Origin of the sequence: Mesomycoplasma ovipneumoniae ATCC 29419 (assembly GCF_028885435.1) — a bacterium.
GTDB lineage: Bacteria > Bacillota_I > Bacilli_A > Mycoplasmatales > Metamycoplasmataceae > Mesomycoplasma > Mesomycoplasma ovipneumoniae.
The window spans coordinates 980413-1081520 of sequence record NZ_CP118522.1 but is presented as its reverse complement, the minus strand read 5'-3'; the positions used below and the strand labels follow the sequence as shown (position 1 = coordinate 1081520).

The 101108-nt window shown below is 29.0% G+C and carries 61 protein-coding genes, 1 tRNA gene and 2 rRNA genes (1 of these 64 running past the window's edge); 49 read left to right on the top strand and 15 right to left on the bottom strand.

What is annotated here, in order from left to right; translation table 4 throughout:
* Positions 1 to 146 precede the first annotated feature (146 nt).
* The 5 genes from rpmH (at position 147) to PWA39_RS04005 (ending at position 6108) form a co-directional block, all read left to right on the top strand.
* The gene (gene rpmH, locus PWA39_RS04025) at positions 147 to 290 is read left to right on the top strand and encodes a 50S ribosomal protein L34 (RefSeq protein ID WP_044284298.1); all 144 of its coding nucleotides are present in this window, start codon (positions 147 to 149) and stop codon (positions 288 to 290) included.
* A gap of 14 nt (positions 291 to 304) precedes the next feature.
* Positions 305 to 643 carry a ribonuclease P protein component gene (gene rnpA, locus PWA39_RS04020; RefSeq protein WP_044284280.1) on the top strand — a complete coding sequence of 113 codons (339 nt, stop codon included), beginning with the start codon at positions 305 to 307 and terminating at the stop codon, positions 641 to 643.
* Positions 633 to 2462, top strand: coding sequence for a membrane protein insertase YidC (yidC, locus tag PWA39_RS04015; RefSeq protein WP_069099163.1), 1830 nt, complete (start codon positions 633 to 635; stop codon positions 2460 to 2462). Before rnpA ends, yidC begins: the two co-directional genes overlap by 11 nt.
* Before the next feature lie 80 nt (positions 2463 to 2542).
* Positions 2543 to 4987, top strand: coding sequence for a hypothetical protein (locus tag PWA39_RS04010; protein WP_069099164.1), 2445 nt, complete (start codon positions 2543 to 2545; stop codon positions 4985 to 4987).
* 38 nt (positions 4988 to 5025) lie between these two features.
* Entirely contained in the window at positions 5026 to 6108 is a 1083-nt protein-coding gene (locus PWA39_RS04005; protein WP_069099165.1) for a hypothetical protein, read from the top strand.
* A gap of 432 nt (positions 6109 to 6540) precedes the next feature.
* Here PWA39_RS04005 and PWA39_RS04000 read toward each other — a convergent pair whose 3' ends face one another.
* The 7 genes from PWA39_RS04000 to PWA39_RS03970 form a co-directional block, all read right to left on the bottom strand.
* On the bottom strand, positions 6541 to 6681 hold the full coding sequence (locus tag PWA39_RS04000; RefSeq protein ID WP_165268365.1) for a hypothetical protein: 141 nt from the start codon (positions 6679 to 6681) through the stop codon (positions 6541 to 6543).
* Positions 6682 to 7172: 491 nt separating this feature from the next.
* A complete protein-coding gene (locus tag PWA39_RS03995; protein ID WP_075949662.1) occupies positions 7173 to 9644 on the bottom strand; it encodes a valine--tRNA ligase in 2472 nt (823 codons plus the stop codon).
* Between the two features lie 10 nt (positions 9645 to 9654).
* Positions 9655 to 11577, bottom strand: coding sequence for a hypothetical protein (locus PWA39_RS03990; RefSeq protein WP_240534008.1), 1923 nt, complete (start codon positions 11575 to 11577; stop codon positions 9655 to 9657).
* Positions 11578 to 11580: 3 nt separating this feature from the next.
* Positions 11581 to 12546, bottom strand: coding sequence for an ECF transporter S component (locus PWA39_RS03985; RefSeq protein WP_069099278.1), 966 nt, complete (start codon positions 12544 to 12546; stop codon positions 11581 to 11583).
* Between the two features lie 87 nt (positions 12547 to 12633).
* Positions 12634 to 14199 carry an MATE family efflux transporter gene (locus PWA39_RS03980; RefSeq protein WP_069099277.1) on the bottom strand — a complete coding sequence of 522 codons (1566 nt, stop codon included), beginning with the start codon at positions 14197 to 14199 and terminating at the stop codon, positions 12634 to 12636.
* 1 nt (position 14200) lies between these two features.
* Positions 14201 to 14683: a transcription elongation factor GreA gene (greA, locus tag PWA39_RS03975; RefSeq protein WP_010320993.1), complete on the bottom strand. Its 483-nt coding sequence runs from the start codon at positions 14681 to 14683 to the stop codon at positions 14201 to 14203.
* A 33-nt stretch (positions 14684 to 14716) separates the two neighbouring features.
* Positions 14717 to 15337, bottom strand: a complete 621-nt coding sequence (locus PWA39_RS03970) for a BC85_0335 family putative methyltransferase (RefSeq protein WP_069099276.1) — start codon at positions 15335 to 15337, stop codon at positions 14717 to 14719.
* A 513-nt stretch (positions 15338 to 15850) separates the two neighbouring features.
* On the opposite strand from PWA39_RS03970, the gene PWA39_RS03965 reads away from it, so the two are divergent.
* The 16 genes from PWA39_RS03965 to PWA39_RS03890 all read left to right on the top strand — a co-directional run bounded on the left by PWA39_RS03965 (position 15851) and on the right by PWA39_RS03890 (position 40632).
* Positions 15851 to 17382 (top strand): 16S ribosomal RNA (locus PWA39_RS03965).
* Between the two features lie 444 nt (positions 17383 to 17826).
* Positions 17827 to 20726, top strand: a 23S ribosomal RNA gene (locus PWA39_RS03960).
* The 16S and 23S rRNA genes sit together here, the layout of an rRNA operon.
* A 909-nt stretch (positions 20727 to 21635) precedes the next feature.
* Complete coding sequence (locus tag PWA39_RS03955) at positions 21636 to 23084, top strand: hypothetical protein (protein WP_075949664.1); 1449 nt, start codon at positions 21636 to 21638, stop codon at positions 23082 to 23084.
* On the top strand, positions 23056 to 24861 hold the full coding sequence (locus PWA39_RS03950) for a hypothetical protein (RefSeq protein WP_274827451.1): 1806 nt from the start codon (positions 23056 to 23058) through the stop codon (positions 24859 to 24861). The genes PWA39_RS03955 and PWA39_RS03950 overlap by 29 nt, the downstream gene beginning before the upstream one ends.
* Positions 24862 to 25087: 226 nt before the next feature.
* Positions 25088 to 26533, top strand: a complete 1446-nt coding sequence (locus tag PWA39_RS03945) for a hypothetical protein (RefSeq protein ID WP_274827450.1) — start codon at positions 25088 to 25090, stop codon at positions 26531 to 26533.
* Entirely contained in the window at positions 26505 to 28307 is a 1803-nt protein-coding gene (locus PWA39_RS03940) for a hypothetical protein (RefSeq protein ID WP_081378730.1), read from the top strand. The genes PWA39_RS03945 and PWA39_RS03940 overlap by 29 nt, the downstream gene beginning before the upstream one ends.
* Positions 28308 to 28535: 228 nt before the next feature.
* Positions 28536 to 29924, top strand: coding sequence for a hypothetical protein (locus tag PWA39_RS03935; RefSeq protein WP_274827449.1), 1389 nt, complete (start codon positions 28536 to 28538; stop codon positions 29922 to 29924).
* A gap of 24 nt (positions 29925 to 29948) precedes the next feature.
* Positions 29949 to 31724: a hypothetical protein gene (locus tag PWA39_RS03930; RefSeq protein ID WP_274827448.1), complete on the top strand. Its 1776-nt coding sequence runs from the start codon at positions 29949 to 29951 to the stop codon at positions 31722 to 31724.
* 135 nt (positions 31725 to 31859) lie between these two features.
* The gene (locus PWA39_RS03925) at positions 31860 to 32432 is read left to right on the top strand and encodes a hypothetical protein (RefSeq protein WP_274827447.1); all 573 of its coding nucleotides are present in this window, start codon (positions 31860 to 31862) and stop codon (positions 32430 to 32432) included.
* A complete protein-coding gene (locus PWA39_RS03920; RefSeq protein WP_274827446.1) occupies positions 32356 to 34161 on the top strand; it encodes a hypothetical protein in 1806 nt (601 codons plus the stop codon). The genes PWA39_RS03925 and PWA39_RS03920 overlap by 77 nt, the downstream gene beginning before the upstream one ends.
* Positions 34162 to 34383: 222 nt before the next feature.
* Entirely contained in the window at positions 34384 to 35871 is a 1488-nt protein-coding gene (locus tag PWA39_RS03915; RefSeq protein WP_274827445.1) for a hypothetical protein, read from the top strand.
* A complete protein-coding gene (locus PWA39_RS03910; protein ID WP_274827444.1) occupies positions 35822 to 37591 on the top strand; it encodes a hypothetical protein in 1770 nt (589 codons plus the stop codon). The genes PWA39_RS03915 and PWA39_RS03910 overlap by 50 nt, the downstream gene beginning before the upstream one ends.
* Positions 37592 to 38447: 856 nt before the next feature.
* Entirely contained in the window at positions 38448 to 38636 is a 189-nt protein-coding gene (locus tag PWA39_RS03905; protein ID WP_075949688.1) for a hypothetical protein, read from the top strand.
* The gene (locus tag PWA39_RS03900) at positions 38557 to 39585 is read left to right on the top strand and encodes a DNA cytosine methyltransferase (RefSeq protein WP_274827443.1); all 1029 of its coding nucleotides are present in this window, start codon (positions 38557 to 38559) and stop codon (positions 39583 to 39585) included. Before PWA39_RS03905 ends, PWA39_RS03900 begins: the two co-directional genes overlap by 80 nt.
* Positions 39572 to 40333, top strand: a complete 762-nt coding sequence (locus tag PWA39_RS03895; protein ID WP_129644740.1) for an Eco47II family restriction endonuclease — start codon at positions 39572 to 39574, stop codon at positions 40331 to 40333. Before PWA39_RS03900 ends, PWA39_RS03895 begins: the two co-directional genes overlap by 14 nt.
* 110 nt (positions 40334 to 40443) lie before the next feature.
* Positions 40444 to 40632 carry a hypothetical protein gene (locus PWA39_RS03890; protein WP_075949660.1) on the top strand — a complete coding sequence of 63 codons (189 nt, stop codon included), beginning with the start codon at positions 40444 to 40446 and terminating at the stop codon, positions 40630 to 40632.
* An 872-nt stretch (positions 40633 to 41504) separates the two neighbouring features.
* On the opposite strand, the gene PWA39_RS03885 is transcribed toward PWA39_RS03890, so the two are convergent.
* From PWA39_RS03885 to PWA39_RS03875, 3 genes are all read right to left on the bottom strand, one after another.
* Positions 41505 to 45950, bottom strand: a complete 4446-nt coding sequence (locus PWA39_RS03885; RefSeq protein WP_069099291.1) for an MGA_1079 family surface serine endopeptidase — start codon at positions 45948 to 45950, stop codon at positions 41505 to 41507.
* A gap of 160 nt (positions 45951 to 46110) precedes the next feature.
* Entirely contained in the window at positions 46111 to 46341 is a 231-nt protein-coding gene (locus PWA39_RS03880; protein WP_081311135.1) for a KilA-N domain-containing protein, read from the bottom strand.
* 788 nt (positions 46342 to 47129) lie between these two features.
* Positions 47130 to 48425, bottom strand: a complete 1296-nt coding sequence (locus PWA39_RS03875) for an ATP-binding protein (protein ID WP_069099431.1) — start codon at positions 48423 to 48425, stop codon at positions 47130 to 47132.
* Between the two features lie 244 nt (positions 48426 to 48669).
* Here PWA39_RS03875 and PWA39_RS03870 point away from each other — a divergent pair, with 244 nt between their 5' ends.
* From PWA39_RS03870 to PWA39_RS03820, 11 genes are all read left to right on the top strand, one after another.
* Positions 48670 to 48978 carry a hypothetical protein gene (locus PWA39_RS03870; RefSeq protein WP_069099430.1) on the top strand — a complete coding sequence of 103 codons (309 nt, stop codon included), beginning with the start codon at positions 48670 to 48672 and terminating at the stop codon, positions 48976 to 48978.
* A gap of 480 nt (positions 48979 to 49458) precedes the next feature.
* Positions 49459 to 50604 carry a DNA adenine methylase gene (locus PWA39_RS03865; RefSeq protein ID WP_069099429.1) on the top strand — a complete coding sequence of 382 codons (1146 nt, stop codon included), beginning with the start codon at positions 49459 to 49461 and terminating at the stop codon, positions 50602 to 50604.
* Positions 50592 to 51413, top strand: coding sequence for a TdeIII family type II restriction endonuclease (locus tag PWA39_RS03860; RefSeq protein ID WP_069099428.1), 822 nt, complete (start codon positions 50592 to 50594; stop codon positions 51411 to 51413). Before PWA39_RS03865 ends, PWA39_RS03860 begins: the two co-directional genes overlap by 13 nt.
* Positions 51414 to 51997: 584 nt before the next feature.
* Complete coding sequence (locus PWA39_RS03855; RefSeq protein WP_069099426.1) at positions 51998 to 53980, top strand: S8 family serine peptidase; 1983 nt, start codon at positions 51998 to 52000, stop codon at positions 53978 to 53980.
* Entirely contained in the window at positions 53970 to 55418 is a 1449-nt protein-coding gene (locus PWA39_RS03850; protein ID WP_069099425.1) for a hypothetical protein, read from the top strand. Before PWA39_RS03855 ends, PWA39_RS03850 begins: the two co-directional genes overlap by 11 nt.
* 733 nt (positions 55419 to 56151) lie before the next feature.
* A complete protein-coding gene (locus PWA39_RS03845; protein ID WP_274827442.1) occupies positions 56152 to 58317 on the top strand; it encodes a putative immunoglobulin-blocking virulence protein in 2166 nt (721 codons plus the stop codon).
* Between the two features lie 23 nt (positions 58318 to 58340).
* Positions 58341 to 60812: an Ig-specific serine endopeptidase MIP gene (mip, locus tag PWA39_RS03840; RefSeq protein WP_069099424.1), complete on the top strand. Its 2472-nt coding sequence runs from the start codon at positions 58341 to 58343 to the stop codon at positions 60810 to 60812.
* Positions 60813 to 61004: 192 nt separating this feature from the next.
* Positions 61005 to 63542 (top strand): AAA family ATPase, encoded by a 2538-nt coding sequence (locus tag PWA39_RS03835; protein ID WP_240534020.1) that lies wholly within the window; start codon positions 61005 to 61007, stop codon positions 63540 to 63542.
* Between the two features lie 878 nt (positions 63543 to 64420).
* Complete coding sequence (locus PWA39_RS03830; RefSeq protein WP_069099423.1) at positions 64421 to 65062, top strand: hypothetical protein; 642 nt, start codon at positions 64421 to 64423, stop codon at positions 65060 to 65062.
* Between the two features lie 41 nt (positions 65063 to 65103).
* Positions 65104 to 65889, top strand: coding sequence for a hypothetical protein (locus PWA39_RS03825; RefSeq protein ID WP_069099422.1), 786 nt, complete (start codon positions 65104 to 65106; stop codon positions 65887 to 65889).
* A 1-nt stretch (position 65890) separates the two neighbouring features.
* Positions 65891 to 67408 (top strand): hypothetical protein, encoded by a 1518-nt coding sequence (locus PWA39_RS03820; RefSeq protein ID WP_240534019.1) that lies wholly within the window; start codon positions 65891 to 65893, stop codon positions 67406 to 67408.
* Between the two features lie 337 nt (positions 67409 to 67745).
* Here the strand turns inward: PWA39_RS03820 and PWA39_RS03815 are convergent, their stop codons facing one another.
* Positions 67746 to 68558, bottom strand: coding sequence for a hypothetical protein (locus PWA39_RS03815; RefSeq protein ID WP_069099421.1), 813 nt, complete (start codon positions 68556 to 68558; stop codon positions 67746 to 67748).
* 279 nt (positions 68559 to 68837) lie between these two features.
* Here PWA39_RS03815 and PWA39_RS03810 point away from each other — a divergent pair, with 279 nt between their 5' ends.
* From PWA39_RS03810 to tsaE, 6 genes are all read left to right on the top strand, one after another.
* A complete protein-coding gene (locus PWA39_RS03810) occupies positions 68838 to 69284 on the top strand; it encodes a hypothetical protein (RefSeq protein WP_069099420.1) in 447 nt (148 codons plus the stop codon).
* A 292-nt stretch (positions 69285 to 69576) separates the two neighbouring features.
* Entirely contained in the window at positions 69577 to 70074 is a 498-nt protein-coding gene (gene rplJ, locus PWA39_RS03805; RefSeq protein ID WP_044285718.1) for a 50S ribosomal protein L10, read from the top strand.
* Positions 70075 to 70086: 12 nt separating this feature from the next.
* Positions 70087 to 70452: a 50S ribosomal protein L7/L12 gene (gene rplL / locus PWA39_RS03800; protein WP_010320971.1), complete on the top strand. Its 366-nt coding sequence runs from the start codon at positions 70087 to 70089 to the stop codon at positions 70450 to 70452.
* Between the two features lie 195 nt (positions 70453 to 70647).
* A complete protein-coding gene (gene rpoB, locus PWA39_RS03795) occupies positions 70648 to 74307 on the top strand; it encodes a DNA-directed RNA polymerase subunit beta (protein WP_069099419.1) in 3660 nt (1219 codons plus the stop codon).
* A 67-nt stretch (positions 74308 to 74374) separates the two neighbouring features.
* Positions 74375 to 78610 carry a DNA-directed RNA polymerase subunit beta' gene (locus PWA39_RS03790; RefSeq protein WP_069099418.1) on the top strand — a complete coding sequence of 1412 codons (4236 nt, stop codon included), beginning with the start codon at positions 74375 to 74377 and terminating at the stop codon, positions 78608 to 78610.
* A gap of 6 nt (positions 78611 to 78616) precedes the next feature.
* Positions 78617 to 79036 carry a tRNA (adenosine(37)-N6)-threonylcarbamoyltransferase complex ATPase subunit type 1 TsaE gene (gene tsaE / locus PWA39_RS03785; protein WP_069099417.1) on the top strand — a complete coding sequence of 140 codons (420 nt, stop codon included), beginning with the start codon at positions 78617 to 78619 and terminating at the stop codon, positions 79034 to 79036.
* Positions 79037 to 79632: 596 nt separating this feature from the next.
* Here the strand turns inward: tsaE and PWA39_RS03780 are convergent.
* Positions 79633 to 80670 (bottom strand): YwaF family protein, encoded by a 1038-nt coding sequence (locus PWA39_RS03780; RefSeq protein ID WP_069099666.1) that lies wholly within the window; start codon positions 80668 to 80670, stop codon positions 79633 to 79635.
* Between the two features lie 142 nt (positions 80671 to 80812).
* Between PWA39_RS03780 and PWA39_RS03775 the strand changes: the two genes are divergently transcribed.
* From PWA39_RS03775 to PWA39_RS03760, 4 genes are read left to right on the top strand one after another with little or no spacing between them, the layout of a single operon-like run.
* Entirely contained in the window at positions 80813 to 81550 is a 738-nt protein-coding gene (locus PWA39_RS03775) for a lysophospholipid acyltransferase family protein (protein WP_069099665.1), read from the top strand.
* Positions 81550 to 82287, top strand: coding sequence for a segregation/condensation protein A (locus PWA39_RS03770; RefSeq protein ID WP_069099664.1), 738 nt, complete (start codon positions 81550 to 81552; stop codon positions 82285 to 82287). The genes PWA39_RS03775 and PWA39_RS03770 overlap by 1 nt, the downstream gene beginning before the upstream one ends.
* Positions 82277 to 82861 carry an SMC-Scp complex subunit ScpB gene (scpB, locus tag PWA39_RS03765; RefSeq protein WP_010320964.1) on the top strand — a complete coding sequence of 195 codons (585 nt, stop codon included), beginning with the start codon at positions 82277 to 82279 and terminating at the stop codon, positions 82859 to 82861. The genes PWA39_RS03770 and scpB overlap by 11 nt, the downstream gene beginning before the upstream one ends.
* Positions 82862 to 82867: 6 nt before the next feature.
* Complete coding sequence (locus tag PWA39_RS03760) at positions 82868 to 85705, top strand: lysylphosphatidylglycerol synthase transmembrane domain-containing protein (protein WP_069099663.1); 2838 nt, start codon at positions 82868 to 82870, stop codon at positions 85703 to 85705.
* Here PWA39_RS03760 and tsaD read toward each other — a convergent pair.
* Positions 85671 to 86657, bottom strand: coding sequence for a tRNA (adenosine(37)-N6)-threonylcarbamoyltransferase complex transferase subunit TsaD (gene tsaD / locus PWA39_RS03755; protein ID WP_069099662.1), 987 nt, complete (start codon positions 86655 to 86657; stop codon positions 85671 to 85673). The two genes, PWA39_RS03760 and tsaD, sit on opposite strands and share 35 nt — an antisense overlap.
* 72 nt (positions 86658 to 86729) lie before the next feature.
* Here tsaD and PWA39_RS03750 point away from each other — a divergent pair.
* The 3 genes from PWA39_RS03750 (at position 86730) to PWA39_RS03740 (ending at position 90463) form a co-directional block, all read left to right on the top strand.
* Positions 86730 to 86820 (top strand) — tRNA-Ser (locus tag PWA39_RS03750).
* Between the two features lie 1305 nt (positions 86821 to 88125).
* The gene (locus PWA39_RS03745; protein WP_274827441.1) at positions 88126 to 89322 is read left to right on the top strand and encodes an IS256 family transposase; all 1197 of its coding nucleotides are present in this window, start codon (positions 88126 to 88128) and stop codon (positions 89320 to 89322) included.
* A 178-nt stretch (positions 89323 to 89500) separates the two neighbouring features.
* Complete coding sequence (locus PWA39_RS03740; RefSeq protein ID WP_274827440.1) at positions 89501 to 90463, top strand: IS30 family transposase; 963 nt, start codon at positions 89501 to 89503, stop codon at positions 90461 to 90463.
* 120 nt (positions 90464 to 90583) lie between these two features.
* Here the strand turns inward: PWA39_RS03740 and gap are convergent, their stop codons facing one another.
* Positions 90584 to 91594: a type I glyceraldehyde-3-phosphate dehydrogenase gene (gene gap, locus PWA39_RS03735; RefSeq protein ID WP_069099275.1), complete on the bottom strand. Its 1011-nt coding sequence runs from the start codon at positions 91592 to 91594 to the stop codon at positions 90584 to 90586.
* 156 nt (positions 91595 to 91750) lie between these two features.
* Between gap and PWA39_RS03730 the strand changes: the two genes are divergently transcribed.
* From PWA39_RS03730 to PWA39_RS03715, 4 genes are read left to right on the top strand one after another with little or no spacing between them, the layout of a single operon-like run.
* Positions 91751 to 93679 carry a DNA gyrase/topoisomerase IV subunit B gene (locus PWA39_RS03730; protein WP_069099274.1) on the top strand — a complete coding sequence of 643 codons (1929 nt, stop codon included), beginning with the start codon at positions 91751 to 91753 and terminating at the stop codon, positions 93677 to 93679.
* On the top strand, positions 93672 to 96176 hold the full coding sequence (locus PWA39_RS03725) for a DNA topoisomerase (ATP-hydrolyzing) (protein ID WP_069099273.1): 2505 nt from the start codon (positions 93672 to 93674) through the stop codon (positions 96174 to 96176). The genes PWA39_RS03730 and PWA39_RS03725 overlap by 8 nt, the downstream gene beginning before the upstream one ends.
* Before the next feature lie 3 nt (positions 96177 to 96179).
* Positions 96180 to 98828, top strand: a complete 2649-nt coding sequence (gene ileS / locus PWA39_RS03720; protein ID WP_069099272.1) for an isoleucine--tRNA ligase — start codon at positions 96180 to 96182, stop codon at positions 98826 to 98828.
* Positions 98812 to 99414, top strand: coding sequence for a signal peptidase II (locus PWA39_RS03715; protein WP_069099271.1), 603 nt, complete (start codon positions 98812 to 98814; stop codon positions 99412 to 99414). Before ileS ends, PWA39_RS03715 begins: the two co-directional genes overlap by 17 nt.
* 631 nt (positions 99415 to 100045) lie before the next feature.
* Here the strand turns inward: PWA39_RS03715 and rnr are convergent.
* Positions 100046 to 101108 carry the 3' portion of a ribonuclease R gene (rnr, locus tag PWA39_RS03710; RefSeq protein WP_069099129.1) on the bottom strand. Its footprint extends 1028 nt past the window's final position, so the window shows 1063 of its 2091 coding nt (coding positions 1029-2091); the start codon falls outside the window, past its right edge; it ends in the stop codon at positions 100046 to 100048.

Sequence of the window (101108 nt, the reverse complement as noted above, 5' to 3'; positions counted from 1 at the left end):
AGAAACGTTTACTTTATTTTTATATAAGAATATAAAAAGTGTTAAAATTTAACTATACAATTTTGGGTGCAAGTCAACAAAATAACTATGTTTTTTTAAATTTTAGCAATATTTTTAAAAAAACAAATAAAACAAAAGGAGATATCATGAAAAGAACATACCAACCAAATAAATTAAAACACATAAAAACTCATGGCTTCCGCGCACGTATGTCAACTGCTGACGGTAGAAAAATTTTAGCAGCTCGAAGATTAAAAGGTCGTAAAAGATTAACTGTATCAGATAAATAGTTTTTAGGATAATTTTGCAAAAAATTCCGACTATTAAAAAAAATTGAGAATTCCAAGCAATAATCGAATCTAAAAAACAGATAGTTACAAATTCTCTTATTCTTTATTATTCAAAATTTGCTTTTTTCGAAATTGGTATTTCAATTCCGAAAAAATTTGCTAATGCAGTTAAACGAAATTATTATAAAAGGCAAATCAAAAATATTCTTCACAGCCTTCAAAAAAATTGACCTTCTGCACCAAAATTTCGAGTAATTTTAATAACAAGAAAATCATTTTTAACACTTAATTTTAAAGAAAAAGAGAACGAAATTATTAAAATATTCAAAGAATTCCAAAAAAATGAAAAATAAACAAACACGACCAAAGGCTTTTGATTACTTCCAGAACCAAAACGGTTCAAAAAAAAATAGCTTCAAAAACTTCAAATCTATTTTCAAATTTTTGAAAGTCTTTTTTTACACTATTATTTTCGGAATTTCTTTAACCGGTTGTATTCAATCATTAGTTGTAAAAACTTCGCATAATGTTGGCGAAGCGCTTGAGTTTTATAATTCTAAAGAAGAAATAACCCCAAATTATACAATTTTTAAAAAATCAGAAAATGAAAGCGCGCCTGGTATTGAATTAGCTACAAAAAACAATAACTTTTTGATTTCAGCTGACTCAAAAAAAGTAAATCAAGAAAGCATTTTAAACGTCTTAAGACAACAAATTGGAGATAAAAATTCTGATTTTGGTGAGTTTAATTCACTTCTTTTGTTCCAAAATAATGAAAATGAATTTGAATATTTAAAAGGTGACAAAACTAATGAATTTATTTTTTTCAGTTCTGCACAAAAATCATATGAGCAAAAAACTGTTTGAACTGAAATAAAACTTCCATCTCCAAAATATTTTAGTCAAAAAGCTGATAAAAATTATTTTGAAAGTCTGCAGAACGCCAAAAGTTTGCCTATTAATAATTTTAATTTTCAAAATAACAATGATACAGCCAACATAACTGAAAAAATTGACCAGTTTTTCTTTAAAATAGACAGTAAACTCCCGCCTGTTAATCGGAGTTATGCAACTTTTAGCCGTGATGTTCTTCAAGTTCTTTATAATAAATTAATTTCATTACCAGAATTTTCAAATAATAAACTGGAAAATGCAATTGAAGAATTTGAAACAAAAGCAGGAAAAGAAATTTCTCCTGAAACTGAAAAAATTATTTCTGGATACGCTGAATCTATAAAAAAAATAATTTTTCCTATTAATTTTTCCCGAATTGATATACAGAACAAAACTTACAACTGGAACAATAACGACGAAGAATTTGCAAGAAAAATTGCTTTCCAAAATCAAGTTCCATCATTCCCGATAGTTAGCTGGCTTGAGTCATGGAAATTAGGGCCTTTTTATGCAATGTTTGTTTACCCGATTTCTAAAATAATTACGTGAGTCACCTCGTCTCAGTCATTATCTGCCTGATCTGGTTGAATAACAATTTTGGCGATTTTAACAATCGTTGTAATAACAAAACTTATCTCTTTTGCTTTCAGATTTAAAACGATTTTTGGTCAAAATAAGCAAAATGAACTACAACTAAAAAAAGCTAAAATTGATGCAAAATACGAAAATTACAAAAAAAATAAAGTCATGCAACAACGTCATCGACAAGAAGTTGCTGACCTTTATAAAAAGAATAATTTTTCACCATTTGCGCCTTTTTCCCAAATTTTAGTAACTATGCCTATTTTTATAGCTGTTTGACGAGCGCTCCAGGGAATTCCTAGCTTTAAAGTTACTTATTTTTTAGGTCTTGAATTAGCAGCAACTTCTTATCAAAAACTTTTTGATGGACAATGAATTTATCTTCCAATAATAATTATTACGGTTATAGTTCAAGGATTGCAGCAAATAATTCCAAAACTTTTAAATAAAAATAAAACAAAAAGAATAATAAATGCTCAGGAAAATGAAACATATAAAAAACAAGTAAAAACACAAAGAATCATGTCAATAATTTTTGTGTTTTTTGGAGTAATTTTTCAAGCTTCACTTCAAATTTACTGAATTATTGGTGGTATTTGAGAAATTATGCAAGCACTTGGCGTTCATTATTTCCAAAAATCCAAAACTTATCGTGAAAAAGTTCAACCCTGAATGCGTAGGAAAAAATGGATCTAATAATATAAATAAAGGTTTGCAAAAATTCGCTAAAATAGTATTAAATGTTTAAAAAGTTTAAAAATCTACGGAGATACTAAATGAATAACAAAATTTCACCTTGTATTTGAACACTTATTTCAAATACACACCTTCGAAAAGCGGAAAGTTTAGAAATATTAATTAAAGCACTTTATTTAAATAAAGAAGAAATAAACCCGAATTTTAAAAGTAAATGACTAAAAATTTACAAAAATAAAAACTGAAAACCAGTTGGAGATTTGAGCGAACACATAAGATTAGCCTCTCAACTCGGGATTGCAAAAACAAATATTTTAGTTAATGGACAGCAAAAACTTAATATTTTAGCTAAATTAATAAACAATGGAACAATAAAAGTTCGCGAATATATAAGCATTATTTTGTTTAATTTAGTTACTTTTATTAATGAAGAATATCGTCACTTGTTTAAAATGACGCTAGAATTGCTCAAAGAGAAAGAAAACCAACCAGTTTCAGTTGATGAAATTTTCGATAATTTTAATTTTGGAGAGCCTTTCTGCCCTGAATTTGATGAAAAACTTCAGCGTTATAATTTAACACAAAAAGACCACATTTTTTACATTCTAATTTCTGGTATCTTTTTTGAAGTTTTATCTTTTCGTGAAAAAAGTCAACAATACAGCACAAAATTTTTTAAAATAAAACTTTTTGACTATTGATATTCAAGAATTGACGAACTAATAAGTAAATGTAACAACCAATTAGAATCATATAATTTTGAAAAAGCAAGCGCTGTAAGGCTAGATCCGGAAAAATGATCTAATTATTTAACCTCAAATTCGCAAGCAAATTATGACTATATAATAAGTGTTCTGAAAAATAAAACACAAGAAATACCTTCAGTTTTAGCTACAAATGAACCTACAAACGAAACTCAGACCGAAAAAGAATATACTCAGTACGACTCAACATCCCAAAACCAAGTTTTAGATCAAACTGAACAACCAGAGACAATAACTGAGTTAAACGAACCTGAAATTAAAATCGTCGAAGAGACAATCAAACCCGCTGAAAAAAAGTGTAATTTAGGCGAATTTTCTCAATTTTATACACCTGAATTTGATAGTCAAAGTTGCTGTGAAAATGATCTTAAAACTTTATCAGAAAATCAAAATTATCCTATGAATTTAGGCGTAATTTTAGATTCTCAAGCAACATATTGACCTGGAAACACTGAGAAAAATCTCGAAAATTCAGGCGAAGAATATTCAACTAAAACAAAAAAATCTTTATCTGGCATTTTACATTCTTCTGAAATTCTTTCCTGTCCTTGTGAAAATTCACAAACTAGCAATTCAAAATCAGTAAATTCAAATTCAACTAAAATTGAAGACAGCAAAACATCTGAACAAAAAACAGAACAGCTAGAAAAAGACTCCGTAGATTCAGAAAAAATTTGCTATTTACCGACAGAATCACAAACCCAAATTAATAATGTAAAACTCCCAGCTTCTACATTTTTAAAGTCCAGAGAGCATTATTACAATTATTTTATTAACAACGTATATAAATTGATCGACTTTTCAATCAAAAATTTACTAAATCAACCCAAATTTAAACAAAATTTTTTCAACTTATTAGAGAAAAGAAAAATTAATGACGAAATCACAATAAGTCAAAAACAAACAAAAATAATGTCTGGTAAGAATATATTTTTAATTTCTCCATCCCAAAACCAGATTTATGACGAAATTAAAAACAATATTTTTAAACACGATTTGGACAAAAACAACTATGAAATAGCAACTTTTTCTGATAATTACACTATTCAAGATTTTGTTGGTTATAGTGATTTTAGTGTTGATGAAAAAAATCAGGCTAATTTTATTCCAGGTCCATTTTCACGGATTTTGAGAACCTCATTTTGAAATCCAGATAAAAAATATTTCTTAATTCTTGAAAACATGGATAAACAAGCTGGAATTGATTTAGTTTCACAACTAAAACCGCTCTTTTATCGCGATGAAAAAGCTAGCAGCTTTTTTTCAATTTCACTCCCAGAAGTTTCTTCATACGTTTTTTCAAACGAGCACCAAAAAATTTATATTCCGGCAAACCTTACAATTATTGCAACTGCTGTTGTCGATGTTGAAAATCAAGAATTTGACTTTCCGGTTGATTTACTAGAAAATTGAGATTTTAAACATTTACCTAACAAAAAGCAAGCAAACATTTTACCAAAAAAAGAAATTTGTGACACCGGTTTGAATTGAGATGATTTTTTAAGGGTTTTAGAAAACCAACTCGCCAATAAAAATCAGGACTACATTTTACAACTTCCTTTTGAAATAGATCAAAATATATTGCAAAATCCGGATCTTTTTGCTAACAAAGTGCTATTTTTCTTATGAAGTTTTACTTTCAAAAATAAAAGAGAACTAATTTTTAGCTATGGTTCATATTTAACTTTGGCAAATAAATTCATTAATTCCGAAGGACCTGAGCGCTTAAAAATCTTTAAAGCTAATTTTTTTGAGTCGTAAAATGTATTAATTTTAAAAGGATTTATTTAAATTTAACTGTGAATTTTAACAAAAAAGTAAAAAAAATTTTTCGGCATTTTCTATTTAGTAGTTTTTGAATACCACAAACTATTTTTATCATAGCCTCATGTGGAGATACTGATAAAACTGATGATGGGTTTAAAAATCCAATAGGTCTGGGCGTTCAAAATGCTGTAAATTTGAAAAAATTCATTAATTCAGAGAATTTAATTGAAATTCCTGCGGAAAAACAGCAGCAAATATACGAGCAAAAAGATTCACAATTTTACCTACTTAATCTAACGGATGCTCCAAAAATTTCAAATTCACAAAAAATAGATCCCGAATATATATCAAGATTCAGTCCAAATTCACAAATAACATACTTAAATTTAATAAATCGCTACTACAATTCTAAGCAACTTCAAAAAACTAAGCGCCAATTAAATCAAGGTCCAGACTCAATTTATGTCCCAACTGTAGCCGAAAATGCAAAGGATTTTTGGTTCGTTTATGTAATTCCAACTTCAGTTGGTTTTACAGAATTTGAACAAAACGGCCAAAAAATCAGCATACCTGAAACTTCAACAAAATTCCCTCGAACCTTAACTCCGTATTCTTCTGTTGAGTTAAAATTACTAAAAAAAGATCTAATTTCAAATGATAGCAAGAATTATTTGCAAATAAATGTTAATCAAATGCTTAATTCTTTTGCTTATAAAAGAAAAGATCCTAACGATCCCCAAAGTACAGAAAAAAATTTATTTGGCTTCCTTGAATCAGAAACATTCCCTAATTACAAGCTTTATTTAAAAAATATTGATTTTGAAAAAAAAGAAATCACTTTCACATTAGATGAAAAACAAAACAATCTAAAACACGAAATAACGCAAAAAAATTCCCTAGATTCAAACATTTCAGTGATTAATTTGGAGTATAAATCTGATAAATATGAAAAAAACGCTAATCCCGAAGCATTTTTTTCTAAAACAGAAGATCCAAAAGATAAATTATCAGATTATCCGTTTGTTAGATTTTTTACCCAAACTTTTGTTGTTCCTTTTGAAGGTAAAACAACTAACTTTGACAATAATTTTTCTATAATAATCGAAAAAAAATAGTTTATTTTTTCGTAAAATCCCGATTTTCCCACTTTGATGAGATAATCTTAGAAAAGCGTCCGATTTTGCCGCTTTTTTAACTTTTTTTGTAAAAGTTAAATACTATTTTAAAACACAGGCAAAAATCAATTTATGGACAAAACAACAAAAACCATAAAAAAATACAACTACTATTTAAACTCAATGCGAATAGAAAACTCGTTTTTATTTGCAGCGAGCCTAAAAAAACATATGAAGTTTTGAAAGAACAATAACCAAAAGCCCTAAATTTATAAATTTCTAAACGGGTAAATTTAAGGTATTCCATTATATTTAAAAACATAATGGATAATTCGCATCCCGAGTTTCCCAGTTTCATAAGGTAATTTTAAAAAAGCATCTGGTTTTAGGCAGTTTTTTAAGTTTTTTGGTAAAAGTTACTTACAATTTTTTTTAGTGATTTATTAAGATATCAAAGTAAAAATCATACCTATTTCAAATATTCGGATCACTAGGAACACCATCTCGATTTTTAAATATCATTTGCTGATCTAAAGTGTTAAATTCAACCCTTTGCCTTAATTTTTGCAACATCGTTACTAAACCAACTTAGTTAATTTTTGTTTTTTCATAATTTATAATTATACCATAAAATTACTTAAAATGCTAGTAAATGCTAGTAATAAAAATTAAGATTTTAAAATCAAAAAACACCGATTTACCGTTGTTTTTTCATATTTAGATTCACTAAAAAGCGAATTTTTGTCTTAAAACTGGGAAACTCGGGAAAAACATAATGGATAATTCGCATTTTCTAATTTTTATGGTAAAAACATAATTAATTCCCCCTTAATTCAATATCAAAATTTATTAATTCATTCTTAAGTGAACTTGATTATAACATAACTTTATTTTTTACCAAACATTTTTTTTTTTTTTTTGCAAAAGGTTAATTTTAAAATAATAAAAATTAAGATTTTAGTGCAAAAAACCCGAATTTACGGGTATTTTTTCATATTCAGATTCACTAAAAAGTGAATTTTCGCCATCAAACCCGGAAACTCAGGATAATCGGAAAAAATAAACTATTTTTTTTCGTAAAATTCTAATTTTTCTTTAAATTTCTTAAGTTTTTCGCGTTCTTGTTCAACTTTTTCTTTAGGCGCTTTTTCGACAAATTTTTGATTAGAAAGTAAAGTTTCTGCCCTTAAAATTTCGCTTTTTAAGAACTGAATTTCTTTTTTATCGTTTTCTTCTTGCGCTTTTTTTACTTCGTCAGGAATTTTAAGCGAAATTTTAAAGTTTTTGGTTTTGATAATAAACTCGTTGTTTGGAACCCATTTTCCAAAAACAAACTTACTAATAATTTCAATTTCTTCTTTTTGGAACTCGGCATCAAGAACACAAAATTCCAACATAATTTTTTTTGAAATCTGTAAATTTTCACGGTAAAATCTTAAACTATCAATAATTTCAAGGATATTTTCGACCTTTTGATTGTCACTAAATTGCCTAACTCTAGGCATTTTTTGTTCTAAAATTTCCTCATTAAAGATTTCTTCCATCAAAAAATCTGTCAAAAAAGGCATAAAAGGGTGCGAAATTATCAAAACACTTTTTAATAATTTTCTAGCATAAAAACCGTTTTGTCTAGTTTTAATCAATTCTATATAACGAGAAGAAAAATCCCCAAAAATAAAATTATTAATTTCGGTTCCAATCACGCTAAAATTATATTTTTTAATGTTTTTTACAATTTGTTTTTTAAAATCGTAAATTTTACCTTCCATTCAAAAGTCGATAAAATCTGGTTTTCTATGAGTATTATCTAAACTTTTAATATATTTGGCAATATTTCAGAGTTTATTGCTTAAATTTCAAGCTGAATTTAATTTTTCAACGCTAAACCTTATATCTTTTCCTGGGCTTGAATTAAAAAGAAGCATTTGTCGTAGAGAATCTGACCCGTATTTTTCAATTATTTCCATAGGATCAATCCCGTTTCCGAGTGATTTTGACATTTTTCGCCCTTCTTCATCGCGAATAAGACCATGAAGCAGAACTTTTTCAAAAGGTTTTTTATCCATAACAAAAAGAGAGGAAAAATACATTCTAGCAACTCAAAAAAATAAAATATCTCACCCGGTAACGAGTAAACTTGTCGGAAAATAGGACTTAATTAGTTCAGAATTATTAGGCCATCCTAAAAAAGAAAAAGCGCTAATTCCTGAAGAAAATCAAGTATCAAGAACGTCTGGATCTTGAGTTCATCCTGGGCCAGGTGAGTCTATTTGAACCTTAAATTCGTCATTATTTTTATACCAAACAGGGATTCTGTGACCTCATCAAAGTTGGCGTGAGATAGTTCAGTCATGGATTTTATCGAATCATTTTCTTAAATTTTTCTCAAATCCGCGTGGATAAAATAAGATTTTATCTTTTGAATTCAGGTGCGAAATTAAAGACTGAGACAGTTCATCCATTTTGACAAATCATTGTGGTTTTTTAAGAATTTCGACAATTTCGCCGCTTCTTTGTGAAAAGCCGACATTTGAAACAACATCTTCGACTTTAATTAAAAGGCCTTCATTTTCAAGTTTTTTTGCAATTAAATCTCTGGCCTGAAATCGATTTTTACCTTCAAATTCAAGGGTATTTTTATTTAAATTACCATAGTCATCAATGCAATCTTCGGCTGACAAGCCATTTTTTTCTAAAATATCAAAGTCTAAAATTGAATGAGCCGAAACTTTCATAACTCCAGAGCCAAAATCTTGACTAACATTTGAGTCGCCAATTATTTTTATGATTTTTTTAGTCAAAGGATGAATAACTTCTTTGCCAATAAAGCCTGAATATCTTTTATCTTTTGGATTTACGGCTAAAACAACGTCGGACGAAATAGTTTCAATTCTTGTTGTTGCCACGGTCAAAAATTCGCTTGAGTCTTTCAAAAAGTACTTTAAATAGTACATTTTTTGATTTACAGGTTTGTTGATAACTTCAATATTTGAAAGTGCGGTTTGTAATTTTACATCCCAATTTATCGCTCTTTTTCCGCGATAAATCAAATTTTTTTCTCACAATTTGATAAAAAAATTTGAAACAGCGTGCTGAGCCTCATCGTCAAGCGTAAATCTTTCTTTGGAATAATCAAATGCAATCCCTAATTTGTTTCACTGTTCTTTGATTTTTAGATATTGCTGATCTTTTCAGTCATAGCATTTTTCGATGAATTTTTGGCGGCCTAAGTCGAATTTAGAAATATTTTTTTCTGCTAAAAAAGCTTCAACTTTTGCTTGAGTTGCAATTCCAGCATGATCAACACAAGGCAATAAAAGAACGTCAAAGCCTTGAAGTTTATGAAATCTAATTAGAGAATCTTGAATAAAAATATTTCAAGCATGACCTAGATGCAAGTGTCCTGTAACATTTGGAGGCGGACTTATGATGGAAAAAGGTTTTTTTGGATTTGAACTAGCATAAAAAAACTGCTTATCAAGTCATTTTTGGTTTCTATTTTTTTCAACTGTTTTATGATTATATTTATTTTCCATGATTCACCCATTATAAATTTATGACAAGAATATCTTCGTCCAAAAGTGTATTTTGGCTTGAAAATTCGTTAGTTACTTTTATATTTTTTATAGGATTTCAAAAATCAGCATAATATTCAAAATTGTTGTTGATTCCAGAAGGGTTTTTTCGAAAAACTTCGTTTTGTATTTGCTTGTAAAGTTGTGTTTCAAGCAAATACAAATTAGTTCGATCAAAACTGCTATTTTGGTAAAAAAACTTAGCAAATGTGGTTTTTGGCGTCAAAGGCAAATCTACCTCTTGAATATATTCAATTAAAGTACCGTTTTCAATAAAAACAATGCTAAAATCACGAATAGGTTTGATTGACCGCTTTGCACAAATGAAAAGTTGGACTGTATTCTCGCCATCATTAAAAAAATGCTGAAAAAGTTTTTGTTTGTAAGTAGTGCCTAAGTAAAAAGAATTTTCGTCAAACAAAAAGCGAGAATAATTGCCCATTTTTGTTTTTTTTAGTTCTAAAAAAAACAAAATATTTTCAGGAAGCTCACCGTAAAATTGGTAAAGAATGTCAAAATTAATTTTGTTTTCAAAGCAAAAAATCAAAAATTGATTTTTTCTCAAAAAAGTATCAATTCTGCTTAAATTATAATAGTAAAAAAAATTTTTTAAGTCCACCAAGGTGTCTCTTAAAAAAGCAAAATGAGTCCAATATTCGCTTTTTGAAATTTTATTTTTTAGTCTTCTTAACTTGTTTTCAATAGAAGCAACTCAAAGTCTTTTTGCAAAAAAAGAGTTACGAAAATTCTTCTTTTTAAGGCTTTTTTTCATTCTAATTACTTCATGTTGTCACAAAACATTCGCGCGTAGCAAAGTTTTGCTGTTTACTTTAAGATTTTGGTAGTAGGGATTTTCCTTGCGAAAAGAGTTAATTTTCTTTGTTCTAAAGTGTTTTTGTGCCTTTTTATTTTTTTCTTCAAGCATTTTTTGCTGACGATTTTTTTTCCAAAAAAGTCAAAAATCATCAGCAAAAGTTTTATCAAAAAAGTTTTGGACACTTGGAATATTATCAAGACTTTTTTGATTTAACAGTTTAGACATCCAAACTTCAAATTCGTAGTAAATTTGAAATATTTGCTCAGTTGACAGTCACCTGAAATTTCCACTTTGTTTTATCAAATTCAAAAAGCAAGTATAGCCAGTAGTAAAAATTTTTATTTTATAAAGGTCGGCATCGGCCGAATTTGTTAGCGAATTATGCTGGCTAATAATGTTTTTTATATCGTTTTTAATAATTTTTAGTGCATTTTGGGTTGTTTCATTGCTTTTAAAGTTGTCAAATTTAGAATCAAAAAAAGGGTTGCTAAGTTTTAATTCTTGGTTTAAATTTTCTTGCTCAACTTTTGGATTTAATTCTGTTTTTATGTACAGATTATAAAAATTTTCGTTTAATTTTTTATAATCGCTTTTAATTTTATTGACCATTTCGGTAAAATTAAAAGAAAAAAAAGCACTTTTTTCCAATAAATTAGTTATTTGATTATCCATATTTGTTAGAAATTGATCAATTTCGGGCATTGTCAAATACAACATGTATTTTCTTGTTGTATTAGTTTCAATTTCGAACGGCTTTGTGTTTCAATGGGATAAAAGAACCTGAATCACGAGCTTTTTTTTAATTCTTTCAAACATTTCTTTTGATAAAAAATCTGAAAAACAACTGTTTTTGCTGTAATCATAAGGTCTGTCGTTTTCAAGAATAAATCCATTATAAGAATTTTCTTTTTGAAGAATTGTTTTGAATTCATTAAAAAAATTTGGATCAGAAGAATAAATAAATCCGCATTGTTTTGCATCTAATTCAAGACTAAAATAATTTCAATACTTATTTTTTATATTATGAAAAACAAGTTTTTGCTTTTTCTCGTTATTAAAATTAATAATATTTTCCATAATTTAAGTAAGAGAGTAAGAGAATTTTTTATAAACTAGCGGTAAAACAGCTCTTGCAGTGAAATAAATAACAGACGCATTAATCCAAATTTTGGCTGGAGAAATAATTATATGTGTCAAAAAAGCAGTTTCAAAATTATTAAGCGCACCAGATTCTACATCGCCTTTTGCGGCAAGAACACTTGCAATTGGCTCATGTAAAGCAGAAAATGCAACGATCGGAACAAGAGTCAAATATCGCTCATTTTTACGGAAAAAGTTAATAAAACGCGCAACAAGTAAGAAGATAATCATTGAAAAAGTACCAAAAAGAATCAAAATTAAAAACGAAGTTTTGCTAGAAATGAAGCGCGCTTTGCTAAAATCAATAGAAGAATTAAACATAACCGTCGAAATAACTGCTGCAGCTATTAAAGCCAGGACAAAAAAGCTCGATACTCAATAAAAATTCAGTAAAGCTTTTTCTTCAGTTCAAGCTTGGACTTTAGCAACTTTTTTTTGTAATCTAAGCAAATTTTGCCGCATTTTTCGCTCTAAGTTTGCATCTTTTGAGTTATGGCTAATTGCATGATAAGTGTAATTAAAAATTTCTCGCTTTTGGGTAAAAATTTTATCCCCTAGGCGTTCTAAAATTTTCTCTTTTTGAAATCATTTTTTCCCTTGAACAACAAAAAATCAAAAGAAAACGCCAGGAATAAACCCAGTAAGTGAAAGGCTGAGAGTATAATATCAAGAATAAACGCCAGGAATAAACAAAAAAGTAATTAAATCTGATAAAAAACCAGTTAAAAAACCAACTATTGGTCCAAAAATAAAGCTTGTTATTTTAATCGGCAGTCCTATAATTGAAAAGCGAAAATTTGGCAAAACAGCAAAAGGAGCCAATCTGACCCCGATTATTAACATAATTACTGAAATTGATATGAAAATCGCCACAAAAGAGATTTTCATATTCGTCAACTTAGCCATGAAACTTCTCCTTTTGCCAAAATTTTCCCCTTATAAAATGAGTTTAACTTAATAAATTATAGCAAAAAAAATATAAACAACAACATTTTAGATAGATTCTTTTAGAGCTGAATTTTCAAGCGTCAAATTAATCGCCCAATTGCTTTTTAGATAAATTAGTTCAAAAATAATTCACTTTAGTATATCTGAAAGATAAAAAACTGTCAGTGAAATAAAAAGTTTTAAATGAACCTCAGAAATCAGCGGGATAAAAACTAAAACTATAAGAATTTGTCAAACAAGTTGACCTAAACCGGTAAAAAAATCTCACCAACTAGCAAAATTAGCCCGTCCACCGGCCTTAATTATCGTTAAAGAGGCATTAATTTGAACCCAAATTGGATTAATTAAAATTATAACTATACAGATTATAAAAATCTGATTTAGATAGAAATCAACGGCCAAAACTTTTTGGGCGTCAATAATACTTTGGTCAACTGGTAAATTATTTTCGGTGAAATAATCAGAGAGTCCTTTTTGAACTTGTTCTTTAATTCCTGTCGTGATCAAGTCAGTTTTTGTGATAGCAAAAACGATAATAAAGGCAACAACCGACATAACAACTGAAACAACAAATAAAAAACCTTTTAACATTGCAGCGTTTTTTTTGGCTAGTTCAATTTTGTTTTGGCCTAAATTTTGACCAACAACAATCGAAACACTTGTCTGAATTGAGGCAAAAGTTGTAAAAAAAATGTTAGCAATTGTGAGAATTATTCCTGAAATGGTTAAAAATCCAATGCCTCAAAATTTATAAAAACCACTGCCATCGTCAATTCCAATTGAACCAGGCGGCAAACTTTGGGATCAAAGAACAGAGCGGACTGAAATAATTAAAGAGGCAATAGTTACAAGCGACATTCCGACAAACCGGGCAAAAAACTGCTTTCAAATTTGTCTGTCAATTTGAAACATTTTTAAAACTGAGAGACTAATTTCTTTTCTATAAAAAAGTTGATAAAGATACATTAAAAAAGAGGTTATTAGTCTTGAAATTACAGTTGCAAGTGCTGAACCAGAGACTCCCATTAGTGGAATTAGCAAAAAATTAAGCCCAATATTCGTTACTAAAGTCAAAGTGTTAAAAAGAACAGAAACTTTCATTACACCAATTTCGCGTAGAATTCCTGAGGAAGTGACAATGTAGGCAAACAAGATTCAAGAAAAACTTATTATAAATAAGTAACTTTTTGCTTGCTCAAAAATATCTTGGTCTAAACCTGACGAACCCCTTCTTCACTGAACGACTCTGAGCAGACTTTCAGGAAAAGCTCAGGACAGGACAGCAAAAAATAAAATAACAATAAAAGAAAGAATATATCTAATATTATTTACTTGCCGGGCCAGTTTGAATTCTTTTTTTCCTCAGTATTGGGCAAAAATAATTGACCCGATTGTGTTAATCGAAATTATAAAAGAAAAAACAATTCCTGTTCAAAAATTGGCCATCCCGACAGCCGTAATACCGCCACTGATTTGGGAAACCATGAAATTATCAATAAAATTATTTATCGAAATAAAAAGCGTTGCTAAAATTACTGGAATAGTAATTTTAGCAAATTTTTTCCACATCTCTGGCGAATCAGGAAAAAATTTTTTTATTGAAAAATGCATTTTATTCGTTAGTTACTTCCAGAATTTTAACCGAATATTTTTCATTTACATCAACTTCAACTTCATCTCCTTCATGTTGACCTAAAAGAACTTGTGCAATCGGCGAAAAATTGGAAATTTTATTCGCAAAAGGATCAGCGTCAATTGAAGAAACGATTTGAAAAGTTTGAACTAAACCACTTTCAAGATTTTTAAGAGTAACTTTTGATCCAATTGAAACTCGTTTTGATCCTGAACGAGTTTCAATTATTTTTGCTTTAGCAATAATAGCTTCAAATTCACGTATTTTTGACTCAATTATCCCTTGTTTTTCACGGGCTACATCATATTCGGCATTTTCAGAAAGATCGCCTTGAGAACGAGCGTCTTTAATTTCTTGAATAACATTAACACGCTCAACATTTATTAAATGTTCAAGTTCTTTTTTTATTTCATCAAGTTTTTGTTGGGTTAAAAGAACTTCATCATTCATCATTTTTTTCATTTTTTTCCTTTTTAAACAATTTTTAGTAAAATTTTAATTTATTTTTTTTTGAATTATCAAAAAATCATAATAAAAAAATTCATCGAAGTGAATTTTATGCAATTTTAACATTTTTAAAATTGCCCTTCGCTGCCTTTTTTTATATTTTCAAATTAAATGTCCACCAATTTTAACCTTTTCTAAAAATTCTTGAAAATTTTTAGGGTTAATTTCTGCCGAAATTAAAATAAAATCAAAAAAAGCATCGCACTTACTTGTGTAATTCAGATTTTTTATTTGCAATTTTTCAATATTTTTTGCCAAACTGTTTTGATCAAGCCAAGATTCAAAAACTGTATTTGTCGAGTTTTGGATATTTTTTTGACTAAGACAAGCAACAATTCCGTCTTTTTCAACAAATAAATTTGCTTTTGAATTTGTTTCCCTTATTTTATTAATAACAAATTCAAGACTTTCAACGAGCCAAATATCGCTTTCTAATTCAGTGACTTGTGATTTTAGATCTATTCACTGGTCATAATTTTGACTTTGGTGTTCAAAGTTATATTTTTTAATTAATTTATTTTTTTTGACTCATGTTCAAACAAAGGAGACAAGAGCAACCAGAAGCGCAATAATTCCTGTTATTAATAAAATAATTTTTCAAATCGGCATATTTCTCCCTAAAAATCACTAATATATATAAATTATAAGTTTTTTTGTAAAACGAGTAAAAAAAATAAAAGCAAGCAAATTTTCCAAAATAAATATGTAAAAATTTGCAAATTTGAAAAAAAATATTTTTATTTGTTAAAAAAATTTAAAAAAATATTTTTTTTCAAATCCATGGGTCATTTTTGAGATCATCTTTTGCTGATGCAAAGCAAAAAATCACCTAAAATTTTACAAAATTTATAAAAAAAATTAGCAAAAAATGCCTATATATAATATAAATTAAAGAAGAAAAAAAATTTTTTATTTTTTTCTTGGTTTTTTTATTTTGACGGGTTATAATAACTAAGCTTTGTTTCAAATGAAGAAACAGGCAGCGTAAAAAAAAAAAAAAAAATTATTTGTAAAAAATTTTTTTGTGATATAATTAGAGTTACGCTGTTAAAACGGCAAAAAAAATTTTTAGATCTTTCAAAACTAGGTATATAATTTCAAAACCAATTTCAAATTGAACGCAATCATGAGAGTTTGATCCTAGCTCAGGATAAACGCTATCTGTGTGCTTAATACATGCATGTTGAACGGAATATGTTAGCTTGCTAATATATTTAGTAGCAAATGGGTGAGTAACACGTACCTAACCTACCTTTTGGACCGGGATAACCATTGGAAACAGCGGCTAATACCAGATACGATAAAAAAATGCATGTTTTTTTATTAAAAGAAGCCTTTAAAGCTTCACCAAAAAATGGGGGTGCGCAACATTAGTTAGTTGGTAGGGTAAAGGCCTACCAAGACGATGATGTTTAGCGGGGCCAAGAGGCTGTACCGCCACACTGGGATTGAGATACGGCCCAGACTCCTACGGGAGGCAGCAGTAAGGAATATTCCACAATGAGCGAAAGCTTGATGGAGCGACACAGAGTGCAGGATGAAGTCTTTAGGGATGTAAACTGCTGTTGTAAGGGAAGAAAAAACTAGATAGGAAATGATTTAGTCTTGACGGTACCTTATTAGAAAGTGACGGCAAACTATGTGCCAGCAGCCGCGGTAATACATAGGTCGCAAGCGTTATCCGGAATTATTGGGCGTAAAGCGTCCGCAGGTTTTTTGTTAAGTTTAAGGTTAAATGCTAAAGCTCAACTTTAGTTCGCTTTAGATACTGACAAAATAGAATTATGAAGAGGTTAGCGGAATTCCTAGTGGAGCGGTGGAATGCGTAGATATTAGGAAGAACACCAATAGGCGAAGGCAGCTAACTGGTCATATATTGACACTAATGGACGAAAGCGTGGGGAGCAAACAGGATTAGATACCCTGGTAGTCCACGCCGTAAACGATGATCATTAGTTGGTGGCAAAAGTCACTAGCACAGCTAACGCGTTAAATGATCCGCCTGAGTAGTATGCTCGCAAGAGTGAAACTTAAAGGAATTGACGGGAACCCGCACAAGCGGTGGAGCATGTGGTTTAATTTGAAGATACGCGTAGAACCTTACCCACTCTTGACATCCTCGCAAAACTATAGAGATATAGCGGAGGCTAACGAGATGACAGATGGTGCATGGTTGTCGTCAGCTCGTGTCGTGAGATGTTAGGTTAAGTCCTGCAACGAGCGCAACCCTTTTCTTTAGTTGCTAACATTAAGTTGAGAACCCTAGAGATACTGCCGGTGCAAACCGGAGGAAGGCGGGGATGACGTCAAATCATCATGCCTCTTACGAGTGGGGCAACACACGTGCTACAATGGCTACTACAAAGAGCAGCGAAACAGTGATGTCAAGCTAATCTCAAAAAAGTAGTCTCAGTTCGGATTGAAGTCTGCAACTCGACTTCATGAAGTCGGAATCGCTAGTAATCGCAGGTCAGCTATACTGCGGTGAATACGTTCTCGGGTTTTGTACACACCGCCCGTCACACCATGGGAGTTGGTAATGCCCAAAGTCGGTGAGTTAACCTCGGAGACCATTACCTAAGGCAGGACCGATGACTGGGGTGAAGTCGTAACAAGGTATCCCTACGAGAACGTGGGGATGGAACACCTCCTTTCTACGGAAAATTACTACTACTAAATGTGGTTAAAATCAAACTAACACATTAGAAAATTTAATAATTTGAAATAATTTGTTCTATTAATTCATTTTCTCCTTGTTTAGTTTTGTAAATATTATTTTTTTTGTAAAGTAAATTTTTTTTTAACTTTTTTTAATGAATTTTTTAATACAATAGCAATTTGAAATTGATTATGTACCTAGTTTTGAGAGCTCTAAAACTCTCAAAATGTCTGTAAAAAGACAATATTAGCTCTTTCAAAACTGAACAGTAACAATTTTATATCTGATCTAAAAATCAGATAATATTCCAAAGTCTTTTAAAATTAAACCGAGTTTATTTTTAAAATTTTATAACTTTTAGTTATAAAAACTCTAAAATTGTTAAAATACCTTAAGATATATTATCTAAATAGGCTATACTCAGAAGATAGTTTTAACTTTTTAAATAAATAAGAGTATTTGGTGGATGCCTTGGGTCTGAAAGTCGATGAAGGACGTGATTACCTGCGATAAGCTTCGTGGAGCTGGAAATAAGCTATGATACGGAGATTTCCGAATGGGGAAACCCAACCTAGCAAACCTAGGTTGCGCTTTAATGAATTCATAATTAAAGCAGCGAGATACGTTGTGAATTGAAACATCTTAGTAACAACAGGAAAAGAAAATAAATAATGATTCCCAAAGTAGTGGCGAGCGAAATGGGAGGAGCCCAAACCGTTTTTACGGGGTTATAGGACATTTTAATTGAGTTACAAAATTATATAATAGCAGAAAAAGTTGGAATGCTTTGACAAAGAAGGTGAAATCCCTGTACGCAAAATTATATAATCTCATAAATGTATCCTGAGTAGGGCGGGGCACGTGAAACCCTGTCTGAATTTGCCAGGACCACCTGGTAAGGCTAAATACTAATCAGACACCGATAGTGAACTAGTACCGTGAGGGAAAGGTGAAAAGAACCCCGAGAGGGGAGTGAAATAGATTCTGAAACCATTTACTTACAAGTAGTCAAAGCACGTTAATGTGTGATGGCGTACATCTTGCAGTATGGTCCGGCGAGTTATGTTAGCAAGCAAGGTTAAGCGGATTAAAGCGAAGCCGTAGGGAAACCGAGTCTGAATAGGGCGTTTAGTTTGTTGACATAGACCCGAAACCAGGTGATCTATCCGTGAGCAGAATGAAACTTTGGTAAAACAAAGTGGAGGTTCGAACCGTAGTACGCTAAAAAGTGCCCGGATGACTTGCGGATAGTGGTGAAATTCCAATCGAACTTGGAGATAGCTGGTTCTCTTCGAAATAGCTTTAGGGCTAGCGTGTAGAAATATAATTAATGGGGGTAGAGCACTGAATGTGGAATGGCGGCACCTAGCTGTACTGACTATAATCAAACTCCGAATACCATTAATCTAATCTATGCAGTCGGAACGTGGGTGATAACGTCCACGCTCGCGAGGGAAAGAACCCAGATCGTCAGCTAAGGTCCCAAAATTGTGTTAAGTGAGAAAGGTTGTGAAATTTCTCAAACAACTAGGATGTTGGCTTAGAAGCAGCCACCATTTAAAGAGTGCGTAATTGCTCACTAGTCAAGAGATCTTGCGCCAATAATGTAACGGGACTAAAACACAATACCGAAGCTACGGGCAATTATTTTAAATAATTGCGTTAGGAGAGCGTTTTAATTTCGTTGAAGCTAGAGGGTGACCACTAGTGGAGAGATTAAAAGTGAGAATGCCGGAATGAGTAACGATTCGAAGTGAGAATCTTCGACGCCTATTGGGGAAGGTTTCCTGGGCAAGGGTCGTCCACCCAGGGTTAGTCAGGGCCTAAGGAGAGGCTGAAAAGCGTATCCGATGGACAATCGGTTAATATTCCGATACTTGTTAAAAAAATGATGGAATGACGAAAAAAGATAGTTTTACCACTTACTGGATTGTGGGGTAAGCAGTTAGAAAGTTATGCAGGCAAATCCGTATAACATTAATTTTGAGCTGTGACGCATAGGGAAGAGGAGACTCAAGTACCGAATTAAATGATTCTATGTTTCCAAGAAAAGTTTCTAGTGTTAATTTTTTAACAACCTGTACCGAGAACGGACACACGTCCCCAAGATGAGTATTCTAAGGCGAGCGAGAAAACCAATGTTAAGGAACTCTGCAAAATTATCCCGTACGTTCGCAAGAAGGGATGCCCTTTTTTAAAGGGCCACAGTAAAACGAGGGTGGCAACTGTTTATCAAAAACACAGCTCTCTGCAAAGGTGCAAACCGAAGTATAGAGGGTGAAGCCTGCCCAGTGCCCGAAGGTTAAGCGGAGATGTTAGCTTACGCGAAGCATTCAAGTGAAGCCCGGGTGAACGGCGGCCGTAACTATAACGGTCCTAAGGTAGCGAAATTCCTTGTCAACTAATTATTGACCTGCACGAAAGGCGCAATGATCGCCCTACTGTCTCAACATTGGACTCGGTGAAATTATGGTACCAGTGAAAACGCTGGTTACCCGCATCAAGACGAAAAGACCCCGTGGAGCTTTACTATAACTTCGTATTGAAAGTTGGTTTATTATGTGTAGGATAGGTGGGAGATGATGATACAAGGGCGCTAGTTCTTGAGGAGTCAACCTTGAAATACCACCCTTAATAAATTGATTTTCTAACCAGCTTCCATTATCTGGAAGTGAGACAGTGCGTGGTGGGTAGTTTGACTGGGGCGGTCGCCTCCTAAAGAGTAACGGAGGTGTTCAAAGCTACACTCAATATGGTCAGAAACCATATGCAGAGCATAAAGGTAAAAGTGTGGTTGACTGCGAGACCTACAAGTCGAGCAGGTGCGAAAGCAGGACTTAGTGATCCGGCGGTTCATTGTGGAATGGCCGTCGCTCAACGGATAAAAGCTACCCCGGGGATAACAGGCTAATCTTCCCCAAGAGATCACATCGACGGGAAGGTTTGGCACCTCGATGTCGGCTCATCGCATCCTGGAGCTGAAGTCGGTTCCAAGGGTTTGGCTGTTCGCCAATTAAAGCGGTACGTGAGCTGGGTTCAGAACGTCGTGAGACAGTTCGGTTCCTATCTGATGTGGGCGTTGGAATATTGATGAGAGCTGCTCTTAGTACGAGAGGACCGGAGTGGACGTACCGCTGGTGTTCCAGTTGTCTTGCCAAAGGCACAGCTGGGTAGCTAAGTACGGAAAAGATAACCGCTGAAAGCATCTAAGCGGGAAGCTTCCTCAAAGATGAGTATTCCTTATGAAATTCCTTATAGACTATGAGGTTGATAGGTTAGAGGTGTAAGTGTAGTAATACATTCAGCTGACTAATACTAATAAATTCAAAGTTTAAAAAGTTAATTCTTAAAGTATTTTAATAAAAATGTTACTATTCAGTTTTGAGAGCGCTAATTAGCTTCCTTATTTTAGAGAGTCAATAAAAAACTCTTTAAAATAAGGATTTTTTTTATTGACTAATTGCTTAATTAAAAAATCCGAGTTTGGCAGTTTGTATCCAAACTCAAGAAAAATAACTATCAAAGCAAAAGCACTAAATTTTAAATTTAACACTCACGAAAGAAAAAACCTACCTACTAATCAAATAAAGTAAACTAAAAAAGCAAAATTATGAATTTCTAAACTGTTTTTTAGTTTAAAACACTGGGAAAAACCATCAAAAAATACAACTACTATTTAAACTCAATGCAAAAAGAAAACTCGTTTTTATTTGCAGCGAGCCTAAAAAAACATATGAAGTTTTGAAAGAACAATAAACAAAAGCCCTAAATTTATAGATTTCTAAACGGTTAAATTTAAGGCATTCCATTATATTTAAAAACATAATGGATAATTCGCATTTTCTGTTGTTTTATGGCAAAAACATAACTAATTCCCCCCTTAATTCAATATAAAATTTATTAATTCATTCTTAGTGATAGTTATTATAACATAATTTTTTCTTGTACCAAACATTTTTTTCAAAAGGTATTTCAAAATAATAAAGATTAAGTTTTAGCGTCAAAAAACGTGGTTTTACCAGTATTTTTGCATATTTATATTCACTAAAAAGTGAGTTTTTGCCATCAAACTGTGAAACTCAAAAAAATATACCTGAATTTTAGTGCAGTTTATTTTTAGCGATTGATGAACATAATAACTTATTCTTTTAAAACACATTTTTTAGGTATTTTTCCTAAAAAATTTTTAATATATAGTATAATTAAAAAAATAAAGAATTAATATTGTATATAAAAAAAGGAAAAAACATGAAGAAAAAGTTAAAGTTTTTTAAGTTTATTACTAATATTGTCGCTTTCACTTCACTTACACTAAGTGTTTTTGGGCCGCTTTGACATTTTCAAAATACAAAAAGCTATTCAGATTTTAAACTTGAAACTCGTGATATAGATCTATCAAATTCAAAAAAACCGGTAAATTTTGATGATCTAGTTCAAATTGTTTCAGCCAAAAACCAACAAAATTCGCTTGTTATTAATGCAAATATTAAGAATAACCAAACACGCCTAAACAAAACAAGTACTAATTCAGACTCTCCTAATTTAAATGATATTGAAATTCAAATTAATGAAGATGGTCAGGTAATTTTAAATAGTTCTTCACTTGAATTAGTTAACAAAAAAGCTGAACTCTATTTTGAAGAAGGTGTGCCAAAGCTAAAATTTGAAGGGCATGTTTTTGACTTTAGACAGCTTCAAAATAAAACTTGGGTTGAAAAAACTGCGGCGCCAGCAGCAGTTGCTGCTGTTCCTGCTGCTTTTAGTGGATTATTTTGATATGCTGTTGGAGCTGCTATCGTTGGTATTGCTGCTGCGTACATTTTTCCGAATATTGTTAGTGATGTTGGAAGATGATGGAATAATAATCGGCCTGCCCATCCTGTCCACAAGGATGATGATAGTCCTATTGTTTCAAGAGGTACTAACTCAATTGAAGTTGATTTAGATAAATTGACAAAAGGAAAAGACAAGTCTAGTATTAAAACAATAGCAGGTACAACGACTTTAAATCTTTCTATTGTAGATGATGAGACAAAATTAAGAAATTACACTGGAATCCACCCTGCTTGATTTTTTAATTTTCACAACACAGAATTAAAATCTTATTTTGTTATTAGTGAACAAGCAATCCCAGAAACTGCAGCCTGAATTTGAGCCGTTTCAAATTTAACAATGCAATCAAAATTAACTCAAATTGTAATTGAGAATTTGTTGCCTAGTGTAGTAAAAGCTAAAATGAATGTAAATGATGAAGACCGCAAAAATATGAAGGAAAAATTAAATTCTCCTATTGATTTTTATTCGAATAATCGATGAGTTATGAAAAATCTGGCCGAAAAAACAAGAGATACAGCAAATTTGATTGTAGGAAACGGATGGCTACGAGGATGATCAAATAATAATTTAAATAAAGATCCTGGTTTTACTAAAGGTCCTTTTGTTACTGGAAGTGGACTTGCTCATGATTCTATTGATTGAACCGACCCCGATAACTTCTTTAAAACTACTCACAAAGATAAAGTTTCGAAAAAAAATTCGAAAAAAAATTCGAAAAAAAAGCGTCACATAAAAGTCTTTTTCCCCGGTTATCATGTAAGAAGAGCAAGATTTAAAGATGAATTTGTAGACAGGGATAGAATGTTAAATGTTGAAAAGGTACATTTTTTATATGGAGCACCAATTAGATTTGAAGTCTAAGGCAAAAAAACAATTAAAAAAACTAAAATATTTAGAAATTAATATTAAAAGTCGTTGTTCAGTTGAAAGTATAATTCAAGATTATGATCTTGAGTGTGAAGATAGTTCAGCCCGAATTCCTGATTTTTTATGAGTTTATGGTATGGATTTTTGTTTTGATGCAATTAACCCGATTGAGACAATTATTGGTATTGACTATAAGCAGGACGGCTATATCTATAACTTAAAATTAGCAGATATTCCAAAAACTGTGTTTTTTTCTAAGGATCTTGAAAATTTCCATTTTTATAATGAAATTAGGTGCTTGATTGGTAATCAGACTTATGAGGATGAAGAATATTGTCAAAAAAATAAAAATAAAAGTGGTGAATATGTTTCTCAAGTTTATTTTTCAGATACATGCTACGACACTAAAGACTTGAAAAAGCTTGTTGTTGCCTTTGAAAACTTTGATGATATTGAAAAATGTGAATTTTCAATTTCTTATCCTATCGTTTTTAGAAAAATATTTAAATCAGTAGAAAAATTAAAAGAAATTGAATCTTTAATTATTAAGGAAATCAAAGAAAGCGTTCCTTATGCAAAGCCAAAAAATTTATCAAATTATCACGAAAAAATCTTTGATTTTTTATCAAAAAGATATGAATATAACTCAGAATATGTAGATATAAATAAAGCATATTTAGGACAAAAGGTAGAAAATATCTACAATTTGTTGTTAAAAGAGAATTATAATTTTGGCGAGGAAACCCAAATCGAACCAATTCAAAATGTATTTACTTTTGAAACCTATGAAAATTTGCTTAAAAAATTTGAAAAATACGGGATTAAAAAGCTTAATTTAAACATTGAAAATCGTGATAAATTTATTCTTAGTTGATTTGATAAATTTGGTCCAGAATATCGAAAGTATTGCATCGAACTTTTTGGTAAAAATGGTCAATTTTATTATGATAATTTGAATAAATGAACAAATAAAATTGAATTTATCTATTTGTTGCAAATTTTATTTGGTCCTAGATATCATTTAGACACTGAGAATGTCGAGCTTGCTGAACCTGATTATTTTATTTTACCAAGCTGAGCCAAACTTAAACTAGAAAATTTCCAAATTTTTTACTTTGGCGGGCAAGAGTATGGATTTTTTGATGAAATAATTGAACAATTTGACTCAAAAAAGCCAGTTTTTTGATTTAAACCGTATTATCGTTCCGCTTATAGCACCGAGACTGGCTGAATTTCGCCCATTTCCTTAAAAAATTTTATTCTATTGTATGCCGACGGTCAAAAAATTTATTACTGATTTGGCCATTCAAATTTATATGATGATATTTATCAAGGAAAATATGAAAATTTAAAATATTATTTTAAGGAAAAATTAGTCAAACTTGAACAAGATATTTTTCTCCGAAATAACCAAGATCCGCAGTTTGTTTTTTCTTCTCCACCAAAATCAAATTATTTAAATAAAAATGTAATTGAATCTTCTATGGAAGAATTAACTTTATATCGTGATGCAATTAAAAAATATCAAGAAGAAACAACTCATGAATTTGAGTATTTTCAAGATTTTATAGAAAATTCAGGTTTATATAACCAACAGGAAAAGAAATTGATTTTAGAAAGACACTTTGATTTTTCTTTAAATTATTGAGAAAAAAATTACTATTTTGAAGAGATTAAAAAAACAGATTTTCGCGGTGATTATGGCGAGAAAGCTCGTGATGATAAAAAAATGTTTGCTGATCTTTTCAATGGTAAAAAACTTCGAAGCTAAAAATTTTAAATTCTTTTTTAAAATTTTTAGCTTTTTTTTATTTTTGCTTATTCAAAAATAAAAATTTTGCTAGAAAAATTTTGTTTATTAGCAAAAGTTGCTTGAATTTTTATCAATTTATTTTTTAAGATGCTGAATTTTTAATGATATTTTCCCTAAAAATTTTAATGTATGCTATAATTTAAACACTAGGAATTTGAATATAGTACATAAATAAGGAGAAAAAATGAAGAAAAAACTAAAACTTTTTAAGTTTATCACTAATATAGTCGCTTTTACTTCACTTACGCTAAGTGTTTTTGGGCCGCTTTGATACTTTCAAAATACAAAAAGCTATTCAGACTTTAAACTTGAAACTCGTGATATAGATTTATCAAATTCAAAAAAACCGGTAAATTGTGATGATTTAGTTCAAATTGTTTCAGCAAAAAACCAACAAAATTCGCTTGTTATTAATACAAATATTAAAAAAGCCAAAACACATCTAAACAAAACAAGTACTAATTCAGACTCTCCTAATCTAGATGATATCGAAATTCAAATTAATCAAGAAGGTGAGGTAATTTTAAATAGTGCTTCACTTGAATTTGTTAACAAAAAAGCTGAACTCTATTTTGAAGAAGGTGTGCCAAAACTAAAATTAGAAGGGCATGTTTTTGATTTTAGAGAGCTTCAAAAACAAACACGGGTTGAAAAAACCTTCTTTTTCCTCTTGCCTTTTATTCCATTTATTTCAAATGCTGTCGCAGCTGCCATTACCGCAGTAGCAGTTTCCACAGCTGCTGCGGTAGCTGTGGAAACTTTTCCAAAGGTTGTTGATGATGTAGGTAGATGATTTGGGAACCGTGAAAGTTACTATGCGCCAGCTGATTATAGCCCTGTTCATGCGCCAGCTGATGATAACCCTATTGTTTGAAGAGATACTGACTCAATTGAAGTTGATTTAGATAAATTGACAAAAGGAAAAAGTAAGTCTAGAATTAAAGCAATTGCAAATATAAAGATTTTAAGACTTTCTGTTGTAAAAGATGAGAAAAAATTAAGACAATACACTGGAATCCATCCGGCTTGATTTTTTAATTTTCACACTGAAGGCTTAGAACCTTATTTTGTTATTAGTGAACAAGCAATTCCAGAAACTGCAGCTTGACTTTGAGCCGTTTCAAATTTGACAATGCAGTCAAAATTAACTCAAATTGTTATTGATACTTTCCTGCCTAGTTCGGTAAAAGCTAAAATTAATGATAATTATTATGACCGTAAAAATATGGAGGAAAAATTAAAGTCCCCTATTGATTTTTATTCATTTAATCGATTAGTTATGTGAAATTTGGCTGAAAAAACAAGAGATACAGCAAATTTGATAGTGGGAAATAGATGGTCAATTGATCCAAATAATAATTTAAATAAAGATCCCAGTTTTACTAAAGGTCCTTTTGTTACCGGAAGCGGACTTGCTCATAATTCTATTGATTGAACCGACCCTGACAACTTCTTTAGAACTACTCGCAAGGATAAAGAGCCAGAAGACAAGCCATACATAAAAGTGTTTTTCCCCGGATATCATGTAAGAAGAGTAAGATTTAAACGCGAACATCTAGATAGAGATGAAATGCTAAGTGTTGAAAAGGTACATTTTTTATATGGAACACCAATTAGATTTGATGTCTAAGGCAAAAAAACAATTAAAAAAACTAAAATATTTAGAAATTAATATTAAAAGTCCTTGTTCAGTTGAAAATATAATTCAAGATTATGATCCTGAGTGTGAAGATAGGTTTGCGCGAATACCTAATTTTTTATGAGTTTATGGTATGGATTTTTGCGCTGAGGTAATTAACCCGATTGAGACAATTATTGGTATTGACTATAAGCAGGATAGCTATATCTATAACTTAAAATTAGCAGATATTCCAAAAACTGTGTTTTTTTCTAAGGATCTTGAAAATTTCCATTTTTATAATGAAATTAGGTGTTTGATTGGTAGTCGCACTTATGAAGATCAAGAGTATTGTCAAAAAAATAAAAATCAGAGTGGTGAGCCTGCTCCTCGAGTTTATTTTTCAAATACTTGGTACTATACCAAAGGTTTGAAAAAGGTTGTTGTTGCCTTTGAAAACTTTAATGACACTGAAAAATGTGAATTTTCAATTTCTTATCCTACCGTTTTTAGAAAAATATTTAAATCAGTAGAAAAATTAAAAGAAATTGAATCTTTAATAATTAAGGAAATCAAAGAAAGTGTTCCTTATGCTAAGCCAAAAAATTTAGCAAATTATCACGAAAAAATCTTTGATTTTTTATCAAAAAGATATGAATATAACTCAGAATATGTAGATATAAACAAACCATATTTAGGACAAAATGTAGAAAATATCTACAATTTGTTGTTAAAACAGGGATATAATTTTGGCGAAAAAACCCAAATTCAACCAATTCAAAATGTATTTACTTTTGAGACTTATGAAAATTTGCTTAAAAAATTTGAAAAATACGGGATTAAAAAGCTTGATTTAAACATCGAAAACCGGGATAAATTTATTCTTAGTTGATTTGATAAATTCGGTCCGGAATATCGAAAATTTTGCATCAACCTTTTTGGTAAAAAAGGCCAATTTTACTATGATAATTTAAATAAATGAACAAATAAAATTGAATTTATTTACTTGTTGCAAATTTTATTTGGCCCTAGATATCATTTTAACACTGAGAATGTGTATCTTGATGATCCAGATTATTTTATTTTACCAAGTTGAGCTAAACTTAAACTAGAAAATTTCCAAATTTTTTACTTTGGTGGGCAAGAATATGGACTTTTTGATGAAATAATTGCACAATTTGACTCAAAAAAACCAGTTTTTTGGTTTAAACCGTATTATCGTTCAGCTTATAGTACCGAGACTGGGTGAATTTCGCCAATTTCCTTAAAAAATTTTATTTTATTGTATGTCGACGGGCCAAAAATTTATTACTGACTTGCCCATTCAAACTTATATGATGATATTTATCAAGGTAAATACCAAATTTTAAAATATTATTTTAAACAAAAATTAGTAAAACTTGAACAAGATATTTTTCTGCGCGATAATCAAGATCCACAGTTTTTTGTTTATTTTCCAAACAAAAATTATTTACATAAAAATGTAATTGAATCTTCAACGGAAGAACTAATTTTATTTCGTGATGCAATAAAACGATATCGCCAAGAAACTCCTGATGATTACTTATCATTTCAAAACTTTGTAAAAAATTCAAGTTTTTATAACTTGCCAGAAAAGAAATTGATTTTAGAAGAGCATTTTGATTTTTCTTTAAATAGTAGAGACAAAAATTACTATTTTGAAGAGATTAAAAAGACAGATTTTCGCGGTGATTATGGTGAGAAAGCTCGTGATGATAAAAAAATGTTTGCTGATCTTTTCAATGGCGAAAAACTTCGAAGTTAAAAATTTTAAATTCTTTTTTTTTTAAAATTTTTAACTTTTTTTATTTTTTCTTATTCAAAATAAATATTTTGTTAGAAAATTTTGTTTATTTGCAAAATTTGCTTGAATTTTTATCAATTTATTTTTTTAAGACCTGAATTTTTAACGATATTCTCCCTAAAAAGTTTTAATGTATGCTATAATTTAAACACTAGGAATTTGAATATAGTACATAAATAAGGAGAAAAAATGAAGAAAAAACTAAAACTTTTTAAGTTTATAACTAATATTATTGCTTTTTCATCATTAAGTCTAAGTGTTTTTGGGCCGCTTTGACATTTTCAAAATACAAAAAGCTATTCAGATTTTAAACTTGAAACTCGTGATATAGATCTATCAAATTCAAAAAAACCGGTAAATTTTGATGATTTAGTCCAAATTGTTTCAGCAAAAAACCAACAGAATTCGCTTGTCATCAATGCAAATATTAAAAAAGCCAAAACACATCTAAACAAAACAAGTACTAATTCAGACTCTCCTAGTCTAGATGATATCGAAATTCAAATTAATCAAGAAGGTGAGGTAATTTTAAATAGTTCTTCACTTGAATTAGTTAACAAAAAAGCTGAACTCTATTTTGAAGAAGGTGTGCCAAAACTAAAATTAGAAGGGCATGTTTTTGACTTTAGAGAGCTTCAAAATAAAACTCGGGTTGAAAAAACTGCGGCGCCAGCAGCAGTTGTTGCTGCTCCTGCTGCTTTTAGTGGATTATTTTGATATGCTATTGGAGCTGCTATTGTTGGTATTGCTGCTGCGTACATTTTTCCGAATATTGTTAGTGATGTTGGAAGATGATGAAATAATAATCGGTCTGCCCATCCTGTCCACAAGGATGATGATAGTCCTATTATTAGAAAAAATGAAAGCTCAATTGTGGTTGATTTAGGACGATTGCCAAAAGAAAAAGGTAAATCTACTATTAAAACAAAAGCAAAAGCAAAGGCAGAGCGTGTAAAACTTTCTATTATAAGAGACAAAGAAAGATTGAGAAGATACACAGGAATCCATCTTGCTTGATTCTTTAATTTTCGCACTAAAGGCCTACAACCTTATTTTGTTATTAGTGAAGAAGAAATATCAGAAAATCAAGCTTGAGTTTTAGCCGTTGGAAGCTTGCTAGCCCAATCAAAATTAACTCAGATTGTTATTGATAATTTGCTGCCTAATTTGACAAAAGGTAAAATTGATAAAGCAGACCGTAACTATATCAAGGAAAAATTAAATTCCCCTATTGATTTTTATTCCTATAATGAATCAGTTATGAAAACTTTGGCTATAAAAACAAAAGATACAGCAAATTTGATTGTGAGAAATGAAAGGCTAGTAGACCCGAATAATAATTTAAATAAAGATTCCGGTTTTACTAAAGATAACTTTGTTGTTGGAGAAGACCTAGTTAATGATGTTATTGATTGAACTGACTCTAAAAATAAGTTTGATGTTGAACCAAGTCGAAGTACAAATGAGCAACCATACGTAAAAATATATTTTCCCAGTTATCATGTAAGGAGATTAAGAATGATAGGGGATAAGGACAATGGTATAAAGTCGGAATTTTTACCAAGAAAAAAATGTTAAATATTGAAAAGGTGCATTTCTTATATGGAAAACCTGATAAATTCATTATCTAAGGTAAAAAAACACTTAAAAAAACTAAAATATATAGAAATCAATATTAAAAGTCGTTGTTCAATTCGAAACATGATCGAGAATGATGTTAAATTATCGCTTGATTGTAATTATGAGAATTATAGAATTCCAGATTTTTTATTCAATTACCTTTACGTTTATTATGACGTCTTCAACCCTAATCCAATTGAAAGAATTATTAGCTTAAATTATAAACAAGAAGATTATGTTTATAATTTAAAACTAGAAGATATCCCAAAAAGTGCGTTTTTTTCCAAAAAACTCAATAAATTTGGTTTTTATAATGATATTAGGTGTTTAATTGGCAACTGAGACGACGATGAATATTGTGATAAAAATGGAAAAGAAAATGTTGATTCTATCTCTGAACTTTCTCCTGCATATGCTTTACACGATGGTAAAGGTTTTGAAGAAGTTGTTGTTGTCTTTGAAAATTTTGATGATATTGAAAAATGCGAATTTTCAATCTCTTATCCGGCTATTTTCTGGAAAATGTTTAAATCAAAAAGCAAATTAAGAGAAATTGAAGCTTTAATTATTAAGGAAATTCAGGAAAGCGTTCCTTATGCAAAGCCAAAAAATTTAGCAAATTATCACGAAAAAATCTTTGATTTTTTATCAAAAAGACATGAATATAACTCAAAGTTTGTAGATATAAATAAAGCATATTTAGGAAAAAATGTAGAACATATCTACAATTTGTTATTAAAAGAGAATTATAATTTTGACGAAAAAACCCAAATTGAACCAATTCAAAATGTATTTACTTTTGAAACTTATGAAAATTTGCTTAAAAAATTTGAAAAATACGGTATTAAAAAGCTTAATTTAAACATTGAAAATCGTGATAAATTTATTCTTAGTTGATTTGATAAATTTGGACCGGAATATCGAAAGTATTGCATCGAACTTTTTGGTGAAAGAGGCCAAACTTATTATGATAATGTGAATAATTGGACAAATAAAATCGAATTAATCTACTTGCTGCAAATTTTATTTGGTCCTAAATATGAAATTGAAGGTCAATTTTTTTACCTCGATGAACCCGATTATTTAATTCTACCAAGGTGGGCAAAATTAAAACTTGAAAATTTCGAAATTTTTTACTTTGGCGGGCAAGAATATGGACTTTTTGATGAGGTAATTTCCCAATTTGACTCAAAAAACCCAGTTTTTTGATTTAAACCATATTACAAGTCCGCTTTTTGCGGAGGCGAAGGATGAATATTGCCAATTGCATTAAAAAATTTCATTTTATTGTATGTCGATGGGCAAAAAATTTATTACTGATTTGGACATTCAAATTTATATGATGATATTTATCAAGGCAAATACGAAATTTTAAAATATTATTTCAAACAAAAATTGGTCAAACTTGAACAAGATATTTTTCTGCGTGATGGCAAGGATCCGGCGTTCTTTGTTTCTAGATTACCAAGGGTAAATAATTTATCTAAAAATGTGATTGGATCATCTATGGAAGAATTAATTTTATATCGGGATTCCTTGAATAAATTTCTAAAAGGAACAGACCATGAATTTGAGTATTTTACAGACTTTATAGAAAATACTAATTTATATAGCCAACAAGAAAAAGAATTAATTTTAGAAGAACACGCTCCCTTTTCTTGAGATAATGATGATAGAACTGAATATTATGATGAAATTGCAAAAGTAGATTTTCGTGGTCACAAAAGTAAAAAATTTCTTGAGATAGAAGGAAAATAGTAGATCTTTTTGTTAATTAATCAATTTAATGATAAAAGATTTAACTTTATTTTTAAAATTTTTAACTTGTTTTTTTACATTCTTATTTATTTAAAAATAGCAATTTTGTTAGAAAAATTTTGTTTATTTGCAAAAATGTGCCTATTTTGAGCGGTTGGAAGTTTGTTAGCCCAATCAGAATTAGCCAAAATTATTATTAATAACTTGCTACCTAGTTCAGCAAAAGCTGAAACGAATAAAAATAAAAAAAACCGTAAAAATATGGATAATAAACTAAATTCACCTATTGATTTTTATTCATATAATCGATGAGTTATGAAGAATCTGGCTCAAAAAACAAGAGATACAGCAAATTTGATTGTAGGAAACTGATGGCTAGGAGAGCAAAGCAATAATTTAAATAAGGATCCTAGTTTTACTAAAGGTCCTTTTGTTACCGGAAGCGGACTTGCTCATGATTCTATTGATTGAAACGACCCTAAAAATGCTTTTGAGATTCCTGATAAACAATCTAATCCAAAATCATATACAAAAATTTTTTTCCCAAGTTATCATGTAAGAAGAGTAAGGCTTAAAAAGAAACGTGTAGATAGGGATAAAATGTTAAATGTAGAAAAGGTACATTTTTTATATGGAATACCAAATAGATTTGAAGTCTGAATCAAAAAAACAATTAAAAGAACTAAAATATTTAGAAATTGATATTAAAACTCGTTATTCAGTTATAAGCATATTTTCTGATAGAGATGTTCGCTGTGATCGTGATGAAAAATATCGAACAATTCCAGATTTTTTATGAGTTTATGTTATGGATTCTTGCGCGGTTGTAGATAATCCGATTGAAACTATTATTGGCATAGATTACAAACGTGATGATTATGTTTATAATTTAAGACTAGAAGATATCCCAAAAACAGTCTTTTTTTTGAAAAAACTGCATGACTTTGATTTTTATGATGAAATTAGGTGTTTGTCGCGTAGATGAACTGATGAGGATTATTGTCGAAACAAAGAAAATCTAAGTGATGAGTATAAATGAGAACCCTATTTTTCGGACACTCCCTATGAGACTAAAGATTTTAGAACAGTAATCGTTGCTTTTGAAAATTTTGATGACAAAGAAAAATGTGAATTTTCAATTTCCTTTCCTGCGGTTTTTCAAAAAATGTTCAAATCAAAAGATGAACTAAAAAAAATTGAAAATCTGATAATTAAGGAAATCAAAGAAAGCGTTCCTTATGCAAAGCCAAAAAATTTATGAAACTATCGGGAAAAAATCTTTGATTTTTTATCAAAAAGATACGAATATAATTCAAAATTTGTAGATACAAACAAACAATATTTAGGAGAAAATGTAGAAAATATCTACAATTTGTTGTTAAAAGAGGGTTATAATTTTGGCGAGAAAACCCAAATTCAACCAATTCAAAATGTATTTACATTTGAAACTTATGAAAATTTGCTTAAAAAATTTGAAAAATACGGGATTAAAAAGCTTGATTTGAACATTGAAAACCGTGATAAATTTATTCTTAGTTGATTTGATAAATTCGGCCCTGAATATCGAAAATTTTGCATTGACCTTTTTGGTAAAAAAGGTCAATTTTATTATGATAATTTAAATAAATGAACAAATAAAATTGAATTTATCTATTTGTTGCAAATTTTATTTGGTCCCAGATATTATTTTCCCACTGAGAATGTTGACATTGATGAACCTGATTATTTTATTTTACCAAGTTGAGCCAAACTTAAGCTGGAAAATTTCCAAATTTTTTACTTTGGTGGCCAAGAATATGGACTTTTTGATGAAATAATTTCCCAATTTGACTCAAAAAAACCAGTTTTTTGATTTAAACCGTATTATCGCTCGGCTTATAGCACCAACACTGGCTGAATTTCGCCCATTTCACTAAAAAATTTCATTTTACTGTATGTTGACGGGCAAAAAATTTATTACTGATTTGGCCATTCAAATTTATATGACGATATTTTCCAAGGTAAATACGAAATTTTAAAATATTATTTCAAACAAAAATTGGTCAAACTTGAACAAGATATTTTTCTGCGAAATAACCAAGACCCGCAGTTTGTTTTTTCTTCCCCATCAAAATCAAATTATTTAAATAAAAATGTAATTGAATCTTCTATGGAAGAACTAATTTTATATCGTGATGCAATTAAAAAATTTCAAGAAGAAACAACTCATGAATTTAAGTATTTTGACGATTTTGTAGAAAATTCGAGTTTATATAACCAACAAGAAAAAAAATTGATTTTAGAAGAGCATTTTGATTTTTCTTTAAGTAGTAGAGACAAAAATAGCTTTTTTGATGAGATTTCAAAAACAGATTTTCGCGGTGATTATAGTGAGAAAGCTCTTGATGATGAGAAAATGTTCGTTGATCTTTTCGACGGCGAAAAACTTCGGGACTAAAAATTTTAAATTCTTTTTTAAATTTTTAGCTTTTTTTATTTTTGGTTATTCAAAAATAAAAATTTTGTTAGAAAAATTTTGTTTATTTGCAAAGGTTGCCTGAATTTTTATCATTTTTTTTAAGACGCTGAATTTTTAATGAAATTTTCCCTAAAAAGTTTTAGTGTATGCTATAATTTAAACACTAGGAATTTGAATATAGTACATAAATAAGGAGAAAAAATGAAGAAAAAACTAAAACTTTTTAAGTTTATCACTAATATTATTGCTTTTTCATCATTAAGTCTAAGCGTTTTTGGTCCGCTTTGACATTTTCAAAATACAAAAAGCTATTCAGATTTCAAACTTGAAACTCGTGATATAGATTTATCAAATTCAAAAAAACCGGTAAATTTTGATGATTTAGTCCAAATTGTTTCAGCAAAAAACAAACAAAATTCGCTTGTTATTAATGCAAATATTAAAAAAGCCAAAACACATCTAAACAAAACAAGCACTAATTCAGACTCTCCTAATTTGGATGATATTGAAATTCAAATCAATCAACAAGGTGAGGTAATTTTAAATAGTGCTTCACTTGAATTTGTTAATAAAAAAGCTGAACTCTATTTTGAAGAAGGTGTACCAAAACTAAAATTAGAAGGGCATGTTTTTGATTTTAGAGAGTTTCAAAAACAAACACGGGTTGAAAAAACCTTCTTTTTCCTCTTGCCTTTTATTCCATTTATTTCAAATGCTGTCGCAGCTGCCATTGCCGCAGTAGCAGTTTCCACAGCTACCGCAGTAGCTGTGGAAACTTTTCCAAAGGTTGTTAATGATGTAGGTAGATGATTTGGCAACCGTGAGAGTTACTATCCGCCAGCTGATTATAGCCCTGTTCATGCGCCAGCTGATGATAACCCTATTGTTTGAAGAGATGCTGACTCAATTGAAGTTGATTTAGATAAATTGACAAAAGGAAAAAGTAAGTCTAGAATTAAAGCAATGGCAAATATAAAGATTTTAAGACTTTCTGTTGTAAAAGATAAGGAAAAATTAAGACAATACACTGGAATCCACCCTGCTTGATTTTTTAATTTTCACCACAAAGAATTAGAATCTTATTTTGTTATTAGTGAACAAACAATCCCAGAAACAGCGGCCTGATTTTGAGCCGTTTCAAATTTAACAATGCAGTCAAAATTAACTCAAATTGTTATTGATACTTTGCTGCCTAGCATAGTAAAAGCTAAAATTAATGAAAATGAAGATGACCGTAAAAATATGGAGGAAAAATTAAAATCACCTATTGATTTTTATTCATATGATCGATTAGTTATGTGAAATTTGGCTCAAAAAACAAAATATACAGCAAATTTAATAGTAGGAAATAGATGGTCATGAGATCCAACTAATAATTTGAATAAAGATATCGGTTTTACTAAGGATCACTTTGTTGTTGGAGAAGGTCTAGCTAGTGATGCTATTGATTGAACCGACCCTAAAAATGAGTTTGATATTGATAAAAGTAAAGATAAAAATAAACAATCATACGTAAAAATATATTTTCCCAATTATCATGTAAGAAGATTAAGAATGATAGGAGATAAGGAAAAGGGTATTGAGTCGGAATTTATACCAAGAAAAAAAATGTTAAATGTTGAAAAGGTGCATTTTTTATATGGAATCCCAACTAAATTTAATATCCAAGGCAAAAAAACAATTAATTAACCTAAAATATATAGAAATTAATATTAAAAGTCGTTGTTCAATTGGTGATATGGCTGAGGATGATGTGGATTCAACGTCTGATTGTTATTATAAGAATTATCCATTTCCAAATTTTTTATACGATTACCTTAAAGAAACCTACAATCCTAATCCAATTGAAAGAATTATAAGTTTAAATTATAAACAAGAAGATTATGTTTATAATTTAAAACTAGAAAATATTCCAAAAAGCGCGTTTTTTTCCAAAAATCTCAAAGATTTCCATTTTTATAATGATATTAGGTGTTTAATCGGCGACTTAGACGACAATGAATATTGTCGTAAAAATGGAAAAGAAAATGTTGATTCTATCTCTGAACTTTATCCTTGGTATGCTTTTCACGACGGTAAAGCTTTTAAAAAAGTTGTTGTTGTCTTTGAAAACTTTGGCGATATTGAAAAATGCGAATTTTCAATCTCTTATCCGGCTATTTTTTGAAAAATGTTTAAATCAAAAAGCAAATTAAGAGAAATTGAAGCTTTAATTATTAAGGAAATTCAGGAAAGTGTTCCTTATGCAAAGCCAAAAAATTTAGCAAATTACCGCGAAAAAATCTTTGATTTTTTATCAAATAGATATGAATATGATTCAAAGTTTGTAGATATAAATAAACCATATTTAGGACAAAATGTAGAAAAAATCTATAATTTGTTATTAAAAGAGAATTATAATTTTGGGGAAGAGACCCAAATTGAACCAATTCAAAATGTATTTACTTTTGAAACTTATGAAAATTTGCTTAAAAAATTTGAAAAATACGGCATTAAAAAGCTTAATTTAAACATTGAAAATCGCGATAAATTTATTCTTAGTTGATTTGATAAATTTGGTCCAGAGTATCGAAAATATTGCATCGAACTTTTTGGTAAAGATGGCCAAACTTATTATGATAATGTAAATAATTGGACAAATAAAATCGAATTAATCTATTTGTTGCAAATTTTATTTGGCCCTAAATACTGACTTGAAGATCTAGATTTTTACCCCGATAAACCTGATTATTTTATTCTACCAAGTTGGGCAAAACTAAAACTTGAAAATTTTGAAATTTTTTACTTTGGTGGACAAGAATATGGCCTTTTTGATGAAATAATTTCCCAATTTGACTCAAAAAAGCCAGTTTTTTGATTTCAACCATATTACTACTCCGCCTATGGAGCTGGTGAAGCACGGATTTTGCCAATTGCATTAAAAAATTTCATTTTATTGAATGTTGATGGTCAAAAAATTTATTACTGATTTGGCCATTCAAATTTATATAATAATATTTATCAAGGTAAATACGAAATTTTAAAATATTATTTCAAAGAAAAATTAGTCAAACTTGAACAAGATATTTTTTTGCGTGATGGCATTGATCCAGCGTTTTTTGTCTCTTGACCACCAAGGCAAAATAATTTAACTAAAAATGTGATTGGATCATCTATGGAAGAATTAATTTTATATCGGGATGCCTTGAATAAATTTCTAAAAGAAACAGACCATGAGTTTGAGTATTTTAGACGCTTTCTAGAAAATACTAATTTATATAGCCAACAAGAGAAAGAATTAATTTTACAACAACACCTTCTCTTTTCTTGAGATTCTGATGATTGAACTGAATATTATGATGAAATTGCAAGAGTAGATTTTCGTGGTCATAAAAGCAAAAAATTTATTGAGATAGAAGGAAAATCGTAGGTCTTTTTGTTAATTAATAAATTTAAAGACAAAAAATTTAAGTTTATTTTTAAAATTCTTAACTTGTTTTTTACATTCTTATTTATTTAAAAATAGCAATTTTGTTAGTTGAATTTATGTTTATTTACAAAAATGTACTTCCCGAGTTTCTCAATTTGATGAGATAATCTTAAAAAAATGTCGGTTTTAAACCAGGACAAAAAAAATTAACACTAAGGTGTTGGCTTTTTTGTCCGAGTTTACATTGCTACCTGCTTTCTTTTTAAAGGGGTCGAATTCGACCCCTTTAAAATTAGGGTTGTTAATAATCTCCAAGAAGCAAATTTAAATACAATATATTTATGTGCAAGAGTCCCTCGATATCTTCTGAGTTTTGCATATATCCCTTTTGCATTTGTTGTATTAATCCATTTTTGAGGCGATAAGGTAAATGCATTACTGCCAGCCTTTTTCAAAAACCCCTCGAATTCGAGGGGGTTAAATTCAAGATTATTTAATTGCTCCCATTCTCTTTTTTATCAATTATTTGGTATAGATGAAAATCGTGCTTTATTATCATTTTGCAACCTCGCTTGAAAAATTTAGGTGGATTTCCACTTTTTTATTTCAAAATAATTTTAACATAAATAAACTTATGTTTAGTAATAGTTTGAAAAATTTAGGTGGATTTCCACCTTTTTATTTCAATGTATCCAATATATCTAATTTAAATTTGTGAAAATACTTAAAACATTATCTATTTATAAATACTTGTCTATCACTTTTTGTTATATAGTTATATTTTTTAATGCTATAATTAATATAAAAAAAAGATTTATTAGAAAAAGCAAATTTAACAACAAATTGCATAGCGAATATGGGAAAGAATAAGTATATATCACTTAGAAATATCGAAAAGATATGTAAAGCACTTCAACGGGATATTGGAGAAGTTGTTTGTTATTGTAAACCAGGGGGATCTATTAATGAAGAGCGCGTATACAAGTATTGAACTTTTTGCAGGTGCAGGAGGATTGGCCTTAGGGTTAGAGCAGGCGGGATTTAAGCACATCGGATTAGTTGAATATGACAAATATGCTGCTAATACACTAAGAGCTAACAGACCAAAATGGAATGTTATTTGCGAAGATATAGAGATTGTGGCTAAGAAAGATTTAGAAAAGGAATTTAACATAAAAAAAGGAGAATTAGATTTATTATCTGGTGGAGCACCTTGCCAAAGTTTTAGTTATGCTGGTAAAAGATTAGGACTTGATGATGTTAGGGGTACAATGTTTTATCACTATGCAGTTTTTTTAAATAAATTGCAACCTAAAATGTTGTTGTTTGAAAACGTAAAGGGACTTTTATCTCACGATAATGGGAGAACTTTCAACACAATTATCAATATTTTTGAGCAAGAGGGATATAAAATATTCTATGAGGTATTAAATGCTTGAGATTATGGTGTTGCTCAGAAAAGAGAACGATTAATTGTTGTTGGTATAAGAAATGATTTAGTTAATGATAAAGAATTTTTGTATCCTTCAAAATATAAATATAAACCAGTATTATCGGATATTTTACAGGATGTTCCAAGTAGTCTAGGGGCTAAGTATTCAAAAACAAAAGAAGATATTTTTTCATTAGTTCCTCCAGGTGGGTATTGAAGAGATATTCCTGAAGACATAGCTAAAGACTATATGAAGTCTTGTTGGTATATGGGTGGTGGAAGAACAGGGATACTAAGGAGATTGAGTTTAGATGAGCCGTCATTAACAGTTTTAACTACACCTCAAATGAAACAAACTGATAGATGTCATCCAACAGAGACTAGACCATTTACTGTTAGAGAAAATGCTAGAATACAATCTTTTCCAGATGAATGGATATTTACAGGGCCGATGTCTTCACAATATAAGCAAGTTGGAAATGCGGTTCCTTGTAATTTGGCCAAAGAAGTAGGTTTAAAAATATTGGAGAAGTTAGAGGAAATTAGATATGGAAATTTATAAGTTAGATTTTATTTCACAAGAAGATTTTGAAAAGCTTATAACTAATACTTTGAAGCAATATAATGAAACGCTTGAGAGTATAAATTTAAAAAAATTCAATAGTAATTTAATTGATCCAATAAAATTACTATTTGATAAAAGTGTTTTTGATAAAAGTTTTGAAGACATAATAAAATTGGAAATTCACAAACAAAGAGATAGATCTAACAGTAATATAATTGGATATTTTCATCAAAATATGTTTAAGAATATAAAAAAATGTGAAGTTCCAGATGAGGGATGAGATGTGATTTTTACTGGTGATGATATAACATATTATGTTGAACTGAAAAATAAACATAATACAATGAATAGTTCATCATCGGCAAAAACATTTATGAAGATGCAAAATCATTTATTAAATGCGAAAGATAGAGATAGAAGCATTTGTGCATTAGTAGAAGTTATTGCTAAAAAATCTCAAAATATTCCGTGGGTTATTACTCTTGATAAAGTGAAACAATCTTCTAATGAAAAATTAAGAAGAATATCAATCGATAAGTTTTATGAAATTGTTACTGGAGATAAAAATTCTTTTAAATTAATATGTGAGCAGCTGCCAATAACAATTGAAAAAATCATTTCTAATAATAAATCACTCAAAGTTCAAAAAGACACAGTTTTTGAAGAGTTAAAAAATATAGATAATGATACACTTATAGCGCTATATAAACTAGCATTTAGTACTTATGAGGGGTTTAGTTGATAGAAATTTTATGACGACTAGAAATATAAATCTAGTCGTCTTTTTTCCTGAGTTTCCCAATTTGATGAGATGATCTCAAAAAAGTCTCAGTTTTTAGGGGGTTTTTTAATTTTTTGGCAAAAGTTAATTACAATTTTTTTACTGATTTACTAAAATATCAAAGTAAAAATCATCCTATTTCAAATATTTGGATCACTAGCAACGCCATCAAACTGTCAAACTCAGGAAAAATAACTATCAAAACAAAAACACTGAATTTTGAATCTAACTATCACGAAAGAAAAAATACAACTGCTATTTAAACTGAATGCAAATAGAAAACTCGTTTTTATTTGCAGCGAGCCTAAAAAAATATATGAAGTTTTGAAAGAACAATAATTAAAAGCCTTAAATTTGAAGATTTCTAAACGGTTAAATTTAAGGCATCCCATCATATTTAAAAATATAATGGAAAATTCGCATTTTCTGATTTTTTTATGGCAAAAACATAACTAATCCCCCCCTTAATTCAATACAAAATTTATTAATTCATTCTTAGTGAGAGTTATTATAACATAATTTTTTCTTGTACCAAACATTTTTTTTCAAAAGGTTAATTAGAAACTAATAAAAATTAATGTTTTAGGGTCAAAAAACCCGTATTTACGGGTGTTTTTTATATTTAGATTCACTAAAATGTGTTTTTTGCCATCCAACTGTCAAACTCAGGACTTAAAAATTCTTGAAAAAATTAGCGACTTGATTTTGTTTATTAAAGTTGTGATTTGCTCTTGGCAAATTTAGAAGGTTTTCTTATTTTTTTACTAATAAGGTTAGATTTTGTTTGCGTAGCTTTTTCCTAAAAAACTTTTCATCTCCTGCTTTGATTTTTTCTATTAAATTATGTTTAGTTAAAAAAAATATTTTTTATTATGAACACTCCCGTAAAAAAATTAACAAAACACAGCACTCAAAATCTTGACAAAAAACTAGTTGCCTGATTTTTTTCTACTAACTTACAATTTTAATGTATTTAAATTTGTCTTTAATTGTGAATTTGTATTGTTTCATTTTTACACACCTTTTTTCGAATACGTCTGAAATTTGTGTACTAAGTTATGCAGATTGAACTGCATTTTTATATTAAATAGTTCAAAAAAGTATATAAATTTATACACTTTTTTGACACTTTGATTTATTCTGTGTTTGTTTTAAATGGATTAAAAAATCATGGTGAATTTGCACTGGCGGGTGCAAGTAGATGCCATCTTAAAATTTGAGCAGCAAATGATTTAGTATTTTTTAAATCCAATGGATGTTCACCATTGAAGTTCACACCCAAATAGTTAAAACCGCGAGTTGCATAATTTCAACCTTGCAAACTGTTGTGAGGTGTTCCGGAGTTAATTAATGAAATGTAATTGTTATCAGCACTTAAAATTCCAGTTCCTGAATTTCCGGCATCAAAATATGTAGGCACATAACCATTTTGATGTCTTAACATTACATTATAATTGCTTAGACCTGGTCGGTGAATAACATATGCAGATTGTTTTCCATAAGGAAAACCAACAATTGAAAAGTCATAAATTAATGACTGGTGGTTTATATTATAATCCATACCATTGAAATTAAATTTCATATTTTCAAGCGCTAGTCATGATTTTAATCAGTTGGCATACTCATATTTTCCTTGTGCAAGTGCTTCATCATAAAGCGGCTTAACATCGACCACAAAAATAGTAGCATCAATATTGTGACCTTTATGTTCCTTTCCATCCCGACTTTGTTGATCTGATCCAGATCAAATTTGAGAAAGTAGAAATCCAGAATTTGGGTCTTCTTCTTGCTTTTGGCCTTGTGTTGGTTTAGGTTTTGTATTATTTGAAGAATTTGGACCTTTTAATAGGCCACCTCAGTAACTAAATCCAGCATTAACATTATTTTCAAAATTAAGTGAAGGTTTTACAATGTAACTATATCTTCGATAAGTGTTTGGTAAGCCAGTTGTTGAGTTATTTAGCTGGTCAAAATTTTTGACATTTTCTACGTGATTATTAGTTATAAAGTAGAATTTTCAGTCATTTTCATCATTATTTACTTTTCCAATCATCGTTGCAGAACCAAAACTAAAAGCAAGTGCACGTTGGAAATTATTTTCAAATTGAGGATTTGATTTGATAGTGGAATAATTTATATAATCATTGTTTTGTAAATAACCATTATGAATTTCATAGGGAACGTTTTGGTTTGGAAAATAAACATTTTTTCGAACATTAGGATCGGTATAAAAAGGAATTGGTGCATTTTCTTGAGTGTATGAAATCTGTTTATAATCGAATAAATTAGTTCGTCTAGTATGCTCTTCATATTGTTCATAATTCTCATAAATAACATTTACACCTGCACCTCTATCTCACAGGATAAAAGCTTTATTTTTGTCAAATTTATCATTATTTTTAAAAGGATCATAACCTTGAGTGGTATTTACATAATTGACAGGATTACCAACAATAATGCTATATTCTTCACCTTTCAAACTTAATTTAAAGTGCAATCCATCTATTTTTTTTGTAACATTTAATAATAATGTTAATTTGGGAAGTGGTGTAGAGCCATCGTTAGTATTATTATATCTTTCTGGTAGTTCAAGTTCAATATTTTGTTCTGACTTTCTTTTCAGTTCTGAATAGTTTATAGTAAATGAAGGAAACTTATAGTTAGCTTCACTGCCATGAATTGTAGGATCTCCTGGTTTAGTGAATCTATTATAGCGATTATCATCTTGAATTAAAACATTTCCATAAATTGTTAAATCTAGTTTTACATCTCGAGCATTTTCTAACATTTTTTCAAGGTACTTTTCTTTTAAAACTCAGGATGCACCTTTTCCATCTTGCGATCAAATTGCATCTTTAGCATTAAATTCAATTTGTCGATTTCGAATAACTTGATAATTTTCTACTATTAAAGTGTTAAGACCTGAATGTCTTCATTTGAAGCTTGAATTTTTGATATCATCAAGTGAAACAGAATTTGAACCAGCAACCTTGTATCAATTATTACCAACAACTATTTTTTCTGTTTCTTTTTTTTGGTTAGGGTAAGTATATTTTAAATTAATATAAGTATTGTTATTATACTGAACTTGTTCATGAATTGTAATATCCTTAGTGTCAATTGAATAGTTATTTAGTGTCAAAGTTTGTTTATTTCAAGTTAATTGTTGATTATTATATTGAAAATCTTGTAGACTCACTTTGTTCATAAGCAATTCTGGATATATATTATTTTGAAAATCATTTGATAAATTTACAAGTGTAATTTCTTCTGATTTTGAATAAACTTTGCTAGGATCACTTTTATTAATAAAGCCAATTTTGAATTTTAGCTCGCCTGTTCTCTCTGATTTTACATCATAATATACAATAAAATAGTCATTAATAATATCAGAAATATTATTTTGATTAGTTGTTACTCCACTAGGAATTATGCTATTTGTATTTACTACGAAAACATTTGCTGAATTGTCAATTTTAGCTTGAATACTTTGTTTATCAAATTCATCTCCTCCGGTGGCATCTTTTGATTCATCTAATGTTCTTTTAAACTCTGATGAATCATTTTGAGTGTTGTTATTGTAATTATTTTTAAGTTTTAATAAATATTGTAGGGCACTACCAGCATCTTGTTTTCGAAATTGGCTAACTAATTGTTGAGGGTTTAAAACACTAAAAAGTGTTTCTTTTCCGTTCACTTTAGCACCAGGAGTTTTTCTTAAAACAAAATTAGAAGCATTAATTTTATCAATTAATTGTTTATGAGCTTCATCAAAGTTAGGACTTATTCAATTAGAAGGTAGCGGAATGTCACTATTTCGTAGTGGTCGAAAATATCACATATTTTTAGCATATTTAGTTTTATAATCACTTTCAGTTATCTTTAAATCTCAATCTTGAAAAGGTAGTTCTTCATTATTTTTTTTGATTCCAAAAATTAATTTTGCTGTCCCACCGCGATTAGAATCATAAATATTTGAATGATCAAGTACTTCTTTAACAAAAAGTGAATATTTACCTATTTTTGGTCATTTATAAATATTATTTAACTCCTTTTCTGCCAATATTGAAGGAATTCCATGATGATCAACACCTTGTTTGATAGGTTGTAAATCCTTCAAAATTTGTTCACTACCACTTAAATTATCTTTATTTCATTCTACATTTGTAAGATAGCTAGAAATTAAAAGTTGCAAGTCCGCTTTATCTCTTTCAAGCTTGGTCATACTAGTAGATCGAAGAGTTATTTTATCTTTAGTTTGGAGTGTAATTTGCTTTACTATTTTTCCTAGTGCTAAGAAGTTAACTTTTGCACTAAAGTTTTCATTTTCATAGCTAATTTGAGCCAAATCATGTTGAAAAATGTGATCAACTTTATTACCTTTAGATCTAAAATTTTGCTTAATAATATCTTGAAGTTGACCAACGTGTTCTTTGTTAATTTGTTGAAGAGCAATTTTATCAAAATCATATAAGTCATCTAAATATTGAAACTTTGTATCTAAAGCTGATATCTTACTTTCGATATCATAAGTATAGGTATTATCTTTTTTAAAATCAAGTAATTTTGAAATTCTTGTTCTATGTCCTTGGCCATTAGTTACCTGATAAGTGATTTTAATTTTATTATTGTTGGAATTATCTAATTTTGTATCTTTGATTTCAAAAGAATAACCTTCTTTTCCAATTTTAGTCAATAATTTTGTAGTTTCAACATCAAAAGCTACTGGATTTAATTTGTCTTCAAGTCTATAAAGTTTAATTTTTGCTTCATCAAATGAAGGATTTACTTGTTCTAAATCAGTTTTAATTTGACTAATTTGTTCATCTGTTGCTGTTCCATTTAGAGCTTTTTGTGCATCAGTTAATTCTTTTTGTACTGCATTAATTTGTAATTCCAAATCACTAATATTACTTGAAAAAACTAGTTCTTGATTATGGAAAAATGACTGCGCTTTTAAAAGAGTAATATCTAATAATTTATCAGCATTGTTAGTAGTAGAAGTGTATTTTGGTGTTGATTTTATAGCTTCTGCTGACTTAATAGTATCACTTAATTTTGTTGATAAATTAGAAAGTTTACTAACTTTTTCTTCTATTTTTTTAAGATCTTGAGTACTTGTTTGTTCATTAATTTGTTGTGCAAAATGCAATTTTAAACTAAAAGCTAGTGTAGTAAATGTGTTAATTTTTTTAATACTTTTTTGCTGTTCTTGAAACAAAGTTGGTTGAATATTTTCAGGAGTTGCCGGTGTTTCCTGAGTTGTATTATCTGATGAGGCAGGATCAGGAGTTTTAACTTGATCTTCTGGTTTGGATTTAATTTCTTTGTTATCGTTTTTTAAGGTCGGATTATTTTCTTGACTTTTTTTATCTTCAACTTGATTATTTTGCTCTTCTTTTTTGTCTGAAGATAAATTATTTTGGTTATCTAAATTTGGTTTCTTAGGCAGTGGTTTTGCATTTTCGTTTTGTTTAGCTGGTGTTTTAATTTCAGGGGTAGTTCCACAAGCGATTACAACACCAAAAACTGTTACAAAAGAAGATAAAAGTAAGCTAGATTTAGTAATTTTAGATTTCATAATTAACTCTTTTATTGAATTCAATATTTTTTTATTATATAACACATTTTACTTTTTTGTAAAAAGGTGAAAAATAAACTTTAGGTTTTTTGGCAAAAGTTAATTACAATTTTTTACTGATTTACTAAAATATCAAAACAGATTTACTTAGAACACAAAATTATGAACACTCCCCATTTTTATTTTCAATCCATCTTTGTGGCGATGATGTAAATCTATTTAGACCCGCGTCCATTTTAAACGTGTCGAATTGCACACGGTTAAAATTTTTATTATTTAATATCTCCCACAAATCTATAAATTCTAGTGTATTTCTATTTCTCATCCAATTCTGAATAACAAATCGTGGATCATCTTTGTTTTTATACCTTGCAATATCTGTTAAGCTTATATAATCATTTTATTATACTTAAGTTATTAATTTATGCTTGCATAATTAGAGAATTAAAGTTTATATTCCTGAGTTTCCCAATTTGATGCAAAAATTCACTTTTTAGTGAATATAAATAGCAAGAATGCCCGTAAATACGTGTTTTTTACCCTAAAATCTTAATTTTATTGTTTTAAAATTAAGATTTTACAAAAAAATGCTTGGTCTAAGAAAAAATTATGTTATAATAACTATCACTTAAGAATAATTAATAAATTTGGATATTGAATTAAGGGGGAATTAATTATGTTTTTGTCATAAAAAAATCAGACAGCGCGAATTATCCATTATATTTTTAAATATGATGGAATGCCTTAAATTTGACTGTTTAGAAATCTATAAATTTAGGGCTTTTGGTTATTGTTCTTTCAAAACTTCATATGTTTTTTAGGCTCGCTGCAAATAAAAACGAGTTTTCTATTTGCATTGAGTTTAAATAGTGGTTGTATTTTTTTATGATTTTTGTTATTTTATCAATAAATTGATTTTTACCAGAGTTTTAAAATATGTAATTAACTTTTGCCAAAAAAGTTAAAAAAGTGCCCAAGACCGGACCTGTTTTAAGATTATATCCCCAAACTGGGAAACTCGGGATATAATCATTTTATTATAGTTAAGTTATTAATTTATGCTGCATAATTAGAGAATTAAAGTTTATATTTAGTAAATTAAAAATCAAAATACCACTAAGTATCAAAGCATTTTGATTGCCTTAGAAATTTATTAAATAATAAGTTGTTATTTAAAAATTATAAGTCTATTATTGATTCATTAAGTAAAAAATCTTCTAAACCAATGTATAAAATACCATTTTCATCGTGTTTTGGAATTATTTTGTTTCTTACTATAACTATTTTTTTAAATGAATCATTTATTTTTTTAAGCGAGGTTATTTCTTGTTCTTTTTTTTCTAAATTGTCAATATTAAGTGCTGATTGAATATAGTATCTTTTGTGGCCTTTATTTATAACAAAATCTATTTCAAGCTGAATTTTTTTTCTTGTTGAACCATTTTTAAATTCATGTTCTACAACACCAATGTCAATATTGTATCCTCTTCGAAGTAAATCGTTGTAGATTATATTTTCCATTATATGACTGTTTTCTATTTGGCGAAAATTTAATCTTGCATTTCTTAAACCAATATCTGAAAAATAATATTTAAGTGGGGTTGAAAAATATTTAGAACCCTTTACATCGTAGCGATAAGCGCAATGAATAATATAAGATTCTTCAAAAAATTTAAGATACTTAAAAATCGTATTTGATGATATGTGTATTTGTTTTTCTGACAAAAAACGATTTGCAAGCTTAGAGGGATTAGTTAAAGAACCAATATTTGAAGATGTAAAGTCAAGCAGGATTTCAAGTATTTGTTGCTCATTATGTATTTTGTTGCGCTCAAGAATGTCTTTAATATATGTTTGCTTGAATAACTGCTTTAGATAATGACTTTTTTGTTCATCATTTTGCAATTTATAAATATGTGGCATACCACCATATACAAAATAATGTTCAAAAGCTTCTGATTTGTCATCAAATAATTCATAAACTTCAGCAAAAGATAAAGGATTTACATGCACTTGGTCTCCGCGGTCTCTGAATTGAGTTAATAAATCTGATGAAAGCATTTTAGAGTTACTACCAGTAATATATATGTCTAAGTTACTATGTTTCATAAGACTTAAAAGCACATCTACAAAGGTTATATTTTTTTCATTAGTCTCAACATAGGGATTTGATACATTTTCAGATAATTGAATTTCGTCAATGAAAATGTAGTACATTTTGTTTATATTTTTTGTTTTTTGCTTAATATATTGATGTAATCTAAATGGATTTCGGTATTCAATATTATCAATTTGGTCAAGAGCAATTGTTATAATTTGATTTTCTTTAATCCCACTGCTAAGTAGGTAATCACGATATAAATTGAATAATAAATATGATTTTCCGCATCTTCTTATGCCAGTAATAATCTTGATTCTGTCATTCTCTTTTTTATCAATTATTTGGTTAAGATAAAAATCACGTTTTATTATCATTTTGCTACCTCACTTGAAGAATTTAGGTGGATTTCCACCTTTTTATTTCAAAATAATTTTAACATAAATAAACTTATGCTTAGTAATAGTTTGAAGAATTTAAGTGGATTTCCACCTTTTTATTTCAATGTATCCAATATATTTAATTTAAATTTGTGAAAATACTTAAAACATTATCTATTTATAAATGCTTGTCTATCACTTTTTGTTATATATAGTTATATTTTTTAATGCTATAATTAATATGAAGTTCCTGTCTAATCCTTGAGTTTCCCAGTTTGTTGAGATAATTTTAAAAAAGCCTCTGTTTTTAAGTGCTTTTTTAATTTTTTTACCAAAAGTTAATTACAATTTTTTTACTGATTTACTAAAATATCAAAGTAAAAATCACACACCTGAGTTTGACAGTTTGATGGACAATTCACTTTTTAGCGAATATAAATATGAAAAAATACCCGGATTTACAGGTATTTTTGACTTTAAAACCTTAATTTTTATTATCTTAAAATCAACCTTTTGCAAAAAAAAAAAAAAAATGTTTGGTCAAAAATAAAATTATGTTATAATAACCATCACTAAGAATAATTAATAAATTTTGAGATTAGAATTAAGGGGGAATTAAGAATGTTTTTGCTATAAAAAATCAGAAAATGCGAATTATCCATTATATTTTTAAATATGATGGAATGCCTCAAATTTAACCGTTTAGAAATCTATAAATTTAAGGCTTTTAATTATTGCTCTTTCAAAACTTCATATGTTTTTTAGGCTCGCTGTAAATAAAAACAAGTTTTCTATTTGTATTGAGTTTAAATAGTAGTTGTATTTTTTTATGATTTTTGATATTTTAGTTATAAATTGATTTTTGCCATTGTTTTAAAATAGGTAATTAACTTTTGTCAAAAATCTTTAAAAAGTGCCCAAAACCGGACACTTGCTAAGATTATCTCGTCAAACTGGGAAACTTAGTAACTACCGATTTATTCTTCGGTGGTTTAAGATGTAGCACAGATTTATAAGGAGAATAATTAGTATGAAGCCTTTTATAAAATGACCGGGTGGTAAAACCGAAGAACTGAAAATAATTTTAGAGAATCTTGCAAAAAATATCAATAGATTTTATGAACCATTTGTCGGTGGTGGAGCAGTTTATTTTGCAGTTGATAATATAAAAGAATATTATATAAATGATAAGTCTAATGAGTTAATAAATTTATATAAATCAATTCAATCAAAAAACAATATATTTTTTTACGCAATAAAAGAGATAGATAAATGTTGGAAAATTTTAGAAAAAATCAGTGAAGATTATATATATAAATTATCAGATTTATATAATGAATATAAACTTAATAGAATTTCAGATGCACAGCTTAAGATAAACATACAAAGATTTATTATAAACAATGCTGAAAAATTTAATGGTATATTAAATGATGAATTTATTATTGATGAAAAAAGAATATTATTAGAGTTTGAAAATAACCTTTTTAAAAAATTAAAGAGAATGAAAAAAATAGAAAAGGACAAAGGCGAACTTTCAATAGATGATATTAAATTGAACATAGAAACGGGATTTAAAAGTGGAATATATACTTATTTTAGATTTTTGTACAATAATTTTGATAAGTTAAAGTTGAACGAACATTTTATTAGTTCAATTTATTATTTTATTAGAGAATATTGTTACTCATCTATGTTCAGATACAATAGGAATGGTGGTTTCAATGTTCCATATGGTGGGAGTAGTTATAACAACAAATATTTAACAAATAAAATTGAATATATAGAGAGTTTTGAAATGCAAAATAAGTTAGGTAAAACTGAAATTTATTCCCTAGATTTTGCAGATTTTTTTGATAAAGTGGAATTAGATGAGAATGATTTTATATTTTTAGACCCACCGTATGATTCTTCGTTTTCAACTTATGCTAATAATGAATTTTCAAATGAGGATCATATAAGATTAGCTAATTTTTGTAAAAATACTAGAGCTAAGTTTATGTTAGTTATAAAAAATACAGATTTCATTTTTAATCTATATAAAGAATTTAATATCAAAACTTTTGATAAAAAATATGTTGTAAGTTTTCAGAATAGAAACGATAAGAGAGCAGAACATTTGTTAATAACAAATTACGATATTTACAATAAAGGGAATAAACAATGGATAAATTAAAACAAAAATCTATAGAAGCTATAGTCGAAAGTTCTATCTCAAGTTTTTCTATTGGATTAGAAGAAAAATATACAAAAGAACTAGATGACCCAGATGGAGTTATTAATAGGGAAAAAAACAATCCTTTTATAGCTGAATTAGGGGAAGAATTTATGTTTTATAGTGCTTTTGTTAGAAGTTTTGACAGCTCATTTGGAAAAATATTAGAAAATATCGGAAATAACATTGCTAAATTATCTTATGATGTAAGAAAAAATGTGAAATCATATTTATTACCGCAGCAATCTCAACATGTTGACTATATGATATCAGGTTATGAAAAACATACTAAACCTAAAGTTACTGATTACAATTCTTTTAACTGTATGATTCCACAGGATACAAGAAGTTTTGAAAAAGACCATGTAACAGATCATTATTTTTATAAAAAGGATACAAAAGAACATTTTTTAATTGAATTAAAAGCAGGAGGAGATTTGGATAATAAAAAAGCTAAAACAGAAAAAATAGCTTTACTTCAAGAGTATTTCATTCTTAAAAATTCACTTGAAGAAAATAGCCAAGATACAATAAAAATATTTTTAGCTACTGCATATAATTCATTTGGTGAAGGAAATATTTGGAAACAAGATAGAGTGAAGCAGTTTTTTGCAGAAGAAGAATTACTTATTGGTAGGGATTATTGGAATTTTGTTTGTGATGATAAGGATGGATTCGATATTGTATTTAAACAATATCAAAAAAGCTGCCAGCATATAAAATTATCACTTGTAAGGATAAAAAAACTGTATTTTAATGATAAAAAATAAGCACATAAAAAAGACGATTAGATAAAAATCTAGTCGTCTTTTTTAATACAAGAAAGGAGCAAATATACAAACAGAAAACAAGAAAAAAATAAAATTAAGTATAGAAGAACAGCTAAAACAGGGAAAAATAAAACAATAAAGAAAAGTGGAATTAAACTATCAGAACTAAAAGAAATGGAGAAAAAAGAAAATTCTGAGTTTCCCAGTTTGACGAAATAATTTTAAAAAAGTCTCCGTTTTTAGGCACCTTTTTAACTTTTTTGCCAAAAGTTAATTACAATTTTTTTACTGTTTTATTAAAATATCAAAGTAAAAATCATACCTATTTAAAATATTTAGATCACAAAATTATGAACACATCCGAAGAAAAATTAACAAAAGCACTGCACTCAAAATCTTCACAAAAAACTAGTTGCCTGATTTTTTCTATTAATTTTTTTTAGTTTTTATAACAACTTTTATTGAATCACAACTATTTTTTGATATAATTAATTAATAATAAAAAGATGATTTAGAAATTTCTTAGCTGATATAAGTTACATAGAAAATAAAATTGAATTAATACATAATAAGGTTTGGTTTTTGTGGTTAAAAAATTTAAAAAGTTAAAAAAGTTTACCTTATATTTGTTTGGTTTTGCTTCAATTCCATTAATATACAGTTCGCTCTTTATAAATTGAAATAATAATAAGCAATATTGATATTCTACAAATTTTAGTAGTAAAATTGTTGTAAGAGAGCCTTTTATTAAAAAGTTAAATAAATCGTCAAAAGTTGAAAATCTAGATAATAATTTTGAATTGAAATTATTATTAAACCCTGACTTTTTAGATACCGAACCTAAAAAAATAACTTCTTTTAATATTAATTTTTTAGAAAAAATTAAGAAGTCAGACTTAAGATATAAAGAAGCAAAATACAGCGAAATGTTACCAATTGTCTGGTTTTATTTTGACACTGAAAATGATCGAGAATTTTTTGTTAAAAATTCCTTAAAAAATTCTACTATCAGTCGATTTATTGTTTATAAAAATGAAGAAAAAGACAAACAAACAGGACATGTTGAAACGTTAGATGACAATAATCCGTTAAATAATAATGATAATTATCATTCACTTTTTAGGGAGTCGTCAAATAAAAATATTTCAATAGTAAATTTTCAAAAACAAGCAGCAAAAGACAGTGAAAATCAAGATAAAGCCACCTCAAAGGTTGGTGCTATAGAATTTTTAGACAAATTTGACCAAAATTTTAATATATATTTTAATGAAAATCAATTAAATATAAACGATCTAGTCTCAAATAGACCCAAGCAAGCCGAAAAACCATATCATTCAACGCTAGTCTCATTAATTTTAGGTGGCAAAGCAGGTGTTGATAAAAAGTCGGATTTGTATTTATCAATATTTAAAACAGATGCTGAATGGCACAAAGCAATCGAATGAATGGCTACTAAAGATGTAAGGGTAATAAATCACAGTTATGGAAATAAACTTGTAGACTTTAAAGACTACAACGAAAATGCATATTTACTTGATTTTTTAGCAAGAAAATATGGCGTAATTAATGTCTTTGCTGCAGGCAATGGCGCTGATAAAATTGACGAAGATGAATTTGGCAGAAATAAAGCTGATGATAATCCATGAATTGATGATAGAAGCTTGTCGCTAAATTCAATAGTGGTTGGTGCACTTCAAGATAATTCTAGTAATTCTAATATTGCAAAAAATGAAATAGCGCCTTATTCTAATTTTAAAACTGGTGATGAATACTTGCAATTTGCTAAACCCTTAGTAGTAGCTCCAGGTCAGATTTATAATGTTCTTGATGATAAAAATCAATCTGACCAAAGCAAAAAATATGTAAGTGGAACTAGTTATGCAGCCCCTATTGTAACCGGACTAATATCAACACTTTTAAGAGGAAAACCACTTTGAGTTCGTGATGATTTTAGAGTTCCAGTAATAAAATCTATTCTTTCTGTTTCTGCAATAAGCCCAAATCATATTGATTTGGATAAAAAAGATAGTGGTTATTATGAAAAGTACGGGGCTGGAACCCCTGATTTTGAAAAAATGAAAGAAGCAGTAGATAATATTAGTTTTATTTTCGGCAATAAAGAAAATGAGGGCGAAGTTATTTTTACTGGCAATAGGTTCTGAGTTAATTCAAATGAGACAATTAAGGCCTCCTTGTCTTGAAACTTTAACGCTGGAATGCTAAAAAATAACGAAAAAGGCCAAAATATATCTGGCTGATGGTGATTTTTACCGGCAATCACTAGAAATGTTAGCCACGATTGATTACCGTTAGAGGTAACAAAAAAACGACAAGGTGGTGCTTTTGTTTCAGATTATGATCTTTACTTACAAAAATTAAATTCAAATGGCGATTGAGTTGATGTTGCAAGATCTAATAGCATCCTGAGCAACAATGAATTAATAGATTTTAAGTCAAACGAATCTGCCTATTATCGTATTTATGTTAAAAATTATAGATCTTCCGTTTTTGAAAATTCAGAGGATGACAGAATAGTTGCTTCTTATTTGGTGCATAATGAAAATTAAACAATTTTTTAGTAAATTTATAGTTATAAGTTCCTTAACTTTGCCATTTTTTTTGAGTTCATGTGGTCAGTTTTTTAATTTCACCTCTACTAAACCAAGGCCAAGCCTAGATGAAGATAATCATAAATATAGTGGAGATTATTTTTTAAATCTATTAGATAAACATTATGAAGAGAACAATGTAAAAAGGGCGACATTTTCGCCATTAAATTTTTTCTATTCCTTGCAAAAAGAAAAAAAAGATAGCAATGTAACCCAAAATAGAAGTCGAAATTATTTTCTTGGTAATAAAAATTCAATTGATATTTATACTCTTGAAGAATTTCAAAAAAATATAGTTGAAAAATCCAAAGAAATTACAAAAGACGCCAATATAGATAGTTTTGTTAGCGCTGATTCAATAAAAAAAGAATTTGAAGAAAAATTTCTAAATGGTAAAACAGTAGAAGAAACGCTTAACAACAATAATATTTTAATTATGGAGCATTTTGGCGAAAAAAGTCTATTATCGTCTAGACATTATTATTTCGATGATAAAGAGGACCGCTATATAAATATGACTCCTTTTCGAGCAGATGATATTCATTATAATCGGTATACGAATTTGGGGATTGTGCCAGTGTTTAATCCATATTTTACCGTTGTTTTGTATCCTAAAGACAAAAAAATTTATTTTCACTATGATTTTAAGAAAGCTGACGAAGAAACTTTAGTAACTAAAACTAGAAAAATTTATCATGATCTTGAAAAAAGGTATTTACTTCCGAATTATTTAAAAAATAAAGCATTTTATGATATTTTCGATGAAATTAAGTCTATCCAAAAGAAAAATAAAATTCAATTTTTTAAATTAAAGCAACCGTACGATAAAGTTGCTGAAAAACTCGACCCTTGAGCCAATAATTTTTTTGAAAACAAACATGCGATAATTAAAAATTTAGAAGAATTTAAAGATAAAATAATCAATCGTATTTCAAAATTGGACTCAAGTTTAAAAATAGATGAAAATGAGTTTATAAACGATTTTGAAACAAAAGTATTTAAAGGGGAAAAGCTTGAGAATATCTTTAAAAATTCAAATATTTTTATATATGAAACATGAGAAAAATTTGTCTATGGTTCTCCGCAATCTTATTATTTAAATTCTGATAATAAAAATTCTGATAATAAATCAGCAACAGTAGAATTTGAGAACATAATCATTACAAAGGAAGAAAATAACAATATTTTTTTAGAACCTATTAGCCATTCAGATTATAGTTTTAATGCTTTTTCGGGTTTTTACCCCTTATCAAAATTTAATAAAGTTGCTTTTCAAATTTTGGTAGTTCCAAAAGAAAAAAATATTGTTTTTAATAAAAACATTAATCACCTTAAAACACTCGAATCAGTAATAAAAAATTATTTACCACAATGAAAAATGGAAAAAACGGGTTAGTACATATATATTTTTCATAGATTTATTAAACTTTTTTGCCAATTTCTTATTAAATTGTTTAATATAATACATGCAAAATTGATTCATTGTGTCAATTTTGCATTTTTCTTTTTCTTGAGTTTCCCAGTTTGATAATATAATCTTAAAGAAGTGCCTGGTTTTAGGCACTTTTTTCATTTTTTTTGCAAAAGTTAATTACAATTTTTTTACTGTTTTATTAAGATGTCAAAGAAAAAATCATACCTATTTTAAATATTTAGACCACTAGAAAACTCATAAAAATCCTTTTAAAAAGCACTTAAAATGACTAAACAACAGAAGCAAACTACCAATAAGTTGGCAAAATTTAAATCCTTTTGAACTTCTTTTTTGTACAAAATACTAATTTTTACTTGAAAAAAATTATTAATGGTTTAAAATTTTTAATATATATTTGAACTTTCTATAAAAAATCACATTTTAAAAAAGAAAGTTGGCATATTAATCTATACTAGCCACTTTTTTAAAATTTCACATTTTAAAATATCACTAAAGAGGTGTTTCTTAAATTCAAAAAAATATAAAAAATTATTAATTTGACTGTTTTTGGCAAAAAATAATTAAATTAATAATAAAAGGACAATTAAAACTACATAAACTAACAAATTCAAAATTTGTAGTATCTTTTTTATTTTTTAAAATAAAAAATTTGTATAATTATTATATCCTATATGAAAAGTAATAAGGAGGAAATATGCAAATTTATGTTCCAAGAAGAAGAAAATTAATAATTTTAGCCTCATCCGCTATGGTTTTAGTTGGAGGTTCTTTTGCTAGTTCCTTAGTTAATAATTTTATTAGCTCCAGTAATGAAATTCACTATAGTTCTTCATCTCCTTCAATTGTAATCAAAAATAATCCAAATGATTTAACTTTTGTCTCACCGGTCGTTAATTCTGATTTTAAACCTCAAGAAAATAACGGCCCTAAAGTGGATTTAGTTAAACCAAAAGAAGAAACACCCAAACCGCCAATTAAACAAGAAATCCCTAAAGACACAAAAATAAAAGATCCGGTAGTTATAACAAAAAAAGAAACTCCGATCCAGAGAATTTCGACGCCACGTCGCTCTCTCTCTCTCTCTCTCTCTCCTAGGAAATCTGCAGAGATTTCAACCCCAAATACTCAAACTAGATCACCAGTAATCGTTCAAAATTCATCGCCAGTTCCAACAACTCGTCAAAATCCAGTTCCTGGTGTTTCTCAGTCAAGAATTCAGTATGCTCTTGAAAGGTATAAAAAAGGTCTTGCTGCCGAAATAAAAACTATTGAATCTCGAGTTGCAAACTTGCAAGCTGAAGTTGACGAAATTGAGCGCTCCTATAAAGAAGATTTTGATAAAGATCACATTCGTGGCAAGATTCCTAAAACTGATGCAGGACGGGACCTTTGAAAAGAAGCCTATCAAAGACAAATTGATCTTCCAAGATATAATTTAAATCGTGAAAAACAGTATTTAGAGTACTTAAAAAATCTTCCAGAAAAAACTTCCCTTACTTTGGAAGAGCTAAAATCACTTAGACAGGGTCTGGTTCCTTCGCTTGATTCGATTAATGTTTGAGAATATGAAGATGAAAGTAAAAATCCAACCTTAAATAGACTAAAAAAACATAATCAAAGCCGTACTTTTAATACTCCAAGTTGGTATTCTTTGAGTCCGTGGAATATTTCCAATGGTGAATTTCCCGGTTGGACAAAATCAGATGTAAGTTCCCAGTTTTCTTCAGAAATAGGTAGCAATTTTACTAACTCAATTAAGGTTTATGAATACAAGCCTAATTCAGATAATGAAGACAAAAGTCGCCAACCTTTAAAATTAATCCAACTTGATGCTAATGATAATAATGCTTTTGAGAAATTTCAAGAAATTATGGCAAAAATTTCGCAAAAGGACAGCAAAGTTCAAGCTATAAGAATAAAAAATATTGGCGAAGCTAACTCTTTACAAAATGCCTCAAGTATTCTTGAAGCCATTCCTAGTCAAATTAATACAGTTTCAGTATTTTTAAATAATACAAATGCCACTAAGTCTTTACGCGGTCTTGAAAATAAAAAATTAAAAGAACTGTCAATTTATACAGAAATTAATTCAGTAAGTGATGAATGAAGTATTAATCCTAATGGTCTAAAAAATGTTGATTTTATTAGTTTTGACTATAATAATCAAGCAACTTTTGATCGATCTCAAGGGAAAATTGGTGGTTCAATAGTTTTTTCAGGCCTAAGATGAGAAAAAGGTGATACTGTTGACAAAATTAACGAGGGTCTCTCGATAGTTTTTGACTCAAAAATTAATCAGCGAGTTTTCCAAGGAAATTTTGGTGGAAAAGGTGGCTGACCAACCACACTTGATTTTTCAGAAACAGATGTAAATACTTTTAAAGGCATAAAATTCGATGACTTTGACAAAACTTTTAACGAAAAAGTTAAAAATTGAGAAGACGATCCATATGCTGAAGAAAATTACACCGGCTTTAGAAAACTAAAGTTCACCAAATTAATAATTAAAGGATCAAATTCTAGTGGATCAAACAGCCTAAACTTTAAATTTTCAGATCTTGATGGTGCCCAATTTACTGAAAGATTTTCTGAATCTGTCCCTGGAAGTAGTCCAAGAGTTGATGTAAAAATTGACGGAAGACAAATTAATTCTTACCCTGTTTATATTTCTGGATCACCAACAGGTGACTCAATTGAACAACTACGCAAGTTCATTAGCGTTGCAAACGGATCAGGAAATAATATAAGCCAAATTTTTGTAGAAACTGAAGAAGCAAAAAGCAAAATTGGCTCAACAATTGGAACAGCTCAAGTTCTTGTTGGTAGACAAAACAGCTCAAGTTCTTCTGGGCTTGTCTAATTTAATTTTTTTGGTGGTGAAATATGAAAAAAAGTAATTTTTTAGTAAAAAACAAAGCACTTTTCTTACTTTTTGGACTTGGTTTAAGCAGTTTTGTTTTTTATTCATGCACAACTAACAACGAAACTAAAGTTGAGCAACCAAAAAAAGATCCAAAACCAGGGGGAAGCAGTCAATCAGATACCGAAACTCAACAGCCTAAATTTGATCAAAACACCCAAAAAAGTTTTGAAGACAAAATAAATACTGCTTATTCAACTTTTGAAGCTAGTTCTTCACAGACTTCTTACCAAAATCTTACAAAAACTCTCGATGAAGTTAAGTCTTCACTGCCTCAATTATTTAAAAATGAAGATTTAGAAAAAAAGCAAATTGACTGAGATAGTGCCAAAAAAACTTTAGATTTTCAGCTTGAAAAAACTGGTTACCAAACTGACAATTTAACTAAATTAATAATTGGATCTTTTTTAGATATTCTAAAACCAATTGAAAAATCAAGAGAACTGCCACAGCAAAACCAACCCGAAATCCCCGAAGATCGGGTTAATAAATATTATGAACAATTAAATGCTGTTGCTCCAAAAGGTCAAAATTGAGCAATTGTAAAAGATGGAAAACGAACTGTTGAAGATCAATATCAGTACGATTTTCCTGATAATGAATGAAGATATTACCTTGAAAAATACGGTGGCGGTGGGGCTAAAGTCATTGGCCTTGATGACCCTGATGGACTTAGTGATTATCCGCTTGGAAAAACCAAAAAAGTCTCTTCAAATTTAAAATCATCTTTAGATCAAAAAGCTAAGCAAGCAAATCAACCTTTATATGATAATGCTTCTCAGCGAACCTTTGTCTTGCCAAAATATGATAGTTCTGGAAACATAACAGGGATTGATATTCCCGAACATCACAAAGGTGATACTTCCCCGGCAATTCATCTCGATCCTCAGACCGGACAAGTTTTAAGAGGTGGACCTGGAAGAGTTGGCCTGCCACGGATTTTGCCAAACCAAGAATATAAAAAATTGACAAAAAGTGCAATTTCTGTCGCTTTTAGAAATGGTCAATTTTTAAGAACCCACAACGGAAAAGAGGGTGAGCCTGATTATTTACCCCCTAATGAAATAGTTCATTTTAATAATTTGCACAGAGGGACTCTAAATATTATTGACTATAAAAAAGAAGATAACAATAAATATCCTCTAACTTGGTATTTTATTACAAATGCCCACGTTTTAAATCGACTTCAGGTTGCAAATGATTATCATAAAGATAAAATTTATGGCCGTGATGATGATGCTTATAACACTCATAACCGCCAATATAACACATGAAGTTTGGTTTTTACAAAAATTAAAGATTCTGTTAACCTAAATAATATAATGCCAACAACCGGCGAACCTCGGCATGAAGACTATTATGATACAGTCAATCTTACTGTGCGAACCAAAGATACAAACATTCATAATGCTGGAAAAACACTTGATAGTTCAAAAAATTTTTCAGTAATTGACGATCAACTTAACAATAACCAAGCAATTCCACAAAATGCTGAACTAAATGTTAGAACAATTGTCTTTGGTTCAAATGTTTTTGACAAAAAACTAGGCGACTTTACAAATCAAGAAAAATATAAAAATATGGAAGAATTGCTTGATTTTGCAATTATGGAAGTCGCCTTTGACAACGAAGAGCAAGCAAAAACGATCACAAAAGACTGGTATGATGAACACCAAGACCAAAAAACTAACGATAAATCAACAGCAATTACTTCTGATGCTGACTTTTTAAAAGATAGTCAATATGAAAAACTACCAGCAAATCAGTTTTATGGTCTAGGTTTTCCACTTACAGAAGCAGAAACAAATCAAACTTTAAATGAATTCAAAAATAAAAATGCTTGAGAATCCAGAAAACATAGCGTTAGCCCTTATGTAAATAAAGATACCGGTCTTTATTTTAATCAAGATCCAACTAGCCAACAGTGGCAAAATGGAGGCGATCTTTCTTGATCAAGATCTTATCGATCATTCATGAACAAGCCTGGACTAACTGATATTTTTATTGCAATGCCTTATGTAAGTAATGGTTTTATTAAAATTACTAAATTTGATTCATCAAAAAATGTATTTAGTCATACTCCTTATTTATTTTGAGGTTTAGGTACTTTACTTGATAATTTCACCGGTGGTGGAGGAATGTCAGGAACTGGAATATATAAAGATAATAAGCTATATTCATTAGTTTTTGCAACTGATCCAAGAGCTTCAACGGCTGTTAGTTTAAATTTAAGATCATATGGAAATGACTATAAAGGTTATTATGGAACTTATAATTTACCAAAATACGACCTAATTTATGGCTCAAAACACCAGCGAAAATCATATTTTCAAGCAATGCAACAACTTTATAAAGATAAAGGAATTAAAACTTATCTCTTTCCAAATGGCTTTGAAGATTCACAAAAAGTTGATGTTTTTGATGACTGAAAATAGTTAAAAATAATATAAAAATCATTTATTGACAGTTTTAATTGTTAAAAATTTATGCTATAATTTCCTTAGGTTAATTTTTCCAAATAGCCCTAAAATTTATAGGGTTTCTTGAATCGCAAAACAATAGAAAAAACTAGACACGGTTTTTTCTATTGTTTTAATCTATAAAAAAACTTAATAACTAAGAGAATTATGGCTAGAAAAACAAAAGAAAAACAAAAAACTGAAAATATTGCAGAAAAACTCACTGAAGAGCAACAAAATGTTGTTAATTTAGCATTACAAGGTGAAAATATCCTAGTTGATGCTTGTATTGGAAGTGGAAAAACATCAGTAATTCAGGTTCTGTGTGACAAATTTCCTATTTATAAAAAAATTTTGTACTTAACTTACAATAGACTATTAAAAGTTGAAGCTAAAAACAAGATTAAAAACGATAATGTTATTGTACAAAATTATCATGGGTTTGCATACGGACTTTTACGAAAAGAAGATATTAATTCTTCTTCTGCAGATGCAGTTAAAATATTTTTAGAAAATAACATTTCTGTTGACGCTTATGATGTTTTACTAATTGATGAATATCAAGATATTACTGAAGAAATATCTTTGTTATTGAAAAAAATAAAAGAAAAAAATCCTAATATACAAATTGTTGCGGTTGGTGATATTAATCAGAAAATTTATGATAATACCAAATTAAATGTCACTGATTTTATTGATGAATTTTTAGGATCATATAAAAAAATTAGCTTAACATTTTCCTTCAGAATGCCAAAAGAACATGCTAATATGTTGGGCAGGATTTGGGATAAAACAATTAATGGAGTAAACGAAAATTGTCAAATCCAATATATGGAAATGGAAGAAATTCAAGAATTTTTGGCTAAACAAAAACCTGCTGACATCTTATGTTTGGGTTACCGTTCAGGCAAAATGACAGAACTATTAAATTATCTTGAAGAAAATCATAGTGATATTTTTAATAAAAAAACCGTTTATGCTTCTATAAGAGAAAAAGATGGGAATTTGTCTCCCAAAAAAAATTCAGCTATTTTTACAACATATGATAGCTCAAAAGGATTGGAAAAACCTATTTGTGTTGTTTTCGATTTTGACTTACTATATTGACAAATCCGCTTAAGTCCAATCACAGCAAATTATGAAATTATAAAAAACATATTTTGTGTAGCAGCAAGCAGAGGAAAAGAAAAAATCATCTTTTTAAAACCAAAATCTCCAAACCTACCATTAAATGAAGAAATTATCAAACAATCTAAATATTTAGGGGATTCAGTGAAATGATGTGAAGAATCATTTTCAATGTCTACAATGTTTGATCACAAGTATGACGAAGATATCGAGCATATGTTGCAAATGCTTGGTATAAAAAAAATTAACACAGTCGATAAAAGTGAAATAAAGGTAAAAACACAAGATGCATTAATTGATCTTACACCTTGTGTTGGTATTTTTCTTGAAGCATCTTATTTCAACGATTGACAAATAGATAAAGCAATTAGGCATTTTATTGAACTCAAATATATCCATTCAAAAAAACAACAAAGACAACAGTTAAAAGAGTATGAAAATTACATCAAAGAAAGAAATTCAACAAAAGATTTAACACTCTATCTTGTTTATTTGCAAACAGACCAAGAAAGATACATTAAACAAACGCAGCCCGATTTTGTTGATGATAATGCTGTTGATCAAATGCATAAAAGATTATCAAAAGTGCTTAAAAAAGACGAGATAATTCAACAAATATGCTCGTTGAGATTTAGTGATAATAATCTTACAATAATAGCGGAGGGAATAGCTGATGTTATCAAAAATGAAATAGTTTATGAACTTAAATTTGTTAGCGATTTAACAACTGCTCATTTTTTACAGACTGCTTCATATATGCTAGCCTTAAAAAAAGAAAAAGGTATATTGTGGAATATTCGAAATAACGAAATGCACGAAATTAGAATTAAAAATCGAGAAGAATTTAGAGAAAAACTTGTACAAACAATTTCAAAAGGAACCTATAAACCTAATAACCAAAAAAATTTAAGGAATCAGAAGGAAACAATTAAAGAACAAAAAGTTATTAAAGTGAATAAAAACATTGCTGTAATTGATGTTGAAACAAACTATGATAGTGAAATTTTTTCCGTTGGAGTTGTAATTGCTGATAGCACTAATTTTAAATTAATTGCTAAAAAATATTGAATAATAGAAAACAATTTAAAAGTAGGTGGAAAGTATGCTAGTAATGTTTGATTCCCCCTTCCCTTTGAATTTAAAGAAGAAACTATTGTTGTTCAAACACGCGAAAAAATGATTGTTCATCTAATTAATTTCTTGGAATATTATGAGGTAAAAAATTGGTTTTCATATACAAAATATGATTTTTGACATTTGCCTGAATTACACGAATCATTCGAATATAACGATATTTCTATAGTTGCTAAAAACAAACAATTTAACAAATATATCCCATTAAATGCAGAAACAACTAAAAACGGCGATTTAAAAAGAGGATGAAAGGTAGAAAATATATACAGAATGATAACCAAGAATGAAAATTATTTAGAAACACATAATGCCTTACTTGATGCAATGGACGAATTACGAATTATGGAATTATTAGGCTTAGATATTGAAACATTTCTAAATCCAAATAAAAATAAAGTAAAAACGACCAACCCAAAAAAATTAATTCGTCAAAAACAAGTATAAACAAAAAAACAATCTCAAAAGTAAAAAAAGTAAAAATTTAATTCACTTGTTGGTTTGTTTGCCTTCCCCGATTTCCCCAGTTTGATAAGATAATCTTAAAAAAGTGTCCTAGTTTAGTTTTGGGCACTTTTTTAACTTTTTTGGCAAAAGTTAATTACCTATTTTAAGACACTGGCAAAAATCAATTTATTGGCTAAACAACAAAAATCATAAAAAAACAACTACTATTTAAACTCAATGCAAATAGAAAACTTGTTTTTATTTGCATTGAGCCTAAAAAAATATGTGAAGTTTTGAAAGAGCCATAACCAAAAGCCCTAAATTTCTAGATTTCTAAACGGTGAAATTTAAGGCATACCATCATATTTAAAAATATAATGGATAATTCGCATTTTCTGATTTTATCATGCAAAAAACATAACTAATTCCCCCTTAATTCAATACAAAATTTATTAATTCATTCTTAGTGAGGTTTATTATAACATAATTTTATTTTAAGCCAAACATTTTTTTTTTTTTTTGTAAAGGGTTAAATTTAAAATAATCAAAATTAAGGTTTTTACATCAAAAATACCTGTAAATCCGGGTATTTTTTGCATATTTATATTCCCTAAAAAGTGAATTTTTGCCATCAAACTGTCAAACTCAAGATATAAATAAAACACTTTTGCAAAAATTTTTGTTGTAAAAGTGTTTTTATATTTATTTATCATAAATCTAAGTTTTTGTATTAAAATTATAATTTTGTATTTTAATTTCAGTTTTTCAGCTAAAAGCCATTTAAAATTGTTATAATTTATATTATAGATAATTTATTTCCTATTCATAGCTTAGTTTTTTGTTTGAAAATTCGATAGATGATGATTTGGCGGTTTCACATGTCATTCAATAACAAAAAATATTTATTTTTAGCACCTTTAATTGTTGTACCGTGGATTTTTCCAGCTATAATTTTTGCCCTTCAAAATAAAAATAATAATTTGTTCACTATAAGCATAAACAATAATGAATCTTTAAAATCTAAAATTTCTTCCAATAATGATTTGTTCACTATAAGCGTTAAGGACAGTGAAGCTTTAAAATCCAACATTTTTTCCTATTATGATTTAGTACGAATGGATAAAAAAGAGACTATTTGACTTAAAAATAGTCACTGAATGCCGATTTTTTTGAGCGACAATGAAAAAATTCAAGAAATAATCAAAAAATATCTATATTTTGAAAGTGACAATTTTAAAACCTACAACGACAAAGAATTCGATAAATTGTCTATTTTTTTCTCCAAAGAGTATGACAAAGCTACTAATGGAGATGAAAACTTCCAAAAATTAAGTGGAAATTGAAGTTTTGTTGATTACGAAAAAATATTTACTAAAAATTTTTTTATTATCGATGGTCTTAATCAGTATAAGGAATTTTTTAAAAAAACCGATCTCAAAGAACCGTTTTTAAAATACGAAAACGATAATGAATTTTTTGCTAAAAATTTATTTTTTATATATATTAACGGAAAAAATTAGCTAACCCATTACTTATAAATGAAAAGTATTTACCCACTAATTTGTCCCCTATTAAATTTCTAGCTTATAAAAATCATAATTTTATTATTTCAATACCAGAAAAACTTTTTAATTATAAAGATGTAAGTAAAAATAGACACGGAATTCCAGAGTTAGAGGATGAATTTGCTGTTTATTTTAAATTTTATCCAAAAGAAAATTTTCAAAAAACAAACGAATTATCCACTATAAAATTAAATAAAATTCAGGATTTGTATTTGTACAACTTGCTAGATAAAACATCGCCAGAATTTGCGACTTTTTTAGATCTAATGAATAAAAAAGAGAAAATTTTAGCCCGCAATAATTTGAAGATAACCACATTATATGGTGTCAAAAATGAACAGTATTCAAAAAATGAGCTCAAAACAGAAATTTTTTCAGATTTTGACGATGTAAAACAACTTATTTATAATAAAAATTTATCTAAAAACCTTGAATGAGAAGAAGCATTTCACCTTGGCAATTTATTTATTCCTAGCAAAAATAAGCATGAACCTGAAAAATTTAATAAATTTATTCTCAAATCTCAAAATGTAGATGAAATTTTTCTTGATGAAGTTTTTTATTCAGAAGTTGACAAAAACACAGGCAAAATTACGCTCTATTCTTTAAACTACAAATCAATTTTTCCAAAAACTTTAAAAAATATTGAAAAATTAAATTATAAAAATTTACTTATGTTTGAAAAAATTGATTTTGGCGATATAAAAATTAAAAATGTTGAGTTAAAAACAGTAAATTCACTCGAAGAATTTAATAATATATATAAAAAAACGCAAGGCTAACATGGATTTAAAAAAATATAAAAAAATTTTTCTATTAGGATTTATATTAACTAATTTAGGTGCCGCTACCGCGGTTTCGGTTGCTTTGGTTCTTAATAATAATAATAATAATAATAATTTTTTTAGTATCTCAGACACTAAAAAAATAACTGATCTTAATAAACTTTTATGACTAAACAACCCATATTGACATGACATTTTGAAAAAACAACCCCAAAAATTGGATTTATTAATTCAAAAATACCCCCTATTTGAAGACTATTTATTTGATGATTCACATGACAATATCGCTTTAATACAATTGTCAGGCTTCTTTTATTCTGAGAGTGCCAAAAACAATGACACAATGGAATTTAATGTTATTTGGGATCAACGACAACTAAAAGACAAGAAAATTGCAGATAATTTTGTTGTCTTAGATAATAAAAACAATTTTTTATCTTTTATTTCTAAGTTAAAAATTGAAAAACTAAGTAAAAGAATTTTGTCAACTCCTCATTTTTTTGAGAAAAAATCAGTTATTATTTTTATACGCCCTCAAGATATTCCTGACGGTTCATCGTTTAATTCAAAATCAAAAATGTCATCATTAAATCCTAATCATATTTTCCAAAATAACCAAAATGATGGAAAAACAAGCATTATTTCTTTTGACTCAAAATTTAAAAATTTTTTTCACTCAAGAATAGAGTACAGATACACTGGTCCACAAAGAGCAAGGACACCAAAAGTAATAACAGGAATAAAAAAACCAAGAGTAATTGTTCCTAGAGTCTCTCTGCGTCCAAATACAACAATTACAGATTTTGATATTTTTTACAAAATTATCGATAAGTCAAGCAAACATGTTTTTGACCGTAGTTTAGATATTCATATTAAAAAAATTGAAGATCTTGTGCTTTACAATAAAATTATTCGCCATAAAGAATCAAATGAGTTTAAAAAATTTCTTTTAAAAAAGCAAGAAATTTTTAAGAAAAACCCTTTTCAACTCACTCGTTTATATGCTATGCAGGAGTTAGATCCATCAAACCAAAATACTGAAGAGGACCAAATTTTTTCTACATTAGAACAGACAAAAAAATTCATTAGTGATCATTCGCAATTAAAAAACTGGCATTGGGGCGAGGCTTTTCACCCTTCAAATTTGTTCATTAGCAAGGATAATAACTCTGAAGAATTTAATAAATTTATACTTAAAAAACAAGATCCAAAAATTATTTTTGATGATCAGATTTTATATTGACAGATAGAGAAAGATACAATTAAAATTTATACCTTTAATTATAAAGATTTGTTTCCTAATTTTGCCGTTGAACCAGATAATTTTGTAGTTAATGATCCTCATAAAGACTTATTTCATAGCGCTGTGTTTGAACCAGATAAATTTATAATAAAAGATCTCCAAAAATTTGAAAAAATAGATATTGGAAATACTGATATTAAGAAGATAGAGTACATAAAAATCAAAACATTAGAGGAATTTAACTCATTGCATAATCAAATAACAGCAGCTTAATTTTAGTTTTGACAAAATCATTAAAAAACCGCCAATATTTTATCATATTATGGCGGTTTTTTTAATTAACACAAATTATGCAAACTGGACCAACAAGAATAAAATTTGGATATTTTTATTAAATCAAACAGATATCTTGTTGGTCAAATCAGTAATTGTAATTATAAATTCCTGGAATAAATTGGTGCTATTAATACTGAAACAAAAAACAGCAAAATATCTCAACTAAGCAACACCAAAAGTCCAATCTAATGAAGCAAAGTTGCAAATATTAGAGACTTTTTGTTCAAAATTTCCAAGTTAAAATGATGAAGATTTAAAAAATTTATCTAAAATTTTAAGAAAAGGTAGATGTAAACTTTATACTATCAAGACTATCAATTTTATTTTTGTCAATTAGAAGAACATAACTTTTAAACCAATCATAAGCGCCTATTACCTGAGCAATTGCAGATCTTCTGCGGTAGTCTTGGAATTTCCACTTTAATTCTATTGTTTTTGTATTTTCATTAAAATTAAAATCAACAAGATTTAGTCCTTTTGCTCTTCGATCACCCCAAGAACCAAAAAGTTCACTAACATAATTATTTAAAATGATTGCATCTTTATTTGATAAATCAATTGTTTCACTTAGATCATTAATCTCTTTTTCATCAAGAAATCCAACAACAGCTTTTTCGGATGTTGAGAATAATTTTTGCTTATTAGGTATAATTAAGTCAACAAGATCTTGCGTATTTTTAATTAAATAACTGTTATCTAATTGCTTATTATTTTCACTTTTCTTGCTTTTATTTTTAAACAAAAAGTCTTTTTTATTAAGATCATCTTCATCAATAAATACATACTCATCTCTAAAATCATTGAAACTCAATGAGTTTTTAGAGTCCATTTTTGTTTTTAATTCTTCATCAGTTAATTTATGGATGTTATCTATAAAAAAGCGAGGATAATCACCTTCAAATGTTAGGACATTCTTTTTATCATTTCAAAATCGATATTCACTTATTTTTGACAACTGCTGTTGATTTTGAATATCATAAATATAAATCAAATACCCACCGACAGCAACTAAAATTGAGCTTTGAATTCAAAATCAAGTTCCAAGGGAGAAAAAAGTTCAAAAATTTCTTTTGCTATTTTTTGACATAAGTTATAACCACCTCAGGAAATTTTGTGAAATACATAATTAATTATAACATTAGTTATAAAATAAAGGAAAATTTACTAAAAAAATGTACTTTTATATCAAAAAATTTAAAAATTTGGGTTTTTTAAATTTTTATTTCATGTTTTATTTGGAACATCAAACATTTGCGCCTTAAAATTTACAATATTTTTAACGTCTAAATTACAGAACAAAAAAATTTAAATATTTAAAAATAAATTCCTAGGTTTTAAACAAAAATAATCTATAATTTATTATATTATGAAAATTAGTAAAACAAGAAAACCTGTGGACAATTTAAAAATTTTAATTTTTTCATCATTATCAACGCGTCTCATTAAATTTATACTGGGCGCTACTTTATTTTTCTTATTTGTTATCCCTTCCATTAGCGCATGATTTTCAAATCGCGACTCATTTATTGTTGGTTCTGAACTTATAGCAGCTATGTTTGCTTGAATTTTGTTTACTGTTGTAAACCGAGTTTTAACGATTGCTTATATCGTAAAAGTAAGTTTCCCTAATAAAATTTTTATGAATATAGCGCCAGATTCAGCAAAATCACAAAAACTTTCAGTAATTAAAATTACAGCGATTATTGGCTTTTTCATACCATTGTTTGATGTATTTTCAATGTTGATGTTTTTAGTTTTTGCCCACAATCACAAAAAAGAATCACTAGACAGTTTGACACCAAAAATTGCATAAGATCACATTAATAGTTTTAAAAAATTAGAAATTACACTTCTTTAAGAAATAAATACCAAACATTAAAACGTTTTTATGGTGGCTTTAGTGTTTGGTATTAGTTTGAAATAGGGGCTGTTTTAAGTCAAAACCCCCCATTATTAATTTTTTTTTACTAATTTACTTGGAAATTTTTTTCTTTCTGATATAATTTTTAAGGCAATACATAGAGATAATAACTGTCAGAATGACTTAATTTGTTGTTTGAATGTATTTTCAAAGTATTGCTCCTAAAATAGAAAGGAGTCTAGATTTGAACGCTTTTCGCCAAAAAAAGGCAGAAATAATTACTGAAATTAGAGATTTACTCGAGAAATCTTCTTCTTTAGCAATTGCTGAATATCGCGGACTTTCAGTTGCTGAACTAGAAAGTTTGCGTCAGGAACTAAAGAAATCAGGTGTTTTTACTAGAATTTATAAAAATCGACTTTTCAAAATTGCAGCAGATGAACTCGGTTTTTCTAATCTAAAATCAGAATTAGTGGGTCCAAATTTATTTGCTTTTGGTCTAGAAGACCCAATTGCACCCGCTAAAATTATTACAAAAGTCGCAAAAGATCAACCTTTATTAATTTTAAAAGGTGGGATTTATGAAAAAAGTGTTGTTACACCGCAAGAAAATACCGCTATTGCTTCACTTCCAAATTACACCGAAGCAATTACAATGCTTGCTTCTTCTCTTCAAGCCCCACTGAAACAATTGGCTTTTGGACTTAAATTATTAATAGATGAACAAAAAATAACTGCATAAAAAAGGAAAAAAATGGCTAAAATTACTAAAGAACAATTCATCGAGTCATTGAAAGAAATGACAATTAAAGAAGTAATGGAATTTGTTGATGCTCTTAAAGAAGAATTTGGGGTAGATCCTTCTGCTGTTGCTGTTGCAGCTGCTCCAGAAGCTGCCGCTGAAGTAAAATCTGAAGTTAAATTAACTCTAAAAGCAGCAGGACAACAAAAAGTTGCTGTTATAAAAGTTATTAAAGATATGCTTGGATTAAGTTTGATGGATGCTAAAAAACTTGTTGATGCAGCACCTTCTGTCATAAAAGAAGCAATAAAACCTGAAGAAGCTGAGGAATACAAAGCTAAACTAGTAGAAGCCGGAGCTGAAGTTTCTATTGATTAATATTTCAAAAAATTAATTTTAAAAAGCAAAAATGGTGTTCTAAACGCCTTTTTTGTTATTTTTACTTTACTAAAATAAAATATTTTTTTAATATTTTATTAATTTTTTTGAAATTTTGTATAAAAACGCTTTGATTTTTTTGCTTTTTAAATATAATATATAACCTAAACAAAAAAGGGGAAAAAGGGGTGAGTCATGAACCAATTATTTAAATTAAAATCTTATGGCATAGGAACCCAGCGCCGTTTTTACGGAAAGACAAATAATACACTAGAAACGCCAGATTTCTTAGATTCCTTGCGTGAATCTTTTGACTGGTTTTTAAGCACTGGAATTGCACAAGCATTTGATAAAATTTTTCCAATTGTTTCTTCAAACGGTAAATTGGAAATTAAATTTCGTCCTGATTCAATTAGAGTTGAAAAACCTGAAAATGAATATTTAGCAATCCGTGAAGCTAAAATTAAAGGTAAAACTTACGCTGCTAGAGTTTATGTTACTCTAGTTAAAATTCAAGTTGAAGATGGTGAAATGGAAGAACAAGAAATTTTACTTTCTGAATTTCCATTTATGACCCAAGGCGGAACTTTTATTATAAATGGCTTTGAAAAAGTTATTGTTTCACAATTAATTCGCTCTCCAGGTGTTTGTTTCCGTGAAAATGTTCGAAATCGTCAAGCTGATGACCTTTTTAATAAGGTCGAAATTATCCCGCAACTTGGTTCATGAATGGAAATTTTCCACAAAGTTACTGGAAACCAAGTTGACACAGTTAAGTTTCGTGTTGATAAACATAAAAACATCCCTTTAATGGCGTTTTTAAAAAGTCTTGGCTTTACAAACGAAACAATTCGTAAGTATTTTGGAAATTCACCAGAATTACAAGAATCAATTCGCCGTCACAAAATCGACTCAATTGACGAAAATCTTGAGTCAATTTATCGTATTATTCGTAAAGATGACCGTGTTACTGAAGAGGGCCTAAAAAACCTAATTCCGTCAATTATTTTCAATGAAAGACGTTATAATCTTTCTGCAACAGGTCGTTACATGTTAAATTCAAAGTTGAATTTAATTGACCGAATTTCTCAAACTTATCTTGCTGAAGACTTAGTAAATAAAGAAGGCGAAATTTTATACCAAAAAGGACTTTACATTAGTCGCTCAATTGCTATTGAAATTCAGGAAAAATTTAATAACTCTGAGTTTGAACTCTCCACAATTGAAGGTGTAGATTCAAGTATTTATGCTCGCCAATTACAAATTAGCCGTAATGAACGTCTTGGTGAAAGAATTTATGTTGCCATTGTAAAAGTTTGACCAAACAAAAAAGCGATGATTCAAGAAACTGAACCTGTAAGCGTAATTGCAACAGATCCAAGTTTGACCGAAACTACCTTAGTTTTATCAGATATAATCGCAATTGTTTCATATTACTTTAATTTGCTGCACAATTTAGGGAAAAATGACGATCCTGATTCATTAATTAATAAAAGAATCGTTAGTGTTGGTGAACTTTTACAAAATCAGTTTTTAATTGCCCTTACTAAAATTGAAAAAAACAGTAAGGAAAGAATTTCTTCAAAATCTGACTTATCACAGCTAACTGTAAAGTCAATTATCAACAACAAACCAATTTATAATCAGTTTAAAAATTTCTTTAACTCCTCAAAGTTATCACAATTTATGGATCAAATTAATCCTTTAGGAGAAACTGCCAACAAAAGACGGGTGACTTCACTTGGTCCAGGTGGTCTAAATCGTGATACTGCCCAATTTGAGGTTCGGGATGTTCATGCAACTCATTATGGTCGTATTTGTCCTGTTGAGACTCCTGAAGGACAAAATATCGGTCTAATTCTTAACTTTTCAGTTTTTTCACGCACAAATAAATACGGTTTTATAATGACTCCTTATTATAAAGTCACAAATCGCGTTGTTGATTTTAGCAAAGTTCACTGACTAACTGCAGCCGAAGAATTTGGACTTAGTTTTGCTCAGTCTTCAATCGAAATTGACGAAAATAACAAAATTATTGCCGACAAATTAACCGTTCGTAAAAATCAGACATATCTTGTTCTTGATGCAAATCAAGTCGATTATATCGACGTTTCTTCAATGCAAATGACCTCAATTTCGGCCTCAGCAATTCCTTTCTTGGAAAATAATGATGCTAACCGTGCACTTATGGGTTCAAACATGCAACGTCAAGCCGTTCCACTGATTAAACCAGAGGCACCACTAGTTGCAACAGGAATTGAAGCAGATATTGCCCGTTTTTCAGCAACAAATATTCGTGCCGTTGAAGATGGAAAAGTTATTTTTGTTGATGCAAAAAAAATCGTTGTCAGTTCCGAAAATTCAACAAAAACCTATTTTTTACGGGCTTTTGAAAAATCAAACCAGGAAACACTAATTTTACAAAAACCAACTGTAAAAGTTGGTGACTTTGTTAAAAAAGGTCAACTAATTTGTGATGGTCCGTCAACCGAAAATGGTGAACTTGCTCTTGGTAAAAATGTCCTTGTCGCTTTTAGTACTTGATATGGCTACAATTACGAAGATGCGATCATCATTAGCGAAAAGCTCGTAAAAGACGACGTTTTTACCTCAATTCACATTCAAGAACAGACAATAAAGTTCCGTTCATCTAAGGCAGGAAACGACATTCTAACTGCTGAAGTGCCAAATGCTTCGGCCAGATCACGAGCTCATCTTGATGCAAATGGGATTGTAATTGTTGGTTCAGAAGTTGACACTGGTGACATTTTAGTCGGAAGAACTTCGCCAAAAGGAGAAGACAACCCAACAGCCGAAGAAAAATTAATGGCTGCAATTTGAGGTAAAAAAGCACTAGCACAAAAAGATACCTCACTCCGGGTAAAAAACGGTGAAGGTGGAACCGTAATTGATGTCCAAATTCTTTCTCGAGATCAAGGTGATAATCTTGAAGAAGGTGTTGGAATGCTGGTCAAAATTTTGATCGCCCAAAAAAGAAAAATAAAAGTGGGCGACAAAATGGCTGGACGCCACGGAAATAAAGGTGTTGTTTCTGTTGTTCTTCCAGTTGAAGACATGCCATTTTTAGAAGACGGAACACCTATTGACATTGTCTTAAATCCCCAAGGTGTGCCATCACGTATGAATATCGGTCAAGTTTTAGAACTTCATCTTGGTATGGCAGCAAAAAAACTTGATACAAAATTTGTCACCCCTGTTTTTGATGGTATCAAAATTGACACCATTCAAGATTTATTCAAAGAAGCTAACATTCCTCAGTCAGGAAAATTTAAATTAATTGACGGAATTACAGGTCAACCTTTTGAAAATCCAGTTTCAGTTGGCTACATGTACATGCTTAAATTGCAGCATATGGTCGATGATAAAATGCATGCAAGATCAATTGGTCCTTATTCTTTGACAACCCAACAGCCCTTAGGTGGAAAATCACAAAACGGTGGACAAAGATTCGGGGAAATGGAAACTTGAGCGCTTGAGTCTTTTGGAGCTGCTTCTGTTTTATCAGAACTTTTAACTTATAAATCTGATAATATTCAAGGTCGAAATTTACTTTATAATAATATAATTTCCGGTGGACAAATTCCGCGGCCAGGAACACCTGAGTCATTCAATGTTTTGGCTTATGAACTTCGTGGACTTTTAATTAAACTGGAAGTTCACAAAAAACATCTCTTTGATGAACCAGAAGTTGAGGCACCAAATAATCTTGAATTTGCCGAAATTCCATCTGAAATTATTGACGAATATGATGAATTTCCCGGTGAAGGACGTCGTCAAATTGACTACAACGACGATCAGTATGACTTTGATGAAGAAAACATCGATTTTGACTAATTGAGGGAATAATTTACTTTTTTAACTAAAAGCAAATTATGCCTATTTTTAAAGGAGAATTTAAAAAATGAACACAAAGGTTTCTCGCCAGTATGCAAAAATTTACGAAAATTCAATCGAAAAAATTTCCCTTGCACTTGCAACCCCTCAAGATGTCCTTGACTGATCTCGCGGTGAAGTAACCCGTCCTGAGACAATTAATTATAAAACTTTCAAACCAGAAAGAGGCGGACTTTTTGATGAGTTAATTTTTGGCCCACTTGTTGATTTTAAATGTTCAATTTGTGGACGAAAATACCGTAAAGCTAACGAAAATCAACTCTGTATTGCCACAAAAGAGTGTCAAATTTCAAAATCACAAATAATGTCCAAATTGTCCCGTCGTTATGCAATGGGTCATATTGCGCTTAATACGCCGATTTTGCACTTTTGATTTTTTAAAATCGATCACTCGATTGTTGCAAAACTTTTAGGTCTAAAAGTTTATGAAGGTGATAAATTAACTTCCAACATTTCAAAAACAGCCTTAGAACAACTTATTTATTATAAATCGCACATTGTTCTTGAAACTGGTGGTCTAAAATCACTGCAAAAAAATAAAATAATCGACATTTCCGAGGCAGGTTTAATTTACAAAAATGCACTTGTCGAAATTCTTGAAACTTATGAGCCCGAAACTGACGAATATGAAGCAGTTGCTGAGGCTCTTTCAGAATTAACTGACCTTGCCTCAAGTAAAATAGGCCGTGAATACGGGATAGATTATTATGAGCTTAATGAAGTAATTCAAGAATTTTCAGATGCCCGAATTGCAACAGGAACCGAAGCAATTGAGTATTTGCTTGACAAATTAGACTTACACGCTGAAAAAAAACAGGTAGAAGCTGAACTTGCAGTTTTACAAAAACAATCTCACCAAAACAAAAAAGTTGTTATAAAAAACCAAAAACGCGACAAACTCTATAAAAGATTGCAAGTAATTAACGCTTTTATTAATTCAGGCCAAGACCCTAAATCAATGATTATTAAAAATCTTCCGGTAATTCCGGCCGATTTAAGACCACTGGTTCAACTCGATGGCTCTCGTCATTCAACAAGTGATTGTAATGAACTTTATCGTCGAATTATAATTCGAAATAACCGTCTAAAAAGATGAAAAGAATCCGAAGCACCTGTAATTATCATTCAAAATGAGATGAGAATGCTTCAAGAAGCAATTGATGCCCTAATTGACAATCAGAAAAAAACAACTAACCAAGTAACAACAAAGGAAAACCGTCCGCTCAAGTCAATTTCTGACTCACTTACCGGAAAAAAAGGAAGATTTCGTCAAAACTTACTTGGAAAACGTGTTGACTATTCAGGTCGTTCAGTTATTGTCGTTGGTCCAAAACTAAAAATGCACCAAGCTGGGCTACCGCGGAAAATGGCCGCTGTTCTTTTTGAGCCTTGAATTATCCGTAATTTAATTCAAGAAAAAAAAGTCGGCTCAATTAAGTCAGCCCGTAAAATGATTGAAGAAGAAAATCCAATTATTTGACCTCATGTTGCAAAAGTTATTAAAACTAGACCGATAATTCTTAACCGTGCTCCAACCTTGCACCGACTTTCAATTCAAGCTTTTGAACCAGTTTTAGTTCGAGCAAAGGCAATCCAACTTCATCCACTAGTTACTGCCGGGTTTAACGCTGACTTTGACGGTGACCAAATGGCCGTACACATTCCAATTTCACCTGAAGCTGTTCGTGAAACTAGAGAATTAATGTTTGCTGACAAAAACATTTTAGGGCCAAAAGATGGTGAGCCAATTGTTAATCCTTCTCAGGACATGGTGCTTGGACTTTATTATTTATCCCAAGAAAAAGCTGGTGCAAAAGGTGAAGGATCATTCTTTTCATCTTATGATGAAATGCTAAAAGCCTATGAATTCCGATCTGTAGAGCTTCATGCAAGAGTTGTTTTACCTTTTGAGTCAGTCAAACCTTTGGTTGGAAAAAATTCACGTGGACACATAATTTCAACAGTTGGTAAATTTATTTTAAATAACATTTTCCCTGAAAATTTCCCATTTATTTTTGACCACAATGTTGATGAATTAGAACTAAATTATCCCCGTCAAATTAAAAAATATGTCTTGCCGTACGGTACAAATTTCCGTGATTACATTCAAAATCTACAAATTAATGAACCTTTAAACAAAAAAGCAATTGCAAAAATTGTAAGACAAATTTTTGACACCTATGATGGAGTTCTTGCAAAAGAAGATATTGCCAACGTTATTGACCAGTTGGACTTTGAAAATTATCAAGACTGTATTTTAATTTACGAAAAACTTCGTGATTACAAAGGGGAAAAATTACCAATTTCTCACCTTGCAAAACTGTCTGAATTTACAATTTTTGAGTTTGACCAGTTATTTAAACGCCAACAACAAGCCGGAAGAGCCGAAATTTACCGTGTTTTTGAAGATCACGAAAAAGTTGACCTTTTAGAAAAAATTTGATTCAAATACAACAACATGGTTTCTTCAATTCTTGACAAAATTAAAGATCTTGGATTTCACTACTCAACAATTTCAGGAACCTCAATTGCAATTAGTGACATTAAAGTCGCACCTAAAAAACACGAATTTATCGCTGAAGGTGAAAAATATATTAGTCAACTTAATAACTTTTTCAATCAAGGTCTGATCACTGATGATGAAAGATATGTTCTAGCGATTGCAAAATGAACCCAAATTAAGAACGAAATTCAAGACGACCTTAATGAGTCAATCGTAAATGAAGCACACAACTCGCTGGTAATGATGATGAAATCTGGAGCTAGAGGTAATATTTCTAACTTCGTCCAACTTGCCGGAATGCGTGGTTTGATGGCCAACAACGTTAAGGCCTTGAAGGTCGATGCCGAAAACGAACGTGTTGTTCGTTCAATTGTTGAAGTTCCAGTTAAGTCATCGTTTGTTGAGGGTCTAACTTCATTTGAATTTTACTCTTCAACTCACGGAGCTAGAAAAGGTCTAACCGATACAGCCCTTAACACTGCAAAATCAGGTTATCTAACCCGAAGACTTGTTGACGTTGCCCAAAACATTGTTGTTGCAGCCGATGACTGTTTTTCAGATTTTGGCTTTGTAGTTAAAGACATAATTGACACTAAAACTAATACAATAATAGTTCCTTTAATTGAAAGAATCGAAGGTCGCTTTTTAAATAAAGATGTCTATGATTCAAAAGGAAACAAAATTGCTAGTGGCGGACAACTTGTTAATCTCCAAATTGCAAAACAAATCGCAAATGCTGGTGTTAAAAAAGTGGAAATTCGTTCAATTTTATCCTGTCATATCAAAAACAGTGTCTGCAAAAAATGTTACGGAAAAGATTTGGCAACAAACCGTTTAGTTTCAATTGGTGAGGCTGTCGGAATTATTGCTGCTCAGTCAATTGGTGAACCAGGAACTCAGCTAACCATGAGAACTTTCCACACCGGAGGGGTTGCCAACGTTGAAGATATTACAGGTGGATTTACCCGCCTAATTGAGCTAATCGACTCCCACGAACACCCTTGAGGACGGCCAGCAAAAATTTCACCTTATTATGGAACAATCACTAAAATTTCTGATCTGTCGGAAAAAAATGCCACAAGCAAAGGACTTTTAATTACAATTGACTATAAAAATGCCCAAGGCGAAAAAGCCGAACATATGGTCCGTGTTGAGCAAAATCAGAAACTTCGAGTTCAAGTTGGCGACAAAGTTATTCCAGGTCAAAAACTAGTTGAAGGACCAATTATTCTAAAAGAATTATTGGCAATTTCTGATGCTAGAACACTACAGAACTACCTGTTAAAAGAAATTCAAAGAATCTACCGTATGCAAGGAATAACAATTTCTGATAAATATATTGAAATTATTATTCGCCAAATGTTGTCAAAAATTCAAATTACTGAAAGCGGAGACTCTAATTTCTTCATTGGATCAATTGTTGACATTAGCGACTATCAAGAAGTCAATGGTCAGCTGATTTCTGAAGGAAAAAATCCTGCTTTTGGAAACATAATTGTCAAAGGTGCTAAACAAATTCCGTTACTTTCAAACTCATTTTTGGCCGCTGCAAGTTATCAAGAAACATCCAAAATCCTTGTTCATTCAGTTATCTCATCACAAGCCGACAAACTAGAAGGACTTAAAGAAAACATAATTGTCGGCCACAAAATTCCTGCTGGAACAAATTCAAATTATGAACCTAAGTCCAAATTTGACATCCGTGATCCATTCAGTTTTTTCATGAAAACTTCACGCTAAGGGTTTATGAGCTTGGAACATATAGCTAAAAATTACCGTTTTTGTAAGCAAATAATCTCCAAAACTTCCTCTGATTTGGAGATTATTTTTAATTTAATTATTAGTAAAAAAATTCAATTTATTTATTTAGTTGGGCCGTATGGTTCAGGAAAAACTGATTTTACCAAAAAATTTGCACAAAAAATCGGGATAAAAGACAAAATTATTTCCCCGTCATTTAATTTTATGTTTGCCTACGAGAATTTAGTTCATATTGACCTTGACAATTTTTCATCAAAACTGGACGAATTTCAGGACTATTTTGAGCAAAATTTTGTTGTAATTGAATGGGCAAACAAGCTTGAGGAATTTTCTCAAAACTCAATTTTGATTAGTTTTGAGATAATCAGCACAGACACAAGAAAAATTCAATTTTGCTGAAACTAAAACAAAAAAGCCTATGAATTCATAGGTTTTTTAGTTTTTTGGCAATAATTTAACTCAATTTCCTAAGCTTGCTAGTTTGATGGCAAAAATTCACTTTTTAGTGAATCTAAATATGAAAAAACACCCGTAAATCCGGGTTTTTTTGTTGCTAAAATCTTAATTTTTGTTGTTTTAAAATTAACACTTTGTAAAAAAAAAAAAAAAATATTTGGTCTAAAATAAAATTATGTTATAATAATGCTCACTAAGAATAATTAATAAATTTTGTATTGAATTAAGGAGGAATTAGTTATGTTTTTTGCATGATAAAATCAGATAGTGCGAATTATCCATTATATTTTTAAATATGATGGAATGCCTTAAATTTACCCGTTTAGAAATCTTTAAATTTAAGGCTTTTGGTTATTGTTCTTTCAAAACTTCATATGTTTTTTTAGGCTCGATGCAAATAAAAACGAGTTCTCTATTTGCATTGAGTTTAAATAGTAGTTGTTTTTTATGATTTTTGTTGTTTTATCCATAGATTGATTTTGCCAGTGTTTTGACTAAAAAAGGTAGTTTAGACATTTTATAATTTTGCATTTTTAGTTAAGATTTTAGCTTTTTGTTAATAATTTAATTCACTTTTGGCTAAGGTTATTTTGTTTTAGAACCTGTTTTCAACTTTTAGATTTGCGCTTAATTTCAATTTTTGAATTAACAATTAAAAGATAAAAATTTACTTTTTCAAGGGACATTTTTGTCAAAAAAACAATAAAAAATGCAAAAAGGAAAATAATTGTTAAAACTGGGAAATTTCAAGGTCATTTTCCTAGTTCGCCAATGGTTGGTTGTCCATCTTTTCCCATATAAAATCAATTTCCGTTTCAGGCTATTTTGAGTCGATTATCACCTTGGTTTTCAATTATTTTTTCAATTGTTCAACTTAGAAAAAAAGTAAAAGATGCCATTAAAAAAGTAAATAATATCGATTTTCAGAAACTTTTTATATCCAGTTTTGAGTTTTTACCATTAATAAATGTTAAAAAAAATGGTAAAACCAAACTTAAAAGATGACTAATAATAAATTCTCAAAAAAAGTAATTATCAAGCGCTCAATTTATACCCAAATTTTTAGTTTTTGCCAAGTTCATTAACTCAGATTCACTAACATTTTGTTCAACTTTTATGCCTTGAAATTCAATGTCGTCCATAACAATTCCTGCATCAAAGCCAATTTGTGGAAAGGATAAAGCTAAAATTGAGCCCAAAAAACCGGGAATTACTATGTATTTTGCCCAATTTGTCCTATTAAAAATCATCAAAGATGCACAAATTAGAACGATAAGCCGACACAAATGGAGTGGTAGATATTCTCATTTATAGATATAATCATTAATTTCTAGTAAAATTGTTCGACTAATATATGAGAAAAATCAAATCAAAATACCAATAAAAATAAATCAATTTTTTATTCTATAAAATAAATTGACCTTAAATTGGATTTGGTTTTTGCGAATGTACCATGTTTCCAAATTTTTGCGGAAAAGATACAACACAACAATGCTTAGAAGACCTAGAATTAACCAAATATAGACTATAAAAAAATATGAATTTGCATCTAAATCACTTTTTCTTCAATCAAAATAAAACATTTTATTTTTTTAATTTCCATTAAAATAGATTTTAAGTGTTTTTAATTAAAATTTTTAGGTTTTTTGGTATAATTATATAATTATAATTAAATTTCTATAAATTTTAATTGACTAAATTTAAAAAAGAAAAAGCAAAAATGAAATGATAATAAAATTGCGAATTGCTATTTTTTCAATAATCTGACTATTTAAAATACGTAAAATACGGTCTGTTTGAAAAAAATATTATAAAAAAAAAGTCGAACTTTCTCCTCAATATAGAAGCGATTTAGTTTTAAGTTACTCAAAGTTTATTTTAAAATTATTTGGCATAAAAATTAAAGTTTTTGGTTATGAAAATTTACCAAAAAATGCATCGATTTTAATCTCTAATCAAAATCAGTTTTCTGACCATTTTGCATTATTTTCAGCACTTGAAAACCCATCAAAAGCTGAAGAAGATTTTAATCCAATTGTTAGTTTTTTTCTTGAAAAAAAGCGTTATTCCCGTAAAAATAAATGAATTTTTGGTTCTCTTGACTCACAGTTTTTAGCTGAAAATGAGCAAGAAAATGTAAAAAAGTTTCAAAATTTTTTAAAATCAATCCGCGAAAAACGTGCTTATGGAGTTATTTTAGCAAAAGAGAACTTGCACGACGCAGAATTAAATTTTCCAATTGAAATTTTTGAAATTATAAAAGAATCAGGTCTTGCAATTGTCCCTGTTTCAATTAAAGTAGTTAAAAAAAATACAGACAAAAATCAAACTAAAAAATTTAAAAATATCGAAATTTTCTTTCATAAACCTATAAAACCAGGTGCTGTTATTTCCCAGACAAGTAAATCCTTGAGTTTAGCCACAAAAAAAACTATTATTGATTTTTACAAAGGTGAAAAATAATGGATTACGATATAAAATTAGCTAATTTTTCAGGACCTTTAGAATTACTTTTAGATTTAGTAAGATCAAAAAACATTAATATTTTAGATATTGACCTTGTTGATTTAGCAACTCAATATGTAAAAATAATTCAAATTTTAAAAGAAAAAAACATCCAAATTGCCGGCGAATATTTAGTTATTGCTTCTACTTTGGTTCATTTAAAATCAAAAATTTTGCTTTTACCAAGCAAAGAAGAAAAATTAAAACCTGAAGATGAAAAAGATCGGCTTGAATTTTTAGCTCTACTATATGACTATCAACAAATCAAAAATATTGCAAATATGTTAAAAGAACAGCAAGAACACCGTAACGATTATTTTGAAAAAAATACCTCAGATTATACTGATTTTCGCAGACCTCCGGACCCAAGTCAACTTGATGGACACTCGTCAGTACATAATTTATATAAAGTGTTAAAATTAATGTTTGACAGAACAAAAGCCAAAAATCTTATCAAAATTAAAACCCAACAAGTCCAAGTCACAGCTGACGAGCAAAGTTTATGGTTAAAAAATCTGTTAAAAAATGAAAATGAAATAGATTTTGAATACTTATTTTCACTACCGACAATGAAACATTTTGTTATCACCATGATTTCAATGCTCGAAATGGCAAAAAAACAACTTCTACATTTAAAACAAGAACAACAGTTCTCAAAAATATCAATTTTCCGTGGGGGTTATGATGAAAACTAGAATTATTGAGGCAATTTTGTATCTTCAAGGTGAAAAAGGAGTTTCTTCCCAACAACTTCAGAGTGCACTTAAATTATCAAAAATTAATGAAGCTCGTAAACTTTTAAAAGATTTTTCAGTCGAATTCAACCGCCAAAAAAGAGGTATAATTGTTGTTGAATTTGCTGATATTTTCAAATTTGTTACCGCAAAAGATTTAAAACCTTTTATTATTGACTTTGTCGGAAATGAAAAAAAATACCGTCTAAGTAATGCAGCAATTGAGGTCGCCGCTATAATTGCCTATAAACAACCTGTAACAAGAAGTGTTATTGCCCAAATTCGTGGCGGAATTAATTCTGATTATATCGTAGGTTCACTGTTAGCAAAAGGAATAATTGAGGAGCTAGGAACAGCTCCGAGCCCTGGAAATCCTACACTTTATGGTGTAACTTCGAGGTTTTTTGACTATTTTAAACTAAGATCGGCCAAAGATTTGCCTAAATTTAAAGAATTTGATTTATTAGACATTATTGAAGATCCTGGCCAAAGCGAAAATTTTGATCTTTTTTCTTCTCAACGAGAAACTGAATAAAATTTTATGAAATATTTAGCAATTAATCGCGATGTTAACCTAGAAGACCAAAAGTTGATTTTTTTTAATTATGATTCTCCACTTGAATTAAGTAATTCTAAAATTATCGGCTTTGTTGGTAATAAACCTAATTCAATAAATGAAAACTATATTTTTAGTTTAGCATCAACTATTTCTGATCTTGTTAAGGAAAAAAACTATCAGAAAATTTTGATTAATAGTAGTTCCAACAATTTTGGAATAGCTTTTGCATCAATTTTTTACAATGCTTTAGCCTCTGATCCTAACAAAGAAATCTTAATTTTTGAAGAAAAATTTGGATATTCCCAAAGTTTAGCGCGTCATTATTTTATAAATAATGACTTTGATTTTTTTATAAATATTGAAGTTAATTTGTCAAATAAAAATTTAAATCTAACAGTTTTAACCTTTTATAAAAAAAACTTAACACTTTTGACGGCTGAAGAAGAAAAAAAAATCAACAAAACTGAGCAAAAACCATTTTTTTATAGAAGTTCACAAATTTATTTAACGCCAAAATTTCATATTAATTCAGACCATATTTTGAAATTTTACAGTTATTTTGACTTAGATTTCTACAAATTAGCAAATTTTTACCAGTTTTATGATTCAGAGTCAACCTTTTTAACTAATTTTTTAAAAGATCATTTTGATACTGAAAAAAGTAAATTTTTACCAATAAAAAAGAGTTTTCCGATTGAAAAAATTACAAGACAAGTTAGCGATAATTCAATAATTTGAAAAAAGATCACAACAAGTGCTAAATTTATGACAAATGTAATTTTTTGAGTCAAAAAAAACAAAATTATAACTGCAGTTCGTAAAAAACTTAACTTTAATATTATAAAAGATAATGATTTTCAGTTGTTAGTGCTTGATTTTCTTGAAAGAAATTGAAAAAATGGGAAATATTTTCTGATAAGTCATCAAGCTAATAACTACATTTCTGAGTTTATTGAGCAGAAATTTGGTGCTAAAATCACAAAATTTTGTGAATATAATGAGAATTCAGAAACTGAATTACTTAAAATTCGAGAAAAAACTAATGATGAAGTTGTTGTTATAACATCAAAAAGCGTTCATTTTGTTCCTAAAGTTTCTGAAAATTCAATTAAATACGGAATTAGCACTAAATTTTCTATTCTCTGGTATGTGAAAATTTTTGAATTTTACACCCAAAATAATTTAAATATATTCGAAATTATCCAAAAGATGAAAAATGAGTTAAATTTTGTTTTTCAATATAAGTACCGAATGAAAGCAACTCCATCAACTTTTGATAAAATTGTAAACTTGCTTGTAAATGAAAGTGACGCTCAATTTCGTCCACAAGGATACAACATTTCAAATTCAGATTCAGGAAAACATTCGATAAAATTAAAAGTTAATTTACAAAATAACGATTTTTACACACTAATTTACTTTAAACCAAAAGAAGAATTAACACTCTACACAAATTTTTTATCAAAAAATCACACCGAAAAAGAAGCAGTTTTTTTGGAAAACCTTCTTATTGATAAAGTTAAACTTGCAAATAAAAATCTAGTATCATCAAAAAACAATAAAGCGAAAGATTTTATTAAATTCGGGATTTTTATAACAACTATTATCGTAATTTTAATTCTTTTATTTTATAATTTCTACAACTCTAGTTTTGCAGACGGCTCGCCTACAAAAATTTTTGTTAAATTTTACGAGTTTTTTTTCAAATCTCGGGTAAATAGATTAGTTCTTCTTGGTGCAATTGCTCATTTTTTATTTTGAAATTTAACCTCAACCCTACAATTACGGCGGATTTTTAAATATCAGAAGGTAAAAACGAGATTTAGACACCTTTTTATCGCCACTTTTATCGCCACTTTTATGCAATTTTCTACACCATTTTCATTTGGTGGCGAAATAAGTTACTATTGATATTTGCAAAAAAAGAAATATCCACTGAAAAATATCAGCGCAACCTTGACATATAATGCCCTAATTCATCAAGTTTTTAATTTAGTTGTCAGTTTGATTTTAATTCCAGTTGGATTTATTTACTATCGCGATCTTTTTATTTTAGATTCTTGGGAAAAAATCATTTTCTTTGCTTGACTTGTCGTCAATATTTTTTTAAATGTTTTAGTTTTATTGATAATTATAATTATTTCTGTTTGGAAAAAATTGCAATATTTGCTGATTAAATTATTTGTTTCACTTTTAAATCTCAATTTTTTAAAAAAAATTGAGGACAGACAAAGATTAGAATACCGTTTTCAATTTTTAATTGATAATTTCAAAAACCATTTTATGGAAGTTTTGTCTAATAAAAAACTGTTGGCAAAAATACTTTTACTTTACAAATTACCAGTTTTTTTCATAAATTTCTCTTTTGTAATTTTAATTATCACTTTAAAAGAACAAGGTTTAGATCTAAGTAATATTAATTTTCACGATTATCTCAAGTTTATATCAGGATTTACGCTCTTACAAATTTCAAACAACCTCTCGCCTTCTCCGGGTGGAGTTGGTTCGGCCGATCTAATAACAAAATTAATTTTCAAAAGCTTTTTTGATGAAGCAAACTCTTTAAATTTAGATATTTTTAACTTTACAAATAGAATTTATACTTGATTTTTACCTTATTTATTATCAGCGATTGGAATTTTGACTGTTTGAGTAGGTGAAAAAAGAGTTGACCGTTACAAAGAAATCCAAAATACGATGCAAGAAAACTTAATTTTGAATTACAAACTAAAAAAACAAGACAGTCATATCTTTTTTTATGCTTTATTTTTTTGAGCAATTGTTGCTACCGGGATTCTAATTTTTGTTTTTGCGATTTAAGTTTTAGCTCAATTTGTGCAGCTTTTGCAATCATAGCACCATTATCAGTGCAAAATTCCCTTTTTGGAATAACAATTTTATAATTTTTTTCATATTCTTTAAATAATGCTCTAATTCCAGAATTTGCTGCAACACCGCCAACTAAAGTTAGAGTTTTTATATTTTTATTGCTATTTAAAACAGAATCAAGTTGCCTTTTTAAATATTTTATTATTGTTTCCTGAAAAGAAACAGCGATTTTTTGGACATTATTTAAATCAAGTTTATTTTTTTGCTTCATTTGGTTAGTAAAATTTATGACTTGAGTTTTTAGACCGCTAAAAGAAAAATCCAAAGGATTTGCAAGTCTTTTTGGCAAACTGAAATTGATTAACTCGCCAATATTTTGTCGATTTTGTTGTCAAATTTGGTCAATTTTAGGCCCACCTGGCAACACTAAGCCTAAATTTCTGCCAATTTTATCATAAATTTCGCCCAGAGCATCGTCAACTGTTGAGCCGATAATTTCAAGTTCGCTCTCGTTTTTAGCCAAAATTCACTGACTATGACCCCCAGAAATTAAAAGTGAAAGTGTTGGAAAAACAATTTCATCATCAATATTTGCTGACCAAAAATGACCTAAAAGATGGTTAACTGGAATCAAAGGCTTATTAAAATAAAGACTTAATGCGTTAGCAAATAAAAATCCTATTTTCAAAGCGCCCAATAATCCGGGATTATTTGTGTAGGCAATTGCATCAATTGAGGAAAAATCAACGCGTTTTTGCAATAATTTTTCTAAAATTATTGCTAAATTTCGCGAATGTTCGCGAGCAGCAAGTTCTGGAATTGTTCCACCAAATTTTTGGTGGAATTCAATTTGGCTAATTGTTAAAATTATTTCGACTTTTCCATCACATAAAAGCGCAACAGATGCATCATCATGAGAGGTTTCAATACCTAAAATTTTCATTTTTCTGCCTTTTATTTTTTTTATTTTTTTTATTTTATTATATAATATTTTATGATATAATTATAAAAATATGGGCCAGTACTCAAGAGGCTGAAGAGGACGCACTGCTAACGCGTTAGGGGAGTGAAATCCCGCGCAGGTTCAAATCCTGTCTGGCCCGCCAAAACCCTTTCGTTTTCGTTTTCTATTTCTTTTAAAGCATGATACATTAAAAAATAGTTTATATTTTTATTGCCTCCTTATTTTGTTTTTTATTTATAAATTGCGTGTTTCCATTTATTTATTAAATTATTTTTTTATGTTTTCATCCATGTTTAGTAAACTCCTTTCTTAATTTTTTATTTATGATATATTTTGTGGTTTTTTTGTAAAATCATGATTAAAACCTCCTTTCTAAATTTATAGTGATAATTAATTTTTTCTTTTTTTAATACATGTTTAGAATCTCCCTTCTAAATTCTTACTAATAAAATTCTTTTTATTTTTTGTAAAAACAAAGTTTATTATGTGTGTTTACATGCATTTTTAGATTTTCCTTTTCATATTTGTCTTTGTAAAATAAATTTTATTTTTGTCAATAACAAAATTCATTATGTATGTCTTCATGCATGTGTAAAATCTCCTTTCGTTATTATTAATTTATAAGTTATATTTTATTTTTGTGAATTACAAAATTCATTTATTTAATCTCTCTTCATTCTCAATAAAAAAGTCTATAAAAAATCTCTAATCTCTAAAAAATATCTATAATACAACTCTATAAAAAAAAGGCAAATTTTCATTTGCCTTTTTTAATTGTTTGGAATATAATAATTATCTATTTTCCTGAGTTTCCCAGTTTGATGGCAAAAATTCACTTTTTATTAAATACAAATATGAAAAAATACCCGTAAATCCGTGTTTTTTGACTCTAAAACCTTAATTTTTATTATTGTAAATTTAATCTTTTACAAAAAAAAAAAAAAATGCTTGGTCAAAAATAAAGTTATGTTATAATATGAGTCACTAAGAATGAATTAATAAATTTTGATATAAATTGAGGGGGAATTATTATGTTTTTTGTCGTATTAAAATAAGATAATGCGAATTATCCATTATATTTTTAAATATGATGGAATGCCTTAAATTTGACCGTTTAGAAATCTACAAATTTATGGCTTTTAGTTATGGCTCTTTCAAAACTTCACATATTTTTTTAGGCTCAATGTAAGTAAAAATGAGTTTTCTATTTACATTGAGTTTAAATAGTAGTTATATTTTTTATTATTTTTGTTATTTGACCATAAATGATTTTTGGCAGTGTTTTAACTAAAAAATGTAGTTTAAATATTTTATAATTTTGGGTAATGTTAAATATTTTGTGTTTTTAAAGTAAATTTATTTTGATAAAATTTATTATGAAGTGACCAAAATATGAAAAAACAGCAAAAAACATTATCCCCATTTGAGTTAGAAGCTAAAAAACTTGTTGACAAATACGCTGATTATAAAAAATAAAAAAGAAGATTTTCACAACGAAATTTCGCATATGTTTAAAACTTTTACTGAGGCGCTCTTAAGGGCGGAATTAAGCCAACATTTAGGCTATGAAAAAAGTAACCGAAGCAAAAAAGGCGTGCATAGGCCAAATAAGCGAAACGGATTTTCGGGTAAAACTGTGAATTTTAATAGTAATAATTTTCATCTAAAAATACCAAGAGATCGAAATGGCACTTTTGAGAACAAATTACTCGGTAAATACGAAACAAATTTAGGCGATATCGAAGAGCAAGTGTTTTCACTTTTTGCATCAGGAATGTCATATGAAAATATTGTTAACACAATAAAAAGCATCTATAAAAAAGAAATAAGTAATGCCTGAATTTCTTCAGTTACTGACAAATTATTGCCTGAAATTGAAAAGTGAAAATCGCGAAAAATTGAGAATTCCTATCCAATTTTGTACATTGATGGGATGTTTTTTAATGTTAAAGAAAACGCTGTTTTTGTCAAAAAATCACTTTATCTTATTCTTGCAATTGATTGGGACGGAAATAAAAAAGCACTGGGATTTTGGATTAAAAATACCGAATCAGCAAGTAATTGACTTGATGTTTTTAGCGAACTAAAAACTCGCGGGCTGGAAGATGTTCTAATAATTTCTTGCGATAATCTAAGTGGAATTACTCAAGCAATTGAAGCGGTTTTCCCGCAAACAGATGTTCAAAAATGTGTTGTTCACCAAATTAGAAACTCGCTTTTAAAAGTTTCTAACAAAGACAAAAAGAGTTTGTCCTTGATATGAAAAAGATTTATCAAGCGGCTAATCAAGAATTTGCAATGCAAAATCTTGATAAATTTGCGGAAAAATGAGGCCAAAAAATATCCTTCAATTATCAAGTCTTGGTATACAAATTTCGCTGAACTAACGACATTTTTTAAATATCCATATGAATTGAGGCAAGCAATTTATACCACAAATTTAATTGAGTCAATGAATAGAATAATTAGGAAAAATACAAAAACAAAAGGCGGAATTCAAAGTGTAAATTACCTTTCAAAAATAACTTATTTAACTCTCCAAAACGCATCTACAAAATGACAAAAGGTAAGAAATTGATTCATGATTAAAAAACAATTAGAAATTATTTTCCCTAATCGGTTAAATAATGTAAAATTAAATTAGATTACATTTCTATTTGAAAAATCCATAAAAATTTAAAACACAAGATTATGAACACACCCTAATTTTGCTTTTTAAATTAAAAAAGTGTCCAAAACACGGACACTTCCTAAATCGAAGATAAAAATGCAACGTATAGTATAATAATATTATACTTGCATTTTTTTATTTTTGGAGTATCATGGAAAAAAGAAAATTTAAACATTTTAGTTTTGAAGATTTAGTAAAAATTGAGTTTTTATTGCAGCAGAACAAAAGTATTAGATTTATTGCTAGGCAACTTAATGTTGCACCCTCAACTGTCTCAAGAGAAATTAAAAGAAATCTAAATGAATATGGGGTTTATGAAGCTAATTTGGCAATAACAAAAAGGCGAAAAAGATATTATCATAGGTATTATTTTAGATTTGTTGTGTTAGGAAAATATGACAAAAAAGTCCACGGAGTTAAAGCGACATATTTTTATATAGCAGAAAATTTCCCGAACATTGAAAGACCATCTTTAAAGACTGTTTTTAACTGAATTAAAACTAATAAATGGGTATTAGTTAGGAGTGACAGACTCAGAAAATATTACAAAAAAGGCGGAAAAAGAACCAGAAATGCCGTGCAAAGATTAGTTCCAGAAGGTTATGTAAAACCCATTTGAGCACGTGATAAATCCATAGATTCTAGGCAAGATTTTGGACATTGAGAGCTAGATTTAGTAGTTGGCAAAAAGGCTAGCGGACATGATAATATCTTAACTTTAGTAGAAAGAAAAACTAGAAAATTATTTGCTAAAAAGTGCGAAGCAAAAAATCCTAGAACCATCAATAAAGCCATCAAAGATCTTGCGAATGAAAATAATTTAGTTATCAAAACTATCACTTGCGACAATGGGATTGAATTTGAAGAAATTGCGATATTGGCATATTGATTAAAAGTAATAATTTATAAAGCAGAACCATATGCTTCATTTCAAAGAGGTTCCAATGAGCATGCCAACGGATTAATTAGAAGATTTTATCCAAAAGGTTTTGATTTCAACCTAATCAGTGATGATGATTTACAAAATACTATAAGTAAAATTAACTCAATGCCTAGGGAAATTTTTAATTGAAAATCCGCTTTAGAGGTCTTTAATGATAACTTAGTTATTTAAGATTTAAAAAAATCGCCAAACGGCGATTTCAAAAATATCTATGTGTTGCATTTATATTTTTAATTTGGGAAGTGTCCAAAACATGGACACTTTTTTAATTGATTAAAATAAAATAATTATCTATTTTTGAATAAAGTACCTGATAACTCTAACGAATTGTGCAACAAATGAAGATTCATTGTCGTATCAAGTGTATAGTTTGTATAATCTTTTACCATCAACTTCAACAAATTTTGTTAAGGTTGCATCAAAAATTGAACCATGTGTGTCCCCGATAATGTCGCTAGAAACAATAGGCTCGTCGCAATAATAAAAGGATTCGCTTTCGTATTTTTTAATAGCTTTATTAAGTTCTTCAATAGAAGGTGATGATTTTAATTCAACACTTAAGTCAACAAAAGAACCTGTAATTACCGGCACTCTTATAGCAATTCCGTCTAATTTTCCAGTTAAGGAAGGAACAACAAGACCAATTGCTTTTGCAGCACCAGTTGAAGAAGGCACTAAGTTAACAGCGGCAGCACGCGCTCTTCTTAGATCTTTATGTGGCGCATCTTGAATTCTTTGGTCGGCAGTATAAGCATGAACTGTTGTCATAAATCCATGGCTTATTCCAAATTCTTTTTCAAGCGCATTTACAAGTGGAGCAAGCGCATTAGTTGTACATGATGCAGAAGATAAAATTTTATCATTTTCATCAACAGTGTGGCAGTTTACATTGTGAACGATAGTTTTTACATCACTTCCAGCAGGAGCAGAAACTAGAACTTTTTTTGCCCCAGCATTAAGGTGTAAAGTAGCCCCAGCTTTTGATGCATAACGCCCTGTACATTCAAGAACTAAATCAATTTCTAGTTCTCCTCAAGGCAACATTTCAGGGTCTTTTTCTGAAAAAACGCGAATTTTTTTGTCATTGATTACAAGATAATTCTTGTCATCTTCTTTTAAAACGCTAACAGTTCCAGAAAATCTTCCTTGGGCAGAGTCGTATTTAAAAAGGTGAGCTAAGACAGATGCATCAGTCAGATCATTAATTGCAACAACCTCTAAATTTTCATCTTTAAGATCTAGAAGTTGGCGAAGTGCTAATCTACCGATTCTTCCAAAGCCATTAATTGCAATTTTTTTCATTTTTTTCCTCATTTCATTAGTCTAATTTTTTTTAAAAAAATTGACTAAAATTTTTTTTATAGTAAATTTTACCACTTTCTTACTAGTTTACTTTAAAATTTCAAATATTATTTTATTTTTGTATAAAATTTTAGTATAAAACCCAGAAAGGCTTATATGACTTATTCAGTTGAGAAACTTAAACTCTTAAAAGGACTTGAAGCTGTAAAAAAACGACCTGGAATGTATATAGGTTCAACAGACATTAACGGACTTCATCAATTAATCTGAGAAATTTTTGACAATGCAGTTGATGAGGTAATTGCTGGTTTTGCAAATGAAATTAAAGTGGTAATAAATGCTGACAATTCGGTTGAAATTAGCGACAATGGTCGCGGAATTCCAACTGAAATTCACAAAAAGACCGGTAAAACTGGTGTTGAATTAGTTTTTACAGAACTTCATTCAGGAGCTAAATTTTCTGATGAAATTTATAAAACCGCCGGCGGACTCCACGGAGTTGGCTCATCAGTCGTAAATGCATTATCGAAAAAAATGGAAGTTTTTGTTTCTCGTAACCAAAAATTGTTTTATACATCTTTTATTAATGGTGGAAAAATTGAAAATAGAACCCAAGAATTAGGTCCTAGCAAAATTAGTGGTACAAAAATAGTATTTTTGCCTGATTTTTCATTTTTTTCTCACAAAGAATATGATCCTGAAATGATAATTTCAAGGTTACAGGAAACTTGTTTTTTAGTTAAAAATTTAAAAATCGATTTTGTTGATCTAAAAAACGGTATTGAAAAAACTTTTCAGTTTAGTAAAGGAATTGAAAATTTTGTTGAATTTTTAAACAAAGATAACCAAAAAATTCATGACAAAATTATCGCTTTTAAAGAAAAAAGTCAAGAAATCATAGTAGAATTTGCATTTCAGTATGTTGATTCTCAACAGGAAAATATTATCTCATTTGTTAATAACGTAAAAACAAATTTAGGCGGAAGTCATGAAAATGGCCTAAAAGCTGGAATTGTAAAAGCAATTAATACTTATGGTCAACAAAATAATTTGCTGAAAAATAAGCAAATTTTTGACTTTAATGATGTAAAAGTTGGCCTTTCCTTAATTTTATCGCTGCGAATTCCTGAGCCAATTTTGGAATTTGTCGGTCAAACTAAAAATAAATTAGCAACAGTCTTGGCAAAAACAGTCACAGAAGAGGTCGTTTTTAGAAATTTAATGTCCTTTTTTATTCAAAATAAAGAAACTGCTCAAAAAATTATTACTTTTTTACTAAATGTTTATCAGCAAAAAGAAAAGTTAAAATTGAGTCTAACAGAAACAAAAATTTCTAAGTCAGTGGCCAAAGAAAAAAGGATTTTATCAGGAAAATTAACACCTGCTAATTCAAAAAAAGCTATGAATCGCGAGCTTTTTTTAGTTGAAGGTGAATCAGCTGGAGGTTCAGCAAAACTTGCGCGAAATCGTGAATTTCAAGCAATTTTACCGCTCAAAGGTAAAATTGTAAATTCACAAAAAACTCGACTGATCGAAGTTTTAAAAAATGAAGAAATTATCGCCATTATTAGCGCTTTAGGTACTGGAATTGGCCAGAATTTTAACCTTAAAAACTTAAATTATGGCAAAATCATCATTATGACTGATGCTGACAATGACGGTGCTCACATTCAAATTTTAATTTTGACCTTCTTGTTTTATCATATGCGTCCTTTGATTGAAAATGGCTTTGTCTACATTGCCCAACCGCCTTTGTACCGAATTAGTGAAAAAAATAAGAAAGACATTTATATTTGAGATGAAAAAGAATTCCATGAATATGTAAAAAAACATCCTAATGCTCAAATTCAGCGTTATAAAGGTCTTGGTGAAATGAATGCCTCCCAACTTTGACAGACAACAATGGATCCTGAAAAACGAATTTTAGAAAAAGTTCTTATCGAAGATCTTGAAAAAGTTGAGGAAAATTTCCGCATTTTAATGGGAGAAAGAGCTGATTTGCGTAAAAATTGAATTCAAGAAAATGTTGACTTTTCACTTGAAGATAGTTTTATTGACAATTTAAAGGAGCCAGTCTATGAGTAAAAATTTCGATTTAATCATTAACTCCAAGTTAGATCAAATTTTGGCTGAAAAATTTACGCGCTACTCAAAATATATAATTCAAAACAGAGCAATTCCAGATGTTCGGGATGGACTAAAACCTGTTCAGAGAAGAATTCTTTATTCAATGTGACAGCTTGGTCTAAAAAATACTAAAAATTACAAAAAATCAGCCAGAGTTGTCGGAGATGTAATCGGTAAATTTCACCCTCACGGAGATTCATCGATTTATGATGCGCTAGTTCGGCTGTCTCAAGAGTGAAAAATTAACATTCCACTTGTAGAAATGCACGGAAATAAAGGCTCAATTGATGATGACCCCCCCGCTGCAATGAGGTATACCGAAGTTAGACTAGCCCAAATTAGTGAACATTTACTTGTATTATTATCAAAAAATGTCGTAAATTTCTATCCTAATTTTGATGATAGTGAAAAAGAGCCCACAGTTTTACCAGCAATTTTTCCTAACTTGCTAATTAACGGGGCAATCGGAATTGCAAGTGGTTTTGCAACAGAAATACCTCCTCATAATTTAGTTGAGGTAATCCAAGCTGTAATTTTAATGATCAAAAATCCTTTAATTACAAACGCACAAATTTCCAAAGTTATTTTAGGCCCTGATTTTCCCACAGGCGGAATAGTTTATGGAAAAGCCGGAATTTTAGATGCTTTTGAAACCGGAAAAGGAAAAATCCAAATTTCATCATCATACAAAATTTCTGAAAAAAACAAGCAAAAAGTGATCGAAATTTCTTCTATTCCTTTTGGAATTTCAAAGGCTAACTTGATTCAGCAAATCGACACAATTCGCTTTGAAGAAAAAATTAGCGGAATTAAAGAGGTTATTGACCAATCTGATCAAAATGGTGTGCTTATTTTTGTCGAACTTGAAAAAGATGCAAACGCTGAATTAATTCTTAATTATTTGCTGCAAAAAACAGATATGCAAATTTATTATTCCTATAATTCAGTAGCAATTTGCAATAATTCACCAAAATTACTTTCAATTAAAGAAATGATTGCTTATTTTCTTGAGCATTTAAGAAAAGTTAAACTAGGTGAATTTAATTATGAACTTTTTAAAAGCAAAAAAAGGCTTGAAATTATAGAAGGATTTTTAAAAGTTGCCGATATAACTAATGAAGTAATTGAAATTATTCGTAAATCTGATAATTCAAAAGCGGGTGTAATTGCTGATTTAGTTAAATATCTAAATTTTACCGAAGTTCAAGCTGAAGCAATTGCTTCGATGCGTTTGTATAGATTGTCTAAAATTGAACAGCAGTCATTTTTAAATGAATCAAAAACTTTATCCCAAAACATTGAAGAATTTCAAAAACTTATTGAAAATAAAGAAGAATTTGATCTTCATTTAATTTCTATGTTAGAAAATTTTGCTAAGATATACGGTTCTCCACGAAAAACTCAAATAGTTGACAAAGAATTGCAAGTAAAAATTAACCATCAAGATTTAATTAAAGATGAACAGTTTTATTTTTGAGTTTCTAAGACCAGCCTTTTTAAAAAAATGAACATAAAAAATCATGCAGTCGAGGAAATTGAAAAAATTCAGTTACCATCAGAAGATTTTTTTATTTTTCAAGGTAAAATAAATCAACGTCAAAAAGGACTTTTTTTAACAAATAAAGGTGATGTTGGGATGTTGTTAGCTCATCAACTCGAAGAATTAACGCTAAAAAATAACCCAAATAACTTAAAAATTTCTCTTGGCCTTAAAAATGATCACGAATTAATTAACTCTTTTTTCGTTGATGACTTAGATTCCAATCATTTTTTGCTTTTTATAACTAAATTTGGTTATGCAAAAAGAATGCAACTAAAAGAAATAGCAAAAATTAGACCAAATAATATGATAAATTGCTTTAAACCCAAAGAAGGTGATGAATTAATTAACATTTTTTTAGAAAATAAATTAAAAAACATCGTTTTAATCACGTCACAAAATCGCGCACTAAAAATAAGTGCTTCAGATGTTCCAATTTATGGTCGTATTTCCTCAGGTGTAAAAATTTTAAAACTTCAAAAAAATGAAAAAATTGTTGCATCTGTTTTAATTGATTCTTCTGAAGAAATTGCAGTTATTGATAATTATTCTCGTTTTGAAAAAATTGCGACAGAAAAGCTTCATTTTGGTAATAGAACAATTGCTCCTAAAAGTTTTGATTCAAAACTTGATTTTTCTATAATTCCAAAAAGTGTCGAAATTTATAGTGAAAATTTGCAAGTTTTCGATTTTGACATCACTTTAAAGGTTGTTCCAGTCCGAAAATTTATCAATTTTGACCCTAATCCTAAAAAAAATTATAAATTATTTTTAACGACTGATAAAAATAATGAAAATTTACCAAATTTTATTGAACAAAATCAAGCAAATTCTAGTAAGATTTTAAAGACTAAACTTCAAGAAATAAGTGAAATTGACATAAATTTAATTCTTGAAAAGATTGAAAAGGAATAAACAATGGATAAAAATTTCTATAAAAATTCGCTCAATATATTTTCCACAGATTTCTCAATGAAAGCTAATTTGCCTCAAAAGGACAAATTTTTTACTGAATTTTGAAAAAATGAAGACATTTATCAAAAAATTTTAAAAAAAAATATTAATAATCCAAGATTTATTCTTCATGACGGACCCCCTTATGCAAATGGTGACATTCATATTGGCCATGCGCTTAATAAAGTTTTAAAAGATATAATAGTTCGATATAAATCAATGTCTGGTTTTTATTCACCTTTTGTCCCAGGTTGAGATACTCACGGTCTTCCAATTGAAAATAAAATTATTAACCAAATTGAGACAAAATCAACATTAGAAATTCGCCAAAAAGCCAATGATTTTGCTAATTCACAAATTTTAGTTCAAAAAAAACAGTTTGAAAAATTGAATTTATTAACCGATTTTAGCCAAATTTATCAAACAAACGACCCGCATTATGAAGCAAAGCAGCTCAAATTATTTAAAAAAATTGCTGAAAAAGGTCTAATTTATCGTGCTTTAAAGCCAATTTATTGATCTCCTTCAAGTCAAAGTGCCCTAGCTGAAGCCGAAATTGAGTATCTAAATCACCGTTCTCCTTCCATTTTTGTTGCTTTTGAGGTTAAAAATGGCAACAATTTTGTAAAAAGTGGCGATAAAATCATTATTTGAACAACAACCCCTTGAACACTAATTGCAAATGCAGGAGTTGCTGTTGGTTTAAATTTTGACTATGTTAGAGTAAAAGTTGGATCAAATTTTTACATTTTAGCAGAAAAATTATTACAAACATTATCCTCAAGTTTTGACTGAGATTCTTATGAAATTATTGACACATTTTTAGGAAAAAACCTTGTAAATATCGAGTATTTTCACCCTATTTTTGACAAAGTTTGCCCTATAGTTTCAGGTCACCATGTTACTTTGGATGCTGGCTCGGGTCTTGTTCATCTTGCGCCACTTTTTGGTGAAGATGACTACTGGATTGGTCGAGAAAATGATCTTGAAATGGTTATGCACGTTGAAGATGATGGAAAATTTAATGAAAAAGCAGGACAATTTTCTGGTCAATTTTATGATTCAGCAAATAAATCAATAACCGAATATCTCAAAGAAAAACAATCACTTTTAAAATTAAATTTTATCACCCACTCATTTCCGCATGATTGGCGAACATTAAAACCCGTAATTTATCGTGGTACACCGCAGTGATTTGTTTCTGTTGAAAAAATTAAAAAAGAGCTTGAAACAGCGATAAATGAAATTGAATTTCCTGAAAAATGACTCAAAAACCGCTTAACAAAAATGATAATTGACAGAAAAGACTGACTAATTTCGCGCCAGAGAAGTTGAGGAATTCCGCTGATTATTTTTTATGACAAAAATAAAAATCCTGTCCTAGATAAGCCAGAAATTTTTGACCATATAATTTCACAAGTTCAAGAATTTGGCTCTTCAATCTGATATCAAAAAACAGCTGACGAACTTTTGCCTCCTAAATATCAAAATTTAGGTTGAACAAAAGAAAACGATATTTTGGATGTCTGATTTGATTCAGGGGTTAGTTTTCTGGCCGCAAATATTAACAACGAAAATCCTCCTTTTGATATTTATTTAGAAGGATCTGACCAGTATCGCGGCTGATTTAACTCATCTTTAATAAATTCGGTGATATATTTTGGTTTTTCACCTTATAAAAAATTACTGTCTCATGGTTTTGTCGTTGATTCAAAAGGGAACAAAATGTCAAAATCAAGAGGAAATGGAGTTGATCCGCTTGTAATTTTGAATAAGTACGGTTGTGATATTTTTCGACTTTGAGTTGCAAATAGTGAATATTATAATGACATTGTTTATTCAGAGTCAATTTTTGAGCAAAATGTTGAAATTTACCGTAAAATTCGTAACACAGTTCGATTTTTAATCACAAATTTAGCAGATTTTGAACCAAAACAATATGAATTAGAAGAAGTTGACCTATTTATATATAATAAAATTCAAAAGCTAAAAAACGAAATAATTCAGTATTATGATGAATATCGCTTTGTTCGTGTTGTAAAAATAATTAATAATTTTATAATTGAATTTTCTAATTTTTATCTTTCAATTGTTAAGGATATTTTGTATGCTGATTCAAAAAATTCAGCAAAAAGACGCTCAATTCAATACGTTTTTTATGAACTTTTATTGGTTTTAAATATTGCAATTGCGCCAATTATGCCAACAACAGCCGAAGAAATTTACCAATTTGTTCACAAAAGTGAAAAGCAAACATCAATCCACTTGGAAAATTTCTTTAAAAAGTCTAATTTTGATCCAAAATTAGATGAAAAATGAACTGAATTTTTTGATGTCAAAAATTCTGTTTATCAACTAATTGAGCAAAAAATTCAATCAAAAGAAATAAATCGCTCAAATGAAATTGCTGTTGTTTTAGATTCTAATTCCTCAAATTTTCTAAAATCACTTGATCTTGTGAAATTATTAATGGTTGCAAAAGTCGAATTTAAGGACAAAACAAGCATTTATAATCTTAATTGACCTAAATGTCCAAGATGTTGAAACCATTTTGAAACAATCCGGGATGTTTGTGACCGTTGTTTTGAGGTTTTGAATGAAAACAAAAATTAACCTCGTTATTAAATATATTAATTCAAAATATATTAAAATCGGCAAAAAACGCTTATTAATAAACATTTTCATTGCTTTTTTAGTTATTCTCGTTACTCTATTAATTGATCAACTAACAAAAAATTTAATTTTTACCTATGAAGAGTATAGAGAATCAACCGATAAAGGGTTTGTCAAAATTATTTCATGAGGTTTTATTGGTTTTCGCCCACTTTTGCATCAAGGTGTAACTTCGGGAATTGATAATATTATTGGTTTTACAGGTATTCATATTTTTGCCTTTTTATTAAGTTTGTTACTTTTGATTTTGATTCCCTTTTCAAAAAAATACTCCTTAACAATTTTTATGGCCATATTATTAGGTGGGAATTGAGGTAACGAAATTGACCGAATTTTGGATGATAATCATGTAAAAGACTTGCTTTTTTTGCCATTTGTAAGGTCAAGTGGGACATTTAATTTTGCAGATATTTTTATTTTTGTCGGCCCCATTGGAATTTTTATTGTCTCTCTTTACGATCATGCTCAACCTTGAATTTCTAAAAAACTGAAAAATAAAATCTTTAGAAAAAGAAATAAAAATTAAAAAACGCTGTAATTTACAGCATTTTTTCGCAAATAACACTAATAATTTGTTAAAATAGCTGAGTTTGACAGTTTGAGGGCAAAAATTCACTTTTTAGTGAATCTAAATATGCAAAAATGCCCGTAAATACGGGTTTTTGATTGTAAAATCTTAATTTTTATTATTTTAAAACGAACCCTTTGAAAAAAAAAAAAAATGTTTGGTCAAAAATAAAATTGTGTTATAATAACTCTCACTAAGAATGAATTAATAAATTTTGATATTGAATTAAGGAGGAATTAGTTATGTTTTTGCTATAAAAAAATCAGCAAATGCGAATTATCCATTATATTTTTAAATATAATGGAATGCCTTAAATTTACCTGTTTAGAAATCTTCAAATTTAAGGCTTTTAGTTATTGTTCTTTCAAAACTTCATATATTTTTTTAGGCTCATGTAAATAAAAACGAGTTTTCTTTTTGCATTGAGTTTAAATAGTAGTTGTATTTTTTATGATTTTTGTGAGTGTTTTAGCTAAAAAAGGTAGTTTAAATATTTTGTAATTTTGCTTTTTTAAAATTGTCTCATCAAACTGTGAAACTCGTGAAATTAAAAAAACGCTGTAATTTACAGCATTTTTTACAAATAAGACTAATAATTGGTTAAAATAGCACTAATTTTTCCGTCTCAAATATTGGTGCTTTCAATTTTAACATCGATAAATTCGCCTAATTTAAATCTATGTTTTTTATTGTATAAACAAAAATTATCTTCTGCTAACACATAAGGATCATTTTCGCTATCAGGAAGAGTTTTATTAATTATTAAGGCGTCAAACATTCCGTCAATTTCAACAAAAAATCCGGATTTAATAATAGAAGTTATTTGTGCTCTAAAGGATTTTCCAATCAAATTTTGGACATATTCAGCTTTTTTTATATTTATAATTTTTCTCTCTAAATTAAATGCTTTTTGTTCTAATTCGGTTGTTGTATAGGAATTTTTTTCCAAAATTTCCTTATAAGTTTCAATGTCATCATTTTTTTGAAATAAAAAGTTATGAATAATTCTATGCAATAATAAATCAGGATAACGACGGATAGGGCTAGTAAAATGACTATAAAAACTAGCTGCAAGACCAAAATGTCCTTCGTTTTCAGTGCTATAAATTGCTTTTTGCATCGTTCTTAAAATTGAATATTTAAGAAAATTGTCGTTATTTTCTAATTTTATTTGATTAATTTTATGTGCAAACTCTTTAGAACTAGGATTTAATTTTAAGCTGTGTTGTATGCCTAAAGATTTAATAACTTGATTAAAAATTGTTATCTTTTCAGGATCAGGGTTTGCATGAATCCTGTATAAAATCGGAATTTTTTTCTTGGTTAAAAACTCCGAAACATTTTCATTTGCCCTAATCATGAAATTTTCAATTAATTCTTCAGAAATTCCTCTTCGTTTTAGTTTTAGGGATTGTGTATATCCTTCTTGGTCTAAAATAATTTTAACTTCATCAAGTGCAAGGTCAATATATCCTTGTTTTTTCTTGAAATTTGACAAAATAGTGTTTAAATTTAAACACTTTTTTAACATATTTTCTAAATCTGTATCACCAAATGAAAATGAACCAGCAAAAAAATTATTTACTTTTTCATAAGTTAGACGCCATTTTGAATTAATTATAGAAGGGTAAATTTTAATGTATAAATTTTCA